The organism is Salinimicrobium oceani, assembly GCF_012037645.1.
The window spans coordinates 57,672-142,640 of sequence record NZ_JAAVJR010000007.1 but is presented as its reverse complement, the minus strand read 5'-3'; the positions used below and the strand labels follow the sequence as shown (position 1 = coordinate 142,640).

Sequence of the window (84,969 nt, the reverse complement as noted above, 5' to 3'; positions counted from 1 at the left end):
TCTACCTGGGATACTACTGCCAATTTAAAGCCTAAGTTGTAATCCTTCTGTGTCCGTTTAACTGCTTTGTTTGTTATTGATTTCATAAATAAGTCGATTTGTTGTCAACTTATTTCAGGACGGGTCAATATTTAAAGAAAAGCCTTCCCTTGGGAAGGCTTTTTTTATGCAGTGGTACCTCAAGAAAGATGTTTTTTGACGTGATATAGTGAAAGAGACAATGCTTTAAAGTCGTGTCCTTAGTTGCTCTAGATTTCCGTGGGATGAATAGGGAATATTTCTTGAGGGATGAATTTAATCATAGGAGCGTTTTACTTCTCTTAGAAAGTTTTGCTGTTCCGGAGCTCCTTTATTGATCGGTTTTACTAAAAATAAGTCGCTCCGCGGGTTCTTAAACTCTATTTTGCTGTATGCTGAACCTTCGAATTTTTACTGAATTTCTATTTCGACCGTAATTATGTTGCTGCTTTAGAAAGGAAAATCCTTGCTCTCTCTTGTACTCCAAAATAGCGACCATCTTGAGTTGGTGCGATTTTCACCTGACCTTGAGTGACGGAAACAGCCCTATTAGACACCTGATCGGCCGACCTTTTTTGTCATAATGGATTTAAAGTAATTAAAACCATCAGCCAGTTAGAAAAGTAAGGAGCTAGGAATGGCACATAAAAAAGCCCCACGAGGTGAGGCTTCAAAAATGATATTTTAAGGAGGTATTCTTGATCAATCTCTATTCAGAATTAAGCTATCACCTGTTTCCAGATTCCATTGATCGGATAGTCCGCCATTGATCTCCAATACATATTGTGCTGGCAGGTTGGAAGGAATGGTCTCGAGACTTTCAGGCTGTGCATTTTTAGAGATGCTCACGATCTTGCGCTGGGCGTTCAGGAATATAAGGTCAAGAGGAATGTGGGTATTTTTCATATAGAAGCCACGTGGTTCTTCCTGCTCAAATATGAAAAGCATGCCCTGATCCTGGTCCATGGCTTGCCTGTACATTAGGCCAGTTTCCCGCTCGTAATCATTGTCGGCAATTTCTAATTTCAGATGCTGAATAGTATCACCGGAGGTTTTAGTAAGGTAGGCTTCTGCTTCCTGTTTAAAGGCAACCGGGGCTGCTACCACAGTTTTCTTAGGAACGTCGTTTTGCTTGCAGGCTGAGAAAAGAAGTATTACCAGCAAGAGGCTCAAAAAGGTGTTTTTTCTGCTCATTTCACTCTGGTTTTTGTGGAAGGCCTGAACATGAAATAAAAACCAGCCAGGATAAATGGAATACTCAGCCACTGCCCAGTGTTAAGTACCCAGTTTATTCTTTCTCCTACCTGTGGTTCCTTTACGAACTCAACAAAGAATCTTACAGACCATAGGAGCACAAGAAAGAGTCCGAAGATATAGCCGAGTTTTTCTCTTTTCAAGGTCTTCCAGTAGGTGAACCACAGTATGGCAAAGACTACAATGTAACAGGCGGATTCGTACAACTGAGCAGGATGTCTCGCGAAATCCTCTCCCAATTTTGTGAAAACTACGCCAAAGTCACTGTTGGTAGGTTTTCCAATGATCTCGGAGTTCATGAAGTTCCCAATTCTCACAAAGATTCCGCCGCAGGCCACTGGAATTACTATTCTGTCAAGGATCCATAGTACCGGTTTTTGCAGTACCTTTTTCGAATAGAGGTACATGGCGGTAATGATCCCTATAGCTGCTCCATGGCTTGCGAGGCCACGAAAGCCTGTGAATTCAAACTCAGGTTCGAAACGCACAGGTAGAAATATTTCAAGCAGGTGATTTTGAAAGTAATCCCAGTCATAAAATATAACATGTCCTAATCTCGCTCCAATAAGCGTCGCCAAAACCGTGTATATGAACAGGGAATCAAGTTTCTCCAGGGAAATTCCCTCTCTTTGGAAAATACTTTTCATGAGATACCAGCCTATGGTGAAGGCAATGACAAACATGAGGCTGTAATAATGTATAACGAAAAATCCCAGATCAATTCCTTCGGAAGGATTCCAGTAGATCTTATTGAAAAGCATGAAGTGAATTTAAGGTTGGTAGGTAAAGATACATATTTGTTGACTTTAAGGAATTATTTTTCCTTCGGAAGTTTTTCGGGAACAGGATCATAACCTTTGCCGCCCCAGGGGTTACAGCTAAGAATACGCTTTATGGAGAGCCAGCTTCCTTTTAAAGGGCCATGTGCTCTAAGGGCTTCTATGGTATACTGGGAACAGGTTGGAGTATAGCGGCAGGTAGCCGGGGTGAAGGGGGAAATAAAGCGTTGATAAAATCTTACCAATGCGATAAGCGGATATGTTAGCCACTTTTTCACACACTTCCTTTTTAGTTATTCAATTGAAAAGCTGGTGCCTTCCTTTCCATCTTTTAACTGAATGCCCATAGCCTCCAGTTCATCCCTGATTTTATCACTTGTAGCAAAGTCTTTATTAGCTCTTGCTTCTGCTCTTAATTTAATGAGAAGTTCTATTGCCCCCGACAATTTATTTCCGAAATCATTAGCTGTAGCTTCGGTGGTGTCCACAAGGCCCAGCACATCAAAAATAAAGTCGGCCATGGTTTTTTTGAGCAGATCGAGATCTTCGTTTGTGATCTTTGCTTTTCCGTCCTTGATGATGTTGATCTGCTTTACAGCTTCAAAAAGCTGTGCAATAAGAATAGGGCTGTTAAAATCATCATTCATGGCATCATAGCATTTTTGACGCCATTCAGCTACTTGAAAATCTGAACCTCCTCCCGTATCAAGGGTATCGAGCAGGTGATAGGCATCCATAAGTCGTTGAAAGCCTTTTTCGCTCGCCAGCAAAGCATCGTTTGAAAAATCCAGAATGCTCCTGTAGTTAGCCTGCAGCATGAAAAAACGGGCGACTGTGGGAGGGAATCCTTTTTCAAGATTCGGATTATCACCTGTAAAGATTTCATTCGGCAAAATATTATTTCCCGTGCTTTTTGCCATTTTCTTCCCGTTAAGGGTAAGCATATTGGCATGCATCCAATAATTCACCGGACTTTTTCCTGTAGCTGCTTCGCCTTGAGCTATCTCACATTCGTGGTGAGGGAATTTCAAATCCATTCCACCTCCGTGAATATCAAATTCTTCTCCCAGATACTTTGAACTCATTACAGTACATTCAAGGTGCCAGCCAGGAAAACCATCACTCCAGGGAGAGGGCCACCGCATAATGTGTTGTGGTTCTGCCTTTTTCCACAAGGCAAAATCCTGCTGATTTTTTTTATCACTCTGGGCTGCAAGTTCCCGGGTGTTTGGGATCATGTCCTCCAGTTTTCGGCCACTAAGTTTGCCGTAGTCATGGGTTTCGTTAAACTTGAGTACATCAAAATATACAGATCCATTGGCTTCGTAAGCGTAGCCTTTGTCAATGATCTCTTTAATGATCTCGATCTGTTCAACAATATGACCAGTAGCAGTTGGCTCAATGCTTGGGGGCAGGTTGTTGAATTTTTGAAGGATGTTGTGAAAATCCACCGTGTAGCGTTGCACAACTTCCATAGGTTCGATCTGCTCCAGGCGTGCTTTCTTGGCAATGCGATCTTCACCAGAATCTGCATCGTTTTCAAGATGGCCCGCGTCGGTAATGTTCCGAACGTAACGCACTTTATAGCCCAGGTGCTTTAGATACCTGAAAACAAGATCGAAAGAAATAAAGGTGCGGCAGTTTCCAAGGTGGACGTTACTGTAAACGGTGGGACCGCAAACATACATCCCTACTGCGCCTTCATTTATGGGTTTAAAAACTTCCTTTTCTCCCGATATTGAATTGTAGATCTTAAGTTCCTGCTGCTTGTATAGTGCCATAAAGTTGTAAAGGAATTAAAATTCTGTTTCCAGGTTGATATAATCCAGAAAATCTCGTCTTGCTTCAGGATCTTTGAACCTTCCACCGTACTCACTTGTAACCGTACTGCTTTCGATGTCTCTAATTCCCCTGCTATTCACGCACAAATGTTTGGCGTCAATAACACATGCAACATCTTCAGTTCCCAGAACTTCCTGTAGCTCCTTAACGATCTGCATCGTAAGCCTTTCCTGAACCTGAGGTCGTTTAGCATAGTAATCAACTATTCTGTTCATTTTGGATAAGCCGACAACAGTACCATTAGAGATGTAGCCCACATGGGCCTTCCCTACGATAGGAAGTAAGTGGTGTTCACAGGTGGAGTAGAGGGTAATGTTCTTTTCCACAAGCATTTCCCCATACTTATATTTATTCTGAAAAGTTGAAGCCTTAGGTTTTCCTTCTGGGTGTAAACCTCCAAAGATCTCGTTCACAAACATTTTGGCAACCCGCTTTGGCGTTCCCTTGAGGCTGTCATCTGTAAGATCAAGCCCCAGGGTTTCAAGAATGCTTTTTACATCCTTTTGAATACTTTCAATCTTTTCTTGGTCACTTATATCAAAAGCATCTTTGCGCATTGGAGTGTCTGTGTTGGGACTCACAAAAGCATCTCCCATCTCGTCAATGGCTTCGTCAAAATTGTCTTTTTTCATATCAGGTAATAAAGAAGGGTCTAAAACACTCATTAATTAAGCTTGCAAAGATACATATTTTGAGCCTTTTTTGGTAATATGTAGTGCTAAGTTGAAGCGCCCTTTATTTATATAAAAAAACAGCCCGAAGGCTGTTTAACTTTTTATCTCAGTTTTCTGCTATAGACCAAAACTAATGGAAAGCAGGACGTCTGAATTTCTCTTCTGAATATTCATGGTATCTGTAAGTCCGGTTTGGTAAAGCTGCGGATTCAATTCTCTCTCATAACCATTATAGGCAAGATCGATCTTGATGTTTCCGAAGTTATAGCCCAATCCTGCAGAATAACCTGTAAGATCACCTACAGTAGATTCGTTGCGATAGGGACTTTCTTCGAACCTGTAGCCTCCACGAAGACTCCATCCCTGAATGCGATATTCGCCGCCAAGTCTAAAGACCGAAGCGCCTTTTAATTCTTCTGAAATTATATTGTTCTGGGTAATAAAAGCGGGTTCGTCCTTTGGCTTGAACTGGGTTGTTGAATAATCCTTGTAGGAGTAATCAAAACTTAAAAGCGCACTTGCACCAAAAAGATAAGCCAGACTTCCAGTGTATTTTGCCGGTGTCTGCAACTTATAATCCGGATATATATTCACAACATTTGGATTCACTACAGCAATGTCTGACTCTATAAATTGAGAGGTCTCTTCTGAAATAGTGTACCAGGTTGGAGATTCAAAGGCCGCTCCTATTCTTAGGTTCTCACCTGCTCGCGCGAGAGCTCCTAGCTGGAAACTGAATCCACTACCAAGCGTTGTAAGACGGTCCTCGAAATAAACAAACTCATTACTTGCATTGAAGTTTCCTTCATCTAAAGACGTTAGCCTTTCATAATTAAGAAAATGTGTATTCAGATTGAGCCCCAGATATAGAAAATCCTGGTATTGAGAAGCAAAATTGAAAGAGAATTTCCCATTCAAGCCGGTAGCACTGTAAAAGTACTTTTGGTCATAGCTTCCGGGAGTTAGGGCAGAACTATACGAGTTAAGATCATAATATCCAGGATCACTTTCAGGAATATTATTAGGATTGTTCACCTGAATTACACCACCTTGTAAGCCTAAAAATGCTTGCTGAGCTCCAAATCCTAGTCCGGGTGTTTCTCCCAGGTAAGAATAAAGGTCGGCTTGACTTTCTCCCTGTACAGGAACAAGATAATCCAAAGCTATACCCTGGGCATAAGAAAGGAAATATTCAGAAATTGATCGGGAGTTGGTACCATTAGCAAGGTAATCATCCTCAAAAGTTGCTGTCTTTGTGTAGTTGAAAGCAAGAGCAAATTTCTTCCAATCTGCGTTGTCATCATTACTATTGAAGACAAAAACAGCTCCTCCTTGTCCCAGGTCAAAATTACCGTGGGAGTTGGATCCAAAACCATTTTTAAAACTCACCTCATTCTCGGTATTTTCAAAGTTGAGGGTAAAAGTGGCTGAGCTACTTAAAAAAACAGCAGACCCTGCTGGATTGACATCCAGAGAAGAAAGATCTCCTCCCAGCGCTCCGAAAGCTCCGCTCATTGCTCGATACCTTGCAGTACCATTAAGATCTGTAGATGAATATCGTACAGCATCTGTAATATTTTGAGCCTCCACAGTCATACCAAGTATGGCTGTGAAGGCAAAAATTAATTTTTTCATGTAAGGCTGTTTGTTAAACATTTAGTTTCCTCTGCCACCACGACTGGATCTGGTAGATGAACCTGAACTGCTGGATCCTGAAGATCTTGTATTTGATGATGAAGATCTATAGGTGCTGTTATTGCTGCTGCTTGAGCGCGTGGTTCGGGCTTGAGTGGAAGGATTTCTTTGTGGTGTAGTTCTTCTCACTGTAGGAACTTCACTGCGTTGAGTAGAGGTCCTGTAGCTGTCACTGGATCTTCTCTCAGGAACAGATGATCTTACGCGCGCAGTACGGGTTTGATATGTTCTGGCGTCGGTTCGGCTTGTTCCTGCGGCACGAACATTTCGTGTATTTGAATAGCTCTGGATCCTTGAAACACGATCCTCGTTGGTTCTTCTGTACCTTGCATCTGCAGTATAGGTGTTTCTTCTTGAAGCGCTGTATGCTACATCATACCTGTGTGATGGAAAGTAAGGATTAGAATAATAAGGAGAATATCTGTGGTTGTAATAACCTCCCCATCCATAATTCCAGCCTATATTCCAACCCCATGAGTGGTAGGCGAAAGGATAACCATATCCGTAGTAAGGATAGCCATAACCATAGCCGTAACCAAAACGCGGATAGTATCCATATCGGTAATGAGGGGCCCAAAATGGGTCGTAGAACCCGGCATAATGAGGGTAACCCAAACCGTATATATAAGGATCGTAGTGGTTATAAACATTTATGGAAATCTCATCGGGATCAGATCCCCAAGCAGCACGTCCGGGTTCATAGGCAAGGCCTTCTTCCCCAAACATGTTCTCTTCATACTGCCCGGAAGAATAGCTTTCTATGTCTGTAAAAATGGCTCCTTCTTCAGGTACAGATGCAAACTGCTCGGCTTTTTCTCCAAACAGGTTCTTGTAATATAAGGCGTCTTCATAAGATTCCTCGTAATCATTAGCAGTGTAGGCCTCGCCTGAACTTGGCGAAGAATATATTCCGTCATTGTCATATCCGGCGTACTGATAAGAACTACAGGAAGCCAATAAAAACAGAGCTCCCAATGCATATACCGGGCCTCTAAGTTTAAATAGCTTGTAGTAAAGATTCATGGCGTCGATTTTATTATTGAACAAAGATAAAAATAGTTAGTTTTGCGTTAACTAAAATTCATTAATAAGGTGCAAGTTTTGTGCCAAAAGACTGGAGATGGCAAAGAACCTAACTACGCGTAAGGAGGATTATTCTAAATGGTATAACGAACTGGTTGTGAAGGCAGACCTGGCAGAGAATTCTGCCGTTAGAGGTTGTATGGTGATCAAACCTTATGGATATGCGATCTGGGAGAAAATGCAGGCGCAACTGGACAAAATGTTTAAGGAAACAGGACACCAAAATGCATATTTTCCCCTTTTTGTTCCAAAAAGTCTTTTTGAAGCTGAAGAAAAAAATGCTGAAGGCTTTGCCAAGGAATGTGCAATTGTAACTCATTACAGGCTTAAAAACGATCCTGATAATAAGGGGAAGCTAATTGTAGATCCTGAAGCAAAATTAGAGGAAGAACTGGTGGTAAGGCCAACTTCTGAAGCTATAATCTGGAATACCTATAAAGGTTGGATACAATCCTACCGTGACCTGCCTATCCTGGTGAACCAGTGGGCAAATGTGGTAAGGTGGGAGATGCGTACGAGATTATTTCTGCGCACAGCCGAATTTCTTTGGCAGGAAGGGCATACTGCGCACGCTACTAAAGCGGAAGCCCTTGCCGAGACCGAACAAATGAATGATATCTATGCCGAGTTTGCCGAGAATTTCATGGCAATGCCGGTAATAAAAGGAAGAAAAACAGAAAGTGAACGTTTTGCAGGTGCAGAGGAGACCTATTGTATTGAGGCGATGATGCAGGATGGGAAAGCACTTCAGGCAGGGACATCACATTTTCTAGGTCAGAATTTCGCAAAGGCCTTTGATGTTAAATTCGCTACTAAAGAGGGAAGTCTTGACCATGTTTGGGCTACTTCCTGGGGAGTATCAACAAGATTGATGGGGGCCTTGATCATGACGCACAGTGATGATAATGGTCTCGTATTGCCTCCAAATCTGGCTCCAATACAAGTTGTGATCGTACCTATTTATAAAGGAGAAGAGCAGCTGGAACAGATCTCTGTTGTAGCTAATGAGCTTGCAAAGGAGTTGAGAGGGCAGGGAATCTCGGTAAAATATGACGACCGGGATACTCAGAAACCGGGATGGAAATTCGCTCAATATGAGCTGCAGGGAGTGCCGGTGAGAATAGCTATAGGTCCAAAGGATCTTGAAAAAGGATCTGTGGAGCTGGCAAGGCGTGATACCCTTAGTAAAGAATTTGTGGCGCAGAAAGATGTTGTGGAGAAAGTAAAAGGACTAATGATCGAAATTCAGGAGAATCTTCATCAAAAGGCACTTACATTTAGAAATGAGTATATCACGCCTGTAAATGATTTTGAATCGTTTAAAGAGGTGTTGAAAAGCAAGGGCGGCTTTATCTCTGCACATTGGGACGGTACCGCTGAAACAGAAAATAAGATCAAGGAGCTTACAAAGGCTACTATTAGGTTGATTCCCTTTGATAGTGAGAAAGAAGAAGGAACCTGTGTTTACACAGGAAAACCTTCTGCGGGCAGGGTGTTGTTTGCAAAGGCGTATTAAAATTTCAAAAAAATTTATTCTACATTTGCGCCATTCAAAAATAGTTGTATTTTTGCATCCGCATTTGAAAATAAATGGTCCGTTCGTCTAGGGGTTAGGACGCCAGGTTTTCATCCTGGTAACAGGGGTTCGATTCCCCTACGGACTACAAAGATTTACGAGTCGCGTAAGTCAACTTTGAAATAATAATTTGGTCCGTTCGTCTAGGGGTTAGGACGCCAGGTTTTCATCCTGGTAACAGGGGTTCGATTCCCCTACGGACTACAAGAAGAAATAATTTAATATTAGTGTAATGGCAAATCATAAGTCAGCGTTGAAGAGAATACGTAGCAATGAGACAAAACGTCTTAGAAATCGCTACCAGCATAAAACTACCAGAAACGCTATCAAGAAGTTGAAGGATGCAGAAAAGCAGGAAGCAGAGACTTTATTTCCTACCGTAATTTCTATGATCGACAAATTAGCGAAGAAAAACATTATTCACGATAATAAAGCGTCTAACTTGAAATCTCAGTTAGCTAAGCACGTAGCTGCGCTTTAATTAAGATAGTGTTCAATTTATAGGAAAATGCCTCTTGTGAAGACGAGAGGCATTTTTTCGTTCTAAATTTAAAGTAAGGAACTCGCAGTGAAAGCTGCGGATTTTTGGGTTTTAGCCACCCCGTCCGCTACCGGGGAAACCCCTCCTTGAAATAAGGAGGGGAGCTTTTGGTCTGTTTAACCACCTCTTTGAGGTGGTCGTCCGCAAGCGTACGCTGAGCGACTTTTTCAGGATAAGCAACATGAATCACAAATAGCTCCCCTCTTCGTGGAGTTGTGCGCAGCGGGCGCAAGAGGAAGTTCTCGTTCTTTCGATTCTTCTTTAGAACCTCTTTTAGCTCCCCTCCTCATTGAGGAGGGGTGTCCGCTATAGGCGGACGGGGTGGAGCTCGTTCTCCAGATTCTTCTTTAGAACCCCCTTTTAGCTCTCCTCCTCATTGAGGAGGGGTGTCCGCCGCCGGCGGACGGGGAGGTGCTCTCTTCCGCAATTTTTCTGATGAACCCTATAACAAAAAAAATCCGGAGCACCAAAGGTGTCCGGATTTTTGTCATTTTTGAGGGGTAAGAACTTATCCGTTCATGGAGATAAGAAACTCCTCATTATTTTTAGTTTGCTTGATCCTGTCGTTGATGAATTCCATAGCTTCCACAGGGTTCATGTCTGCAAGATATTTGCGCATTACCCACATTCTTTGAAGCGTATTTTCATCGAGTAAGATATCATCTCTACGCGTACTGGAAGATGTAAGATCGATAGCTGGGAAAATTCTCCTGTTCGCGATCTTTCTGTCTAACTGCAGCTCCATGTTACCTGTACCTTTGAATTCTTCAAAGATCACTTCGTCCATTTTCGATCCAGTTTCGGTAAGGGCGGTAGCAATGATAGATAAAGATCCGCCGCCTTCAATATTCCTCGCCGCTCCAAAGAATCTCTTTGGTTTGTGAAGTGCATTTGCATCCACACCACCTGAAAGTACTTTTCCGCTGGCAGGTTGTACTGTATTATATGCTCTGGCCAAACGCGTAATGGAATCGAGCAGGATCACTACATCGTGTCCGCATTCCACCATTCTTTTCGCCTTTTCAAGAACTATATTTGCTACTCTAACATGCTCATGAGCTTCTTTGTCAAAAGTAGAAGCGATCACTTCTCCTTTTACATTTCGCTGCATGTCTGTAACCTCTTCAGGACGTTCGTCAATAAGAAGGATGATCTGGTAAACTTCAGGATGATTGGCTGCTATTGCGTTGGCAATATCCTTCAGAAGCATTGTTTTTCCTGTTTTAGGTTGGGAAACGATCATACCTCTTTGTCCTTTTCCAATTGGAGAGAACATATCAATTACCCTCGTGGAAACAGTGCTTTGTCTTTCGGCAATGTTGAATTTTTCCTGAGGGAAAAGCGGAGTAAGGTGTTCGAAGGAAACCCTGTCTCTTACTACCTGTGGGTCCAGCCCGTTAATCTTATTGATCTTGATAAGAGGAAAATATTTTTCTCCTTCTTTTGGAGGCCTCACCTGCCCAAGAACGGTATCTCCGGTCTTTAGTCCGAAAAGACGAATTTGGGATTGCGAAACATAAATATCATCGGGAGAGGAGAGGTACATATAGTCTGATGACCTGAGGAAGCCGTAACCGTCCTGCATAATATCAAGAACGCCTTCGCTTTCAATAATGGCATCAAATTCATAATCTGGCTCCTTGTAACGGTTTCGGTTATCCCGGTTTCCGCTATCACGACTACTGTTGTCGCGGTTACCATTGTCCCTGTTTCCGTTATCGCGGTTGGAATTATCCCTGTTGCCGTTATTGTCGCGGTTCCCGGAATCCCTGTTATCTCTGTTATCTCTGTTATCTCTGTTGTCCCTGTTATTATCGCGATTTCCCTGGTTGCGGTTATCGCGGGTATCTTTGGAACGAGATTCTTTTCTATTATCTTTTTGCTGATTTTTCGAAGAAGAGTCTTTAGAAGCCTGAGATCTATTGGAATCGTCTCTTTTATTTTTCTGCTCGTTCCTCTTATCTCTGGACTCTTTATCTTCTGAAGGCTTTTCCTTCTTCTCGGCTGCTGGAGCATCTGGCTTCCCTTCTGCTTCCTTACGCTGGTCTGGCTGAGATTTTGGAGAATTATCTCTTTCTCTTCGCGGTCGTTCCTTGCGCTGTTTCTTTTCGGAATTTTGATCTTCCTTAGGTTGTGCTTTCACATCCTCATCGGTCAAGGCCTCCTGAACTTTTTGCGGATTTGCAGCCTGATAATCAAGGATTTGATATACCAAATCTAGCTTCTTCTGAGTGCGGTACTTAGGCACTCGTAGCGTTTTGGCTATTTCCTGAAGTTCAGGCAGCTTTTTAGCCTTTAATTCTGAAATTTCAAACATGAATGTTTTTAAATAAAATTGGTCTTTGGTTTAATTAACCTTCTCGAGGAAGAATCGAAAAAATTTTTGGAGTCTAAGTAACCCTTGTTGAATTGGTTACGAATTGATACTGCAATTATACGATATTATTTTAATATTTTAAATATGGTTTCTAAAAAGAATCTTTTATTTTTGTGCCACTATTAAAGGGAAATGCTACAAAGAATACAGACGATTTACCTATTAATTGCGGCCATTTTCAGTGCCGGATTTGTCTTTATCTTTAAGCTGTGGAATGACCAGGCTGGAAATCCAGTCTTTGTAGAAGAAGTACTGTCTGCACTAGGTCTTACCCTGCTATCTGCATTGATCTCTTTAATAACGATCTTTTTGTTTAGGAATAGAAAGCTTCAGTTTGTACTGGGGCGTATCAATATCTTATTAAACTTAATTTTACTAGGATTATTTGTCTATTGGTCCCTAACTATATCTGGAGAAACTTCGGTTTCAGAGAAAGGTATTGGGATGCTGACTCCTGTATTTTCTATCGTTTTTTTAGTGCTGGCCAATAAGGCTATAAAAAAGGATGAAGATCTTGTAAAATCTGTGGACCGACTGCGATAAACCTTTCATCTTAGTAGTATTAGTGCGTAAAAACCCGGAGTGAAAGCTTCGGGTTTTTTAGTTGAAAAGGTTCCAAAAATGGCATTTTTGACAGGTAATGTGTGGCTGCTTTTTATGGTCCAACACCGCAAATTCCTAATTTCTAAGCACCAATCACCAATCACCAATCCCATTATTTTTTCCCGAGTTCGATGACTTCCAGATCTCTTATATCTTTTCCCTCTATGACGAATCTAAGCATTGTTCTCATCTGGTGAAATCCCTGTTTTCCGGCAGCACCGGGATTCATATGTAGCAGCCCCAGTTTTTTGTCGTTCATCACTTTTAGGATATGGGAGTGGCCACATATGAAAATGCGAGGCGGCTTTGTTTTGATCTCCTCTTTGACAGCAGGTGAGTACCTGCCGGGATATCCACCAATATGAGTGATCCAAACCTCAACCTGTTCACAAAAGAAGCGGTTGTTAAGCGGAAATTCTTTCCTTAATTCTGCACCATCTATGTTCCCATAAACTGCTTTTAATGGTTTTACTTTTTGAAGTGCGTCGCTAACTGCAGTAGTTCCTATATCTCCTGCATGCCATACTTCATCTGCTTCCTTTGCATATTTCAAAATGCGTTCATCTAAATAGCCATGGGTATCGCTTAGGAGTAATATTTTCTTCATTGGGAATTTATACCGAGATTAACAATCAAAACACAGCGAAGCGCGAGCAGTTAGAGTGAATGGCTTATCTTTGTGTCTTTAATTTGTAAAAGTAAAAATTTAGATTGAGATATTTCTTGGAGCTGGAATACTTCGGAAAGGCCTATCACGGCTGGCAGCGACAACCTAATGCAATTTCTGTCCAGCAGGTCGTGGAAGAAGCTCTGGGAGTTCTGCTTCAGGATCCCATTGAGATCGTTGGTGCAGGAAGAACAGATGCCGGGGTACATGCGGAACAGATCTTTGCCCATTTTGATGTAGCAGAAGCGCTTTCTGAAGAATTTGTTTTCAGAATGAACTCCCTGCTCCCCAAAGATATCAGCATCAGGTCTCTGAAGAAGGTAAAAGCTGATGCGCATGCGAGATTTCATGCCACCTCGAGGTCGTATGAATATCACATAGTAACAAAAAAGAATGTTTTTGAGGTGGATTCCGCTTTCTATGTGCAGCGAAGTCTGGATGTGGAAGAAATGAATGAGGCAGCCAAGATCTTACTGCAGTACAGTAATTTTAAATGTTTTTCCCGTTCGCGAACAGATGTCTTTACCTACAATTGTAGTATTAAAGAGGCTTATTGGGAACTACAGGATGAGAAACTGGTATTCCACATTACTGCCGACCGTTTTTTAAGAAATATGGTACGGGCGATCGTAGGTACACTTTTACAAATTGGACTAAGAAAAATGGAGGTAGCACAAATGCATAGCATTATCAAGAGCGAAAATAGGAGTGAGGCTGGAGCATCTGTGCCCGCCCATGGCTTATACCTTACAAAAATTGAATATCCAAATAGCATTTATAATTAATGGCAGCAGCATCGGGAAACGCATTCGACTTTAAATTATTTAAGCGCCTGCTTGATTATGCCAGTGCCTATAAGGGCACCTTCTATTTTGTGGCCATTGCCGCAATCCTACTATCGTTGCTGGGTGTCATGCGGCCTTATTTGTTACAGATCACGATAGATGAATCTATCGTTCCGCAAGACAATGACCAGTTATTGTTCTTCATTTTATTGATGGTGGGCGTACTGGTCCTGGAAGTGATCTTCCAGTTTTGTTTCATCTATTTCGCCAACTGGTTAGGGCAGGAAGTAATTCGGGATCTTCGGGTAAACCTCTTTAAGCACATGCTGCAATTCAAGATGAAATATTTTGATAATTCAGCAGTTGGGCGCCTGGTAACACGTGCGGTGAGTGATATTGAGACCATTGCGAGTATCTTTAGTGAAGGTCTTTTCATGATCATAAGTGATCTTTTAAAAATGGCAGTAGTTCTGGGCTTCATGTTTTATCAAAGCTGGAGACTCACATTACTGGTTCTGGTGGTTTTGCCGTTTATTCTTTATGCAACGCGGGTTTTTCAGAAAAAAATGAAAGTGGCCTTTGAAGAAGTTCGAACGCAGGTTGCAAATCTCAACACCTATGTGCAGGAAAGGATCACGGGAATGAAGATAGTGCAGCTCTTCACAAGGGAAGAAAAGGAATACGAAAATTTCAAGGCTATTAACGACAAGCATCGCAAGGGCTGGGTAAAAACAGTATGGTACAACTCCATTTTTTTTCCAATTGCCGAAATGGCGACTTCCATAACCATTGGTTTGATCGTGTGGTATGGAGGCCTCAGAGTAATGGCAGGAAACGAAGCTATTACGCTTGGGGTCATTGTCGCCTTTATTGAGCTTAGCCAGATGTTGTTTAGGCCTTTAAGGCAAATTGCCGATAAGTTCAATACACTCCAAATGGGAATGGTTGCGGCCAACCGCGTATTCGGAATCCTTGATACCGAAGCTTCTATTCCCGACCATGGGAAGATCGAGGTGGATCATCTCAAGGGAGAGATCGAATTTGAGAATGTAAGATTCAGTTACGTTGGAGATGAAGAGGTGCTTAAAGGAGTCTCTTTTAAAGCTAAAGAAGGGGAAACCGTTGCTATTGTTGGTGCCACAGGTGCCGGTAAATCTACAATCATCAACCTGCTGAACCGGAGTTACGAAATTTCCAGTGGCCGCATCTTGGTAGATGGCATAGATGTAAATGACATCACCCTAAAATCACTTCGGAAGGAGATAGCCATCGTGCTGCAGGATGTATTTCTTTTTGCCGATACTATCCTTAATAACATCACCCTTAATGATCCCTCAATAACGAAGGAAACTGTTGTAAATGCAGCCAAAGAGATTGGAGTAGACAAATTTATTGGCAGCCTCCCGGGTGGTTATGATTACAATGTTAAGGAAAGGGGAGTCATGCTCTCTTCGGGACAACGTCAATTAATTGCATTTTTAAGAGCTTATGTGAGCCAGCCCAGTATTCTGGTGCTGGATGAGGCAACATCCTCTGTTGATTCATACAGTGAGCAACTCATTCAGGATGCTACAGACAAGATCACCCAGGGCCGCACTTCAATAGTGATCGCTCACAGATTGGCTACGGTGAAAAAAGCCGATAAGATCCTTGTGATGGACGCAGGTAAAATTGTTGAAATGGGGACCCATAATGAACTTCTTAAGAAGGAGAACGGCTACTACAAGAACCTGTATGAAGTGCAGTTTATGCAGGAAGAGAAAACGCTTTAAACCAGATCTGAACGTAACTTTTCAATAAGGTCTTCCTTATCTTCAAACATCACGAATTCCCCATCTTTTATATAGGAGATCTGCCCGGTTTCCTCACTTACTACCAGGGCTAGAGCATCTGTTTTTTCAGTGATTCCCACAGCTGCCCGGTGACGCAGCCCGAATCTCAAAGGAATAGTTCGATCATTAGAGACGGGTAAGATCACTCTTGTGGCCGTGACATAATTATCTTCTATGATCATCGCACCGTCATGGAGGATACTGTTCTTGTAAAAAATAGATTCTATGATGGGTTGGTTTACCAGGATCTTCATGGGATCGCCCGAATTTTTCACAAAGTCAAGGCTGGTATTTTTCTGAATGACTATAAGCGCTCCTGTATTGGTCTTTCCCATGTTATCACAGGCCTTAACAATGGCGTCTACGTCATTTGGTGTCTCCAGGTCATCCTTGATGAGTTTCAGAGTTTGCAAAAAGCGCCTTCGTCTCGCAAAATTCGTGGAACCAATCATGAGCAGAAATTTCCTTATTTCCTGCTGAAACACAACAATGAGCGCGAACATTCCCACGCCAATGAATTCTCCCAAAACGTTGCTAAGCATCTCCATTCGCAGCAGCTGGGTGAGCTTCCATGCAAAGTAGATGATCACGATCCCAATAAAGATGTTGACAGCAACGGTACCTTTTACCAGTTTATAGATGTAGTAAAGTAGGGCCGCGATAAAGATGATGTCAACAATATCGAGAATGCGCAGGTCTAGAAAATCCAAAGTAGGTTTGCTTTTTGGTAAATGTAAAAAATATTAGCCTAGTTTTTCAGCTGCTCCACCAATTTCACGCATTCCACTGCCTCCTTTACATCGTGAACCCTTAGAATGTTTGCTCCTTTCATAAGAGCAATTGTGTTGAGAACCGTGGTGCCATTCAGCGCCTCATCTGGTGTCGAATCAAAGGTTTTATAAATAAGAGATTTTCGTGAAAGACCTGCCAGCACTGGTAGTTCCAGGTTCTTGAATAAGTCCGATTTCGAAAGCAGCTCAAAATTATGCCTGATATTTTTTGAGAAACCGAAGCCAGGATCTATAATGAGATCATTAATTCCCGCCGCTCTTGCTTCCCTGATCTTCTGAGAGAAGTAAAACAGAATATCCTGTACCAGGTCCTCATATTCGTTCAGGCCTTTCATGGTTTGAGGGGTACCACGCATATGCATCATGATATAAGGTACCTGAAGGTTGGCAACGGTCTGTAGCATTTTTTCATCAAGATTTCCTGCCGAAATATCATTGATCATTGCTGCGCCAGCTTCTACCGCTCTTTTTGCCACTTCACTTCGGAAGGTATCTACGGAAAGCAAAACCTCCGGAAATTCCTTTACCAGACTTTCAACCACCGGAAGGAGTCGCTTTAATTCTTCCGCTTCAGAAATATCTACTGCTCCAGGCCTGCTGCTGTATGCACCCACGTCAATAAAATCTGCTCCTTCCTGCAGCATTTCTTCAGCGTGGAAAAGATGTTCCTCCTTACTTTTTCTGCTTCCGCCGTCAAAGAAAGAATCGGGGGTGAGGTTCAGGATGCCCATCACTTTTGGAGTAGTAAAATCGATAAGTCGGCCTTTGCAGTTGATATACATTTGAAAAAACTCGGTTTTTTGGTTGGAAAAATTAACTTTGACAAAAAGAACTAAATCCGCGAAATTTACGCAAATTACCCTTTTCTATGAAGAATACCTCTGCCCAATATGATGCTGTAATCGACGAATGTCGTGGCCTTTTCATGAAGAAGATGAAAGATTATGGCTGTGCATGGCGCATATTGCGATTGCCGTCGCTCACAGATCAGATCTTTATCAAAGCACAGCGCATAAGAGGGCTTCAGGAGAATGAGGTGAGAAAAGTAGATGAAGGCGAGGTGCCAGAATTTATTGGGATCATCAACTATTCGATTATGGCGCTCATCCAGCTGGAGAAAGGTGTTGCAGAGCAGCCCGATCTAGAGCAGGAGGAAATTGAAGCTCTTTATGATGCCACTGTGGCGCGTACAAAAGAGCTCATGGAGAATAAAAATCACGATTATGGAGAAGCCTGGCGGGAAATGAGAGTGAGTTCCCTAACCGATCTTATTCTGCAGAAGTTACTCAGAATTAAAACTATAGAAAACAATAAAGGCAGGACTTTGGTAAGTGAAGGGATTGGAGCGAATTATGAAGATATGATCAATTATGCCGTTTTCGCCCTTATTCATATTCACGAAAACAGCGAATTGAGCAAAACATAAAATATAACGGCATGAAAATACTTGTAGGCATAGCCCGCTGGGTGGTAGGGATCTTATTTATTTTTTCAGGATTTGTCAAACTCAATGATCCTATAGGATTTTCATTTAAGCTCGAGGAGTATTTTAGCCCCTCAGTCCTTGACCTCGAATTTTTAGCGCCTTTTGCGCTCGTCATTGCATTGCTACTGGTAGTTTTTGAGCTGGTTCTGGGAATTATGCTGCTCATTGGATATCTCCCGAAATTCACTACCTGGGCGCTGTTACTCATGATCATCTTTTTCACTTTCCTCACCTTTTATTCAGCCTATTTTAATAAGGTGACAGACTGTGGTTGTTTTGGGGATGCAATTCCGCTTACGCCCTGGCAGTCTTTTTATAAGGATATCATCCTGTTTGTGCTTATTCTCTTGCTTTTCTTCAAGAGAGAATATCTAACGCCATACTTCGCAAAGGCCTCCCATAGGTGGATTGTCTTTCTGTCTTTTATGCTGTGTTTTCTGTTTGCTTATTACGTGTTGATGCACCTTCCATGGCTTGATTTCCGGGCATACAAGGAGGGAATAAACATTCAGCAGGCAATGACCATTCCCGAAGGTGCACAGGAAGCTGTTTATGATTATCACTGGAAGTTTGAGGTAAATGGTCAAGAGGAGATCCATACGACGAATGGCAGCTATCCCGCAGTACAGGGAGAATTTATAGGGGTCGAGACTGAACTCGTGAAAAAAGGCTACGAAGCTCCTATTCATGATTTTTCTATAGAGAAGGATGGTGAGAATTTTACTTCTGAAATATTACAGGAACCAAAGTTACTTCTTATCGTTGCTTATAGCCTTAGGCGCAGTGAAGACAACGGACTCAAAAAATTGCAACCCATAGTAGAAACTGCACGTAGGAACGGTTATAGGGTAATTGGTCTTTCGGCATCGGGTGAAGCGCTGAAGGCGAAGACCAATGAAGATTTTAATTTGGACATCGAATGGTTCTTTAGTGATGAGACGGCTTTAAAAACCATTATTCGGAGTAACCCCGGCTTGGTAAGACTTGAGCAGGGAACCATAATTCAAAAGAAGCACTGGAATGACGCTGAGGAACTCCAATTTTAAGAGGTGCCAAAAATGACATTTTAGAAAGGTGTTCTTTTTGATTAGCCTGTCAGGCTGAGCTATTTTGAAGCCTGAGAAGGCGGGATAATTTGGTCGAAGCCGTGTTTGAAGTCTGGGACAGGTAGTGAGCACCCTTCGACCGTCGCTCCCTACGGTCGCTGGCTCAGTGTGACACAATCTGCCGCTCCGTACTGTCGTTGGCTCAGTGTGACAAGATCCGGCGCTCCTTCCAGTCGCTGGCTTATTGTTCAAAAGTTCCTGTTGTCAGGCTGAGCTATTTTCATGCCTGAGAAGGCGGGAAAATTTGGTCGAAGCCAGGTTATCTTGAATTTAATTCGAAGTACGGTTTCTATAATTTTTGGAAAATTCGATTAGATCCTCCCACTTCTCCTCAATTAAAGCTTTTTTCTTTCTTCGACTCCAGCCTTTGATCTGCTTTTCAATTTTAATGGCCTGGTTGGGATCAGTAAACCTTTCATGCCACATGAGTGAAACAGGTCTTCTTTTCAGGGTGTACGCATTATCATAAGCTCCAGAATTATGTTCATTAATTCTTTTCTCGAGGTTAGAAGTAAAACCGGTGTAATAAGAATTGTCTGCGCATTCTACGATATAGACATAAAACATTTTCATATTGAAAATTAAGAAATTCTTCTTTGTCTCACTTCGACCGTCGCTCCCTACGGTCGATGGCTCAGTGTGACAAGTTCCGGCGCTCCCTCCAGTCGCTGGCTTATTATTCAAAAGTTCCTGTTGTCAGGCTGAGCTATTTTCATGCCTGGAAAGGCGGGAAAATTTGTTCGAAGCCGGGTTTGAAGTCTGGGGGCAGGTAATGAGCACCCTTCGACCGTCGCTCCCTACGGTCGCTGGCTCAGTGTGACAAGTTCCGGCGCTCCTTCCAGTCGCTGGCTTATTATTCAAAAGTTCCTGTTGTCAGTCTGAGCTTATTTTCACGCCTGGAAAGGCGGGAAAATTTGGTCGAAGCCGGGGTTCGAAGTCTGGGGCTGGAAGTGAGTACCCTTCGACCGTCGCTCCCTACGGTCGCTGGCTCAGTGTGACAAGATCCGGCGCTCCTTCCAGTCGCTGGCTTATTATTCAAAAGTTCCTGTTGTCAGGCTGAGCTATTTTCATGCCTGGAAAGGCGGGAAAATTTGGTCGAAGCCGGGTTTGAAGTCCCGGACAGGTAGTGAGTCCACTTCGACCGTCGCTCCCTTCGACCGTCGCTCCCTACGATCGCTGGCTCAGTGGGACAAAATCCGGCGCTCCTTACGGTGGCTGGCTCCGCGTGCTAGAGTTCCCGTTGTCAGGCTGAGCTATTTTCACGCCTGGGAAGGCGGGAAAATTTGGTCGAAGCCGACATTTCTGAAGTGAATTCTTTAGCAGGATTTTTCAGCGTTTGTACCCATTCTTAGCGGCTTCAGCTGTATATTTACAGCTCCAAAGAGGTCTTGATCTTCGGGTGGCGCTAATTCATTCAGCATTAAGACTTTCCGCAGGATTTTATAAAATTTTTAGCTTAACCATCGGGATTTGAATCTTAACTTATCCCCTAAATGATCAATTATGAGAGATAAAATAGTCGCCGGAAACTGGAAAATGAATAATGACCTTGCCCAGACCGAAGATCTGCTGGGTAATCTTAAAAATCAGTGGCAGGAAAAGGAGGGAGTTCGCGTGATCGTGGCACCCCCATTTACCAACCTTTACCATGCCTTTGATTCCCTGCGAGACTGGCCGATTGATGTTGCCGCACAAAATATGAATGAAAATAAAAGTGGTGCCTTCACAGGAGAAATTTCGGCACAAATGTTAACCAGTATCGGGGTGAAAACCGTCATTTTAGGACATAGTGAAAGGCGCGCGATCTATAAGGAGACAGATGAGCTGCTGGCAAAGAAGGTCGATGCTGCATTAGAAAATGAAATGGAAGTGATCTTTTGTGTAGGCGAGGAGCTTAGTGATAGAAAGACGGAACGGCATTTTGACTTAGTTAAAGCTCAATTGGAAAAAGGTCTTTTTCATCTCTCTGCAAAAAATTGGGACAAGGTAGTCATCGCTTATGAGCCGGTGTGGGCCATTGGAACAGGAGAAACAGCCTCTCCAGAGCAGGCGCAGGAGATGCATGCCTTTATTCGGAAAACTATTGCCGGAAAATATGGGCAGGAGTTAGCAGGGAAAGTTGCGATCCTTTATGGCGGTAGTGTAAAGCCAGATAACGCCCAGGAGATCTTTGCAAAAGAGGATGTTGATGGCGGTTTAATTGGAGGTGCCAGTTTAAAAGCTGCCGACTTTCTTGCAATAGTGAACGCTTTTTAAATTTATGAATATGAATTACCTGGAGTTTAAATTTGTGATCGAGCCTGCACAGCCGGCCTCCGAGATCCTTATTGCCGAATTAGGCATGGCGGGTTTCGAGAGTTTTGTGGAGAATGAAGATGGAATTACGGCTTACATTCCTGCCGAGGAGTATGAGGCCGAAACCATGTCTGGCATTCACATCCTCCAGTCAGGCGAATTCGATATCTCCTTTACCCAAAGTGAAATTGAACAGGTGAACTGGAACGTAGAATGGGAGAAAAATTTTCATCCTATAGTGGTCAATGAAGAATGTGCTGTTCGCGCTCCCTTTCATCCAAAACCCGATGTCACTTACGATATTGTTATTGAGCCCAAAATGTCTTTTGGAACCGGACACCACGCTACCACTCACATGATGATCGAATTCCTCTTTAAATATGACCTGGAGGGAAAAACGGTGCTTGATATGGGTTGCGGCACGGGAGTGCTTGCTATTGTTGCCGAGAAACGAGGAGCGAAAGCAGTTGAGGCTATTGATATTGACAACTGGTGCTACCAGAATACGCTCGAAAATGTCGAACGGAATGATTGTGAAAAAATTTCCGTTTTTGAAGGCGCGGCAGAGCTCTTGGATGGAAGAAATTATGATGTCATCATTGCAAACATCAACCGCAACATACTTTTAGAGGACATGAGAACCTATGAAAAGAGCCTTAACGCCGGTGGGGAACTATATCTTAGCGGTTTTTATGCCAAAGATATTCCTGTAATAAAAGAAGAATGTGAGAAATACGGCCTTCAGTATAACGATTTTACAGAGCGGGATGAATGGGTGGCCTTAAGATTTCTAAAAGCCTAAAATTCAGAAGAAATTATTATATTTAGGCCCTTATTCCTATTGAAAAAGACTGATTATGAGTACGAAAGAAGAAGTTCTTGAGAAGAAGGAAGTCAAAAGCAAAGCATCAAAATTACATGAAATTGTACTTTATAATGATGATTATAACACTTTTGATCACGTAATTGAAACCCTTATTGTTGCCTGTGAACATACCTCTGAACAGGCCGAGCAATGTGCGCTACTTGTGCATTATAAAGGTAAATGTACCGTCAAGACCGGTCCTTATAAGGAACTGGAACCGCGCTGCGGAAAACTGCTTGAAGAAGGGCTTACCGCCGAAATTGTGTAAGCTGGGTTCGACACAGGTATAAGAAAAAAAAAGGCTGAGTACTTGAAATACTCAGCCTTTTTACATTTATCAATAAATCGGGCGCCTGTGCCTGGAGTACTATTCCTCTGTGTGAATCTCCCTGTTTTGTTCACTGCGCCTTTGCATCATTCTACGATACTGGTTGGTGTAACCCCAGTCTTTGCGTTGTTCTTTTTTGCCATCTTCTTTAGATCTCCTCTGGGGGTCTGTAGACAGAAGATGGTGCGAATAATTTCGTCGGCTCTCCATGGCTAAAGTTGATAATTCCCTGAAAGGGATGGTTATAAAATTTCTGACTATAGGTCGAATAGGCAGGATATAATCCAAAATTAAGCCTTATTTCAATCCTGTAAGAACTGAAAAATCCCAATTAACTGATTTTTAATACATTCTTGAAGATGTGTTATTTTCTACTCCAAAAAGCGTAAGGATCTTCTGTAGTTAAATCTAAAAGTGCCTGAAAGAACTGATTTTTATATACACAAAAAGTTAAAGATCAGTAAATTATATCCTACTCCCCTTTGAAAATCATAACTTAATCTCAAATTTAAATTATGGAAAAGCAAACTACCTTCCACAGTACCTTCATGAAGTTCATATTATTTATCTGCATTAGCGGCCTTCTGATTTCTTTTGTCAAGCGCCAAACCTTTTTTGCCGATGAAAGACCTGTCCTCGCAGAAAATAATGTTTCAGAAGCCGAAGTATCAAACTCTGCCCACTTTAACCAAAAGAAAAATGCCATTTCAGTAAGAGAGGATACGAATATTCTGCTGACAGTGGATACTGAGAATATTACTGAAGAAACAGTGAACGAGCACGTGAAAATTACAGATGACAGATCAAACCCAGCAGAGAACAGCAGTTCCCCATCAGATCATATTGCTTTGGTCGACAAGAATATGAAGGTCTACTGGAGTGCTGTACCTTTAAATAGTGAAGGCGGTACGACTGTCGATGTGCTGGGCATCTTCAGGAAACCAGAGGGAGGTGCAGAGATTCTGGAAGGTGTTTTTCGGGATCCTAACAAAGATGGTGTGATCATGGGGAAGATCAAGAATAAAAAGATTGACGGTCTTGAATATTACAACATCATGATAAGGATTAATGGCGTGACACCCCAAACTTTTATGATAGATCCAAAGCTAAAGATGACCACCGGAGATTAACAGTTACCTTTCAAAAATGCCTTTTTTGAAAGGGATGATGATCTGTTTTTTTTTCAGGCTGCTTAATTATTTTGTGTACTACCTCCAGCTTAATGGGAAGTAATTGTATGTTTTCAACTTTTATCTGAAGAAAGCAGTGGTCTCAAAAGTGACAATTCTTTCTGATATTTCTGAAAACCTGCCGCAGAACTTGCTGCCACCCGACTTAAGTTATCCTTAAAATTTATGGGGAAAACGTATTTATTTTTATCTTGAAGATCATATTGTGCTGATGGTATTCGGCAGAAGAATATATAGCAGGAAATACTTCACGTCGCCAGCTTTTCGGATTTCCGAAAAACCATTCCCCCCACTGCTGTCGTGTTGTAGACAATATTGTCCTATTAAATATTATCTTTGGTTACCCCAACCTACCTAATTGTTATGAAGCAAAAGAAAAATAGTCTGCCCGACCATTTCTCTGAAAGCGACTCGTGTAATGATGTACAGTTCAAAAGTAGTAACCAGGGAGTTTGTATCCTGGATCGAGATCTGAAGATTACCTACTGGTGTGCAAATATGGCGAACCTGACAGAGATTTCGGGCGAGGAAATGCTCACCCGCGAGTTATTCAAAGAGAGATATGAGCACCTTTTTTCCTTGAAAAAGGTTTTTTCCCAGGCCCTTTCAGAAAGGACCTCCTTTACTGTTGATCACTGGAATCCTGAACGGGAACGCTGGTTCCGTATTTCCATTTTTCCAATAGAAGAGCAGCTGTTTGTCACCCTGCGCGATGTCACACCAGAGAAAAACAGAGTGACAGAATTAACTGCTCTAAAAAATCTTCAGAAGCATATTTTAAACAGTACTTCCGATCTTATCTGGGCGATTGACAAGGATTATAAGCTATTGCTTGCCAATGAGGCTTATCATCAAATGATGCTCAATCGTACTGGCGAGGCAATATGCATAGGAGAGAGTGTCCTGCAACAACGAGGAGAAAAGGACCAGCGTGGAGCACGGCTGCAGGAGTGGAAAAGATGGTATGATCTTGCCTTTGAAGGTGCGCATACCAAGGCAACTATTGCGGTCAATGAAACTGAAGTGGATTATCTTTATGATGTTACTTTTGAACCTGTAATTTCTGAAAAAGGCGGGAAGCACACCATAGGTGTTGCCTGCTTTGCGCGAGATGTTTCAGAGAGAGCCAGGCACCTGGAGTCCATAGAGAGACAGAACAGCCAGTTAAGGGAAATCGCCTGGTTGCAGTCTCACAAGATGAGAGCTCCCTTATCTAATATTTTGGGGTTGACAGATCTTATCATGAGCAGTGAAAAGACAGAGGAGAAGGAGGAGTATGTAAATCATCTGCAGCATTCGGCAGTGGAGCTCGACAAGATCATCGCCGAAATTGTTCAGAAAATCTCCAGTCAATGAAAGCTACAGTGATACTTATAGATGATGATACGCTGGTAAATCTTATCAACCGAAAAATGATCGAAAGGGTGCTTCCAAATGTGGAGATCCGATCTTTTTTATCGGCTTACGAGGCTCTTGATTTTTTCTATAGCCTTGATAACCTGGTACATCAAAAACTTGTGATCTTCATCGACATCAATATGCCGGGCATGAACGGATGGGAGCTTTTAGATGAGATCGAAAAGGAACTGCCACATGAGCATTTAGAAATTCATTTGTTATCATCTTCAATAGACCCGGGAGATATTGGAAAAGCTGAAAACAATGCCCTTGTGAAATCCTACATCATTAAACCTTTGAACGTGGAAAAGGTGGTGCGATTAGGCCTTGACAGTAAGTGATGGATGATTTTTAGATCGGAAGGAAAAGGAACAGCCTGATTTTAATCAGACAAAAGCTTTGTAGGGATTTGCTTTTGCCCTTAACCCGTTAACAAGTTTTTAAAAATAGCAAAATTCCTGAATATTTTATCAGAATCGAAAGGTTATTTCCAATAAAGAAATAATTACCTGATCTTATTTACAATTTTTAAAGATGTGTTAAGCTCCTGTTTCTCAGGGGTCTTTAGGTTTTTCCAATGACGTGAGCTCATTTAGACCTAAGCTGAAATCCAGTTTGAACTATCTTCTGAAGTTTCCATTTCCTAAGATTCTCTTCCGCATAAGGTGCACAGTAATAGGGTGCCAAAAAAGGCATTTTTGAGACCTTTCTTTTTTGAACCGGTTGCACAGTCAGATTAAAATTGAGGAGTTTTGGCCAAAATAAATTACACCCATATTTATTTTAATATTATCTTTACATTTCTCTTTTTCAGAGACTTGCATAAAAAATCCCCGAGAAACTCCCCTTATTTCCCCCGTAACCGGCAGCCCTAACACTGCTCGTTTTCTGATTCGTTTATTAATCTAAAATCAAATATTATGAGGAAGTATTCTTTTTTCGGGGGGCTCGTCCTGTTCATGATGATGGCAGGCTGTGCAAAGGATGATGTAGTTTCAGAAACTACAGATGGACTGGATGCCACAGTGAGGAACAAAGCTCACAAGACTCCCGCCGATGATTTTTCAGGACCATTGTTTGACCTTTCAACTGCGCCAAACGGCGACATTCTTATCGCCGATGCATCGCAGGGTATTATTAACATCTATGGCGAGCTGCTGGCGTCCCTTCCTGCTGTGACCTCTGTAGATGCCGTGGGGCAGGGATTGATGTGGGCGACCACCGGTGCTGTAAATGATGCCACCACAAATGAAGGGCAGGGACTTTACCGTATCACAAAGAACAAAGCAGAGATGCTTGTGAATCTGTTTGAATTTGAAGAAGAAAATAATCCCGATGCCCAGGCCATAGATTCCAATCCGTTTGCCGTTCTGGCTTTAAATGGGCACGAGGCACTGGTTGTTGATTCGGGCGCAAATGACCTTTTGAAAATTGATAATCATGGCAATGTTGAAGTAGTTGCTGTTTTTCCAAATGAGGTCGTTTCTACAGAAAATGTGAAATCTCTTGTGGGATGTCCAGAATCAGGGGCAGGTCCATGTGCCATGGGACCTATGATTCCGGCGCAGGCAGTGCCTACTTCGGTCGTGGTGGGGCCAGATGGTTATTATTACGTAGGCGAGCTTAAAGGCTTTCCTGCCCCACTTAACGAATCTAATATCTGGAAGATTGCACCCAATGCTGTTGGGGCTATGTGTGGGGAAAGCGCAGACTGTGTGAAAGCCTTTGATGGTGGCTTCACATCAATTATAGACATGGTTTTCGATGAAAATGGCATCTTGTATGTAGCTGAACTTGATGCAAGAAGCTGGTTTGCAGTAGAGGTCACTCACAACGGTGTTGGAGGTACCATTAAAGCTTGTGATCCTCAAACTTTGCAATGTGAGGTGATCGCCAGTGGTATCAATATGCTCACTTCCATCACTTTTGACAAAGACGGCAACTTATGGGCTACCCGAAATGCACTTGCACCAGGCGATGCTGAGGTAGTGATGATCTCTTATTGATCTTGTTTTTCCTGTGTTTCAGGCTAAGCTATGCCAAAGTATTATTCCGTAATGGGTTTAATGCCCCCCGCCCACAGGATGCCTTGAATTACATGTTTTAGAAAATCTGGTTGTTGATAGCTCTCAGAGGTGTGGCCGCCTCCAGTGTAGAAAGCTCTTCCGCCATCGTAATGCTGATACCAGGCTATGGGATGAAATGCTCCATTCTCACCGCCCTCATAGCTGCTTTCATTAAGGGTCGCAAGTACCTCGATCTGGGGATTGATATTCTTGTAATTGTACCATTCATCTTCCCGTTCCCATTTCTTCGGAAGATGACGGGTCGCAGGATGCTTCCGGTTCACTACAGAGATTTCGGCCGACTGGATGTGCGGGTGAGACTGGAAATAACCGCCCACCATTTTACCATACCACGGCCATTCGTACTCCGTATCGGCTGCAGAATGTATTCCTGCAAATCCGCCGCCTGCCCTAATGTAATTCTCAAAAGCCGCCTGCTGTTCGGAGTTCAGAATGTCACCGGTGGTATTAAGAAAAACTACAGCCTTATATTCTGCCAGCTTCTCCTGCCTAAAGTAATTTGCGTCACTGGTAGTATCTACCTCAATTCCGGCTGCATTTCCAGCCTCTATCAAAGCTGCCTTACCGGCAGAGATGGATTCGTGCACAAAACCATTGGTTTTGGTAAAGACAAGCAGCTTGTTTCTTTCCTGCGAAACACCTTCAGCAGAAAAAAGAAAAACAAAAGCTCCCAGGAGAAATAAAATTCTTTTCATGTAAAAAACAATTTCAATTAACAATGATCAACTATCAATAAACACTACTCAATTCTCACTACTCAATACTCCCATAATATTCCTGCAGCACAAAAAAGGCTTTTTTCTTGTTGCCTTCGTTGTCTATAAGGCCTTTACGGTTCCAGCCTTCCTGGTAGTTGGGGTGATTGCGGCGGGGTGACCTAAAATCCATCAGGATCCATGGAGAGAGGCCGCTAAAGTTATCGGGCATACGCTGCATCATTTTTACCTGTTCCTGGTAGTACCACTCCTGGTAATCTTCGCTCCAGCGTGTCTCCTTATCTCCAAAAAAGCCAGATTTTGCTCCCGCCCCGGTTTCACTGAAAAACAAAGGCTTGTCGTAAACTACTTCCCATTTTGCCGTTTTGGCATCTCCCGGTAAGCCCCCGTACCAGCCCAGATATTCGTTGACAGCAACTATATCTGTAAACTCTCCTAAGGGATCATCTATCCTGAATACTCCGTTTTCATTACCAACTTCCAGGGCGGCAGAGATAAGTCTGCTGTTATCTATTGCCCGTGCTTCGGTGATAAGGCTTTTCATAAACGAAGTGCGCACCGGGGAAACAGGAGTCTCATTTCCCACCGACCAGATGATGACCGACGCCCGATTCCTGTCTCGTATGATCATTTCCCGAAGCTGTTTTTTTGCCTTTTTCACAACCTCTTCGTTTTCAAAATCTATGGTCCAGTACACCGGAATCTCAGACCATACCAGTAGACCCAGCGAATCGGCCACCTTAGTCATGTTCGGGTTGTGCGGGTAATGTGCCAGTCGCACCATGTTCGCATTAAGGTCTTTTACATATCCGAAAAGCTGCATTGCATCCTCTTTGCTGTGTGCTCTTCTCATTTGCTGCGGAATTTCCTCATGAATGCTTATCCCTCTAAGAAAGATCTTTTTACCGTTAAGTAGAATGTCCTTGCCCTGGGTCTCGATTTTTCTGAAACCGATCTTGTCTTCGATCTGCTCGCCATTATAGCTCAAAATGACCTCATACAATCTGGGGTGCTGAGGTGACCACAGTTCCAGATTCTTTGCGTTTAAACTGAAACTAAGGCTGTCGCCCGAAATTTTAAACTGCTGTTTTACTTTTAGCTCCGGAATTTCTACCGTCAGGTTGCCTGCAGTTGAAAGCTGGTTCAGCTTTACATGGCCTCGTAGTTCGTACTGATCTTTAGTGGTGTTCACCTCCTGATTTTTCGCAAGCTGCAGCGCATACTGCTGCACGAAAGATTGTGGAACTGTAATAAGGTTGACGTCTCTTGTAATTCCGCCAAAATTCCACCAGTCGGTGTTCACAGTGGGAATTTCCTGTGGGTGTCTTTTATTGTCAACCTTGACCACTAAAAAATTGTTTTCTTTTTCCAGTAGCCCAACAGGGATCTCAAAATTAAAAGGAGTGAATCCGCCTTTATGACTTCCCAGCTTCTTACCGTTGAGATACACATGAGCTTCGTAATTCACTGCTCCAAAATGCAAAAAAACACGCTTGTTTTCTGGTAGTTCTTTCAAATCAAATTCTCGCTGGTACCAAACGCTGCCTTCATAATACTTGAAAACTTCGGCTTGTGAATTCCAGTCTCCCGGCACTTGCAGTGTATATTTATCACCGTAACCATGCTCCACACGATCCCAGCGGTTTCTGGTCACCGGGCGGTTCCAGTAGGCTTCGGGATCATTTTCTCGACGCTCCTTATAGCGGTAATCGTAAAAACCTGTTTCGTAGGGATCAATGATGTAGCTCCACGTTCCATTAAGGGAAGTGGTAGTGCGGGCATCGACATTGATGATGAGATCTTCCTGGGCAGAAGCAGGAATATTGCTTACAAGCAAAAGGAGACAAAAAATAGCTTTACGCATGGCAATGGACTTTTATACTGAAGTTGTTTTTCAAATGAAAAATAAGAGGTGTCAAAAATGTCATTTTTGAGAGGCCTTCATGGCTTCTGAAATTTATAAAAATTTTCTGCCTTTTGACCGGCTGCATGGATTTTCCTTCCTGTCCTCTTTTCTCTTGCCCTTCCGAAGCAAAATGTAACATTCATTTAATTTTCGGACGTTCACCCTGTTAGCTTGACAATACCTTCTTTAGTTTAACATATTTTTTAAAATCCTTAACAAAACTGATGATTTTTTGTTAAATTTGAGCAATGAAGCACTTGAAGATCATATTAATTTGTCTCCTGGTGTGCCTGTGGAGCTGCGAGAAGGAAAAGGATCCTCAATCTGCAACGCCCTACCCAGAACCTGGAACCCCTGCATATTTCTACGAGCTTGGGTATGAATCTTCAGATCCAAACGAGAAATTAGAACTTTATAATAAAGGTCTTGAGCTGGTGAAAGATAGGCAGGATACTGTTTTACCTGCTTTGCTGGAAGGAAAAATCTATGCCATGAGCAGGCTGGGCGAAATAGAAGCGACCCAAAGCTGGATCGATAGCCTTATTAGCGTAGCCGAGCTGCAAAATGATCTATTTTATCAGGCTAAAGGTTTTTACAGAAAATCTGTAATGAACCGGTATTATGCAGATCCCGAGGCGGTCTTTGAAAATGCTTTCCGGTCACGGCAACTTTACCTCAAGCTTGGCGATACTGCAATGGCAGCCAGGCGTTCGCTTGACATGGCCAATGCACAGAATGAAATGGGAGACTTTGCAGGGAGTCAGGAATCTGCCACAGAAGCTTTGAAATTTCTGGACAGGGAGAAGGATTCCAATTATGTGAGTTCGGCGTATAATGTAGTTGGCTTGTGCTATATGAGCCTTGGGTTTAACGAAGATGCCATTGGAGAATTTGCTAATGCCCTGCAATTTGCGGTGTCGCGAAAAGACAGCCTTAGCTATATGCACAATATTGCAATAGCGCTTAAGAACCAGGAGAAGTACGATGAAGCTCTTGAGATCCTGGAGGAGATCACCCATAGTTCTGAACCCGATACCGAATCCCGGAACAGGTTTCTGGACAACTACTATTTTACAAAGTGGTTAAAGGATTCTTCTGCGAGGGTGGAGCCTCAGTTGCTGGCTATTATGCAGGAGAGGCTAAAAGCACAGGACAGGGAAGGGCTTATAACAAGTTACGCCCATCTTTCAGAATATTACAGCGACAAAGATCCGGCAAAATCTCAGGCTTATGCAAGAGCAATGCTTGAGGCGGCAGGATCAAACCACAGCCATACTTCAGAAGTAACTGCGCTAACAAGGCTCATTTCTTTAAGCAGTGGACAGGAAAAGGACAAATATCTGGATCGTTATCTCGAACTCAGTGACAGCTTAAAGGAAGTGAGCCTGCGAAGTAAAGCCCATTTTGCAAAGGTGCGTTTTGACGAGGAAAGAAAACAACAGGAGATCAATTTGCTGGAAGCCGAAAATGAGAGTCAGGCGCTTCGCACAGAAAAGCTGCGAACGAGAACGGTGCTGATCTCGCTGGCTGCACTGCTCATTCTGCTCACGGCGGTGGCTTATTCCTATTATTTAAAACAGCGCAGCAAGAAGGAAAAACTCAGGGAAATTTACCTTACCGAAAGGAGGATCTCCAAAAGAATTCATGATGAACTGGCGAATGATATTTACAACGTGATGAGCAACCTTGAGTCTGTAGCGCCCGTTCCTATTGTAGACAGACTGGAAAAGATCTACCAGCGCACCCGGGAATTCTCTCGTGAAAACCGCGAGATCGATACCGGGGAACATTACCTGCAGGATTTGTTATCAATGCTCTCTCATGCGACGCCCAATGGTGTAAAGCTTATCGTGAGAGGCGAGCAGGAGATCAACTGGAATCGCTTTGAACCCGAAAAAAAGATCGTTCTCTTTCGTGTGCTTCAGGAAATGATGGTCAACCTTAAAAAACACAGCGATGCCACCCTTGTTGCGCTCATTTTTACACCTGATAAAAAGCTGCTGAAGGTTTCTTATTCAGACAATGGAAAAGGAACTTCAGAAGAGGAAGTTGCCACTGGTAACGGAATTAAGAATATCCACATGCGCCTGAAAACCGTGAATGGAAAAGCCTTTTTTGACACCTCAGGAAAAGGATTAAAGGCAGAAATAATGTTGCCGGCCGAATCATAGGCATCTTATCATCGTGAACATCCGTGAAATCATCTGCAGGAAGAGGTGTCAAAAATGTCATTTTTAACATCTTATTGCTGAGACTGTTAAAGTTAAGCTTGTGCTAAGTTTTCTAAATGAGAAGTAGAGAATGGATTTAGAAAATTACCAGGCTGCGTGGATGTTAGGGGCAGCTATATTTTAGACACACCAGGGCTTTTCAGGAATAGGAAAACATGTAGCTTGCAAATCATAAAGTTTTGGCCTGCTCGCAGGAATAGCTCAACCGGCAGGTCAAAAGCGGCCGAAATCCCCTTATCTTTGTGCATCACTTCCTACGCTAAGAGCTTCACAACCTTTTTCTCCTAGGTCCAAAAAAGCTCTGTATGTTTAAGAAACTTCCTAAACGCCTTTACTACCACGCACCTACGATGGTTAGAACTATTGTCATTCTGGTAGTGATCTTATACCTCATTTGGCTGGAAGTGAGATTCCAGGTATTCCTTCCGTAATAACCAGTTTGGCGCCTTTTTATGGCGAAAATTCCATAGGCTTTTGAATTTAGCGGTCATTTGGAATATACTTTTAATGGATCTTCATTAGGAGCAGGATCTCTTATTTCCAGCCCCTCCTGATGGTTTTGGAACAAACTTAACAATACTTTAAGGGTGCTTAGATTTTCTTTCCATCATAGAAGATTTATCTTGAAAGACATCTAATCTTTACCCATGAAGAAATTTCAACAAAATCTTTGGCTGACATTTTCTTTTTGCTGGTTTGCCACCTGTTCTCTTTTTGCGCAAAATACCCCTGAAGTTGATATTGGTGGGGCTCTGCGCTTCAATTACAACCTTTCCTCCTGGAAACCTGAGCAGAAGCGCAGGGGTGGAGATTTTGGTTATGATATGTTCAGAATAAATGCAGTAGCCGCCTATCAGGGCATTTATGTTAATGCAGAGTACAGACTTTATTCCCAGGCTTTTGGAGGAGGAATGCTTAAACAGGGATGGTTTGGGTACAGGTTCAATGAAATAAAAGAGCTGCAGGTAGGTCTTACGCAGGTGCCTTTTGGAATACAGCAATACAACTCTCATAACTGGTTCTTTAATCTTGGTTACTATGTAGGTCTCGAAGATGATCACGATATGGGAATTAAATACATGCACCTGGGAGAACAGTGGGAATACCAGGTGGCGTATTTCAAAAATGCTGAAGAACTGAGGTTTGGTGATGCTTCAGCGGTTTCCCCGAGCAGGTATTCTTATGATGTTGCAGGAAATAATAAAGAAGTGCACCAGGCGAATATCAAACTCTTGTATAAATGGGGCGATAGCACAAGATCCCGCCTGGGCTTTTCCGGACAATACGGCGGACTTTATAACATTGAAACTAAAGAAACAGGTGATCATTACGCGCTGGCTGTTCATTATGAGGCCGGTTACAAGCTGTGGAATCTAAAAACGGAAGCTATGCTCGTGTCTCATCGTCCCGAAGACGCAGAAGGAACTTCCGAAGAAACGATCACTATGGCTGCTTATGGTGCGCCTTATGAAGTCGCTGCAGATTTCAACCTGTACACCCTGGCCGTTGCCAGAGATGTTCCGGTGAGTTGGGGCCCCGTTTCCAATCTTCAGTTTTACAATGACTTTGGATATATGCAGAAAGCCCAGTCAGGCTTTGAAGATTCTGTTATGAACGTTACCGGAATTTTGGTCACCGCTGGAAATTTGTACACCTATATAGATTATGCCGCTGGCTACAATCATTCATGGTTGGGCGGCAATTTTGTGAACGATTTCGCTGCAGGTAATCCCAACGCCAAATGGGAAGCGAGATTCAATATTAATTTCGGATACTATTTCTAGATCCACCGCGAAAAATTTAAGAGATGGCAAAAAAGATCGTAAGAAGTGATGAACGAAAATCTATCATGGGGCTCGATGTCAATGGTCCGGTATTTTTCACATCATCCATAATTATAATTATAAGCATTGCCCTCACGCTCATATTTGAGGAACAGGCAGAAGGTTACTTCAGCAGTATCCAAAATTTTGTAGCTAATAGCGGGGGCTGGTTCTTTGTGCTTTGTGTGAACATCTTCCTCATTTTTGTACTTTATCTCGCCTTCAGCAAATACGGAAATATTAGGATAGGAGGGAAGGACGCCAAGCCAGAATTCAAGACCCTCTCCTGGTTTGCCATGCTCTTTAGTGCTGGGATGGGAATTGGACTGCTTTTTTGGAGCATCGCCGAGCCTGTCACCCATTTTATGAATCCGCCGTTAACTGCGGGTGGTACGCCCGAAGCTGCACAGGAGGCTATGAATTTCACCTTTTTACACTGGGGTTTTCATGCATGGGGTATCTATGCTTTGGTAGGTCTTTCCCTCGCATATTTTACCTATTCCCACGGCCTGCCGCTCACTATTCGATCGGTCTTTTATCCAATCCTGGGAGATAAGATCTACGGAAAAAGAGGAGACCTTATCGATATTTTTGCGGTGCTGGCCACCTTATTTGGATTAGCCACTTCTTTGGGTTTAGGAGTTCAGCAAATCGCAGCTGGACTTTCCCATGTCTTTGGACTCGACAGTGGGATCATTACGCAGGTGACCCTTATTGCTGTGATCACTGCCATTGCAACAATTTCGGTGGTGCTGGGGGTGGATAAGGGAGTGAAATTCTTAAGCGAGTGGAATATGAGAGTCGCAGTGATCCTGTTGCTCCTTGTTGTAGTGCTTGGGCCAACAATATTTATTTTCCAATCTTTCGTGCAGAATACCGGGAATTACCTTTACAGCTTTTTGGAGATCTCTACCTGGACAGAGAGTTACACCAGTAAAAACTGGCAAAATGCCTGGACAGTGTTCTACTGGGGCTGGTGGATTGCATGGTCCCCCTTTGTGGGAATGTTCATTGCCAGGATCTCAAAAGGCAGGAGCATCAGGGAATTCATACTAGGAGTGCTCATCGTGCCGTCACTGCTTACCTTTTTCTGGATCTCTGCCTTCGGAAGCACCTCGATCCAACAGGCACTGGCGGGAGATCAAACTATAATTAATGCTGTTGAGGATAACGTCGCAACTGCACTTTTTGTGTTCCTGGAAGATTTTCCCTTTGCAGTGGTGCTGAATGTGATTGGGGTGATCTTGATCGCAGGATTCTTCGTGACTTCTTCAGACTCAGGTTCGCTTGTGGTAGATAGCCTTACCTCTGGCGGAAAGATCGATGCTCCTGTGGGGCAGAGGATCTTCTGGGCTGTGGCCGAAGGTACCATAGCGGCGGTGCTGCTCATTGGCGGCGGATTGCAGGCCTTGCAAACAGCATCTATAGTCACAGGCCTACCCTTTGCTTTTATTCTGCTTTTTATGTGCTATTCCCTCTATACAGGAGTGCGCGACGAACACTTAAAGGCCGAAGAGAAGAAAGCTCAAAAGGAACTGGAGAGCTACGAGGAAGTGATCTCAGACATCATTAAAAAGAGAGGAAGAAATAATAAAGACAGTGATCAAGTCAAATAATATGAAAAAGGTAAAAAACATACTGGTAGCGCTCGATCTTTCAGCAATAGATGAAAAACTCATTACCTACGCTTCTTTTATTGCTGAAAGGTTGCAGGCCGAGAACGTATATTTTGTTCATAATATTAAGAAGTACGAAATATCAGAACTCTTTGAAGAACACCTCAAGGAAGTCAACCTTGATGAGGTTATTGGAGATGAATTAAATGAAAAGGTGAAGATCCATTTTTCGGCTCCTGCAAACTGGGAGGTGCTCATTTCCGAAGATCCTTACAGCGAATCGCTGCTCAAGTACATCGTTGAAAAATACGCGATCGATCTCGCGATAGTTGGCAATAAGAAGCATGAAAAAGGAACCGGCGTGGTGAGTGGTAAGTTGTTGCGGCTGTTGCGCTGTGATATCCTGGCTGTACCTGCAGCTGCAAAGGAAAAAATAGAGTTGATATGGGCAGGAACCGACTTCTCTCAGGATTCCCGAAAAGTCTTCAGGATCACAAAAGAGCTACAGCAGGGGCATGACGTTCAGTTAAAGGTGGTGAATGTGTACAGTGTGCCGGTGCAATTTTCTCCTTACGTCACTCCGGAATCTATGGGACCTAAGGTGGAAAAGCATGTTCGGGAAAAATTTGACAAATTTCTCAAAAAATTAGATGCTGCAGAAGCTGTTGAACCACTCATTTTCATGGGAAGGGAATCGGGTGCCGCGCAAAAGATCATGGCTAACCTCCGAAATTCGGGAGTTGATTTGCTAGTGGTTTCAGATAAAGGAGGAAATACTTTTTCCCCTTTTGCGGTAGGCACGGTGACCGAAGAACTCTTTAATGCCAATCTTGATGTGCCTCTCTGGGTGGTCAAATCATCATAGAGGAATTCGCGGGTAATTCTGAATCTCTTTTTCTTCGTCTTCCCCTGTACTAAGGATGACGCGACTGGGTCGGTTTTCCTGTGCAAGTGCTCGTGCTTTGTCCACTGCCTCTTCTTCAGTTTCAAAAGAGGCTGCAACCTCACCGTCGTGGGCCAGGATCTGCCATTGATTTGATTCAGTATTCCACTTCACATGGTAGGTCCGTTCTTTAATAATTTCATCTTTATTCTTTAAAAGTTCCAGGATGATCTTGCCGTCGCTAAAATTTCCGCCGGGATAGAGCATGGGCAATAAGGCGAAAAAAACATAGTACATGGAGAAATAGGTGAATTGATAGGTGAGCATTCCAGGCTCAAGAACTTCCTGCTCTACCATAAAGATCACGGCACCCGTGCTAAGAAGGTTAAAAAAGGCACCACCCGAAAAAATAAGGATATTGGCCAGGTTCTCTTTACGTTCTATATTTTCGAAGGTGCAGAAGCCATACCAGAAGTAATACTGGCGAACCTCGAGAATTCCGCGATTAAATATCGGCTTCCCACTTCCCACCACAATTCGTATGTTCTTCGCGCCCATTAGCCAGGCAAAGAACACGTGTCCTGCTTCATGTAAGATCGAAATTAAAGGCAGCACCAGGAAAAAGGCCAGCAGGAACTTTGGAATGTCTTGAAATCCGAACAATTCTTTTGCCCATTAAGATAAGAAAATTATTGCTGTGCCAGAAGTGCAGCACTCGAAGTCAGGCTTGAAGCTCTTCAGATTAACTGCCGGTCCAAAAATTATAAAGAAATACTCTTTTGATCCCTTAAAAGTTTTTTGAGGTTCTTATTATGGCCGTAGAGGACCATGATATCATCCTGATGGAGAATTGTCTTTGCAGAAGCAACTCCCTGCACATTAGACACCTTGCGAGACGTTCCCAGTTCATTTTTTTCTCTGCTTATCTTAATTGTGGTGAGCACAATAATGTCGTACTGCCTTTTAAGACCAATTTCTTCAAGAGTGCGACCATGAAATATTTCAGGGACCGTAGTTTCTATAATGCTGTAATCGCGATTTACTTCAAAAGAATCTACTACGCCCTGCAGATTTAATTTTTTCGACCATCGTTCGGCTGTTTCTTCCTCTGGATGAATGATCTCATCAACTCCCATAGCTTCCAGGACCATTTCCTGAAGTGGTGAAACAGCCCGGCTTATAAGTCGTTTTACATGCAATTGTTTCATAAGAGCAGTAGCCATGATATTTGCTCCTTTATCTTCTCCTATTCCAACAATAACAATATCAGTATCTTTTAGGGGCAGGCTGGAAACTGCAGTAATATCGGTTGAATCTAAGTTTACTGCATGAGTGATCCTGTCTTTAATAGCCTCTACCTTGCTCATGTTCATGTCTACCCCGATAACTTCGTTTCCGAGTTTTGTCAGTTTTTCTGCAAGGGAGGCGCCAAAATTACCAAGGCCAATAATTATATATTTCATGATTAGTTCATTAGAATTTCTTCCTTAGGGTATTTATAATTTAAATATTTCACTCTTCTTAAGAAGGCAATTAGGATTGTCAACATACTTACTCTTCCTATAAACATTGTGATTATAATAACCACTTTTGAAGCCATACTTAATTTGGATGTTATCCCTATGCTGAGACCTACTGTACTATAGGCTGAAAAGCATTCGAAAGCTATGCTCAATAAGGTTTTTTCACTGTCAAATGTTGCGATAAGGAAAATGGAAGTACCTATTACCACAAGCGATAGAGCAACTATTGCAAAAGCCCTTCTAATGGAGAGATCGGAAATTTCTCTTCGAAAAACTTCCACTCGATCCTTACCCCGAGCGAGGCTTAAAAAATTAAGAGTAGTAAGTGCAAAGGTGCTGGTTTTGATACCACCTCCGGTAGATCCTGGAGAGGCGCCAATCCACATTAAAATAAAGATGATCATAAGAGTCGAAAAATTTAACGCTCCCATGTCAACCGTATTAAAACCTGCAGTTCTTGGGGTAGCAGCTCCAAAAAATGACACTATTAATTTTCCAAACCACGAATGCTCCTTAAGCGTGTTATTAAATTCAAAAAAATAAAATAAGGCTGTCCCCAGCAGGAGAAGAAGTGTTGTGGTTAATAAGACTATTCTGGTATTTAAGCTAATCACCCATGGAGTGTATATCCTGTTAGATGGGTGCTCCAATTTCGCATACTGATTTTTGAAAAAATACTTGAAATATTTATAAAGATTGAAGAGAATAGGAAAACCTATGCCTCCTAAAATAAACAGGAAAACAATGATTATTTGAAGGGGGTAGTTGAACTTGAATTCGGGTTCGTACAAACTATTCTCGAGAGTAGAAAAACCAGCATTGCAGAAGGCAGAGATACTGTGGAAAATTGAGAAAAATAATTGGTTTGTAAAACCTTTTACAATACCTGGCTTTAGACTTAGAAAAATTATAAAAGCACCGATAACTTCAATAATTAAAGTAAGAAAAACGATCTTTTTTAAAACGCTGAAAACCTCACCAATCTTTTCTGAATTGGTGAGGTCCCTTAACATGATCTGATTTTCATAGGAACTTTTTCCGCGGAAGAAGTAGGAGAAGTAACTGGCAAAGGTCATAATTCCCAACCCCCCAAGCTGAATAAGAATAAGGATCAAAGTTTGCCCGAAATTTGTAAAATATGTTCCGGTGTCAACTACGATCAAACCTGTAACACAAACTGCACTGGTTGCAGTAAATAGTGCATCAATTACCGAAATTCCTTCATGGGTTGCCTTGGGTAACATAAGCAGGAGAGTGCCCATGAATATTAAACCTAAAAAGCTGATCATAAAGACCTGTGCCGGATTCAAAATTTCACGGTCAAGACTTAATTGAAGCTCAGAAGATTCTCGTAAAAAGAAAGCTAGCAATGCCAGGTACAACCATCCCATATTATTAAAAAAGCTGAGCCAGGGAATAAGCTCCAGCAAGAGATCCAATTTGATTAGAAGCAGAAGAGAATTCAGAAAAAGTATGCAACCATCAAAGATCCTCACCTTTGTAGAAAACATTTTGAACGAAACAATGTACCTTATCACAATTGAGGTACTCCCAATAAAAAGAGTTAAAAGATAGAGTTCGGTAAGAAAATTTTCTACCCTGGGAGTGTGACTAAAGCCCAGATCAAAAATGATTACGCATACGCTAAGGAGACTGAGCCAAAATGAAAATTTTCGGAGAATTCTGAGTCTTCTGTTAATTTTATCCCTTTTGTATTTTTCGGTCAATTTCAACTGCAGAAAATTAGAGCTCACCAGTTAAAAAAACAGGTCAAAGAAATATTAGAATCTTATTAGAAGAACATCCCAATTCACCACATTAGACGAAGCTTATATAAATGTCCCTACTTTTTTCTCTCCTGATTCTGGTAGCCAGCAAAGGTACAGGGGAAAATATAAGGGGAGTGTAAAGATTTCCTGGCCGGTATAAAGATTTTATAAAGATTACAGAAAGCGATAACCTACTCCGCTTTCTGTGATGAAGTGCACCGGACGATTGGGATCTTTTTCGAGCTTTTTTCGCAGTTGTGCGATGAAAACTCTAAGATATTGAGTCTCAGTTTGTGCCCCTAACCCCCAGATGTTTTTTAAGAGGTATTGATGTGTGAGTACCTTTCCCTGGTTTTTGGCTAAGAGTGCCAGAAGATTATACTCCGTAGAGGTAAGCTTTACAGTCTTATTTTCTCTATAGACCGTACGCGAAATAAGGTCGATTTCAAGATCGTCCGAAATAATGGTCTGTTGTATTTCTGCACTTTGATTTAATCGCATTGAAGAACGAATTCGTGCCATTAGCTCTCCAGTTCTGAAAGGCTTGGTAAGATAGTCTGTTGCACCATTGTCAAGAGCTTTTACAATATCCTCTTCAGAATCGATCACCGAGAGAATGATCAGAGATTTCTCGAACCAGGACCGTAATTCCTTGAGAACTTCATGTCCATTCATATCGGGCAGACCCAGGTCAAGAATAATGCATTCGGGAGAATGATTAGCTGCAAGATGAATGCCTTCAAGGCCATTTGAAGCTGCAATCACTTTATACTCATTGCTTTCTAATACAATAGTTAGCAACTTCCTAATTTGAGGTTCATCATCAATGATTAGTATTTCTCCTTTATTCATCTTCTGTAGTAGTTAAGGCTGCCATTTCTGCAGGTATTTCTATAGTGAATTTCGCACCTCCGGATGGGGAGTTTAACAGGCCAATGGAGCCATTATGGGCTTTAATAAAACCTTTTGCTATGGAAAGGCCGAGACCTGTTCCCCCAGTTGCCGAATTTGGCAGCCGATAAAACTTTTCAAACACCATATCTAACTTATCTTCAGGAAAGCCCTGGCCGGTATCAGATATTTCTATTTTAAATCCTCTTTTTGTGAAGCTTGTGGAGATACTAACAATGGTTTCCTGGGGGGTGTATTCCAATGCATTGTGAATAATATTTTGAAGTGCCTGTTCTAGAAGAATTCCATCTATTTTAAATAAAGGAAGTGGAGCAACCGGTGCAAATTTTATGAAATGCGTACTACTTTTATTGACATCGATGACATTGTGAATGATCTCATGCACATCATACCAGTCGAGCTGTAATTTAAGAAAATCAGATTCCAGGCGACTCATGCTTAGCAAATTATTAACCTGTCGGTGTAATCTCGTCCCAGCAACTTCCAGCTCATTATACAACTCTTCAATGTTGTTTTCAGAAATCTTAGCAGTGGTCATTTTCAGAGTGTCTACTGCAGCAATAATCGTCGAAATAGGAGTTTTTAATTCGTGAGACAGAGAATTGAGGAGTGTGTTATATAGCTGGAGTGTTTTTTCTCGTTCCTTTCGATCTCTCGCCATGCCCTCCAGCTTTCTTAATCTTGAAGTGAAAACAGCATTGATTACCGCTATTACAAAATACATTAGAAAAAGTAAGGCGTCCTGTGGTGTAGTAATGTTAAAAGTGGCTTTGGGTTGTATAAACAAAAAATTCCAGGTTAGTGCACTTACAACAGCTACTGCGACAATAGGTATGGTGTCCAGGAACATGGCCAGTATAGAAACGGCCAGGAGAAGAATAAGCGCTACTACATGATAACCAATAAGGTCGCCAAAAAGATAACATAAGAAAGAAATCAAAAAGATGCTGCAGATCCCAACCAAGGATTGCAACCATGAATTATTTTCTATGTTCTTAAGTAGTCTCACCTTCTGGTGCAAAGATAGGAAGATGTATAGCTAAAGGATTTAAAAATAGGGAGTGGTGTAAAAATTTCTGTTACTTCCAGATATGTCATCACTTTGTCTGTAACAGCAGGTTTTCCCAAAAAAAAAGTTCACACTTTGAGTGTGAACTTTTTTAGTGACCTCGACAGGATTCAAACCTGTAACCTTCTGAGCCGTAATCAGATGCGCTATTCAGTTGCGCCACGAGGCCTTATGTTCTGCCCACTTCCATTTAAAAAATCCAGTGGAGCTACCGCCGAAGAAAATGACTGCTGCCATTTTGCCTAGGCGGGTGCAAATATAGGCTATTTTATAAAAAAGGAAAACAATTTTTTAAAAAAGAGTACAAGCTATCTGTATAATGGATCTTGTAGTTCTGGAAGGGCGATTAACCCCGGTTTATCGCGTATGAATCTGGTCAATTTGCAACAATCATCTTTCTTTCACTTTGTAGATATTGCCTTTGCGTCTTTTGCCTCGCTGCAATTAATTATTTGGTAAATCGCTGCCGCTTCCTCTATATTTGTTTTATGGCTAAACTAGACGAGTTCATAGCTGAATTTGCCTCTTTTGTTTGGGGACTTCCGCTTTTAATTTTACTTACCGGGGGCGGATTGTATCTGCTCATCCTATCCAAATTTCTTCCTTTTCGCTACCTCAAACACTCTTTTGAAGTGCTGCGAGGAAAGTATGATGACCCTAATGATCCGGGAGAGATCAATCACTTTAAAGCGCTTTCTACTGCACTTTCTTCCACCATTGGAATGGGAAATATTGCAGGGGTTGCGGTAGCTATTGCAGTAGGTGGACCCGGTGCAATGTTCTGGCTCTGGATAAGTGCAGTGATTGGTATGGCGACAAAATTCTTTACCAACACACTTGCCGTCATGTACCGCGGAAAAGATTCAGAGGGAAAGCTACAAGGCGGTCCCATGTATTTTATTACCGTGGGTCTTGGGAAAAAATGGTGGCTTCTGGCTGCATTCTTTAGTGTTGCAGGCCTGGTAGGTGCTTTGCCGGTTTTCAACGTAAATCAGCTCACCCAGGCCATTAATTATATTCTGCTTACCCCAAATGGAGTAGAGGTAAACTTTATTTCCAACCTAAGCATCGGGATTGTACTGGCCATTATCACCGCAATCGTGATCTATGGTGGACTCGAGCGAATAAGTAACACAGTTTCTAAAATGGTGCCTCTTATGGTAGGACTTTATTTTGTTGCAGTCCTCATCATTCTAATAGTGAACTACGAGCAGGTGCCTTATTATTTCGGGATCATCTTTACTGATGCCTTTGCTGCAGAAAACTACGCCGGAGAGCCATTTTTGGGAGGTATGCTCGGCGGCCTTATCATCTTGGGAATTAGGCGGGGTGCATTCTCAAATGAAGCGGGAATAGGTACGGCACCAATGGCTCACGGAGCGGCGAAAACTGCCGAGCCTGTGCGGGAAGGGCTTGTTGCCATGTTAGGGCCTGCAATTGATACGCTCGTGGTATGTTCCCTTACCGGAATGGCCATTCTCGTCACCGGGGTCTGGAATACCCACGATGTGAATGGGGTAAGTCTTACGGCAGCCGCCTTTGATGCCTCCATTCCTGTTTATGGAAATTACCTTCTCCTGGTCTGTATTGCGATCTTTAGTATTTCTTCTTTGTTCTCTTATTCTTACTACGGAAGCAAATGCCTCTCCTTTCTTATAGGTGCGCAGCGGAAGCATTATTATAATTACTTCTACATTCTTAGTATCCTGCTGGGAGCAACAACCTCACTTAGTATGATGATCAATCTCATAGATGGTTTTTTTGCCTTAATGGCGATCCCAACCATGACTGCTACTTTGATCATGGCACCACGGGTACTTAAGGAAGCAAAGAGATATTTTTCAAAGCTAAAAGAAGTAAATTCTGCTACTGAAAAGTAACCACTCGCCGCTCATCCTGACTTCTGTGAGCGGCTTCAATGATCCTTATCACATCTCGGGCCTGCGCTGCAGTCACAGTGGGCACATCACCTGTAGTGATAGCGTTATAAAGGCCAGTATATACTTTTCGATAATCACCTTTTTCGCTTTTCACTTTTCTTTCCTCCTCGGTAGTGCTTAATTTCCCCCAGATCTCTTCGGGTTCAATGCCCCAATTCGGTTCGGTTTGAGGATCTTTTCTCTGTTTCAAAGCTTCTTCCTGTACATCTGCTCCCTGTTTTACAAAGCTGCCTTTAGTTCCGAAGAGACTGTAAGTAGCCCCTTTTTCTTTTACCAGCATGCCGGCTTTCAACGTAACCTTGAGGTGAGGGTAGAAGAGCAGAAGTTCAAAACTATCTGGTACCTCTGCAGCTTCCCGCTCCACACGTATGTCGGCGAAAACTTCCTGCGGCAACCCGAACAGGTGCAGCGCCTGGTCAATTAAATGACTTCCCAGGTCATATAGAATTCCATTACCGGCTATCTCCTTTTCTTCTTTCCAGCCTGGCTTTACTTCATTTCTGAAACGGTCAAAATGGGCTTCATATGCCACCAGGTTTCCTAAAAGGCCGCTTTCTGCTACTTTTTTTACCGTCTGGAAATCACTGTCCCACCTGCGATTATGATTTACGCTTAGCACCAGTTGCTTTTCATGGGCAAGCTTTATAAGATCATTTGCGTCTTTTACATGGGTGGTAAAAGGTTTCTCGAGAAGCACGTGCTTTCCGGCCTCCAGGGCCTGCCTGGCGTAGCTAAAATGTAGATGATTAGGGAGAACCAGCACCACCAGGTCTATTGCAGGGTTTTGCAGGATCTTGTTGTATTCCTGAACTACTTCCGCTTCCGGAAAATCTTCAGTTGCCGCCTTTATATTCTCTTTGCTGGAAGTGAGAATTACATCAATCTGGTAACCGGGTACACTTTTAATGATGGGAGCGTTATAAGTTCTTCCGCCAGGCCCATAGCCTACAAGGGCGGTACGTATCTGCCTCATGTTTTTTTGTCAAGATAAAGCTTTCCGAAGTAAAGAAAAATATTGTGCCTCAAATATGGCATTTTTGACACCTAATTCGGCGAGCTGTTATTTTTGAGGTAGTTCATTTCTGAAGAATTCCCGTACCGGCTCCAGGTTCTTGATCCTGTTCACACAATCAAGGCTAAGGGGTTTGCGACAAAAATGGATCACAGAATTATAGGTCTGCGCTTTGAGATAATCCTGCTGATTAATAGAGGAGGTCACAATGACTACGGAAACTTCGGCCTGCGGCGGATTCTTCTTTAGTAATTTCAGAAACTTCCAGCCATCAACTACAGGCATGTTGAGATCGAGCAGCACCAGGAAATGTTTTGAGATATGATCATTCCGGTGAAGCCGCTCCAGGGCTTCCATGCCATTACTGCAAATTACAGGTGGGAGGCCTATATTCGTGGACTTCAGCCTGTTCTTATGTAATAAAGCCACCACCTTATCATCATCTACCAACAGGATCTCCAGAGAGGTAGCTCTACTGGATCTCAACATTGAGCTTTTCTGTTTTTCCCACTATGCTGCGAATAATATCATCGAGCTCATTGGCTGAATCCTTAATGTGATACAAGACCTCTTCACGAGACATTTCCTCCTGCTGGTCCTGCTCCAGCAAGTTAAGCAGACCCTGAATTCGGGCAAGGGGAGCTCTTACCACATGAGATTGCTCCCACGCGATCTCTTTGAGCAGCTTATTTTGACGTTGTATTTTACGTAATAATCTTCTGGAATTAGTAACGTCCAGAACTGCGCCTACCACGCGGGTAGCCTTGCCGTTCTTGTCTCTTAAAATGTAGCCGCGGTCCTGGATATAGGCTATTTTTCCATCGGCTTTTACGAAGCGGTATTCAAGCTTCCATTTTTTGACATTGGGATCGCAAACGGCTTCCTGAAGCGAAGTTTTTACTTTTTCCCTGTCTTCCTCGGCGACTTTGTTCAGCCAGAAGGAATGTACAGAAGTGGCTTCGTTAGTATCGTATCCAAAAATGTTCTTATAGCCTTTGCTCCTGGTCACCGAATCTGAAGCTATGTCCCAGTCCCAGATCATTTCATTGGTTGCTTTCATCGCCATTTTGAAACGCTTATTGGCGACCTTTAGGGCTTCCTTCTTTACTGTAAGTTCTGAAATATCGCTTGTAGCGCCAATGAGTCTTAATGGCTTGCCGGTGTGATCTCTTAAAATATAACCTTTGTCAACCACCTGGGCATAAGTACCATCGGCCCGCCTAAAACGGTATTCTGTTTTGATATAATTTTCCCTGGGATCTGAAAGGGCTTCACCAAGTTTCCTTTTTTCCTGGCCAAGATCATCGGGATGGATGTTCTTTTTCCAGAATTCCCGCTTGTTCAGTGCATCTGCAGGATATCCAAACAACTCTTTTCTACTGCGGTGAAAGCGAGTTATTTCATTTGTAGTAAGATCCCAGTCGTAGATTAGATCTTCTGTAGCAGTCGCTGCAAGCCTGTACCGCTCATTGATGTGCTCGATCTCCCGTGCCTGTTCAATTACTGTGGTGATATCCCTTGAATTGGCTACAATTCCCTGTACTGCGGAATCATTCAGCAAATTTGTGGCAGTAGTCTGCACCCAGCGGTACTCATTTTTCTTATTCCTGAACCTGAAGGGGGAGATCCTTACCTGTTTTTGCTCCTTAAGCAGGAAGAACTGTTCTTTTACCCTGTCAAAATCTTCGGGATGTATAAAGTGATACGCGTTTTTGCCGACAAGCTCACAGGGTTCAAAACCCAGGAACTTCTGGTAATTCTCACTTACAAAGGAATAGAAACCATCAATGTTCAAAATCCCTATAAGATCGGACCCCTCTTGCACCAGAGACCGGAATTTCTGTTCGCTGCGCTTTAGATCTTCTTCACTTTTTCTGGCCTTTTCAAGGGCGGTCTTTTTCTCAAAGGCATTAGTGAGGTTCTGGGTGAGGCTTTTCAGGAAAGTGATCTCTTCCTCTTTCCAGTTCCGGATCTTAGTACAGTCATCGAAACCAACAAAACCAAACAATTTATCTGTTACAAAGATGGGAAGCAATAACATGGATTTAATTTCCTGCTCTTCAAAAATTTCCTTTAGTGCACCCGGGGTGAGGTCTTCAATGGTTGCAGTAAAAGGCAGGTTCTTGGTGAGGGGTGCAGTAATTTCTTCCACTTTTGAAATGGGCATGTTCTGCAATTCCATATTATGGATCTGCGGCACGGCATGGCCACTGCACCATTCAACTTTCTGGCTAATAAGGATCTCCAGGGTTTCAGGATCTTCATCGGCACCAAAATAATACATGCGATCTGCCTCGACAGTTTGTGCAATGATGCCAAAGGTCTCCTGCAGGGCCTCATCATTGATCTCGTTCTCCAGAAGGGAACTTATAAAGGCAGCATTAACTTCCAGGAATCTGCTTTTCTCTACTACTATTTTTTCACTTTTTCGAAGTTCTGAGATATCCTTGGCGATGCCGTGTACCTCGACCACCCTGCCATCTATGAACATAGGCATAAGGAGGATCTTCAGAATTACGGTTTTGCCTGAAGCCGAAAGAAAATCGACTTCAAACGAAGCTATCTTACCCAAAACTGCCTTTTCAAAGTTGCTTATTAGCAGGCACTTGTGATGCGAGGGAAAGAAGGGTAAAAAGTTGTTTCCAATGATCTTGCTAAGAGGTAATTCCACCAGTTTAGACAAACCTTCATTGGCATGAAGAAAATTTCCTTTTAGATCCAGGCGATATAAGCCATCAGGATTTTCATGAATAAAGTTTTCAAATTGCTGCCGCTTGCTTGTAAGCTCTTCCTCAATTTCCTTTTCGCGTTTGGCAAAATGATGCTCCAGTGTAACCTCTTTGGTGGTGTGCAATATGACTTCCACCTTTCCTTCAGAATTTTTAATCGGGATATTCTGTGAAGAAAAATATCGATCTTCAATGATCCCGGTCTGCCTGTTTTTTACATCGTACCGGGAATTCTGCACCACCTGCTTTTCACCAGTTTCCACGGCTTTCTTAATGGAGTTGATGGATTCTTTAAAACCTGGATGGTCGCTCCCGGGATGAAAAGGAAAAACCTCGCTGAACTCTTTTTCCAGCAGCCTTTCTTTTGTATTTTCCGTAAGGTCGAGGTAAGCCTGGTTGACATCTACTGCCACAAAGGAATGGTGGGGCTGAGGCTTTAAAACCAGGCATGCAAATGGCATAGCTTCAAAAATTTCTTTCCAGCAGAATTCTGTCATCGTAGGGGATATTGCTCGTATTCTTAATCTTTTGTTAAGATTTGAGCAAATATATAGAAAAAATTATCTAATGAAACTTCACACACTCTAGAGATGTGCATATTATCCTATAAAATTAACATCTTGGCCGAATCCTACACCAGAAACTCTACGAAAATTCCTACAATTTTGAACTTAATTATTCTTTGTATTTCACGGGAACCAGCATTACCGGTACATTAAGGTCTTCCATGAGGTCCTGCTCAATGCTTCCTACAAACATCTCGTAAAAGAAATTTCTTTTGTGGTGCCCCGCAATGACAATGTCTGCATTGACCTTTCTTACAGCTTCCTTGATCATTTTCACTGTAGAACCAGCCAGTTGAACACCCTCGGCTGCTATATTCTTTTCCTGGAGCCCTGCAGCAAGTCGCTTTACCAGTTCGCCTTCTCTCTTCCTGTTTTCTACCCGCTTATCCTGAGCGAACTGTGGGCCCGCTTCCAGACCAAGATAATCATCGGGATCTGGTTCGCTTACATGCAAGATCCAGACCTTAGAATCAAATGCTTTAGCGATCTCTTCGGCTTTGGCGAGAAGTCGATCTGCATTTTTTTCAACATTGATGGCTACCAGTATAGTTTTCATAGAGTGAAGATTAGTTTCTTAAAGGTAAGAAATTTACTTCTTTCAAGAAAGCTGCTGCAGCTGTAAATGAAAAGTCCGGAGCAATTACTCCGGACTTTCATATGTTTTTAAATGCTCTGAAAAGATCAATCCAAAAGCGCCTCGTTAAATAACTTCAGGATCCTCCTGTATTCATCTGTCCAACTGCTGGGTTCTCTGAAACCATGATCTTCCACAGGGTAGACTGCCATTTCCCAATCTTCTTTTCCTAGTTCAATTAGTCGCTGTGCCAGCCTTACCACATCCTGAAAATGCACATTCACATCAACCATTCCATGAGCGATCAAAAGATCACCTTCAAGACCTTCGGCAAAATAAATAGGAGAGGAGCGCCTGTAGGCTTTGGGGTCATTCACCGGCTCATTGAGGATATTGGAGGTATAGCCATGATTATAGTGCGCCCAGTCGGTCACCGAACGCAATGCTGCGCCCGCGGTAAAGGTGTCGGCTTCAGTGAACATTGCCATAAGCGTAATAAAGCCACCATAAGAACCGCCATAAATTCCCACTTTTGAAGGGTCTATTTTATGTTCCTCAATAAGATATTTCACCCCATCCACCTGGTCCGAGAGGTCTTTGCCACCCATATGCCTGTAGATCCCGGTTCGCCAGTCACGCCCGTAACCGGCACTACCGCGGTAATCGATGTCCAGAACGGTATAACCCAGATCTGTCAGCAGGTTGTGGAACATGTATTCTCTAAAATAACTTGACCACCATTTGTGAGCATTCTGCAGGTAGCCGGCGCCATGAACAAAGATCACGGCAGCTCCGTTGCTGGTTGCGGCTGTAGGCTTGTAAAGTCTGGCCGGCACCATGGCACCATCCTGAGCCTGAAATTTCACGAGCTCTGGATCCCTCCAGTTGTAGGTTTTAAAGGCAGTTGATTGCCCGTCTGTGAGTTTCTGAGCTTCAGATTTTGTAGCAGTTTTCTTGAGGTATAGCTCCCAGGGTTGATTTGAGTAAGAATGGCGAATTGCCATGTACTTTTCATCTGGAGAGAGACTCACTTCATTGTTTCCAGTGAGGGTGGTAAGCTTCTCCATTTTTCCGCCTCTTACTGGCATCTGGTAGAAATGTCTTTCTCCCGAATCTACTTCCGAAGTAGTAAGATACCAGTTTTTGCCATTTTTGGATAGGAAAGGATCAAACACCTCAAATTTTCCAGAAGTGAGTGCGGTCTTTTTTCCGGTATTGACATTTAGAAGGTAGAGATGAGAATATCCGGTTTCCTCACTTTGAAAATAAATGGTCTGGCCATCGTTCAACCAGCCAATAGTGCCGCCACTCCAGGAATGACCAATCCCAGGACCAGCAATCCAGGCTTCGTCGCGCTGGCGGTCAAGATTTTTTAAAGCGCCGCTTTCAAGGTCAAGCAAAGTGATCCACCGGTCTTTATTGTCCCTGGACCTTACCACCAGCACTGCCTTTTTCCCGTCTTCTGAAAAATATGGTCCGTTGGTATAGACCTCTCTAATTTCTTCCTTCCATTCCTTGTCGGGATAATCCTGAACATAATCTGGAAGATCTTTTATTCCCGGCAGGTCCTGGGTCTTTACAAGATACACAGTGTCTTTTTGCAGGTTGTAGATCGCAGTTTCAAGCTTTGCCTGCTCACTGCCCACCTTACTTCGTGCAGGTAAATTGACAGTATAGCCGGAAAGATCGGCATAATCTGGCACTTCGGTATCCTTAGACTTACTGCTGGTATAAAGCTGAAAGCTCACATGATCACCTGTTGGTGATACCTGCATATTCATGATCCTTTTTTCACCTGAATAATAGGTGAAAGGTTCTGGTTCTTTCGTCAATTCGCGATAAGCCTCGCGTGATTTTTTTTCTTCATCTCGTTTTCGTACTTCCGCAAGTAACCCCAGGTTTTCATCCTGAAGCCATTGGTCTTGTTCAGAAAGCTTTTTCTCATGCTTCTCTTTTTCTGAACCCGTTTCAATATTTGTCAACTTTTGGATGTGACCCGATTCGAGATCATAGAGGTAAGCATTGTGCTCGAGGATAAAACTCACTTTTGATTCATCTGCCATAAACTGGGGGGCAGAAATATTTTCTCCCAGTTCTAAAAGCACTCTTTCTTTCTGATTTTTAAAGTCATAAAGAAATAAGGCACCGTTTCGGGTATATACCTTTTTATTTTCTGAATCATTGAGATCGCCATGCTCCGGAAGTAGTTTTTCCTGCTGCTGCCAGCTCACCTTTTCGATCTTTTTTGGATCTTTGATATTGATCCTGTAAAGAGAATCTGAAGGATTTTCCTCGGGATTGTACTGAAAGTAAATATTTTCACTGTGTGCTCCCCAGCTGACATTTGAAGGAAAGGTTCCCATCCAGGAGGGGTCCTGCATGATCTTTTCCACAGTAAGTTCTGAGGTTTGTGCGTAAGCTTGCTGCAGGCCAATAAAGGCCATAAAATAGAGGAGGACTTTCTTGCTCATTGTAAATAAAAATTTGAATGGCAATATAGAAAATAAGCAGGAAAAGGTAGGGACATAAAAAAAGCACCATCCTGGTGCTTTTGAAAACTAAAAGGTCTGATCTACGCAATGCGACTTTGCTCTTCCTTCATAAAGCGATGATCCTGCCTTTGAAACTTCATTAAAGTTTTAATGGATTTGAGTTCAAATAGGCTGTTTTCAATATAAGCCTTGTGGCGCAGAAGGATCTCTCTACATGATCCTTCGCAGATCTTGCAAAGGGCTTCCTGATAGCTTTCAAGGTTCTTTTTTGTGCGTTTAATGCTTTTTTTGATAAAATGTTCAGGTTCCCCGCTTTTTTCCCCTTTTCTGCTTCTGTCATAAGCTTGTAAAGGGGTATGCGGCTCCTTTCCGGAATAAAAGGAGATCTCTCCTGCCAGTTCTATTGCGAATTGAGAACGTCTACTGGCGTTGTTCTGAAAATAGTATTTCAGGGAAGGATCAGTGAGCGCCTCAGCGGCACTTCTGCAGAATTTGGACATTAGGAAATTCTCCTCCAGGAGCCTTCTTAAAGTTGCTTCCCTGATCTTTGAATTATTCATCACCTGGGCTTTTTCGATTGTACTTTTACAACATATAATTTATGAAATTCCAGGGCATTTCTTACCCAATTTTTTTACGTTAACTTGGATTTGGGACGAGAGGAAGAAGACGACAAAATATATCTTAAAACCGACTTTTTCGTGTCATTTTTCTTTTCTAAATGAAAAAAACCGCCCTTTAAAGAAGGGCGGTTTTTTATAAATATCTGGAGCTGTTTAGGATTTTGCCTTGCGGTTAAGACGATCTTCGGCCATGTCTGTAAGTAAGTCGTCAGTTTTATACTCTTCATCAAGGGTCTTTTGCAATTTAGCGGCAATGTCATCATGTCCCAATTCTTTAGCGTAGCGAACGGCAGTACCATAACCTGAGATCTCATAATGCTCCACTCTTTGAGCTTCTGCGATCAAACCGGCATCACGCACATCCTCTTCAGCATCTTCCTCGAGAAAAGATTCAGCCTCTTTTACCAAACCTTCCATTGCCTTACACTTTTCACCCCCTGGTTTGATTCCCAGCTTTTCACAAATCTCCTCAAGACGCTTTACATGGCCTTCGGTTTCTTTAAGATGCTTTTCAAATGCCTTCTTTAATTTGTCGTCACTAGCATTTTTCTGCATTTTGGGAAGAGCTTTTACCAACTGGTTTTCGGCACTGTACAAATCCTTTAATTGATGTTCAAACAGATCTTTTAAATTTTTCATGTTTTCTAGCTTTTATATTTGTTATCCAATTTAGCCATACCCTGTGCAGATGCTCGTTAAATGAGTAATAAATCTTTGTTGAATTTTTACTAAATGAGCAGCAGAAATGCCCTTTTTGAGAGCCTATTTATTTTTACCTTCGCAGGTAAACACTACCTATGTTTGATATTCGCCACTACATTCGAGATATAAAGGATTTTCCGAAGCCGGGGATCATCTATAAAGACATCACGCCATTACTTCAGGATCCTGTTGCTACCCGAAAAACTGTTGCTGCTTTTTTGACATTTTTGAAAGCTGAGAAAATAGATAAAGTGGTGGGCATAGAATCTCGCGGCTTCTTTTTCGCCACGCTCCTGGCGCAGGAGCTGGATGCGGGATTTGTCCCGGTGCGCAAGCCTGGAAAGCTGCCTCACACTACCTTTGGTGAGAGTTACGCCCTCGAATATGGACATGATACGCTCGAGATCCATTGCGATGCCATTGAGAAAGGAGAAAAAGTGCTGCTGCATGATGATGTGCTGGCCACGGGTGGCACTGCGGCAGCTGCATGTAAGCTGATAGAGAAATTAGGTGGGGAGATCGTGCAGTGCAACTTCCTTATGGATCTTGACTTCCTGAAAGGCAAGAAAAAGATCAGTGCCTATAATGTTGTTTCTCTGGTTAGTTATTAGTTGAGAGTCGGGAGTTCGGAATAAAAAATAATAAAAGCAAAAAAGAATTTTAAATGCTCTTAGAGTGAATTTTTTGTCACCCAGATCTTCCAACCCAGGATCGCCTTTTGTAATTTGGTAGCTTTAGCAAGATCCAATTGTTTCCTTGTATAGCTTGGGAGGACCTTTTTATTGATCTTTGAAAGGGCTTTGAAAAAAGTTTTTTTCATACTGGTTGGTTTCCTATAAAGATAGAAAACTTCCAATAATTGCTGCTCTTATGAAAAAGCCTTTCCAAAATGTCATTTTGGAAAGGCTTTAAAAAAACTAATTAAATAATTATTTCCTGGTAATGATCTCAATAACCCCTTTTGAAGCTTTTTCGCCATACTTATCAGTAGCGTTTTCTCCTTTGAGCACTGTGAGGGATTCGATAATTTCATTGGAAATAGAATTCGGATTAAAATCTTCAGGCATTTCTTTGCCATCTACCACATAAAGAGGTTTGGATGCATCTGGATCTGCACTACCTACGTCTCTTACGGACAAAGTTTTTCTTTCCGAATAATCTGAAGAAGTAATTGTTGAGACTGAAAATTTAATGCTTTTTGAAGGGTCCTCACCATTTTTATCTTCTTGAGAAGTTCTTTTTAGTTCTTCCTGAGATCTCAATTCGATCTCGATGACCCCATTTTTACCTTTTTGACCATATTTCTTAGTCGCATCGTTTCCTTTAAGCACCATAAGATTTTTTATACTTGATGGATCTAAAGTTGAGACATCAAAACCTTCTTTCTGTAGCTGTCCGTCAATCACTATAAGTGGCTTACTTTCCTGAATAATTAATTTCTGAGATTTTTCATTTTTATCCTCGACTGCAATAATATCCTCTGGTTTTTTGTGAAAGCTTATCTCCTGTTGTTCAAAAGCAGTTGGCTTTGAAGATCCATGTACCGTAACCTTTGAGTCCACTCCCATTAAAACAGGAGGTTGATCTTGTAGTACGTGAATGAAGATCTTCTTCATTGGCATTTGGGAAAGATCTATATCCTTTAATGTTGCTTTAAAATCCTCAACAATATTTTCATGGGGAATAATTATAGCACCATCTTTAGCTTTGGCACCATACTTCTTCCTGGCTTCCTTCGGTTGGAGAACTTGCCAGTCTCCTTTTACTTCAAGGTGTTTGTTGATGAGTTGACTGCTCTTGTACTCCTTGCCGGAAAGTACATAAAGTGGTGATTTCCCTATTTCTGCAAGAGGATTGTCTGGCTGTTTTGGTACAGAGTTTTGAGGGGACATAGTGACCTCTTTTCCATTTGTTTGGATCAACAATGGAGAAATTCCATTAGGGTTATTTAAGGAAAGACTTCCTGTTGCACCACTGGATGCTTTTTTGAAGCTAACTTCGATATTAATTAGGAATCCTTCGGAATATTGCGGATTCTTAAAAGTTAGTTCTACGCCTTCTTGTTTAAAAAGGCGCTTATAAGCCCTGAGTGCTTTTTTATCTGTCTCTTTAGTAATATAAACTGTGAGTTCATTGGTGGTAACCTGCTCCTGCTGCGCAGGAACTTCCATAGCTTCGGTCTTGATATTAAAACTGAAGATGAAGAATGCAAGAAAAGGCAATAGCAAACCTGTCTTCCAAAAATGAGATTTTCGGGATGGATTTTTGTTGATCATCATAATACGTTTTTTAATCAGGGGTTGGTAAAATTGATTGGTCAGGGCCGGTTCAAAACCGCTGACAGAGATTTTTAGAAGAGTCTTTTGATATTCCTTTTTTGAGACCTTTGCGGCAACCACTTCTTTATCGGCCAAAAACTCCAGGTTTTGAACCAGGCTTTTTCTGTAGAACCATGTGAAGGGATTGAACCAAAGCATATATGTGCTCAGACTGCTAATTAATTGATCAATGGAATGCCATTGGCGGGCATGAGACATCTCGTGCTTCAAGATCAATTCCAGTTCTAAAGCAGAATGCTGGCTGGGATCAAGAACTATATAGTTGAAGAAGGCAAAGGGTTGAGTAATGCCTTCTTTGTTGATGATGAAAAAATTCTCTTTCCTACTATTTTTATGGGTTGTAATTAGGTAGAGCAGTGAAAAAAGTTCTCGAATAAATCTTAAAAGGAAAAAACCACAGCCCAGAAGGTATATGATTCCTGCGATTAACCACCAGTCGGTTGACTGGGTTTGACTGGTGGTTTTCGGGTTTATTTCTGCAGAAAAATTTTCGAGGAGCAATGGAGCAGCGGTGGTTTCAACTTCTACAGTCCTTGTGATCTCAAGGAAGGGCAGGAGCAAAGAGGTGAAAATCCCGGCCAGTAAAAAGAAACGGTTCGCATTGAAACTGGTGTCATTTTTAAGAAGGAAAAAATATCCCAGGAAAAAAATACTAAGTAATCCTGCGCTTTTGAGAAGGTATATAATTAGATCCTGCATCATTTTTTCTTTTCGATGATGTCCAGGATCTCCCGGAGTTCTTCTGCACTTATCTTTTCTTCACGGGCAAAGAAGGAAACAACACTTTTGTAGGAGCTGTCAAAGAACTTTTTGGTCGCCATGTTCATGAATTGCTTCCTGTACTCCTCTTTACTAACAAGTGGATAGTATTGGTGAGTTTTTCCATAAGCTTTATGTCCCACATAGCCTTTCTCTTCCAGATTTCTTATAATTGTTGAAACTGTATTGTAATGCAGGCCGGAGTCGGGAATCTCGCCAATGACTTCTTTAACGAAAGCAGCTTTTAACTTCCACAGGATCCTCATGATCTCTTCTTCTTTATTGGTAAGTTTTTCCATTTTGGTTCATTTAGGATCACAATCTAAAACAAACATAACTAATAAAATCGTTAAACAACTATTTTTGTAGTTATTCTTTTGCATTTCTCGACCTATTTGAGTTCAGTTGCTCGGCATTCCACATTCTTTTAGAATCTTTTATCTTCGCAAAAAAAGAAATTCATGAGCGTATTTTTTATTATCCTGGGATTAGTGCTGCTGGTAGTTGGAGGAGAATTCCTTGTAAGATCCTCTGTCGCCATTTCGTTAAAACTGAATTTATCTCGAATGGTGATAGGTCTCACCGTGGTTTCGTTTGCAACTTCTGCACCCGAACTCCTCGTGAGCCTGCAGGCGGCCCTTGAAGGTTTTTCAGATATTTCTCTGGGAAATGTGATAGGCTCCAATATTGCCAACATTGGGCTGGTTCTTGGAATTACTGCCATGATCTCTCCCTTGATTATTGACAGGGAGTTCTACAGGTTCAACTGGCCAATTATGATGCTTTTCTCCCTGGCGCTGTTCTATTTTCTTTCTTCGGAAAATGTGCTTTCCCGGATTGAAGGTGTAGTACTTGTCATCGCCATTTTGCTTTACCTGTTTCTGCTCATTAGGCGTGCCCGCCGGAAACCCGAGCTGCAGCCCGATGAAGTAGACCCGGATCTACAGGTGGCCTCGACCTTTAAAACTATCCTGTGGCTGGCCATTGGTGGTGCTGCACTTTATTTTGGGTCAGAATTACTGGTTTCGGGGGCTGTAGACCTGGCTTCAGCTTTGGGAATAAGTGAAAGGGTGATCTCGGTCACCATGATCGCAGTGGGAACAAGTGTGCCCGAATTGGCTGCCTCGGTGATCGCTGCTGTCAAACAGGAGAAGGCGATCTCTCTGGGGAATCTTATTGGCTCCAATATTTTTAATATCGCCTCTGTACTGGGAATCACGGCCATCATTCAGCCAATTGCAGTGAAATCTGAAGCTATTCTCACAAATGATATTTTCTGGATGATTGGAATTGCCTTTATTCTTATTCCTTTAGCCTTTGTTCCGAAAGCCTATGCTCTTAATCGTTGGAAAGGATTCCTTTTATTTGCAGCTTATGCTGTTTTTGTGAGTCTGGCATTTATCGAATAGGGGGTAGATCACAATAAAACCTAATATTTTTATAAACATCCCCTAAATTTTTAGGGGGTGTAACTAAAAATCCAATATCTTTGTTGCCGTTAAACCTTAAAAATAATTTAAATGGCAACTTTAAGATTCCAGGCACTCAAGGAGACTTTAAACCGCAAACCAATTGAAATTGAAGAAAAAGAACGGCGATCTGAACTTTTCGGCCGCAACGTCTTCACCGAAAGTGTAATGCGACAATTCCTTACTAAGGAAGCCTACCAAAGTGTATTGGAAGCAAATGCCACCGGCAAAAAGATCGATAGAACTATTGCCGATCACATTTCTACCGGAATGAAGGAGTGGGCAATTTCCAAAGGCGCCACTCACTACACACACTGGTTCCAGCCATTGACCGGTAGTACTGCCGAGAAGCACGATGCCTTTTTTGAAACCATTGGCGACGGACTCGCAATTGAAAAATTTGGAGGTGGCCAGCTTGTTCAGCAGGAACCCGATGCTTCCAGCTTTCCTCACGGTGGAATCCGTAATACCTTTGAAGCCCGTGGATACACGGCATGGGATCCTACATCCCCAGCTTTCATTTATGGAACCACACTTTGTATTCCCAGTGTATTTGTTTCCTATACCGGTGATGCATTAGATTATAAAACACCGCTGTTGAGAGCTCTTCAGGCTATAGACCAGGCAGCGACAGATGTTGCCAAATATTTTGATAAAAATGTGACCAAAGTACAGGCTACTTTAGGTTGGGAACAGGAATATTTCCTTATTGATTCTGCCCTGGCATCCTCGAGGCCCGATCTTCAATTAGCAGGAAGAACCCTACTTGGACATTCTCCAGCTAAAGGTCAGCAGTTGGATGATCATTATTTTGGGTCTATCCCTTCTAGAGTTTTGGCTTATATGCGTGACCTTGAAAAAGAATGTATGCTTTTAGGTGTGCCGGTAAAAACCCGTCACAATGAAGTAGCGCCAAACCAATTCGAGCTGGCTCCTATCTTTGAAGAAGCGAATCTTGCCGTAGATCACAACTCCCTGTTGATGGACGTTATGCAAAGAGTGGCCGAACGTCACAGCTTTGCAGTGCTGTTCCACGAAAAACCTTTTGCAGGGATCAATGGAAGCGGAAAACACAACAACTGGTCGTTGAGTACCGATACAGGAACAAACCTTTTAGGTCCTGGTTCCACGCCAATGAAGAACCTTCAGTTTCTCACATTTTTCATCAACACCATAAAGGCTGTTCATGATAATGAGGAGCTGCTAAGAGCTACCATTGCCAGTGCATCAAACGATTTCAGGCTGGGTGCAAACGAAGCGCCTCCGGCTATTATTTCCACATTTATTGGTTCTCAATTAACTGAAGTTCTTGATGAACTTGAAAAAGTGACCGATGGGAAACTTTCTCCGCAGGAAAAGACAGAACTTAAACTGAACGTTGTTGGGAAGATCCCTGAGATCCTCCTGGATAACACCGACAGGAACAGAACCTCTTCTTTTGCCTTCACCGGAAATAAATTCGAATTCCGTGCTGTGGGATCAACTGCAAACTGTGCCGAGCCTATGACCGCGCTTAATGCAATTGTAGCAAAACAACTCAGAGACTTTAAGAAGGAGGTAGATGAGCTCATCAAAGGTAAAAAGATGAAGAAGGATGATGCCATCTTCAATGTTTTGAGAGAGTACATTAAAGATTCAAAAAATATTCGGTTCGAAGGAGATGGTTATTCTGAAGAATGGGAGAAAGAAGCTGCAAAACGGGGCCTTAGCAATAACAGGAATACTCCAGAAGCTCTTAAAGCCCTGGTGAAGCAGGAGACTAAAGAGATGTATAAGGAGTTAGGTATTATGAATGAAGTGGAGATTGAAGCCCGCCACGAGATCCAGCTTGAAGAGTACATTATGCGTGTACAGATCGAAAGCCGGATTTTAGGAGACATAGCGCGTAACCACGTAATTCCTACTGCAATTCGTTACCAGAATATTCTCATTAAGAACGTAAGAGGCCTTAAGGAGATCTTTGCCGACGAATTTAAAGAGCACTCTAAGGAACAACTGGAGATCATTAAAGAGATTTCTGAACGTATTGCCAAGATCAATTCGGGAATAACTGAAATGATCGAAGCCCGTAAGAAAGCAAATAAACTGGAAGAGGCCGAAGATAAAGCTTTCGCCTATTGTAATGACGTCAAGCCATTCTTCGACATCATTCGCTACCATTGTGATAAGCTTGAGCTGTTGATCGATGACGAGATATGGCCATTGACCAAATACAGAGAATTATTATTCACAAGATAATACCTTTCAAAAATGTCATTTTAAGCCACTTCTTTTGGGAGTGGCTTTTATATTTCTTTAATCTGAAGGTCAAAAATCCTATTCTATTTATCTTTGACCCACAAATCCATCCACATGAGCCAGGAAATAAGTAAAAGATATGCCGACCGCGGAGTATCTGCCGGAAAAGAAGACGTTCACAACGCTATTAAGAACGTAGATAAGGGTCTGTTCCCTCAGGCTTTCTGCAAAATAGTCCCCGATCATCTAACGGGCGATGAAGATTATTGCCTCATCATGCATGCAGATGGCGCCGGGACTAAATCTTCCCTGGCCTATATGTACTGGAAAGAAACCGGAGATCTAAGCGTGTGGAAAGGTATCGCTCAAGATGCACTTATCATGAATGTCGACGACCTCCTTTGCGTTGGAGCAGTTGACAATATCATGCTTTCTTCTACCATTGGACGGAATAAGAATCTGGTGCCGGGAGAAGTTATTTCGGCAATCATTAATGGAACCGAGGAATTGCTCCAGGATCTTAAAAGCTTCGGGATTAATATTCATTCTACAGGTGGTGAAACGGCCGATGTTGGCGACCTCGTTCGTACCATCATTGTAGATTCAACTGTAACAGCACGAATGAAACGCAGTGAGGTCATCGACAATGCGAACATCAAACCCGGAAATGTAATTGTGGGATTAGCTTCATTTGGTCAGGCAACTTACGAGAAAGAATATAACGGTGGTATGGGCAGCAACGGTCTTACCTCTGCAAGACATGATGTCTTCGGAAAGAGTCTGGCTGAAAAATATCCGGAAAGTTTCGATCCTGCCGTGCCTGAAGATCTTGTTTACAGCGGTAGCAGAAATCTTACTTCAAAAGTCGAAAATAGTCCCTTAGATGCAGGAAAATTGGTGCTGTCACCCACTCGTACCTATGCACCAGTGATAAAGAAGATCCTGGAGAAGTATTCGAAAAATGAAATTTTTGGAATGGTTCATTGCAGCGGAGGGGCACAGACCAAAGTCCTTCACTTTGTCGAAAAGGTCCATGTAATTAAGGACAAGCTTTTTGAAGTTCCGCCTTTATTTAAACTTATCCAGCAGGAAAGTAAAACCGACTGGAAGGAAATGTACCAGGTCTTCAACATGGGGCATAGAATGGAACTTTATGTAGATGAAAAGATCGCGGATGACATTATAGCAATTTCAAGATCTTTTAATGTTGATGCTAAAATAGTGGGTAGGGTAGACGCTTCCGAAGAAAAGAAACTAACGATCAAGAGTGAGTTTGGGGAGTTTGAGTATAAATAGCTTCACGCAAAGATCGCAAAGATTTCGCAAAGGCCGCTAAAAGAAATTTTTATGAGTGAAAATGAAATTTCCTTTAAAATAATTGGTTGTGCGTTGAAATTGCACAGGAAAACAGGTCCTGGACTACTAGAATCAGTATATGAAAATGCCTTGGCTTATGACCTTCGTAGTTTAGGTTTCGATGTTCAGCAGCAGGTTCCAATGCCTTTTGTTTATAAGGAAGTAAAAATGGATGTGGGCTATCGAATTGATCTCCTGGTAAATTCCAAAGTAATAGTTGAAGTAAAATCTGTTGAAAATCTTGCTCCCGTTCATTTCTCTCAGGTGCTTACCTACTTGAAACTTTCAGATAAAAAACTTGGATTACTTATGAATTTCAACTCAAAAGCTCTTAAGGATGGAATTCATAGACTGGCGAATAATTTGTGATTCTTTGCGTTCTTTGCGCTCTAATCTTTGCGCCCTTTGCGAGAGAGCAAAGAGGTCCTTTCTAACACCTTCAACTTAGGTTCAATATACCTTTTACAAAATGGGGCATCGGGATTCTTTCTATAATAATTCTGAATAGACTCCCGTGAAGCCTTAAACTCCTGGAAAGGTAACACCTGTGTCACCAGTTTTTCCTCAAATTGCTTCTGAAGTACTTCAAGAATTGCTTTCACCTGTTTCTCCTTTTCAGAAGAAAAACAATAAACAGCACTTCGGTATTTTTTTCGGAATGAATGATTGACGGTGGAATTGTGGGTGTGAAGATGAATTTCAAGAAGCCGCTCCAATTTCACCTTTTTTGGCAGGTAATGTACAATGACAGCTTCCGAAAAAGTTTCAGCAGGCGGCGCAGAAGCGATATATCCCTGCTCAACTTTTGTCACTCCTTCTACGGCCTGAAAAACAGCTTCTGTACACCAGTGGCACCCGCCACCCAAGCCTATTTTATATACATCGTTCATACAATGTAAAAAATACAAAATTACTTCCTTTTCCTCTTTGTGTTCTTGACAATATCTTGTGCTCTTAGTGGGAAAAATTTGCTTTTTATCCACAATGCAAAGCGAGGTCAAAAATGAGAACAAGAAGATTTTTTGATCTCAAAAAATCCTATCCTGAAATCCACTAGATTTATCGTAAATTTGCCACTTTAAGGAGATGTTATGATCGAGAAATTAAATATTGTGAAGCAGCGTTTTGATGAGGTGAATGATCTTATCATTCAGCCCGACGTGATTGCCGATCAAAAGAGATATATAGAGCTGAACAAGGAGTACAAGGAGCTTAAGAAGCTCATGGAAGTGCGTTCAGAATATGTGAGCCTTGTAAACAATAAAAAGGAGGCCGAAGAGATCATTGCCGATGGCAGCGATCCTGAAATGACCGAAATGGCCAAGCTACAGCTCGAAGAGGCCAGGGAGCAGATTCCCGGTCTTGAAGAAAAGATCAGGATGATGCTGGTGCCAAAAGATCCGGAAGATGCTAAGAACGTGGTTATGGAAATTCGTGCCGGTACGGGTGGGGATGAGGCCAGTATCTTTGCCGGCGATCTTTACCGCATGTACACCAAATACATTGAAAGCAGAGGCTGGAAACACCAGATCGTTGACTTTAGCGAAGGAACCAGCGGCGGATTCAAAGAGATAATTTTTGACGTTACAGGGGAAGATGTCTACGGAACTTTAAAGTTTGAAGCCGGAGTACACCGTGTACAGCGTGTTCCGCAAACTGAAACCCAGGGGCGGGTACACACCTCTGCCGCAACGGTGATGGTACTTCCCGAAGCTGAAGAATTTGACGTAGAGATCGATCCTAAAGATGTGCGGATTGACTATTTCTGTTCATCGGGACCTGGAGGGCAGTCGGTTAACACGACTTACTCGGCGGTACGATTAACGCACATGCCAACCGGTTTGGTGGCACAATGTCAGGATCAGAAATCCCAGCATAAGAATAAAGAAAAAGCATTTCGCGTGTTGAGGTCCAGGCTTTATGAGCAGGAACTGGCCAAGAAAATGGAAGAGGATGCTGCTAAGAGAAACTCTATGGTTTCCAGCGGAGACAGAAGTGCGAAGATCCGTACTTATAACTATGCGCAGGGCCGGGTGACCGATCACCGCATTGGTCTAACGCTTTACGACCTTGGAAATATCATCAACGGAGATATCCAGAAGATCCTTGACGAATTACAATTAGTTGAAAACACAGAAAAACTGAAAGAGAACTCAGACGTTTTCTAAAAAATAAATCATCAAAGCTGCCGCAATCCGGCAGCTTTTTTTATTTCCAGCCAATGACGACTTCCCAGCTTACAGAACAAATACGCCTTAAAAAGTCTTTTTTATGTATTGGTCTTGATGTCGACCTGACAAAGATCCCTCAGCATTTGCTGAAGGAGGAAGATCCTATTTTTGCCTTCAACAAAGCGATCATTGATGCTACGCAGCATCTTGCAGTGGCATATAAACCAAATCTGGCTTTTTACGAAGCTCACGGGATAAAAGGCTTCCAGGCTTTGGGGAAAACCATCGATTACCTGAACGAAAACTATCCCGAGATCTTCACCATTGCCGATGCGAAACGAGGTGATATTGGAAATACTTCAGGCATGTACGCAAAAGCCTTTTTTGAGGACCTAAAGTTTGACTCGGTCACCGTAGCGCCTTATATGGGAAAAGATTCTGTGGAGCCTTTTTTGGCTTACGAGAATAAACACACGATTTTACTGGCCTTAACGTCTAACGCCGGTGCATACGATTTTCAAACGCAGCAGGTTGAAGGGGAGGAACTTTATAAAAAAGTGATCAAAACTTCAAAAGAGTGGAAGAACGGTCAAAATCTTATGTACGTGATCGGGGCAACCAAAACCGAATTTTTACAGGAGATAAGGAAGATCATTCCTGAAAGTTTCCTCCTGGTGCCGGGAGTAGGTGCACAGGGTGGCAATTTGAAGGAGGTTTGCGAATTTGGAATGAATCGGAATATTGGCCTGCTCATCAATGCATCCCGTGCCGTGATCTATGCTTCTCACGGTGCCGACTTTGCTGAAGCTGCTGCTAATGAAGCCGAAAAACTGCAGCAGGAAATGGCTTCTTTTCTGTAGCCAGGATTCATCTGAAACAGGTGTCAAAAATGACATTTTTGGCACCTCCTAATTTTCGGAATTATGAGAACATTCTACGACCAGTTAAACCGAAAAATTGAGCTGAAGGAAATTCCGCAGCGCATTGTGAGTCTGGTGCCGAGCCAGACGGAGCTGCTGGTAGATCTGGGGCTTCGGGAGCAGGTTGTTGGAGTTACGAAGTTCTGTGTGCATCCAGAAGACCTTCGGAAGGAAAAACGAGTGGTGGGCGGCACAAAACAGGTGCATCTGGAGAAAATTTCTGCCTTAGATCCAGATATTATTCTTTGTAACAAAGAAGAAAATACGGAAGAAATGGTGGCGGAGCTGGAAAGGATCGCTCCCGTTCATGTTTCAGATATCAAAACCATAGATGATTCCCTGCAGCTGATCCTTCAGTACGGCGAGATCTTTGGAGTTGCCGGTAAAGCTTCAGAAATAGCTGAAAAAATTCGTTTTGAAAAAGAGCTTTTTCAGAAGGAAATGGACGGAGTGCGTGAACGTAAAGTGGCTTATTTTATCTGGAAAAATCCATGGATGGTGGCAGGAAAGGAAACTTTTATAGATCACCTGCTGAAACTTAATGGCTTCAAAAATGTGTTTTTAGAGGAAGATTCGCGTTATCCCGAAGTTGAATTATCACAATTAAAACATAAGGAAGTGGATCTGGTTCTGCTATCGACAGAGCCTTTTCCATTCAAAGTTAAGGATATAGATCTGGTTAAAACTGAGGGGAGGATGGACAGCGTCCATGTGGTGGACGGAGAATTCTTTAGTTGGTACGGCTCGCGACTTCTGCTCGCCTTCCATTATTTTAAAAATCTTCAGGCGATCCTGCCTTGATTTCTCTCCATTCTGCGAATCTCTCGAAGTATTTTACAAGCCTTCTCATTGAGCAAATCACTTCTTGATTTGTCAACTAAGGCAAGCTCGAAAGATCTGCGCATCAGGAAGGAATATTTTTCCTGAAGCCTCTCCAGAGTAGAGCGGGGTTCAAATAGTCGAAACATATATTGTTTGTTATTGGTACAAAGATATCTGCTCCAATTTCGAACATATCCTAACCTAAAGTTAACTTTTTGATAAAACTGTGGCTTTTAGCTTCCTCTCCTGTTAAAAACTTATGACCTTGCGGCTAAACGTACAGGTTCTACCTGCCTTCAAAAGAAATCGTAACTGTTTATAACTCAGAAAAACCTGACAAATTCAGGGGTTATTCCGCAGGTTTTCTGAACCTATTTTCAGGCGCAATTTTCAGAATTTTCTTTTCTTAAATTATGGCTAAATCCCCGAAAGTATCCTCAGAAGATCTGCACTTTAATCTTGTAAAGCAAATACCCTTTTCAGCAGGTCTGTAGTTCTGGCTGCAAAGTTATTTCTTATCTGTTTTTCCTCAACTGCGATCATGGTATATACGCCTTGCAAAGCTTGCTGCGTGACATAATCTGCCAGGTCGGGATTCACATCATTGGTAAGTGGCAGTGCATTGTAGCGGCTAATGATATTTGTCCATACCTGGGTTGCGCCTACACGATCAAGGGAAGTAGTGATCACAGGATTAAATTTGTTATATAATGGGGTGGTGGTTTTTTGGGAGAGATAACTGGTGGCAGCAGTATCATCGCCCAGCAGAATATTGCGGGCATCGGTGAAAGTGATCTGCTTCACGGCATCAACGAAGATGGGAGTTGCTTCCTGCACGGCGTCTTCTGCGGCGCGATTGAGCACCTTTATACCTTCATCTGCCAGACTGCTCATGCCAAGGTCCCGTAAGGTCTTGTCTACTTTCTGCAATTCGGGAGGAAGACCGATGCGCACAAGTTCATTATTGAAAAATCCGTCCTCCTTTGCCAGCTTTGTGACTTGTTTATCGATACCAAAGTCGAGCGCCTGTCTTAGCCCGGCAGCAACTTCGGTATTTGAAATGCCAACTCCTTCCTGCGGGAGGGAGTCTGCTATTTGCTGCAGCTCGGCACAGCCTAGAAAGAATGGTATAATTGCAAGGAGGAAAAATTTCTTCATGATCCTGTTTTTGTCAAAGTTAGCTATAAGCGCAGGAATAAAATCATAAACAAAAGTTATCCTGTGGCTCGTAGAGGTTTTGAGCATTTTGCAATAAAACTGGCAGCAGTTTTTATATCCTTTCAAAAATGGCATCTTCGTTTCTAAATTCGTAAATTGCACGCCCTAAAACGTTTTCGACAAAATGGAACAACAAGCTCCTTATAAACCCAAGAATAAAGTAAGAATTGTCACTGCAGCATCCCTTTTTGACGGACATGATGCCGCAATTAATATTATGCGCCGCATTATTCAGTCTACCGGAGTGGAGGTGATCCACCTGGGACATGACCGTAGTGTGGAAGAGGTGGTGAACTGTGCAATCCAGGAAGATGCCAATGCAATTGCCATGACCTCTTACCAGGGTGGTCATACCGAATATTTTAAGTACATGTATGACCTGCTGAAGGAAAGAGGAGCGGGTCACATCAAGATCTTTGGTGGTGGTGGCGGAGTGATCCTTCCCGAAGAAATTAAAGAGCTGGAAGATTATGGGATTACCCGCATCTATTCTCCCGATGATGGCCGTGAACTTGGCCTGCAGGGAATGATCAATGATCTTGTAAAGCAATCTGATTATCCATTGGGAGAAAGCCTGAATGGTGAAATCAAAGAGCTGGAAAATAAAACTCCGGGTGCTATTGCGCGGGTGATTTCGGCTGCAGAAAATTTTCCGGAAGTTGCTAAAGACACTCTTGAAAAAATACATTCTGAAAATAAGAAAACTGAAATTCCTGTACTTGGGATCACCGGAACCGGTGGTGCCGGGAAATCCTCTTTGGTAGATGAGCTCGTGCGACGCTACCTTATGGATTTTCCTGAAAAGACCATTGGAATTATTTCCGTAGACCCTTCAAAAAGGAAAACCGGAGGTGCCCTTTTAGGAGACCGTATTAGGATGAATGCGATCAATAATCCGCGGGTCTACATGAGATCTTTGGCGACCCGTCAGTCAAACCTTGCGCTTTCAAAATATGTTGCTGAAGCGATCCAGGTGCTAAAAGCTGCAAATTATGACCTTATTGTTCTGGAGACTTCAGGAATTGGACAATCTGATACCGAGATCCTGGAGCATTCCGATGTTTCTCTATATGTGATGACCCCCGAGTTTGGTGCGGCCACGCAGCTGGAAAAGATCGACATGCTTGACTTTGCCGATCTTGTTGCGATCAATAAGTTTGATAAACGAGGAGCTTTGGATGCTTTACGTGATGTAAAAAAGCAATACCAGCGAAATCATGGCCTGTGGCATGAAAATGCAGATAATCTCCCGGTCTTCGGAACCATAGCTTCGCAGTTCAACGATCCCGGAATGAATACGCTTTATAAGCAGATCATGGACAGGATCGATGAAAAAGTGGGCAGTAAGTTCAATTCCACTTTTCATATTTCTAAAGAGATGAGCGAAAAGATCTTCGTGATCCCGCCAAACAGAACGAGATACCTTTCCGAAATTTCTGAAAATAACCGCAGTTATGATGAGAAAGCTGCAGCTCAGGCTGAGGTAGCTCAGAAACTCTACGGAATTTATAAGACAATAGAATCAGTAACCGGGGTTAAGATTGATCTGAACCAGTACGGGCTTGAAGAGGATGATCTTAATAATGCTACAACTTCAGATAATGAAGACCTTGTAAATCTTCTTAAGAAAGAGTTTGATAAGGTAAAAATGGATCTTGATCCTTACAACTGGGAGATCATTACCGGGTGGGACGAAAAGGTAAATCGATATAAAGATCCTATTTATTCTTTTAAGGTAAGGGATAAAGAGATCAAGATCGAAACGCATACAGAATCCTTATCACACACGCAGATCCCGAAAGTAGCGCTTCCAAAATATCAGGCCTGGGGTGATATTTTAAGATGGTGTCTTCAGGAAAACGTTCCCGGGGAATTTCCATATACTGCAGGGCTTTATCCTTTCAAACGTCAGGGAGAAGATCCAACCAGGATGTTTGCCGGGGAAGGATCTCCTGAGCGTACCAACCGCCGTTTCCACTATGTGAGTATGGGCTTACCTGCAAAACGTTTGTCTACAGCTTTTGACTCGGTTACGCTTTACGGAAACGATCCCGACCGCCGACCTGATATCTACGGAAAGATAGGGAACTCGGGAGTTTCCATCTGCTGTCTTGATGACGCCAAGAAGTTGTATTCCGGTTTTGATCTTGCCGATCCTATGACCTCGGTGAGTATGACCATCAATGGTCCGGCGCCAATGTTGCTGGGATTCTTTATGAATGCAGCCATCGATCAACAATGTGAAAAGTACATTGTTGAAAACGATATGGAGGATGAGGTCAAGCAGAAGATCAAAAAGATCTATGATGAGAAAGGAATGGAGCAACCAAAATATCGCGGCGAACTTCCAGAAGGAAACAACGGCCTCGGATTAATGCTTCTAGGTGTCACCGGTGACCAGGTGCTGCCTGCCGATGTTTATGCCGATATTAAAAAGAGAACGCTGAGCCAGGTTCGGGGAACCGTACAGGCAGATATTTTAAAAGAAGATCAGGCGCAGAACACCTGTATCTTTTCTACGGAATTTGCGTTGCGATTGATGGGAGATGTACAGGAATATTTCATCGAAGAAAATGTGCGGAATTTCTACTCGGTCTCCATTTCGGGATATCACATCGCTGAAGCCGGAGCCAATCCTATCACTCAGTTAGCACTTACATTGGCCAACGGATTCACTTATGTGGAATACTATCTGAGTCGCGGGATGGACATCAACAAGTTCGGACCCAACCTGTCTTTCTTCTTCTCTAACGGAATTGACCCGGAATATGCAGTTATTGGAAGGGTAGCGAGAAAGATCTGGTCTAAAGCACTCAAGTACAAGTACGGAGCTAATCCGCGGGCGCAGATGCTGAAGTATCACATCCAGACATCCGGAAGATCGCTACACGCGCAGGAGATCGATTTCAACGATATCAGAACAACGCTTCAGGCACTTTACGCGATCTATGATAACTGTAACTCGCTGCACACAAACGCTTATGATGAGGCGATCACTACGCCTACAGAAGCTTCAGTAAGAAGAGCGATGGCCATTCAGTTGATCATCAATAAGGAGCTGGGATTAACAAAGAACGAAAATCCTATCCAGGGAGCTTTTATCATAGAAGAACTTACCGATCTTGTGGAGGAAGCCGTGTTGCAGGAATTCGACCGTATTACAGAAAGAGGAGGAGTGCTGGGAGCTATGGAAACCATGTACCAGCGCAGCAAGATCCAGGAAGAAAGTCTGTATTACGAAACTTTGAAGCACAACGGAGATTTTCCGATCATTGGGGTGAATACTTTCCTTAGTTCTACAGGATCACCTACAGTCACTCCGGGAGAAGTCATTCGAGCAACCGAAGAAGAAAAACAAAACCAGATCGAAACGCTGAATAATCTACACGAAGCGAAGAAAGAGCTGGAGCAGGAGACCCTTCAAAAAGTGAAAAATGCAGCCATTCAAAATGAGAACATTTTTGAAGTGCTCATGGAAGCCACGAAGGTATGTTCTCTGGGCCAGATCACAACTGCACTTTTTGAAGTAGGAGGGCAGTATAGGAGAAATATGTAAGCAGGTCGCCTTTTTTCTCAACCAGAGGGCAGAGAAAAAGGTGCAGCCTGCTTATCCAGATGAGCGGTAGCGATATCGGGATCTTCAATAAACCTCACAGGTTCCAAAAACCTGTGAGGTTTCTACTTTTTTAGGTTTACAACCCTTTCAGGGTTTGGAACCCTGAAAGGGTTAACTACTTCACCAAACTAAAATGTCCTCTCAAAATGACATTTTCGGGAAGTGAGAATTCGAACCAGTAATCATCTGCGGGTAATTCGCTGCCATTAAAGGTGCCGTCCCAGTTTCCGGAGTTGACGAAGAATTGGGAAAGTAGTTTTCCATAGCGGTCAAAGATCCTTACCTCATGACCCTCAACTGGATAGTTGCCCGTGCTTACAAACCAAAGGTCATTGATCCTGTCATTATTGGGACTAAAAACAGGAGGGAACTCCGGCACGAGAACTTCCAGCGAACTGATTTCGCAGCTGCTCGCATTTCTAACATACAAGGTGTTCATACCCACGGGAAGATCCTGGAGTTGAGGTCCTGGATCATAGGGTCCGTTGGGGTCATTAACCGCGTAATCCCTGCCGGCAAAAACGGGAACTTTTATTTCCTTAGAGCCTATTTCGATCCTGAGATCCTTTGCAGAAAAACCTGCCATCTCTACGGGGCTGTTAAGCAACAGGCTAAGTGTCGAAATGCTGAAGCAGCCATTTCCTGAAGTTTCTTCTACCCTCGCATAAAATGTTCCTCCGCCTGTATTCAGGGCAGAGGAGATTTGCTTCCGGTCATTTTCGGCATCTTCAGGAGTAGCGAAGAAGCCGAGAGTATGATTGGAAGCTGAAAGCCCGTTAAAAAGCTCGTCTTTTTTCGAAAGCAAATCGAAAATTGCCAGGCCATCATTATCGAGATCACATAACTCATAATTTACCGTGGGTAGGATGGCCGGACCTTCAGGAATAATAAGATTGAAATCCACAATCTCCGAACATCCCGTAGCGAGGTTTTCTACCCTCGCATAGATAGTCTTGTTAGGTAAAGAGCTGGTATATAGGGGCGGTAACTCATTGGTGTTGTCAATTGCCTGTGCGAGCTGGGCGAAATATTTAATTTCTGTCTGGGGCTGGGAGGTGATCTCATCCCGGGTGTCAAAAAGGTTAAAATCTGCAGTGCCATTTATACCGCACTTTACAAGGTTGGCAGGTTGATTCACTTCAACTCCTTCGGGAAAGGGAAAACCACCAACTGTGGAGGTGCCAGTCCATTCTAATTCAAAAGGACTTTGTCCAATGGGTCGGTCAATAACAATAAAATAAGATTCTCCCGGGAGCACATCAAGAGATCTCACAAAGCTGTTCCCATCAACACCAGGACCTTCAGAAGTTTCTGTTTCCTGGTCGTTCATTCCGGTAAGGTTATCTGCCTGATTGGAAGCCAGAGGATTTGTAGTGGAACATCGAATTGCCTCCCCCAAATTTCCGCAGCTGGCGTTGGGACCAAAAATGAAGAAATCATAATCAACTTCCAGGTTGGGACTGGTAGGCGATAACGTAAATCCAAGGGTCCCTGCTTTGGTAATTTCGATCTTGATCCACAGGCTGTTGTGCTCCATACTTGAGCAGGCATTCGATCCAATTTCCTGTTGCCCCACACCCGTGGCATTACTGGAAATGGCTCCATTCCCGCAAACTTCTATCGCTCCGGAACAATCGTTAAGTGAAGTTTGAGCTTCAATGGAAAAGTTCGTGCTAAACAAAAGAAGGATCAGCCAAAAAAGTTTCGACAGATCCTTCTTAATATTTTTAATGATGAATTCCATTTAGCCCCAAAAATGTTGTTCTGAAATGCCTTTTTTGGAAGGTAAGTTTCAGCAGGAGCAATTTAGGATTTTTTTACTGTCCCCGGAACAGTAGCGATTTTTGCCATTTTTGAAAGGTTAGTCCTCTTCGTCAAATGGATTATCGAACGGAATATCATCATCTGGATCCTTGTCGTCATAATTGACTCCCGGAGGATTAAATAAACCCCAGCGATCAATGATATAATTCCACTGGTCAAAGGTTTTTACCCATTCTGCAAAAAGGATCCTGAACTCTTCCACTTTATCGCGCAGCATTTCAAGATATTCCACTTCTTTAAAATCTTCGATCAAAAACCCATTGCATCCCACGTAGATCTGCCTTGCGCATTTTCTAATGACTGCAGCATTTTCCATTTTAATATCGTAAAGATCTACCCCTTCGGCACCTGCAATCTTAGGTGCTAGTTGTAAGGCATCTTCATACAGGTTGGAAGCTACGGTTGCAGTAAAATCATTTTCTTCGGGTACAAGTTGGACAATGCGATCTACTATTTCCAGGATCTCAATGGCCTTCTGATACAGGGGCATGCGCTCCAGTTTGTCTCTTCTCATTTTTGATCCTTGGAATTAACTTGAGCTGCCATCGGGTTTCTGAACATTTGAATTTTGAAGCAGTTTCCATTTTTCATATTGCACAAGATCGTCGCTCACAAGTTTAAGACAGGCTGCAATTACGCCCGCGTCATCAAGAAAACCTGCAATGGGAATAAAATCTGGAATAAGGTCAAGTGGCATGAGGACATAAAGCAAGGCCCCCGCTACGGCAGCAATTGTTTTCCAGGGAACTGCGCGATACTCCCCGCTCCAGTAGTCACGAATAAGGCTGAACATACTTTTGGCACGATCAACATAGCCACTAATGGAATCATTGTTGCGAAATTTGTTCTCGATCTTTTCTTCTTTTGCCAATAGCTTTTCAAGATCCTTGTCACTTACCTTTTCAGATTGCTCGTTCAAAGCTTTACTGGCCTTTTCGGGGCTAAATTCTTTCATATGATTGTTCTTATTTATTTTCTTTTTGTCCAATTCTTCTAAAGATGTTGTCGATATTATAGTGGGAGGAGCTCTTTAACCGGGAGAGTTCGTCCCAGGAAATGGGAGTGGCAACGCCTGCATCTTCAGTTGCCCGCAGGGAGTAAGGACAAACAGCCGTTTGAGCATAGGCATTGCGCAAATAATCAACAAAGATCTTCTCCTCTCTTTGATCCTTCCGAATTTTTGTTGTGAACAGGTCTGGATGCAAAGCAGCTGCTTCTTCGGCGAGATCTCGCACCTCCTCCTTAACCGCATCGAAATCCTGTCCTCTTCTTTTCGAATAATATAAATGTAAGCCGTTTTTTCCGCTGGTCATCAGGGAGGCCTCTATTCCCTTTTCTTTTAAAAAATCCCTCAGTACCCTCGCCGCTTTCCTTACCTGTTCAAATGCATTGGCAGGAGGGTCAAGATCAAAGACGATCTTATCTGGCTCCCGCAACTTATCCTTTCGGCTTAACCAGGTATGAAAAACAACTGTGCCCTGGTTCACTAGATAAACAAGGGTTTTTACGTCGTTGCAAATGATCTGGGTATTACTGCCTTCTTCGGTGGGGACTTCTACAGTTTCAATGAAATCGGGAAAGTAGTCGGCAGCATTTTTCTGATAAAATCCGCTGTCCTGAATTCCGCCGGGAAAGCGTTGTAAGGTCAACGGGCGATCTTTCAGAAAGGGGAGCATAAGTGGCGCTATTCTTTCATAATAAGAAACCATGTCGCCTTTTGAGATCTTTTTCTGCGGAAAAATGATCTTATCGGGATGAGAAATTTCTATGCCGGCTACTTCCATTATTCTTCTTTTTCCTCCTGTTCTATTTGCTTCAGACTTCTGCCTGAAACTACACTTTTGGTTTCAGTATTTACAGGATTCCTACGAGCATCGGCTTCAGGATCATCCTGCTTCATGAGGAGCCAGTTGCCTTTCATCTTTCCGCCTTTCATTTCCACCAGGTTATAGCCGCCTTTAAGCTTTTCGCCGTGCAGGGTTACCTCAATACTTCCGGCCTGGAAGCTATCCTCTAGAGAAATGATATTTCCATCATCATCCTTTTTATTGCTTTCAATAGTTCCTGTATCCCATATCATTACTGTGCCACCACCATATTCTCCCTGGGGAATGACTCCTTCGAAATCTGCATAGGCCATGGGATGATCTTCGGTAGGGATAGCCATTCTTTTTACAGAAGGATCTGTGCTGGGGCCTTTAGGAACAGACCATGATTTTAAGGTGTTGTCTATCTCCAGCCTGAAGTCGTAGTGCAAATTTGTAGCATCATGTTTTTGAATGACAAAAATAGGTTGCTTATTTGCCTTTTTTGAAGGACCATCTTTAGGTTCTTTTGTTTTACTAAAGTCTCTTTTTTCGTTATAACTCTTCATTTCTTTACACTGCTTCCGAATTTGAAAATGTACGAAAATTGCCTCTCTCCCTTCGTTAAAGAAGTCTCAAAACTTAAAGAGAGGTTAAACTTGAAAGCCAAAGCAGCTTCGTTTTTGCAGGAAGTTTATTTTAAATACTTTTACCATTTAATTTATTTTTCAGAATAATAATGGAGGGAATCTGGGTTTTTGCCATTGCCGTATTTACAGGGTTTATTGCTATCAATAATCCCGTGGGGAATGTGCCCATATTTCTAAGTCTCACGCGACAGGCGGACAGGCCTACACGAAAGAACATTTCCCGAAAGGCAACCTTTACCGCATTTATCATTGTTTCAGGTTTCATTATTCTTGGGAAGTACATCTTTGATTTCTTTGGTTTGACCATTCCTGCCTTTAAGATCACTGGTGGTATTCTTGTATTCTTTGTTGGCTTTGAAATGATAAGAGCCCAGGTCTCGAGTATTGATAACCAGAAGGAGGTGAACTTCAATGAAGAGATCTCAATTTCACCTCTTGGGATTCCTATCCTGGCAGGCCCGGGTACTATCGTTACAGCGATGAACTTTACTACTACAGCTACTTATCTACAGCTTGGGATTATCCTGGTGATGTTTGCCCTTGTCATGTACCTTAATCATCTCGCTTTCTTGTCAAGTGAATATCTTGTACGTTATATTGGAGCAAATAAGATCGTGGTAGTGGAGAAAATTATGGGGCTAATCATTGCTATTATTGGGGTTAACATGCTGATTCAAGGCATCCATATAGCCTTTATGGAATAAAATTTAAATAATAAATTGATTTTTAGTAGGTTATCGTTTTTATAGTCGTACCTTCGCCTCCAATTTAAATTTATATAATGAATAAAGGTACAGTTAAGTTCTTTAATGAATCAAAAGGTTACGGTTTTATTAAAGACGAAGAATCAAATGATGAGTATTTCGTACATGCTAATGGTCTTGTAGATGAAATTAGACAGGATGACGAAGTAACTTTCGACCTTGAAGAAGGTAGAAAAGGTGTAAATGCAGTAAACGTGAGACAAGCATAGTCTCAATTTTTGATATTTATCCTAAGCCTTACAGCAATGTAAGGCTTTTTTTATTGTCCGATTTTAAGAATGCTCTTTCTTCGTGGAGGAAAAATTCCTATTCTGCTCATTTCTAAACCTGAGGCTTGAAAAGTTTTCCACCTTTGCGTTTTAGAAATTTTCTTACCTTAATTGCATGAAACAGCTCCTCTTTTTTTTATTCCTGAGCCTGCAGCTTTCAGCTCAGGATTTTTTAGTGAAAAAAGGTGTGGTAATAGACGATCTCAAGGTTGGGGACAGCCTTGAAGAAAGTTATTCTCTATATCTTCCGCTAGCTTATGAAAATGGAAAACAATGGCCAATGCTATTGATCTTCGATGGGGAAGGCAGAGGAAAATCTGCCGCACATCTGTTCAGGTTGGCTGCCGAGGAGCAGGGCTACTTGCTGGTGTCTTCCAATGATATTAGTGATCAAAATGATCTGGAAGAAAATGTTATGATTGCCAGCCGACTACTGCAGTATGTAACAGCCATCTTACCAGTAGACTTTCAGCAGGTTTCCACCTCCGGATCGATGACCGGAGCCAAAGTTGCCAGCTCATTTCCTCTCATATTTGATAATATCCACGGAGTAGTTGCCGTTGGCGATCACTGGCTGAATTTCAATTTGCTTGACGAAAGAAAGAATTTTGCCTTTATAGGAATTGTGGGAGATGAGCAGTTCTCTGTTGCAGAAATGAACCATACGGCAGATCTCCTGGCGCGGCTAAAATTTCCCAGCCAGGTCTATACCTATGATGGTAATGAAGAGTGGCCCAGCCCTGAGATCATTAACAGCGCAGTAGCCTCCCTTTCCCTGGATGCCATGCGCAAAGGGAAAAGACCTGTTGACAGGCAGTTGATCGAAAACCTGTATCAACAGGATTTAGCCAGGGTTAATAAGCTCATGAGTCTCAATCAGCTCCTCAATGCAGAAAACCTTCTCGATATAATGGAGGAAAAGTATGATGATCTAATAGATAACTCCCAACTCAGGTCTCAGCAGGACCAGCTTTCGAGGTCCAGAAATTACTCTCTTCAAAAAAGAGAGCAGAACGAGATTTCTCAAAAGGAATCGCGTCTTATGGACGATTTTATTTACTACATGGAAGACGACATTCGCTCTTCAAACTTTGAAAATCTCGGGTGGTGGAATTATCAGAAAATTCAGCTCGACTCCCTCTCACAAAGAAATAATGCCGAAGACAAAATGGCTGTAAGGCTAAAGGGTTTTATAAAGGAGTACGCACGCTTAAAGAGATCTGCTTTAAAAGAGGACAGAACGAGTTCTCTGGAAAGCAAATTGCTGGCCAACATGCTCCATACCATTTTTGATCCACAGGCATTTGATGCTTATAAAGAGATCATTTCCCTAAGTGCGCAGGATAACGATTTTCAAACTGCTTATTTCTATCTTGAAGAAATGCTCAAGCACGGCTTTAAAGATATGCAGGCTTTATACAAGATCGAAGGAACACTTGGGTTACGCTTGACTCCAGAATATAACTCGATCATCGAAAAATACTTAGGAACTTCAAAGTTTCACTAATTAAAAATACCTTCCAAAAATGCGATTTTTGACCCTCTTCTTTTTATGTATCCCCCTTTTCTCCTTGGCCCAGGAAAATGCAGATCCTTCTGTCATTGTTTTCAGAAATAAAATAAATTCAGAATTTAAGGATCCGGAGAAAAGTCCGTTATCGGAAAAGGAGCGCCAGGCTTTTAGTTCGTTAGAGTTCTTTCCAGATAATCCCGCTTTTCGTGTTGAGGCTGAATTTCTGAGAACTCCTAATGAAACTCCCTTTGAAATGCCAACAACTACCGAAAGAAAACCGGTTTATGTGAAGTATGGAGAGCTTTATTTTAGCCTGAACAACAGGGAATACAAGCTGAATGTATATCAAAGTCAGGATCTAAACAGGAAGGAAGAATATAAGGATTATCTTTTTTTACCTTTTACAGACCTTACCAATGGCAATACATCCTACGCCGGAGGCAGATATGTGGACCTAAAGATTCCGGAAGGTAAAATTGTAATGCTCGATTTTAATAAAGCATACAATCCTTACTGCGCCTATAGCGGGAAATATTCCTGCCCTATTCCGCCAAAGGAGAATGATCTAGAGCTTGCAATAAATGCGGGAGTGAAGGACTATAAAAAACCTTCCAGGAGTCGGGCTAAATAAAGTCCCAGTAAAACTGCAGCAATACCCAAAACAATACTTCCTGCAGCGTATATTCCGAAGTGAAGAAAATCTCCGGTTTTTAATAACTGCTGGTTTTCATAACTGAATGCCGAAAAAGTAGTAAATCCACCACAAAAGCCGGTTGCTAAAAACAAGCTCGTGTTTGGAGACAGCAGCTCCTGTTTCAATCCTAACCCCAGTACCAGGCCTATGATGAGGCTTCCGGTGATGTTAACCAGAAAGGTTCCCATTGGAAGATTATATGCCGGATTTAAGTTGCTGGAAACCAGATACCTTAAAACACTGCCGGCACCACCGCCTAAAAATACCAGGAACACCTGTTTCATTACTCTACCGGAATATAGATCTCTGTGACCCAAAGCGCAGGGTTTTCTACCTGGGTTGGATCTGTTATAAAAATTTCAAAAGGCTGGCCTTGTGGGTTCACCATTAGGTTATTGTCTTCTATATACCTGTAGGTGCGTTCCCACGCCTCAGCAGAATTTTTATGATGTCCTTTCAAGGTGGTTTTCACCACTTTTTGAGGCTCAAGATAAGCGCTTAGAATTTCACTTCCCGAAGGAGTGATGACCTGACTTGGAGTGGGCACACCTGTCGAAAAAATAGTGGTGCCGTTGGAATCATCCCGCTGATTGTAAATAATAAGAGGCTGCCCGCTTATGGAAATATTGTTCTGCTGCATAAAGATCCTTACCTGTTCTATCATGCTGGCAGCTTTTGCGCTCACTTCACCCATCCTCGAGGCTGTGGTGGTGAACATATAGTAACCACCGCCATGCTGGGTCACGCCGTCTACATTGATGGAATAAGCTTCCATTTTTTGAATGACGTTTTGCTCAAGATTTTCAAGGCTTTGTTCAAAGATGGGTTGAAATACTTCTGCAAGGTCATGATCCTGAACCGTAAAGGCAAGTTTATCCTTAAAGCTTTGTTCGCCTTCAAGTTTCCAGCTAACCCTGGTTTGATCTCCTTCGGGAGTGAAGGTCCAGTGGATACGACCTTCGGCTTCTCCAATAATGGTTTGCATCACAAGGTTCTGTTCAATCTGACTAAAAGGAATTACTGAAATATTCTGGATCCTACCATCCCGAATATTTTCGGCCTGCCAGGTAAGAGAAGCATCCTGGCCAGAAGAATTTCCGGAAACGTCCATGATCATTCCTTCTTTTTCGCTCCAGGCCTCCCAGCTTTTCCAGTTAGAAAGATCTGCTACTTCTCTAAAGAGCATAGGAGCAGGGGCATTAACAAGTCGGCTGGATTCTGTTGTAAATTCCCCGTCTTTTGTCGCTACGTAAATCGAGCCGGCAATAAAAATGATAAGAAAGAGAAATAAGAGGTACTTGATTATTTTCATGGGGGTGGCAGGTTGTTGTATTTAATACGCTAATATAAATAAATTGAATACGCTAATTCTTACATTTGTTAAGAATTGCCTTAAAAGCTTCTGAAATTAAGCTCAATGTTTTTCGGCAGTTCATATTCCAAAAACCCTTAATTATTTAAAAATGAAAATTAAATTGTATTTGCTGTTGTTCTTGTTTTCAACAGTACTGCTTTCTTGTGCAGATGCGGGAGTTGAAAATCCTGCGGCCGTTGGTGAAGTTGCTGCTTCTGATGATTTTGATTATCAGGTAGACGAATTTGCCGATGTCAAAGTACTGCGTTACCAGATCCCTGGCTGGGAAGACCTTTCCCTGAAGGAACAAAAACTGGTTTATTATCTAGTTGAAGCCGGGTTGGCTGGTCGGGACATTATCTGGGACCAGAACTACAAACACAACCTCAAAATTCGTGAAGCCTTAGAAAATATCTACACGAACTACGAAGGCGACAAATCTTCAGAAGACTGGAAAAACTTTGAGACTTACCTGAAGAGGGTATGGTTCTCAAACGGAATTCACCATCATTACTCAATGGACAAGTTAAAACCTGTTTTCAGCAAGACCTATTTTGATAGCTTGTTAGCTGAAACTGGAACCGAACTTACAGGAGATGCATATGAAGTGATCTTCAATGATAAGGACATGAAGAAGGTGAACCTTGATGAAAGCAAAGGTTTGATTGAAGGTTCTGCAGTGAATTTTTACGGAGAAGGGATTACCGCAAAAGATGTGGAGCAATTCTATGCAAATAAAAAATCTCCAGATCCAAACAGACCTTTTGCCTTTGGCCTTAACTCTAAACTTGTAAAGGAGAATGGACAGCTGGTTGAGAAAGTATACAAAAGTGGAGGCATGTATGGTGCGGCTATAGACAAGATCATCTTCTGGTTGGAAAAAGCACAGGGTGTTGCCGAGAATCAAAAACAGGCCGATGCTCTGGGGCTATTGATCGAATATTACAAGAGTGGGGATCTTAAGACCTGGGATGACTATAACATCGCATGGGTAGAGGCTACAGAAGGTAACATTGATTACATCAACAGTTTCATCGAAGTTTACAATGATCCTCTTGGCTACACAGGTTCCTACGAGAACATTGTGCAGATCAAAGATTTCGACATGAGTGAAAAGATGAGCGTGCTCGAAAAGAATGTTCAGTGGTTTGAAGACAATGCCCCACTAATGGAAGAACATAAAAAGGATTCTGTTGTGGGAGTAACTTATAAAACCGTAATAGTTGCAGGTGAATCTGGAGATGCTTCTCCGGCTACTCCAATTGGTGTAAACCTTCCAAATTCCAACTGGATTAGGAAAGAGCATGGTAGTAAATCGGTTTCTCTTGGAAATATTATTGAAGCTTATAATAACGCGGGAAGCACAGGAAGACTGGAAGAATTTGCTCATGATGAGGAAGAAGTTGCTTTGGAAAAAGAATACGGCGAACTTGCCGATAAACTTCACACCGCTTTACATGAAGTGGTAGGGCATGCTTCTGGCCAATTGAATCCAGGAGTAGGAGAGACCAAGGAAACTTTGAAGAGCTATGCTTCCACTTTGGAAGAAGGACGAGCAGACCTTGTAGGCCTTTATTATCTAATGGATCCAAAACTTGAAGAGCTGGGACTGGTAGATGATCACGAAAAGCTTGGTAAAGCTGCTTATGATGGTTATATCCGAAATGGATTAATGACTCAGCTAATAAGGTTGGAGCCGGGAGCCGATATTGAGGAGGCACACATGAGAAATCGTCAGTGGGTAAGTGCCTGGGTTTTCGAAAAAGGTCGTGAAAAGGGAATTATTGAAAAGGTTTCAAAGGACGGAAAGACCTATTTTAATATTACAGATTATTCTGCTCTTCGTGAGCTTTTTGGGGAGTTGTTAAGAGAGACTCAAAGGATCAAATCTGAAGGCGATTATCAGGCTGCAAAAGACCTCGTTGAAAATTACGGTGTAAAAGTAGATCAGGAAATTCATGGCGAAGTTCTCGAGAGGAACAAGCAATTCAAATCTGCTCCATATAGTGGTTTTGTTAATCCTGTTCTAGTTCCCGAAATGGATGCTAATGGTGAAATTACTGCCATCAAAGTTGTTCAACCTACTTCTTTTGAAGAGCAGATGCTGGACTATTCAGAAAAATACGATGTGCTGCCGTTAGAGAACTAATGGAAGGAGATCCAGAAAAACCGTCATTCGCAAGAATGGCGGTTTTTTTTTGCCGAAGCTTAACCTTTTAAATAATGCTTGATCACGAATAACAGCAGTATAAAAAGCAGGAATCCGCCCAGTACATAGAGGGAACCTTTGTAGTACTTGCGATGAAGCTTTAGATCCTTGCGATAGCTGAAAAAGATCACTGCTGCAAAAACCACAAAGAACACAACGCCAAAAATTATCTGTCCGGTGCTAAACATTTTTCTAATTTTATGCGAATTTAAAGGTTTAGGATGGAAAAAAGACTAAAGAAGGTAGAGGAGTTTCACCGCGCTTTTGGATTGGGAGTGCAACAGAAACCAACTGCACAGCTCGATTTCAAAAAAGTAGAATTGCGCTATGCCCTCATGAAGGAAGAAAATGAGGAGTATCTGGAGGCAGCTACCAAAGGAGATCTTGTGGAAGTGGCCGATGCGTTGGGAGATATGCTATACATTCTCTGCGGAACCATTATCGAACACGGGATGCAGCATAAAATTGAAGAGGTTTTCGACGAGATACAACGAAGTAATATGAGCAAATTGGGCGAAGACGGGAAACCTGTATATCGGGAGGATGGTAAAGTGCTGAAAGGACCTAATTATTCACAACCCGATCTCGCTAAGATCATGGGAATCTAGGCAGGATCTGTGATTGAAAGAGCGGACCTTGCCAAGCAATAAGCTTTTATCCCTGAACCTGCAACTCAATAGGTTCATCACCCGCAGGTTTTAGATCCCAATTCTTGACTCTGGTTTCTCTTTTTTATTACCTTGTAGGGATGAGAGCATTGATTTTTCTACTACTTGGTATCATTATAATATCCTGTCGAAATTCAGGAGGGAAGGAACAGCAGCATGAGGAACCTGCCACGCCAGTACCCGACCCGGTTGAAAGCTCAACAAAATACACCTCCCAAAAATGGCATTTTTCAGCAGAAATTCCTGCGAGTTTTGAAGTCTTTGAAGGACAATTACCGGGCGAGGCACCTGTAATAAATTTCTACGACCAGAACATACCAAAAGACCCACCTTTCGCGATCCACAATGATGCCTCTTTCTTGTATATCGCGGTTTTGCCTGAAGGGTTTGGGGTTGATGCTCCAGGTGGCCCAAGAACAACTCTTCAGACATATAATGAAAATTTCGTGCTCTCATTTGACCTTGACCTGCAGAATTCCTATGCTTATCTTCTCGAAAATGGAGAGGCCTGGGCCATGAGCCTCAGGTTTCATTCTCCACCTCCGGGCTGGAATGAATATGGAAATATTTTCGTGTTTTATGAAGTTCAGGATTTTAGAGCCGAATGCTTCAGTAGTAATACAGGTAAAAAGATACCTCTGGCGCAGTGTGATGCTTTGGGAGGAGATGTAATGAAATTTTACGGCGAGATTTCCGAAGCAAAAAAACAGGCGCTAAATGACATTTTAGAGAGTCTATATTTTACAGATCCTAATCGGGAACGAGAGGAAATCTCTCAACTAATAAAAGTCGAAGCACCAAAGGCAGATGAAGTTGTGAATTCACCTATAAAAATTGCTGGTAAAGCAAAAGGTTTCTGGTTCTTTGAAGCTACAGCCCCGGTGAGACTGATCTCTGAAGATGGGAAGGAGCTGGCTCAAGGTTATATCGAGGCACAGGAAGACTGGATGACCGAAGATTGGGTTCCATTTGAAGCAAACCTGGATTTTGAAACAAAAGAAAAGCGCGGTTATTTAATATTTAACCGCGCCAATGCTTCAGGGAAACCAGAAAATGACAGGATACTTCGCGTTCCTGTGAAATTTAACTAGCTTCTTTTAACAAGATGTCTCCAGCCGAACTTGTCTTCTGCTTTATTGTACTGGATCTCCATCAATTTCTTTTTAAAGAAGGCCGCATAGGAATCTTCCAGTTGAGGTAATTCAAATTTTTCACCTTTATTTCCAAAACCTCTCACGGGATTAATAGTCGCCGCAGTTCCAGATCCAAAGATCTCCTTAAGCTCACCTTTGGAAGCAGCGTCAACAACTTCCGATACTTTCACGCGTCTTACCTCTGCCTCAATTCCAAATTCTTCTGCAAGTTTGAGAACACTTCTACGAGTTACGCCATCAAGGATGCGGTCGCTGGTAGGAGCAGTGATAAGTTTATCTCCAATTCGGAAAAAGATGTTCATTGTACCCGCTTCTTCGAGGTACTCATGTGAATTGGCATCGGTCCACACAATTTGCTGATATCCTTCTTCCTTAGCAAGGTTAGTTGGATAGAATTGAGCTCCATAATTACCTGCTGCCTTTGCATAGCCCACACCACCATCTGCAGCGCGACTGAATTTGTCTGCAAAGAAAACACGCACTTCTCCGCTGTAATAAGCTTTTGCAGGCGAGCAAATGATCATGAACTTATAAGTTTTTGAAGGAGAAGCTGAAACTCCTCTTTCTGTAGCTATAACGAATGGACGTATGTATAATGAATTTCCGAAACCTTTTTTAACCCAGTCGCGGTCCATATCCAGAAGTGTTTCCAGGCCCTCAAGGAATAGATCTTCAGGAAATTCTGGTATTGCCAGTCTTACAGAAGATTTATTGAAACGCTCAATATTTGCTTTAGGACGAAATAACCAAACCTGGTCTTCATCATCTTTAAAAGCCTTCATTCCTTCAAAAATGGCCTGCCCGTAATGAAAAACTTTAGCCGAAGGATCTAGCTGAATGGGACCATAAGGTTTAATTACTGGATTTTGCCATTGACCATCAATATAGTCGCACTCCATCATATGGTCTGCAAAGACATTACCAAAGATGAGATTTTCAAAATCAACCGAATCGATCCTTGAAGCTTTTGCTTCAACTACATCGATTGCGAGAGGTACATTTTTCATGTTCAAATATTTGCTGCAAATTTACCGAAATAAATACAGGTTCTGGGAATGTGAAATAACTAATTTTATCTTAATTTGAATTTTCTAAACCTTTAACAGGAACATGATGAAAAAAATGAATGCTTTACTACTGTTTTGCTCATTTCTCATAACATTTTCAGGGATTGCTCAGGTGGATAATTCAGGGGAAAGTGAAATGTATACTTCTGTGGGTGAGGAATTTAAAATAGAGAATTTACTGTCTGCTACTCAAATGCAAAGTAGGTACGAGAACCTTAAAGTTGGCGATACACTGCAGGTTACCTTTAAAAGCGATGTGGTTTCTGTTTGCAAGAAAAAAGGTTGCTGGATGAATGTGGCGCTGGAAGATGGGCGCGAAGTGATGGTGAAATTTAAAGATTATGCTTTTTTCGTACCTAAAGATATAGAGAATAAGGAAGTGATCATGGAGGGGAAAGCCTATGTGACCGAAATGTCTGTTGAAGATCAACGGCATTATGCCGAAGATGCAGGAAAATCTCCGCAGGAAGTAACGGCAATAACGCAACCTTCTGTAACCCTTTCTTTTCTTGCTGAAGGAGTGAAGATCAAAAAATAATTTTGAAGAGAGAGATCACCAGAACCGGCGACGGATCTTATACTATTTTTTTACCTGAGTGGAATGAACATTACCATTCAAAACATGGTGCTGTACAGGAGGCTTTACATGTATTTCTAAAAACAGGTCTTGAGCATTATCTTGTAAAGAATAAACCCGGTAAGATAGCGATCCTGGAAATTGGCTTCGGAACTGGTTTGAATGCATTGCTCACGCTGCTGGAAGCCGAAAATGAAAAGCTAAGGGTTGACTACACCGGCGTGGAGGCTTATCCTGTTGAGGCAAGAGAATTGGAACTACTGGATTATTCTGCTGCCGTGGGAGGAGGTAAGGCTTCCATCCTGTTTGAGAAACTTCACAGTTGTGCCTGGGAAAAAAGGGAAGAGATTTCGCCATTTTTCAGGCTTCAGAAGGAGAAGAAATTTTTTAAGGAGATTTCAGAAGAAAGCGCTTTTGACCTGATCTATTTCGATGCCTTCGGGCCTCGGGTTCAACCTGAACTATGGAGTGAGGAGGTATTTGTGAATATGTATAAATGCCTTAGGAATAACGGGGTACTCGTGACGTATTCAGCTAAAGGCAGCGTAAGAAGAGCCATGCAGGCTGCAGGATTTGCAGTGGAGCGCCTGCCTGGACCGCCAGGCAAAAGAGAAATGCTGCGTGCCACAAAGGCGTAAAGCAAATGGCTGTTAAACCTTTAATAAAGGGTTTTATCTTACCTCTAATTTCAAGTAAATTCCAATAAAAATGCGAATTCTAATAACCGGTGCTACCGGCCTGGTAGGAACTGAGATCACCCGTCTTTGTCATGAAAGTGGCATTCATGTAAATTACCTTACTACAAAAAAGGAGAAGGTCGAAAAAAACGAAGCTTTTCGAGGCTATTACTGGAACCCTTCAAAAGCTGAAATCGATGCGCGCTGCCTGGAGGGCGTAGGTGCAATTATCAATCTGGCAGGGGCAAATGTTTTTCAACCCTGGACATCTTCGGCGAAACACAAGATCCTTAATAGCCGTATTAGCTCTCTTGAGCTTTTACACAAGCTGCTTAAGGAAAATCCACATGAAGTGGGGCAACTGGTTTCGGCAAGTGCTATAGGAATTTACCCAAGTTCCATGACCAAGATGTATGAAGAAGAGGAAAAGGAACTGGCAGATAATTTTTTAGGAGAGGTAAGCAAGAAATGGGAGGCA

At 42.4% G+C, this 84,969-nt stretch carries 81 protein-coding genes and 3 tRNA genes (1 of these 84 cut by a window edge); 41 read left to right on the top strand and 43 right to left on the bottom strand.

Features of this window, described 5'->3' with window-relative positions; genetic code table 11:
- Nucleotides 1-720 precede the first annotated feature (720 nt).
- From HC175_RS12735 to HC175_RS12705, 7 genes are all read right to left on the bottom strand, one after another.
- The gene (locus HC175_RS12735) at nt 721-1,212 is read right to left on the bottom strand and encodes a DUF192 domain-containing protein (RefSeq protein ID WP_168138882.1); all 492 of its coding nucleotides are present in this window, start codon (nt 1,210-1,212) and stop codon (nt 721-723) included.
- On the bottom strand, nt 1,209-2,033 hold the full coding sequence (gene lgt / locus HC175_RS12730; RefSeq protein WP_168138881.1) for a prolipoprotein diacylglyceryl transferase: 825 nt from the start codon (nt 2,031-2,033) through the stop codon (nt 1,209-1,211). The genes HC175_RS12735 and lgt overlap by 4 nt, the downstream gene beginning before the upstream one ends.
- A 53-nt stretch (nt 2,034-2,086) precedes the next feature.
- Nucleotides 2,087-2,329, bottom strand: coding sequence for a membrane protein insertion efficiency factor YidD (gene yidD / locus HC175_RS12725; RefSeq protein ID WP_168138880.1), 243 nt, complete (start codon nt 2,327-2,329; stop codon nt 2,087-2,089).
- Between the two features lie 15 nt (nt 2,330-2,344).
- Entirely contained in the window at nt 2,345-3,832 is a 1,488-nt protein-coding gene (gene cysS / locus HC175_RS12720; RefSeq protein WP_168138879.1) for a cysteine--tRNA ligase, read from the bottom strand.
- A gap of 15 nt (nt 3,833-3,847) precedes the next feature.
- Nucleotides 3,848-4,525, bottom strand: coding sequence for a GTP cyclohydrolase I FolE (gene folE, locus HC175_RS12715; protein ID WP_168138878.1), 678 nt, complete (start codon nt 4,523-4,525; stop codon nt 3,848-3,850).
- A gap of 159 nt (nt 4,526-4,684) precedes the next feature.
- Nucleotides 4,685-6,202: an OmpP1/FadL family transporter gene (locus tag HC175_RS12710; RefSeq protein ID WP_168138877.1), complete on the bottom strand. Its 1,518-nt coding sequence runs from the start codon at nt 6,200-6,202 to the stop codon at nt 4,685-4,687.
- A 21-nt stretch (nt 6,203-6,223) separates the two neighbouring features.
- Entirely contained in the window at nt 6,224-7,309 is a 1,086-nt protein-coding gene (locus HC175_RS12705; protein ID WP_168138876.1) for a hypothetical protein, read from the bottom strand.
- A gap of 73 nt (nt 7,310-7,382) precedes the next feature.
- On the opposite strand from HC175_RS12705, the gene proS reads away from it, so the two are divergent.
- The 4 genes from proS (at nt 7,383) to rpsT (ending at nt 9,402) form a co-directional block, all read left to right on the top strand.
- A complete protein-coding gene (proS, locus tag HC175_RS12700) occupies nt 7,383-8,861 on the top strand; it encodes a proline--tRNA ligase (RefSeq protein ID WP_168138875.1) in 1,479 nt (492 codons plus the stop codon).
- A gap of 76 nt (nt 8,862-8,937) precedes the next feature.
- A tRNA-Glu gene (locus HC175_RS12695) sits at nt 8,938-9,009 on the top strand.
- A gap of 44 nt (nt 9,010-9,053) precedes the next feature.
- Nucleotides 9,054-9,125 (top strand) — tRNA-Glu (locus tag HC175_RS12690).
- A 28-nt stretch (nt 9,126-9,153) separates the two neighbouring features.
- Nucleotides 9,154-9,402: a 30S ribosomal protein S20 gene (gene rpsT / locus HC175_RS12685; protein WP_168138874.1), complete on the top strand. Its 249-nt coding sequence runs from the start codon at nt 9,154-9,156 to the stop codon at nt 9,400-9,402.
- A 568-nt stretch (nt 9,403-9,970) separates the two neighbouring features.
- On the opposite strand, the gene rho is transcribed toward rpsT, so the two are convergent.
- Nucleotides 9,971-11,779: a transcription termination factor Rho gene (rho, locus tag HC175_RS12680; RefSeq protein ID WP_168138873.1), complete on the bottom strand. Its 1,809-nt coding sequence runs from the start codon at nt 11,777-11,779 to the stop codon at nt 9,971-9,973.
- 192 nt (nt 11,780-11,971) lie between these two features.
- On the opposite strand from rho, the gene HC175_RS12675 reads away from it, so the two are divergent.
- Nucleotides 11,972-12,382, top strand: a complete 411-nt coding sequence (locus HC175_RS12675) for a DUF4293 domain-containing protein (RefSeq protein WP_168138872.1) — start codon at nt 11,972-11,974, stop codon at nt 12,380-12,382.
- A 172-nt stretch (nt 12,383-12,554) separates the two neighbouring features.
- Here the strand turns inward: HC175_RS12675 and HC175_RS12670 are convergent, their stop codons facing one another.
- Nucleotides 12,555-13,049: a metallophosphoesterase family protein gene (locus HC175_RS12670; RefSeq protein ID WP_168138871.1), complete on the bottom strand. Its 495-nt coding sequence runs from the start codon at nt 13,047-13,049 to the stop codon at nt 12,555-12,557.
- 104 nt (nt 13,050-13,153) lie between these two features.
- Here HC175_RS12670 and truA point away from each other — a divergent pair, with 104 nt between their 5' ends.
- Together truA and HC175_RS12660 are read left to right on the top strand one after the other, a co-directional pair.
- Nucleotides 13,154-13,894, top strand: a complete 741-nt coding sequence (truA, locus tag HC175_RS12665; RefSeq protein WP_168138870.1) for a tRNA pseudouridine(38-40) synthase TruA — start codon at nt 13,154-13,156, stop codon at nt 13,892-13,894.
- Nucleotides 13,894-15,666 carry an ABC transporter ATP-binding protein gene (locus tag HC175_RS12660; RefSeq protein WP_168138869.1) on the top strand — a complete coding sequence of 591 codons (1,773 nt, stop codon included), beginning with the start codon at nt 13,894-13,896 and terminating at the stop codon, nt 15,664-15,666. Before truA ends, HC175_RS12660 begins: the two co-directional genes overlap by 1 nt.
- Here the strand turns inward: HC175_RS12660 and cdaA are convergent.
- Nucleotides 15,663-16,436, bottom strand: a complete 774-nt coding sequence (gene cdaA, locus HC175_RS12655; RefSeq protein WP_168138868.1) for a diadenylate cyclase CdaA — start codon at nt 16,434-16,436, stop codon at nt 15,663-15,665. The two genes, HC175_RS12660 and cdaA, sit on opposite strands and share 4 nt — an antisense overlap.
- 38 nt (nt 16,437-16,474) lie before the next feature.
- Nucleotides 16,475-17,299, bottom strand: coding sequence for a dihydropteroate synthase (gene folP, locus HC175_RS12650; RefSeq protein ID WP_168138867.1), 825 nt, complete (start codon nt 17,297-17,299; stop codon nt 16,475-16,477).
- 86 nt (nt 17,300-17,385) lie between these two features.
- Between folP and HC175_RS12645 the strand changes: the two genes are divergently transcribed.
- Together HC175_RS12645 and HC175_RS12640 are read left to right on the top strand one after the other, a co-directional pair.
- The gene (locus tag HC175_RS12645; RefSeq protein WP_168138866.1) at nt 17,386-17,943 is read left to right on the top strand and encodes a DUF1599 domain-containing protein; all 558 of its coding nucleotides are present in this window, start codon (nt 17,386-17,388) and stop codon (nt 17,941-17,943) included.
- 11 nt (nt 17,944-17,954) lie between these two features.
- Nucleotides 17,955-19,049 (top strand): BT_3928 family protein, encoded by a 1,095-nt coding sequence (locus HC175_RS12640; RefSeq protein ID WP_168138865.1) that lies wholly within the window; start codon nt 17,955-17,957, stop codon nt 19,047-19,049.
- 330 nt (nt 19,050-19,379) lie between these two features.
- Here HC175_RS12640 and HC175_RS12635 read toward each other — a convergent pair whose 3' ends face one another.
- Complete coding sequence (locus HC175_RS12635; RefSeq protein WP_168138864.1) at nt 19,380-19,682, bottom strand: GIY-YIG nuclease family protein; 303 nt, start codon at nt 19,680-19,682, stop codon at nt 19,380-19,382.
- A 930-nt stretch (nt 19,683-20,612) separates the two neighbouring features.
- On the opposite strand from HC175_RS12635, the gene tpiA reads away from it, so the two are divergent.
- From tpiA to HC175_RS12620, 3 genes are read left to right on the top strand one after another with little or no spacing between them, the layout of a single operon-like run.
- Nucleotides 20,613-21,365, top strand: coding sequence for a triose-phosphate isomerase (tpiA, locus tag HC175_RS12630; RefSeq protein ID WP_168138863.1), 753 nt, complete (start codon nt 20,613-20,615; stop codon nt 21,363-21,365).
- Between the two features lie 4 nt (nt 21,366-21,369).
- Nucleotides 21,370-22,206 (top strand): 50S ribosomal protein L11 methyltransferase, encoded by an 837-nt coding sequence (prmA, locus tag HC175_RS12625; protein WP_168138862.1) that lies wholly within the window; start codon nt 21,370-21,372, stop codon nt 22,204-22,206.
- 55 nt (nt 22,207-22,261) lie between these two features.
- The gene (locus HC175_RS12620) at nt 22,262-22,537 is read left to right on the top strand and encodes an ATP-dependent Clp protease adaptor ClpS (RefSeq protein WP_168138861.1); all 276 of its coding nucleotides are present in this window, start codon (nt 22,262-22,264) and stop codon (nt 22,535-22,537) included.
- A gap of 99 nt (nt 22,538-22,636) precedes the next feature.
- On the opposite strand, the gene HC175_RS12615 is transcribed toward HC175_RS12620, so the two are convergent.
- Nucleotides 22,637-22,885, bottom strand: a complete 249-nt coding sequence (locus HC175_RS12615) for a hypothetical protein (protein WP_168138860.1) — start codon at nt 22,883-22,885, stop codon at nt 22,637-22,639.
- Nucleotides 22,886-23,112: 227 nt separating this feature from the next.
- On the opposite strand from HC175_RS12615, the gene HC175_RS12610 reads away from it, so the two are divergent.
- The 4 genes from HC175_RS12610 to HC175_RS12595 all read left to right on the top strand — a co-directional run bounded on the left by HC175_RS12610 (nt 23,113) and on the right by HC175_RS12595 (nt 27,191).
- Nucleotides 23,113-23,727: a hypothetical protein gene (locus tag HC175_RS12610; protein WP_168138859.1), complete on the top strand. Its 615-nt coding sequence runs from the start codon at nt 23,113-23,115 to the stop codon at nt 23,725-23,727.
- Nucleotides 23,728-24,150: 423 nt separating this feature from the next.
- The gene (locus HC175_RS12605) at nt 24,151-25,143 is read left to right on the top strand and encodes a PAS domain-containing protein (protein ID WP_168138858.1); all 993 of its coding nucleotides are present in this window, start codon (nt 24,151-24,153) and stop codon (nt 25,141-25,143) included.
- Nucleotides 25,140-25,526, top strand: a complete 387-nt coding sequence (locus HC175_RS12600) for a response regulator (RefSeq protein ID WP_168138857.1) — start codon at nt 25,140-25,142, stop codon at nt 25,524-25,526. The genes HC175_RS12605 and HC175_RS12600 overlap by 4 nt, the downstream gene beginning before the upstream one ends.
- A 579-nt stretch (nt 25,527-26,105) precedes the next feature.
- Nucleotides 26,106-27,191, top strand: a complete 1,086-nt coding sequence (locus tag HC175_RS12595) for a ScyD/ScyE family protein (RefSeq protein ID WP_168138856.1) — start codon at nt 26,106-26,108, stop codon at nt 27,189-27,191.
- 41 nt (nt 27,192-27,232) lie between these two features.
- On the opposite strand, the gene HC175_RS12590 is transcribed toward HC175_RS12595, so the two are convergent.
- Nucleotides 27,233-27,967: a ThuA domain-containing protein gene (locus HC175_RS12590; protein WP_168138855.1), complete on the bottom strand. Its 735-nt coding sequence runs from the start codon at nt 27,965-27,967 to the stop codon at nt 27,233-27,235.
- Nucleotides 27,968-28,025: 58 nt separating this feature from the next.
- The gene (locus tag HC175_RS12585) at nt 28,026-29,852 is read right to left on the bottom strand and encodes a glycoside hydrolase family 2 protein (RefSeq protein ID WP_168138854.1); all 1,827 of its coding nucleotides are present in this window, start codon (nt 29,850-29,852) and stop codon (nt 28,026-28,028) included.
- Between the two features lie 290 nt (nt 29,853-30,142).
- Between HC175_RS12585 and HC175_RS12580 the strand changes: the two genes are divergently transcribed.
- The 5 genes from HC175_RS12580 to HC175_RS12565 all read left to right on the top strand — a co-directional run bounded on the left by HC175_RS12580 (nt 30,143) and on the right by HC175_RS12565 (nt 36,429).
- Nucleotides 30,143-32,065, top strand: a complete 1,923-nt coding sequence (locus HC175_RS12580; protein ID WP_168138853.1) for a tetratricopeptide repeat-containing sensor histidine kinase — start codon at nt 30,143-30,145, stop codon at nt 32,063-32,065.
- A gap of 365 nt (nt 32,066-32,430) precedes the next feature.
- Nucleotides 32,431-32,556, top strand: coding sequence for a hypothetical protein (locus HC175_RS24640; RefSeq protein ID WP_262887233.1), 126 nt, complete (start codon nt 32,431-32,433; stop codon nt 32,554-32,556).
- Between the two features lie 216 nt (nt 32,557-32,772).
- Complete coding sequence (locus HC175_RS12575) at nt 32,773-33,909, top strand: hypothetical protein (protein ID WP_235942616.1); 1,137 nt, start codon at nt 32,773-32,775, stop codon at nt 33,907-33,909.
- A 23-nt stretch (nt 33,910-33,932) separates the two neighbouring features.
- On the top strand, nt 33,933-35,564 hold the full coding sequence (locus HC175_RS12570) for a BCCT family transporter (RefSeq protein WP_168138852.1): 1,632 nt from the start codon (nt 33,933-33,935) through the stop codon (nt 35,562-35,564).
- A 1-nt stretch (nt 35,565) separates the two neighbouring features.
- Nucleotides 35,566-36,429: a universal stress protein gene (locus HC175_RS12565; RefSeq protein ID WP_168138851.1), complete on the top strand. Its 864-nt coding sequence runs from the start codon at nt 35,566-35,568 to the stop codon at nt 36,427-36,429.
- Here HC175_RS12565 and HC175_RS12560 read toward each other — a convergent pair.
- From HC175_RS12560 to HC175_RS12535, 6 genes are all read right to left on the bottom strand, one after another.
- A complete protein-coding gene (locus HC175_RS12560; RefSeq protein ID WP_168138850.1) occupies nt 36,424-37,110 on the bottom strand; it encodes a DUF2188 domain-containing protein in 687 nt (228 codons plus the stop codon). The genes HC175_RS12565 and HC175_RS12560 overlap by 6 nt on opposite strands.
- A 98-nt stretch (nt 37,111-37,208) precedes the next feature.
- Nucleotides 37,209-37,910, bottom strand: coding sequence for a potassium channel family protein (locus tag HC175_RS12555; protein ID WP_168138849.1), 702 nt, complete (start codon nt 37,908-37,910; stop codon nt 37,209-37,211).
- 2 nt (nt 37,911-37,912) lie between these two features.
- Nucleotides 37,913-39,481 (bottom strand): TrkH family potassium uptake protein, encoded by a 1,569-nt coding sequence (locus tag HC175_RS12550; protein ID WP_235942615.1) that lies wholly within the window; start codon nt 39,479-39,481, stop codon nt 37,913-37,915.
- A gap of 432 nt (nt 39,482-39,913) precedes the next feature.
- A complete protein-coding gene (locus HC175_RS12545) occupies nt 39,914-40,591 on the bottom strand; it encodes a response regulator (RefSeq protein ID WP_168138848.1) in 678 nt (225 codons plus the stop codon).
- Nucleotides 40,584-41,660 carry a sensor histidine kinase gene (locus tag HC175_RS12540; RefSeq protein ID WP_168138847.1) on the bottom strand — a complete coding sequence of 359 codons (1,077 nt, stop codon included), beginning with the start codon at nt 41,658-41,660 and terminating at the stop codon, nt 40,584-40,586. The genes HC175_RS12545 and HC175_RS12540 overlap by 8 nt, the downstream gene beginning before the upstream one ends.
- 155 nt (nt 41,661-41,815) lie before the next feature.
- Nucleotides 41,816-41,889, bottom strand: a tRNA-Arg gene (locus HC175_RS12535).
- 319 nt (nt 41,890-42,208) lie between these two features.
- Here HC175_RS12535 and HC175_RS12530 point away from each other — a divergent pair.
- Nucleotides 42,209-43,600, top strand: coding sequence for an alanine/glycine:cation symporter family protein (locus HC175_RS12530; RefSeq protein WP_168138846.1), 1,392 nt, complete (start codon nt 42,209-42,211; stop codon nt 43,598-43,600).
- On the opposite strand, the gene HC175_RS12525 is transcribed toward HC175_RS12530, so the two are convergent.
- The 7 genes from HC175_RS12525 to HC175_RS12495 all read right to left on the bottom strand — a co-directional run bounded on the left by HC175_RS12525 (nt 43,587) and on the right by HC175_RS12495 (nt 52,295).
- A complete protein-coding gene (locus HC175_RS12525) occupies nt 43,587-44,633 on the bottom strand; it encodes a Gfo/Idh/MocA family oxidoreductase (RefSeq protein ID WP_168138845.1) in 1,047 nt (348 codons plus the stop codon). The genes HC175_RS12530 and HC175_RS12525 overlap by 14 nt on opposite strands.
- Nucleotides 44,634-44,720: 87 nt before the next feature.
- A complete protein-coding gene (locus tag HC175_RS12520) occupies nt 44,721-45,161 on the bottom strand; it encodes a response regulator (RefSeq protein WP_168138844.1) in 441 nt (146 codons plus the stop codon).
- Nucleotides 45,145-47,898 (bottom strand): PAS domain-containing protein, encoded by a 2,754-nt coding sequence (locus HC175_RS12515; protein ID WP_168138843.1) that lies wholly within the window; start codon nt 47,896-47,898, stop codon nt 45,145-45,147. Before HC175_RS12515 ends, HC175_RS12520 begins: the two co-directional genes overlap by 17 nt.
- A gap of 178 nt (nt 47,899-48,076) precedes the next feature.
- Nucleotides 48,077-48,523 carry a universal stress protein gene (locus HC175_RS12510; protein ID WP_168138842.1) on the bottom strand — a complete coding sequence of 149 codons (447 nt, stop codon included), beginning with the start codon at nt 48,521-48,523 and terminating at the stop codon, nt 48,077-48,079.
- Between the two features lie 125 nt (nt 48,524-48,648).
- Nucleotides 48,649-51,012, bottom strand: coding sequence for a S9 family peptidase (locus HC175_RS12505; protein ID WP_168138841.1), 2,364 nt, complete (start codon nt 51,010-51,012; stop codon nt 48,649-48,651).
- A gap of 101 nt (nt 51,013-51,113) precedes the next feature.
- Nucleotides 51,114-51,593, bottom strand: coding sequence for a ferritin family protein (locus HC175_RS12500; RefSeq protein ID WP_168138840.1), 480 nt, complete (start codon nt 51,591-51,593; stop codon nt 51,114-51,116).
- Between the two features lie 216 nt (nt 51,594-51,809).
- On the bottom strand, nt 51,810-52,295 hold the full coding sequence (locus HC175_RS12495; protein WP_168138839.1) for a YciE/YciF ferroxidase family protein: 486 nt from the start codon (nt 52,293-52,295) through the stop codon (nt 51,810-51,812).
- A gap of 158 nt (nt 52,296-52,453) precedes the next feature.
- On the opposite strand from HC175_RS12495, the gene HC175_RS12490 reads away from it, so the two are divergent.
- The gene (locus tag HC175_RS12490) at nt 52,454-52,969 is read left to right on the top strand and encodes an adenine phosphoribosyltransferase (protein WP_168138838.1); all 516 of its coding nucleotides are present in this window, start codon (nt 52,454-52,456) and stop codon (nt 52,967-52,969) included.
- A 59-nt stretch (nt 52,970-53,028) separates the two neighbouring features.
- Here the strand turns inward: HC175_RS12490 and HC175_RS12485 are convergent, their stop codons facing one another.
- From HC175_RS12485 to HC175_RS12475, 3 genes are all read right to left on the bottom strand, one after another.
- On the bottom strand, nt 53,029-53,178 hold the full coding sequence (locus tag HC175_RS12485) for an SsrA-binding protein (RefSeq protein WP_168138837.1): 150 nt from the start codon (nt 53,176-53,178) through the stop codon (nt 53,029-53,031).
- Between the two features lie 109 nt (nt 53,179-53,287).
- Entirely contained in the window at nt 53,288-55,399 is a 2,112-nt protein-coding gene (locus HC175_RS12480; protein WP_168138836.1) for a M56 family metallopeptidase, read from the bottom strand.
- Nucleotides 55,396-55,755: a BlaI/MecI/CopY family transcriptional regulator gene (locus tag HC175_RS12475; protein ID WP_168138835.1), complete on the bottom strand. Its 360-nt coding sequence runs from the start codon at nt 55,753-55,755 to the stop codon at nt 55,396-55,398. Before HC175_RS12475 ends, HC175_RS12480 begins: the two co-directional genes overlap by 4 nt.
- 162 nt (nt 55,756-55,917) lie before the next feature.
- On the opposite strand from HC175_RS12475, the gene HC175_RS12470 reads away from it, so the two are divergent.
- From HC175_RS12470 to HC175_RS12455, 4 genes are all read left to right on the top strand, one after another.
- Entirely contained in the window at nt 55,918-56,865 is a 948-nt protein-coding gene (locus HC175_RS12470) for a calcium/sodium antiporter (protein ID WP_168138834.1), read from the top strand.
- A 111-nt stretch (nt 56,866-56,976) separates the two neighbouring features.
- On the top strand, nt 56,977-59,163 hold the full coding sequence (locus HC175_RS12465) for a glutamine synthetase III family protein (protein ID WP_168138833.1): 2,187 nt from the start codon (nt 56,977-56,979) through the stop codon (nt 59,161-59,163).
- 114 nt (nt 59,164-59,277) lie between these two features.
- Nucleotides 59,278-60,459 (top strand): AIR synthase related protein, encoded by a 1,182-nt coding sequence (locus HC175_RS12460; RefSeq protein WP_168138832.1) that lies wholly within the window; start codon nt 59,278-59,280, stop codon nt 60,457-60,459.
- A gap of 51 nt (nt 60,460-60,510) precedes the next feature.
- Nucleotides 60,511-60,888, top strand: coding sequence for a GxxExxY protein (locus tag HC175_RS12455; protein ID WP_168138831.1), 378 nt, complete (start codon nt 60,511-60,513; stop codon nt 60,886-60,888).
- A gap of 20 nt (nt 60,889-60,908) precedes the next feature.
- Here the strand turns inward: HC175_RS12455 and HC175_RS12450 are convergent, their stop codons facing one another.
- Nucleotides 60,909-61,409, bottom strand: coding sequence for a peptide-methionine (S)-S-oxide reductase (locus tag HC175_RS12450; protein ID WP_168138830.1), 501 nt, complete (start codon nt 61,407-61,409; stop codon nt 60,909-60,911).
- 201 nt (nt 61,410-61,610) lie between these two features.
- Here HC175_RS12450 and prfA point away from each other — a divergent pair, with 201 nt between their 5' ends.
- From prfA to HC175_RS12435, 3 genes are all read left to right on the top strand, one after another.
- The gene (gene prfA / locus HC175_RS12445) at nt 61,611-62,687 is read left to right on the top strand and encodes a peptide chain release factor 1 (RefSeq protein ID WP_168138829.1); all 1,077 of its coding nucleotides are present in this window, start codon (nt 61,611-61,613) and stop codon (nt 62,685-62,687) included.
- A gap of 53 nt (nt 62,688-62,740) precedes the next feature.
- Nucleotides 62,741-63,550 carry an orotidine-5'-phosphate decarboxylase gene (gene pyrF, locus HC175_RS12440; RefSeq protein ID WP_168138828.1) on the top strand — a complete coding sequence of 270 codons (810 nt, stop codon included), beginning with the start codon at nt 62,741-62,743 and terminating at the stop codon, nt 63,548-63,550.
- A 63-nt stretch (nt 63,551-63,613) separates the two neighbouring features.
- Nucleotides 63,614-64,411 carry an ABC transporter substrate-binding protein gene (locus HC175_RS12435; protein ID WP_168138827.1) on the top strand — a complete coding sequence of 266 codons (798 nt, stop codon included), beginning with the start codon at nt 63,614-63,616 and terminating at the stop codon, nt 64,409-64,411.
- Here the strand turns inward: HC175_RS12435 and HC175_RS12430 are convergent.
- Together HC175_RS12430 and HC175_RS12425 are read right to left on the bottom strand one after the other, a co-directional pair.
- Entirely contained in the window at nt 64,393-64,578 is a 186-nt protein-coding gene (locus tag HC175_RS12430; RefSeq protein WP_168138826.1) for a Lacal_2735 family protein, read from the bottom strand. The genes HC175_RS12435 and HC175_RS12430 overlap by 19 nt on opposite strands.
- Nucleotides 64,579-64,885: 307 nt before the next feature.
- Complete coding sequence (locus tag HC175_RS12425) at nt 64,886-65,590, bottom strand: DUF4197 domain-containing protein (protein ID WP_168138825.1); 705 nt, start codon at nt 65,588-65,590, stop codon at nt 64,886-64,888.
- A gap of 184 nt (nt 65,591-65,774) precedes the next feature.
- Here HC175_RS12425 and HC175_RS12420 point away from each other — a divergent pair, with 184 nt between their 5' ends.
- A complete protein-coding gene (locus HC175_RS12420) occupies nt 65,775-69,206 on the top strand; it encodes a methylmalonyl-CoA mutase family protein (RefSeq protein WP_168138824.1) in 3,432 nt (1,143 codons plus the stop codon).
- 175 nt (nt 69,207-69,381) lie between these two features.
- Here HC175_RS12420 and HC175_RS12415 read toward each other — a convergent pair whose 3' ends face one another.
- The 5 genes from HC175_RS12415 to HC175_RS12395 all read right to left on the bottom strand — a co-directional run bounded on the left by HC175_RS12415 (nt 69,382) and on the right by HC175_RS12395 (nt 73,464).
- Entirely contained in the window at nt 69,382-71,010 is a 1,629-nt protein-coding gene (locus HC175_RS12415; RefSeq protein ID WP_168138823.1) for a T9SS type B sorting domain-containing protein, read from the bottom strand.
- 117 nt (nt 71,011-71,127) lie between these two features.
- Nucleotides 71,128-71,604: a hypothetical protein gene (locus HC175_RS12410; RefSeq protein ID WP_168138822.1), complete on the bottom strand. Its 477-nt coding sequence runs from the start codon at nt 71,602-71,604 to the stop codon at nt 71,128-71,130.
- A gap of 15 nt (nt 71,605-71,619) precedes the next feature.
- On the bottom strand, nt 71,620-72,045 hold the full coding sequence (locus HC175_RS12405; RefSeq protein ID WP_168138821.1) for a YkvA family protein: 426 nt from the start codon (nt 72,043-72,045) through the stop codon (nt 71,620-71,622).
- A 10-nt stretch (nt 72,046-72,055) separates the two neighbouring features.
- Nucleotides 72,056-72,874, bottom strand: coding sequence for a non-homologous end-joining DNA ligase (gene ligD / locus HC175_RS12400; protein WP_168138820.1), 819 nt, complete (start codon nt 72,872-72,874; stop codon nt 72,056-72,058).
- Nucleotides 72,874-73,464 (bottom strand): DNA polymerase ligase N-terminal domain-containing protein, encoded by a 591-nt coding sequence (locus tag HC175_RS12395; RefSeq protein WP_168138819.1) that lies wholly within the window; start codon nt 73,462-73,464, stop codon nt 72,874-72,876. The genes ligD and HC175_RS12395 overlap by 1 nt, the downstream gene beginning before the upstream one ends.
- Nucleotides 73,465-73,634: 170 nt before the next feature.
- Here HC175_RS12395 and HC175_RS12390 point away from each other — a divergent pair, with 170 nt between their 5' ends.
- The 4 genes from HC175_RS12390 to HC175_RS12375 all read left to right on the top strand — a co-directional run bounded on the left by HC175_RS12390 (nt 73,635) and on the right by HC175_RS12375 (nt 76,722).
- Nucleotides 73,635-74,249, top strand: coding sequence for a MarC family protein (locus HC175_RS12390; RefSeq protein ID WP_168138818.1), 615 nt, complete (start codon nt 73,635-73,637; stop codon nt 74,247-74,249).
- Between the two features lie 77 nt (nt 74,250-74,326).
- Entirely contained in the window at nt 74,327-74,518 is a 192-nt protein-coding gene (locus tag HC175_RS12385) for a cold-shock protein (RefSeq protein WP_029035283.1), read from the top strand.
- A gap of 175 nt (nt 74,519-74,693) precedes the next feature.
- On the top strand, nt 74,694-76,085 hold the full coding sequence (locus HC175_RS12380; RefSeq protein ID WP_168138817.1) for a hypothetical protein: 1,392 nt from the start codon (nt 74,694-74,696) through the stop codon (nt 76,083-76,085).
- A 19-nt stretch (nt 76,086-76,104) separates the two neighbouring features.
- On the top strand, nt 76,105-76,722 hold the full coding sequence (locus tag HC175_RS12375; protein ID WP_168138816.1) for a DUF1684 domain-containing protein: 618 nt from the start codon (nt 76,105-76,107) through the stop codon (nt 76,720-76,722).
- On the opposite strand, the gene crcB is transcribed toward HC175_RS12375, so the two are convergent.
- The gene (gene crcB / locus HC175_RS12370; RefSeq protein WP_168138815.1) at nt 76,689-77,069 is read right to left on the bottom strand and encodes a fluoride efflux transporter CrcB; all 381 of its coding nucleotides are present in this window, start codon (nt 77,067-77,069) and stop codon (nt 76,689-76,691) included. The genes HC175_RS12375 and crcB overlap by 34 nt on opposite strands.
- Nucleotides 77,069-78,097, bottom strand: coding sequence for a GyrI-like domain-containing protein (locus HC175_RS12365; protein WP_168138814.1), 1,029 nt, complete (start codon nt 78,095-78,097; stop codon nt 77,069-77,071). The genes crcB and HC175_RS12365 overlap by 1 nt, the downstream gene beginning before the upstream one ends.
- A gap of 151 nt (nt 78,098-78,248) precedes the next feature.
- Between HC175_RS12365 and HC175_RS12360 the strand changes: the two genes are divergently transcribed.
- Complete coding sequence (locus tag HC175_RS12360; protein ID WP_168138813.1) at nt 78,249-80,288, top strand: dipeptidyl-peptidase 3 family protein; 2,040 nt, start codon at nt 78,249-78,251, stop codon at nt 80,286-80,288.
- 59 nt (nt 80,289-80,347) lie between these two features.
- Here the strand turns inward: HC175_RS12360 and HC175_RS12355 are convergent, their stop codons facing one another.
- Nucleotides 80,348-80,536 carry a hypothetical protein gene (locus HC175_RS12355; RefSeq protein ID WP_168138812.1) on the bottom strand — a complete coding sequence of 63 codons (189 nt, stop codon included), beginning with the start codon at nt 80,534-80,536 and terminating at the stop codon, nt 80,348-80,350.
- Between the two features lie 33 nt (nt 80,537-80,569).
- Here HC175_RS12355 and HC175_RS12350 point away from each other — a divergent pair, with 33 nt between their 5' ends.
- Entirely contained in the window at nt 80,570-80,956 is a 387-nt protein-coding gene (locus HC175_RS12350; RefSeq protein WP_168138811.1) for a pyrophosphohydrolase domain-containing protein, read from the top strand.
- Nucleotides 80,957-81,096: 140 nt separating this feature from the next.
- The gene (locus HC175_RS12345; protein ID WP_168138810.1) at nt 81,097-82,107 is read left to right on the top strand and encodes a Gmad2 immunoglobulin-like domain-containing protein; all 1,011 of its coding nucleotides are present in this window, start codon (nt 81,097-81,099) and stop codon (nt 82,105-82,107) included.
- Here the strand turns inward: HC175_RS12345 and HC175_RS12340 are convergent.
- The gene (locus HC175_RS12340; protein ID WP_168138809.1) at nt 82,104-83,177 is read right to left on the bottom strand and encodes a branched-chain amino acid aminotransferase; all 1,074 of its coding nucleotides are present in this window, start codon (nt 83,175-83,177) and stop codon (nt 82,104-82,106) included. The two genes, HC175_RS12345 and HC175_RS12340, sit on opposite strands and share 4 nt — an antisense overlap.
- Nucleotides 83,178-83,292: 115 nt before the next feature.
- Between HC175_RS12340 and HC175_RS12335 the strand changes: the two genes are divergently transcribed.
- The 3 genes from HC175_RS12335 to HC175_RS12325 form a co-directional block, all read left to right on the top strand.
- Nucleotides 83,293-83,775, top strand: coding sequence for a DUF4920 domain-containing protein (locus tag HC175_RS12335; RefSeq protein WP_235942613.1), 483 nt, complete (start codon nt 83,293-83,295; stop codon nt 83,773-83,775).
- A 2-nt stretch (nt 83,776-83,777) separates the two neighbouring features.
- Nucleotides 83,778-84,452 carry a tRNA (5-methylaminomethyl-2-thiouridine)(34)-methyltransferase MnmC2 gene (mnmC2, locus tag HC175_RS12330; protein ID WP_168138808.1) on the top strand — a complete coding sequence of 225 codons (675 nt, stop codon included), beginning with the start codon at nt 83,778-83,780 and terminating at the stop codon, nt 84,450-84,452.
- Nucleotides 84,453-84,522: 70 nt separating this feature from the next.
- Nucleotides 84,523-84,969 carry the 5' end (the start) of a TIGR01777 family oxidoreductase gene (locus tag HC175_RS12325; protein ID WP_168138807.1) on the top strand. Its footprint extends 474 nt past the window's final position, so 447 of the gene's 921 nt are visible here — the first part of the coding sequence; the start codon lies at nt 84,523-84,525; its stop codon lies beyond the right edge, outside the window.

Bases quoted from the DNA above. Each gene is read 5' to 3' on its own strand.
- HC175_RS12735 (WP_168138882.1), bottom strand. From the start codon at position 1,212: ATGAGCAGAAAAAACACCTTTTTGAGCCTCTTGCTGGTAATACTTCTT.
- lgt (WP_168138881.1), bottom strand. From the start codon at position 2,033: ATGCTTTTCAATAAGATCTACTGGAATCCTTCCGAAGGAATTGATCTG.
- cysS (WP_168138879.1), bottom strand. From the start codon at position 3,832: ATGGCACTATACAAGCAGCAGGAACTTAAGATCTACAATTCAATATCG.
- folE (WP_168138878.1), bottom strand. From the start codon at position 4,525: ATGAAAAAAGACAATTTTGACGAAGCCATTGACGAGATGGGAGATGCT.
- HC175_RS12710 (WP_168138877.1), bottom strand. From the start codon at position 6,202: ATGAAAAAATTAATTTTTGCCTTCACAGCCATACTTGGTATGACTGTG.
- proS (WP_168138875.1), top strand. From the start codon at position 7,383: ATGGCAAAGAACCTAACTACGCGTAAGGAGGATTATTCTAAATGGTAT.
- rpsT (WP_168138874.1), top strand. From the start codon at position 9,154: ATGGCAAATCATAAGTCAGCGTTGAAGAGAATACGTAGCAATGAGACA.
- rho (WP_168138873.1), bottom strand. From the start codon at position 11,779: ATGTTTGAAATTTCAGAATTAAAGGCTAAAAAGCTGCCTGAACTTCAG.
- HC175_RS12675 (WP_168138872.1), top strand. From the start codon at position 11,972: ATGCTACAAAGAATACAGACGATTTACCTATTAATTGCGGCCATTTTC.
- HC175_RS12670 (WP_168138871.1), bottom strand. From the start codon at position 13,049: ATGAAGAAAATATTACTCCTAAGCGATACCCATGGCTATTTAGATGAA.
- HC175_RS12660 (WP_168138869.1), top strand. From the start codon at position 13,894: ATGGCAGCAGCATCGGGAAACGCATTCGACTTTAAATTATTTAAGCGC.
- folP (WP_168138867.1), bottom strand. From the start codon at position 17,299: ATGTATATCAACTGCAAAGGCCGACTTATCGATTTTACTACTCCAAAA.
- HC175_RS12645 (WP_168138866.1), top strand. From the start codon at position 17,386: ATGAAGAATACCTCTGCCCAATATGATGCTGTAATCGACGAATGTCGT.
- HC175_RS12640 (WP_168138865.1), top strand. From the start codon at position 17,955: ATGAAAATACTTGTAGGCATAGCCCGCTGGGTGGTAGGGATCTTATTT.
- HC175_RS12635 (WP_168138864.1), bottom strand. From the start codon at position 19,682: ATGAAAATGTTTTATGTCTATATCGTAGAATGCGCAGACAATTCTTAT.
- tpiA (WP_168138863.1), top strand. From the start codon at position 20,613: ATGAGAGATAAAATAGTCGCCGGAAACTGGAAAATGAATAATGACCTT.
- prmA (WP_168138862.1), top strand. From the start codon at position 21,370: ATGAATATGAATTACCTGGAGTTTAAATTTGTGATCGAGCCTGCACAG.
- HC175_RS12620 (WP_168138861.1), top strand. From the start codon at position 22,262: ATGAGTACGAAAGAAGAAGTTCTTGAGAAGAAGGAAGTCAAAAGCAAA.
- HC175_RS12610 (WP_168138859.1), top strand. From the start codon at position 23,113: ATGGAAAAGCAAACTACCTTCCACAGTACCTTCATGAAGTTCATATTA.
- HC175_RS12605 (WP_168138858.1), top strand. From the start codon at position 24,151: ATGAAGCAAAAGAAAAATAGTCTGCCCGACCATTTCTCTGAAAGCGAC.
- HC175_RS12600 (WP_168138857.1), top strand. From the start codon at position 25,140: ATGAAAGCTACAGTGATACTTATAGATGATGATACGCTGGTAAATCTT.
- HC175_RS12595 (WP_168138856.1), top strand. From the start codon at position 26,106: ATGAGGAAGTATTCTTTTTTCGGGGGGCTCGTCCTGTTCATGATGATG.
- HC175_RS12590 (WP_168138855.1), bottom strand. From the start codon at position 27,967: ATGAAAAGAATTTTATTTCTCCTGGGAGCTTTTGTTTTTCTTTTTTCT.
- HC175_RS12585 (WP_168138854.1), bottom strand. From the start codon at position 29,852: ATGCGTAAAGCTATTTTTTGTCTCCTTTTGCTTGTAAGCAATATTCCT.
- HC175_RS12580 (WP_168138853.1), top strand. From the start codon at position 30,143: ATGAAGCACTTGAAGATCATATTAATTTGTCTCCTGGTGTGCCTGTGG.
- HC175_RS24640 (WP_262887233.1), top strand. From the start codon at position 32,431: ATGTTTAAGAAACTTCCTAAACGCCTTTACTACCACGCACCTACGATG.
- HC175_RS12575 (WP_235942616.1), top strand. From the start codon at position 32,773: ATGAAGAAATTTCAACAAAATCTTTGGCTGACATTTTCTTTTTGCTGG.
- HC175_RS12570 (WP_168138852.1), top strand. From the start codon at position 33,933: ATGGCAAAAAAGATCGTAAGAAGTGATGAACGAAAATCTATCATGGGG.
- HC175_RS12565 (WP_168138851.1), top strand. From the start codon at position 35,566: ATGAAAAAGGTAAAAAACATACTGGTAGCGCTCGATCTTTCAGCAATA.
- HC175_RS12555 (WP_168138849.1), bottom strand. From the start codon at position 37,910: ATGAAATATATAATTATTGGCCTTGGTAATTTTGGCGCCTCCCTTGCA.
- HC175_RS12550 (WP_235942615.1), bottom strand. From the start codon at position 39,481: ATGTTTTCTACAAAGGTGAGGATCTTTGATGGTTGCATACTTTTTCTG.
- HC175_RS12545 (WP_168138848.1), bottom strand. From the start codon at position 40,591: ATGAATAAAGGAGAAATACTAATCATTGATGATGAACCTCAAATTAGG.
- HC175_RS12530 (WP_168138846.1), top strand. From the start codon at position 42,209: ATGGCTAAACTAGACGAGTTCATAGCTGAATTTGCCTCTTTTGTTTGG.
- HC175_RS12525 (WP_168138845.1), bottom strand. From the start codon at position 44,633: ATGAGGCAGATACGTACCGCCCTTGTAGGCTATGGGCCTGGCGGAAGA.
- HC175_RS12520 (WP_168138844.1), bottom strand. From the start codon at position 45,161: ATGTTGAGATCCAGTAGAGCTACCTCTCTGGAGATCCTGTTGGTAGAT.
- HC175_RS12515 (WP_168138843.1), bottom strand. From the start codon at position 47,898: ATGACAGAATTCTGCTGGAAAGAAATTTTTGAAGCTATGCCATTTGCA.
- HC175_RS12510 (WP_168138842.1), bottom strand. From the start codon at position 48,523: ATGAAAACTATACTGGTAGCCATCAATGTTGAAAAAAATGCAGATCGA.
- HC175_RS12505 (WP_168138841.1), bottom strand. From the start codon at position 51,012: ATGAGCAAGAAAGTCCTCCTCTATTTTATGGCCTTTATTGGCCTGCAG.
- HC175_RS12500 (WP_168138840.1), bottom strand. From the start codon at position 51,593: ATGAATAATTCAAAGATCAGGGAAGCAACTTTAAGAAGGCTCCTGGAG.
- HC175_RS12495 (WP_168138839.1), bottom strand. From the start codon at position 52,295: ATGAAAAATTTAAAAGATCTGTTTGAACATCAATTAAAGGATTTGTAC.
- HC175_RS12490 (WP_168138838.1), top strand. From the start codon at position 52,454: ATGTTTGATATTCGCCACTACATTCGAGATATAAAGGATTTTCCGAAG.
- HC175_RS12485 (WP_168138837.1), bottom strand. From the start codon at position 53,178: ATGAAAAAAACTTTTTTCAAAGCCCTTTCAAAGATCAATAAAAAGGTC.
- HC175_RS12480 (WP_168138836.1), bottom strand. From the start codon at position 55,399: ATGATGCAGGATCTAATTATATACCTTCTCAAAAGCGCAGGATTACTT.
- HC175_RS12475 (WP_168138835.1), bottom strand. From the start codon at position 55,755: ATGGAAAAACTTACCAATAAAGAAGAAGAGATCATGAGGATCCTGTGG.
- HC175_RS12470 (WP_168138834.1), top strand. From the start codon at position 55,918: ATGAGCGTATTTTTTATTATCCTGGGATTAGTGCTGCTGGTAGTTGGA.
- HC175_RS12465 (WP_168138833.1), top strand. From the start codon at position 56,977: ATGGCAACTTTAAGATTCCAGGCACTCAAGGAGACTTTAAACCGCAAA.
- HC175_RS12460 (WP_168138832.1), top strand. From the start codon at position 59,278: ATGAGCCAGGAAATAAGTAAAAGATATGCCGACCGCGGAGTATCTGCC.
- HC175_RS12455 (WP_168138831.1), top strand. From the start codon at position 60,511: ATGAGTGAAAATGAAATTTCCTTTAAAATAATTGGTTGTGCGTTGAAA.
- HC175_RS12450 (WP_168138830.1), bottom strand. From the start codon at position 61,409: ATGAACGATGTATATAAAATAGGCTTGGGTGGCGGGTGCCACTGGTGT.
- prfA (WP_168138829.1), top strand. From the start codon at position 61,611: ATGATCGAGAAATTAAATATTGTGAAGCAGCGTTTTGATGAGGTGAAT.
- pyrF (WP_168138828.1), top strand. From the start codon at position 62,741: ATGACGACTTCCCAGCTTACAGAACAAATACGCCTTAAAAAGTCTTTT.
- HC175_RS12435 (WP_168138827.1), top strand. From the start codon at position 63,614: ATGAGAACATTCTACGACCAGTTAAACCGAAAAATTGAGCTGAAGGAA.
- HC175_RS12430 (WP_168138826.1), bottom strand. From the start codon at position 64,578: ATGTTTCGACTATTTGAACCCCGCTCTACTCTGGAGAGGCTTCAGGAA.
- HC175_RS12425 (WP_168138825.1), bottom strand. From the start codon at position 65,590: ATGAAGAAATTTTTCCTCCTTGCAATTATACCATTCTTTCTAGGCTGT.
- HC175_RS12420 (WP_168138824.1), top strand. From the start codon at position 65,775: ATGGAACAACAAGCTCCTTATAAACCCAAGAATAAAGTAAGAATTGTC.
- HC175_RS12415 (WP_168138823.1), bottom strand. From the start codon at position 71,010: ATGGAATTCATCATTAAAAATATTAAGAAGGATCTGTCGAAACTTTTT.
- HC175_RS12410 (WP_168138822.1), bottom strand. From the start codon at position 71,604: ATGAGAAGAGACAAACTGGAGCGCATGCCCCTGTATCAGAAGGCCATT.
- HC175_RS12405 (WP_168138821.1), bottom strand. From the start codon at position 72,045: ATGAAAGAATTTAGCCCCGAAAAGGCCAGTAAAGCTTTGAACGAGCAA.
- ligD (WP_168138820.1), bottom strand. From the start codon at position 72,874: ATGGAAGTAGCCGGCATAGAAATTTCTCATCCCGATAAGATCATTTTT.
- HC175_RS12395 (WP_168138819.1), bottom strand. From the start codon at position 73,464: ATGAAGAGTTATAACGAAAAAAGAGACTTTAGTAAAACAAAAGAACCT.
- HC175_RS12390 (WP_168138818.1), top strand. From the start codon at position 73,635: ATGGAGGGAATCTGGGTTTTTGCCATTGCCGTATTTACAGGGTTTATT.
- HC175_RS12385 (WP_029035283.1), top strand. From the start codon at position 74,327: ATGAATAAAGGTACAGTTAAGTTCTTTAATGAATCAAAAGGTTACGGT.
- HC175_RS12380 (WP_168138817.1), top strand. From the start codon at position 74,694: ATGAAACAGCTCCTCTTTTTTTTATTCCTGAGCCTGCAGCTTTCAGCT.
- HC175_RS12375 (WP_168138816.1), top strand. From the start codon at position 76,105: ATGCGATTTTTGACCCTCTTCTTTTTATGTATCCCCCTTTTCTCCTTG.
- crcB (WP_168138815.1), bottom strand. From the start codon at position 77,069: ATGAAACAGGTGTTCCTGGTATTTTTAGGCGGTGGTGCCGGCAGTGTT.
- HC175_RS12365 (WP_168138814.1), bottom strand. From the start codon at position 78,097: ATGAAAATAATCAAGTACCTCTTATTTCTCTTTCTTATCATTTTTATT.
- HC175_RS12360 (WP_168138813.1), top strand. From the start codon at position 78,249: ATGAAAATTAAATTGTATTTGCTGTTGTTCTTGTTTTCAACAGTACTG.
- HC175_RS12355 (WP_168138812.1), bottom strand. From the start codon at position 80,536: ATGTTTAGCACCGGACAGATAATTTTTGGCGTTGTGTTCTTTGTGGTT.
- HC175_RS12350 (WP_168138811.1), top strand. From the start codon at position 80,570: ATGGAAAAAAGACTAAAGAAGGTAGAGGAGTTTCACCGCGCTTTTGGA.
- HC175_RS12345 (WP_168138810.1), top strand. From the start codon at position 81,097: ATGAGAGCATTGATTTTTCTACTACTTGGTATCATTATAATATCCTGT.
- HC175_RS12340 (WP_168138809.1), bottom strand. From the start codon at position 83,177: ATGAAAAATGTACCTCTCGCAATCGATGTAGTTGAAGCAAAAGCTTCA.
- HC175_RS12335 (WP_235942613.1), top strand. From the start codon at position 83,293: ATGAATGCTTTACTACTGTTTTGCTCATTTCTCATAACATTTTCAGGG.